The sequence below is a fragment of the Massilia sp. TSP1-1-2 genome (assembly GCF_049896185.1).
Lineage (GTDB): Bacteria > Pseudomonadota > Gammaproteobacteria > Burkholderiales > Burkholderiaceae_D > Telluria_A.
Genome location: NZ_JAFCTU010000024.1, coordinates 1 through 88065 on the forward strand (window position 1 = coordinate 1; position 88065 = coordinate 88065).

The window sequence follows — 88065 nt, forward strand, 5'->3', positions numbered from 1 at the left end:
TGCCCCATGATGCGTTATCTAAGATTTGTTTACAACAACTTTCTACACTGTGCGCTCAGGCTGAATAGTCACGTTTTCCAAGTCGGTAGCTCATTTCCTCAGCGATCCCTACATTGTCAGCGACAGAGAATTCTTTGATGACTTCGATGGCCTCACGCTTGCCAATTTTGGCTAGAGCATGACTGAACCACTTTGCGATTACCTCGTCGTCAGAGGATGTATAAGCGAGGAAGTCAAACCCACCTTCGAGTACTGATCGAATGCAGGGAACGCTCGAGAGGCTTTTGAGCCTCTGAATCTCCATCGTCACTTCCTGATGCAGTTCGTGTCCAGGCATAACAAGGAGGCCATTGAGGACATCTGCCTTTACCCATATCGTTATACACAACTCTGAGCTGATCTGGCGACCCCTGAACCCCGTTGGCCGGTCAAAATCCCCCACCTCTGGCCACCTCAAATTCCCCCACCCCTGACCGCTTAGCGGCGCTGTAAAAGCGCCCAGCAGTGGCCACCGAGAGCATCCCGCTGCGGTCAATGACTGAGATTGCCCAGTCTCTAGCTTCTTCCGGTTCACACAGCCCGACTTCTAGCCCGATACGGAAATACAGCGAAAAACTTGCTAGCAGCCTGTCGGACTTGCGAAACTAAAACACGATTGCGCGCCTGAAACGAAAAATATTGGCTCTGGATACCATTCGTGGCATTTAAATGCGGAAATTTAGCCTAAATTTTCAGCAAGCGGTCAATAAAGTTTCTTTTTTACCCATAGTCCGACAGGCTGCTAGCGACTGTTTCATATGATCTTAGTTTGACTTGCAATGTCCGCTTCTGGCCGGCTCCGGCCGATTGTACTTGACTGCAGTCTGACGTCTGCCGTCTCCGCCGCTGGCGACCCAAGGCGGACCAATCAATGCCCGTTAATTCCTCCTGGAGGACAGCGCCCTGACCGGTTCAACGGTACATACCAACACGTAGTCTAAGAATTCAGCATTTTTCGCAACAAAGCGGAAAGCTCTTCCGGTATGAATTTGGCAATATAGGCGTCGGCGCCGACCCCGTCGACGTGCGCCTCGTTTGCTGCGCCCGACAGGGATGAGTGAATTACGACGGGGATGGACGAAAAGCGGATATCCTTTTTTATTTTACGGGTCAGCGTAAAGCCATCCATTTCAGGCATCTCCAGGTCGCTCAGAATTAATGCGACGCGTTGGCGAGCCGAACCGCCACTGGACGCGGTTTCGAGTTCGATCTGCTGAAGCCTATCCCACACCTGCTTGCCCGAAGCGAGCATCTCGTAATTGATTTGCAGCTCTTTCAGTGTAGCTTCAATTAGCGTGCGGGCGATTATCGAGTCGTCTGCGGCGATGAGTATCTGGTCGTTCTTCAGCACGATGGCGTCGCCGAGCTTACCTTTGGTTGGCTCTGCCGGTCGCTGGAACAGGCGCAAGATCGATTCCACATCCAGCACCTGGGCCAGTCGCCCGTCAACACCATCGCCATTTATTTTCGCAATGCTGGTAATAAGTGCCGTCGATGTCGCCGCATCGCTGGGTAGCACATCGGTCCATTCTAGGCGCACGATTTCGTCAACGGCGTCGACCGCAAAGGCCTGGGTGGTTCGCGCGAACTCCGTGATCAGCATGAGTTGCAAGGGACCCGTGGGAATGCATCCCACGACGGACGGCAAATCGATTACAGGAATGATTTCGCCGCGCACGTTGACCACTCCCAGCATATGCGGATGGCTGTCAGCAATCTTGGTCACCTCGGGCATAACAACGATTTCGCGCACTTTGAATACGTTGATCCCGTACAGTTCGGTGTGCGCGCCGCTGGCATCGCCCCCCAATCTGAACAGGAGGAGCTCCATCTTGTTCAAACTGGTTAAGTTGCTGCGTTCGTCGATTTCCTGTTGAAAGCTATTCATCTGTCACCACAAGTGAAAACGCGGCGCACGGCCACGCTTATTCGGAAAAAATGGATTGCGGCAGACGGGGCCGGCAGGACGACCTAGTTTCAAGGGCATGGAAAACAGGAGACTAGACTATATCTGGAATTGATTTCACTAGCTTACACTTCTGCGCTGGCAAAGTGATTTGTACGCCACGCGGCGACGGCAAAATCGCGCTTCGCCTTATGGAATATGGGCGTACTGAGAATTATTTGCAACTTAGCCAGCGTTGCTGTGCGCCCACGGGGACGCGAATTGAAGAGAATATAGTTTCCAAAATGAAATAATACATGCTAACGTTGACCCCGTTCCTAATCGTATTTGCAGGATATTCCATGCCCGATTTCAGTTCAAACATCGCAGTCAATCAGCATTACCTCAACAAGGTAATCGACTTGAGCGAGAACATGCGGGTTGAAGCGAGTGAAGATATTTTTGACGCCCGCGGCAACAAGCTGTTGGCGAAAGGCACGCAAGTGTCTCGGGCGCTGCAGGAGCGACTCATTGTCCATAAGCTGAAAAAACCGTTGGAAGCGTGTATTTTTGTCGAAGGGGGCGTCAACGGCAAGTCGGTCAGGCAATCGGCGGATCGGGTGCTGGCGACCTCGGCCGCCTTAAGCCACATTCTTGCCGTGACCCAGACAGACGGCGTATCGCCGGTCGGCTTGTTATCTCATCTGAAATTTGGCAGTGCTTTGAGCATGATGCTGACCATTGCGGATCGCGAAGGCGGTAGTGCGCTGGACCATGCTGTGACGGTGAGCCTGCTGTCGATTGCGATCGCGCGCAAAGCCAGGTTGAGCCAGACGGACCAAACGATTGCCGGCCTGGCCGGATTGCTCCACGACATCGGCGAACTGTATATCGATCCGGCATTTCTCGGGAAGGGAAAGCGCTTGCTACCCCACGAGTGGGCGCACATCGTTGTCCACCCCCATACCGGAATGATGCTGATTAACCAGCTGGAGTCATATCCGCAAGGCGTAGGGCGTGCTGTGGCCGAGCACCATGAGCGCAGTGACGGAAGCGGCTATCCGCGTCGGCTTACTGGCCCTGCCATCAGTATGGCTGGACATGTCGTTGCCATCGCCGAAACCGTGGCAGGCGTGATCGTGAAGGATCATCCGTTGGAGCGCGCTGCGCTCGCGCTGAAGATTATCCCTGGTGAATACGCTCGGGAAGTGGTTTTCGGCCTATCGGGGGCGTTCCGTGGAGGTCCGCCTCCCGTACATGAGAACGATGAGCGCAGTTACAAGGTGGATGCAGAGGATGTGCCCAGACTGCTTTCAAGAATCGACGCGGCTTTGAAAACCAGCCAAACCATACTGATTTCATCCGGTTCAAAGTCAGCCCGTGTAAAGGAACTGCTGGCAGTAACAATCATCCGCATCCAGCATATACAGCGGGCGGTCATCAGCACCGGTTTGGACCTCCCGTTGGGTCTGGACCCTGAACGACTAAGCAGCGAAGATCTCGCACTGATGTTCGAACGAAACGTCGCAACACGAGAAATACAGTGGCATTTGCGCGATATCGCGCGTGACCTAGCGTTGCAGAGTGTCCAGTCGGACGATCGGCTTCTGCTAGTTCCGCTCATTAATCTGCTCGACGACGACTACTCACAGCATCTCAATTCTCTACTGCATGCTCATCCCGCGCAAGCTATGGAGGAGTTTATCTAGCAGAATTAAGTGCGCTAGCTGTCTCACGCAACAAGATTTTCGCCCGCAAAGGACGCCAGTCTGCACTAACATTTCGTCATGACTCGAACGGCGGCTTTTGGCCGATCACTGCCGATTGTACTCGACGGCACGTCGGCGCCGGCCCGCTTGGTTTTTGCCGCCCCACAGCGGTCGTAGACCTATCAACTACAATAGGACTACGCATACTGCCACACGCTCCACTGTCGAGCCGCAAATCAGCGTAGTTTGCCGTTTTTGTTCACGCTCCCGCTTACGACTTTCTATGCAAACCAAAGTACTTAGCCCGTCCGATGTCAATGCCTATCGCAGCTTGCGGCTATCGGGCATCCTCGAATCGCCCGGTGTCGCGTGGGCATCGCATGAGGAGGAAAGCTTGATGTCGCTTCAACAAATGCAGCAACGACTGACGGCCACCCCCCTCAATCTAATTTTTGGCGGCTTCATCGATGAACGCTTGGTCGCAATCGGAGGATTCAAGCGCGAAGCCATGTCCCAGGTTCAACATCGCGGCAATATCTGGGGTCTGTACGTTTCACCGACGGTTCGCGGCCAGGGAGTGGGCGCTCGTATGCTTACTGAAATGCTCGATCATGTGCGACAGATTCCGCAACTTGTGCAGGTAACCTTGGTCGTCAGAAGTGACAATGACGCCGCCAGGTTGATGTACGAAAAATTCGGCTTCATCAAGACGGGCGTCGACCGCCGTTCCACGTTTATCGACGGCGGCTACCATGACGAAGATCGTATGGTGCTTTTCCTCGATACCCCTTGAGCTTCCCATCATGCAACGTATAACCAACCCACAATTTCGGCCCCATCGGCCGGCGCAAAGTTAGCGAGCGCCGCTATCATATTTTCAGTGATCAATTTCCATGCTTCCTGTTCATGCGCGCCTACGGTGACCGGCAGCTTTTGGCCGATCTCTGTCGGATTGTACTCGACGCTTACGTTGCCGCACCTATCTCGACAACTGGGGCGCCGTGGCGGCCGTGCGACGCTTAAATAATGATGAACTCGGGATAGATCTGGACACTTTCGACTGCGTCGAACTGTCGTGGAGACGCAGTCGCAATTCCCTTTGCCGGCGGCGTGATTCACGCCAACCGCCCGGGCTTGCTACAGGATGGCAACATGGCGGTGTACTGGTATGGCCTGGCATCGTACTTGGGCCATGCGCTGGCCCGACACAACCTCGGAGCCATGATTGATAGCGGACGCGCTGCGGTGCGCGACACCATGCGCTGACACCAAGAATTACCGGAAAAGCATGTTCTTATGAACGTGCGCTATTGGCGCCGACTGGAGCATTTGAAACGGGTAATGTCATCACTTCTGAGTGCGGCATGTTTGCTGCTTCTGCCATGCGTGCGCTGGCGCCACATACGAAAGCTTGATGCTTTCATTTCCGTGCGCATCAGTTCGATCACAGCTTGCTGGTTCAAGCCAAATTGCATCTCGATGGCATCGAAGGTAGTACGGTCCTCCCACGCCATTTCAACAATACGATCGATTTCTTGGTCGCTTAAAGCACGCTTTTGCATAATTCTCCTTTTTCTTCCAAGCACGATAGATAGGATATATTGCTGACACGAGCGCACCATCGCTTCGACCGGCGTCCATCGGGGCTCTGTCGCATTAGCAAAATATACCATTACCTGTAGTATGGCTTCGTAGAGGCCGGCCTTCCTGTACCAACGAATACATGCTGCTTCGAGCAGAAAGAAGACTACGAAGCCCGCGAGACCAAAGACCCCGTGAACTAGCAATCTCGCGCAGCGGTGCTTGCAATTTGCTTACGCCAATTCTAGAAAGGTCTCCTCGCAGCTCATCAAATATCCTTCTCTCGCCCATGAACCAGGCCTCACCCATAGGCGAAACCGGCTTGTGGAAATGCCCGCGAAGTCGGGCCAATGCAAGGTCATCAATCCCGTTTCCCGGCTGGGAGTCAAACCGATCCATTTAGTCTCTCGTTTCATTTTTACTGGCATGTCGATCCCAGCGCAATTCAGATCGCGTAACGCCTCGACACTTTGTTGAGGATGGTGTCGCTGCATGGGTTCATAATTTCGAGCGTACGAATGGCCGCTGTCGGCCGGATGCCGTCGATTGTACTTGACCATCGGCGAGCATCCCGAGCGCGGCTGCTGTCGTCGCAAAACGGATATTTTTTGTGACAGAAAAAGCATATTTTAAAATACCTATTCAGCACGGCGCAGACCCGCTCAACCCGCCGGAGGTACTTGGATTTGGAACTCTATCTTCCAGTCGTGGCGGCCCGTACAGCGTCGTCTCAGCCAGCCACCAGCCGACACCTGCGGCGCCAAGGAAAGACCGAGCAGCAGCGCTGCCATCCCGAAAATCTCTCGCAGCATTTCGTTCACGGCAAGCCAGCACACTGACTTTGTGCGCGGTCCAACGCCGGCCCTGCTTTCCGCGCTACGGTCACTAGTGCCGAGTCTGTTTGAAGTATCCACGACCTGCGGCTGTCGACTTCATACTGGGGATCAAATCATGAAAACGAGCAAAAAAAACGGAGCAACATCCAAGGACCCAAACAACTGCGAACCCGTCCACGCAAGCGCTTGCACCATCAATATTCACATCAAAAGCCGTGGCGACGTGAACATCTATAACTGCGCCCCGCAGCGTTCACCGGACACTGCCTGCCCACCACCAGAGGACGACACCTGCCCGCCCGGGGTTCCCGGCGCCTGCGTACCGGTGTCGCTGGGGGGCAAGCCCAAGCAGAGCCGCCGCAACAAGCTCGACAAGCTGCTGGCAAACAATCGGGTCCCGAGCGCGCTGGGCGCCTCGCTCTTTCACATGGCGCGGCGCTACCTGGCAGGCAAAACGCCGGCCAATGCGCTGGAGGAACGCGGCTTTGCCACGCTGCGCAGTTTGCCCAAGGAATTGAAACGTGTGCTGTCGTGCGCCAGCGAATCGCTCGACAGCCTCTCCAGCGGCGAGCGCAACCGCCTGTTCGATGCAAGCCTCCTGCCAGCAATCGAGCAACCGGTCGACCTCGCGCAATTGGCAACCGCGTTCGCCCAGGAAATTGCCGCTCGCGTCGGCATCCAGGCTTTCGACGACGCAGCCTGTGCAACGAACGAACACGCGGGCCGGGTGCGGGTGCGGCCATTCGTGCCGGGAGAAGAAAATTTCGATCCGCTGGTGAGGATCTGCCGAGTCAACGGTCTGCGCACCAGTTCTTTCACGCCGCCCCTTGCCCTCGGCGACTACACGCCGGCTGAAGTGCAGCAGCGCTGCCGCGTGATTCTGGAAGGCGGCGAACCGCGGCAAGTGTGCGACGTACAAGCCGTCGACTGCCCCGGCAACGATCTAAGCGGCGCCTGCCAGCGCGTGCTCGAGATCGAAGCGGGTCAGGGCGTGGTGGTCGAGGGTGTGAACTTTTCAAGTGTCGACGCCACGGTGAGAATAGCGACCAGGGCCGCGCCTGAAACAGTGCTGCGTGAAGTTCCCGCCCAGTTGTGCGGCGACGACGAAACGCCGCTCACGGAACGCATTCAAGAGCAGGACCGCCTGATCCTCGATTGCCGCGTCCATGATCGTCTCACGTTTCAGGTACCCGGCGACCTTGCCCCCGGCGTGTATTCGTTCCAGGTCGCCGTTCCCAATGTGAGCCCCTTCCCGGGCCATGGCCCCGTGCTGCTGTCGAATGTCGAATACATCAGTGTGGCGACGCCGTCGAGCGCACGCTTCGAGATCAAGAGCGAGACCTTGTTCGCGCGTGCGGAAACGTCGCCCGCTTCCTTTGGCTCGGACGAAGTGGGCATCCGGATCCTTGCAGTGCCGCTGTTTCCCGACCTGTCATCGGGCGACGCGCAGTTGCCCAACGGCGGCGCGGCAATCCGCTTTACCGACGTCGACAGCGGCGAGACGCGCGCGATGGACCATGTGCTCTTCTCGCACCAGCAGCCGATTGCCGGCGTGGCGCTGTCGATTCGGGGCTTCGAAATCGATGGCGAGGAGGCATTCGAAAAACAGATAGAGAACACCCTTGATGTTTTCATTTCGATTCTGAAAAACCAATTGGCATTCGTGCTCGACCATCTCAAAGAGGCCGGCGGCATCGCCAGCAAGCTGGCAAGCTACGGCCTGCAGGGATTGATCGCGGGCGCTATTGCAGCAGCGGTGGTCGTTGCGATTGATGTATTTGTTGCACTGTGGGCGCCGGCCGATCCGATCATCGAGGATATGATCGGCCCCAGCACACAGGATCTGGTGGAGCTGACCAGCATGAACTTTGCGCTGCCGGCAGCGAGCGAGCATGTCACTCCGCAAGGAATCAAGGTCAAGGTCACGCCGCTGGGCAAGATTGCCGGGCAGTACCGTGAACGGCGCGAGTACATCAGCGACGATGAAGACAGCCGCTACGAAATTGTGTTCCGCTACACTCGGCTGGCATAAGGTCGAACCGCCGGGATCACGCCCACGCCTGTTGCGCCGGAATGCTCAGTTTGGTAGGGCTTGAAAGGCTACAACTTTCTGATGCCCTGCTCGATCGTGGCAATGTCATCGACCAGGTATTGATCGGCGGGCGCCAGCGCGAGTTGCCGGCGCTTGGCTTCCAGCAAATGCAACAGTTCGGCGCGCGCCGGGGCATAGCGCCGCGCCAGCTCGACCAGCCCCGACAACACATAGGTCCGCTGGAATAAATTAAAAAAAGGAAAGGCTTTCGGGTCGGCACGCATCAGCGTCGCATAGCGCTTCAGCGCTTCCGGCTTGTTCCCGGTGATCTGGTTTTTCCTGGCAAGACAAAGCAAGTCCCAGGCAATGTCGTCGTCCATCAGTAGCTCGCATACCAGCATTCACGCTCGCATTTGAAATAATATTTTGCCGTGTAGCGATAACACATTTCCTGGTTTTGAACGGGCTCGCGCGCGCAAATTGCTCTGAAGTCGACGTTTTGATTTTCGCAGTTGGACTGCATGCAACGCATGTAATTGTAGTCGCCGGGCGACGGCAGCAGCGGGTCGCTGTCCATCGATCCGGGGCCCGCCCCGCCGTACCAGGGGTCGTCGCCATATTCTCCCTCGCCGTTTCCAACGCCCCAGTCGGCGGCGACATCGTCGTTGTCATTCCATTCATCGGCGCCCGCGCCCCAGCCGTCGTCGTAACTGCCGCTACCGCCGAAATCACCGCCGTCGTACCAGTCGCAACCGGCCTCCCCCCACCATGAGCCGCTGCAACCGCCACCGCCGCCACTGTCGGCCAACATTGCGTGCGGTCTCGACTTGCCCATCATTGCGGCATACGACGTGCGCCCTTTCTGGATAATCGGCGTCATGTCGAAGTGGTAGTTGTTCGGCCCCGTTACCACCACGCTGCGCGACTGGCCCGCACCGGTCACGGTCAGGACATAGCCGTCGCTACCGATGATCTTGGATAACTTGCCGTTGCGATCGTAATACCGCGTCCGCACCAGTCCGTTGGAGAAACGCGTTTCCACCAGCTTGCCGTCCCGGTCATGGAAATAATCGATGGTGATGCCGGTTGGAAGTATCTTGCGGCTGAGTTTACCCGATGGCGCGTATTCGTACTTGGTGATACCGCGCGGGGTCTTGAGCGTCAGCAAGCGACCATGTTCGTAGGTGGTGTCAAAGTGAAATCGGTCGATCACGGAAGGCGGCGGTTTAGCAGCTTCCTGCGCACGTGCCGAGCACAGAAACGTCAATGCGGCCACCGCCGCCAGCACTCTTCTCATCATTTTCTCCGGTAGTACGCCAGTCGGTTGATTGGCAGTGTACAAATCCAGATTATTGATTTATTAACTTATCAACTTGCGAGCGCTCAACTGTGTGTGGGGAACTACAACAGTCGCCCAGAAAGCCACAGGCAATCCCCGCTGCATAGGCGACCAGGTCCAGCCATTGAAAGCCCGTTCCAAGCACCAAGTGGCCAGGCGTGGTGGCGCGCAGCGCATTGATCCACGGTGCCTGGTACAGCTGCGACGCTTCGACCAGCCACGCGAAGGCCAGTGCCGCGCCCGCCAGGCGCGTGCGTGACAGCGCCGGCTTGAAGAAGGCGATGCCGAGAAACACCATCAGCGCCCACAGCGCGTCGCCCGTGTAGCTGCCCAGGCTTGCCGGAAACAGCGCCGGGTAGGCGCGCGACGCCAGGCCGAGCGCGACCACCAGCACGAGGCCCAGGGCAAGCCAAGGCCTGGGGCGTCGGTACGGGGCCAAAACGCTATTGCTCGTTCGGGTGCGGGTCAAGATTTCCTCATCATCCCAGTTTGCGGGCAGCCCAGATGGACGGGGAGCCCAACCTGAAGTAAGCTGCAATATTGACGAATATTACACTTCGCATGGCGTTCAAAACGCCATTCAAGACATGTGCGAATCAACTGGCAGAAAAGAGAAGTGATGTTCGGTTTTTTAAAAAAATTTTTCACCCTCAAGGTTGCGGTCCCGGCCCCGCCGGAAGTCATGCCGGTAGTCACGCCAGTGCCCATCACATCGGCAACCGTTGAAGACGACTTGCTCATCAACGCCTACTGTTCGGTCAACACCTTGCCCGCGCTCGACTTTCCGCATACCGTGCAAGGCAGGCGCGATGGGTCCGACCCTGCGCTCAAGGAACATCTGCGCGGTTTCGCCGGCTGGGTCCGCAGCCTGGCCAACGGCGCGATGACGCCGGCGCGCTATGCGGTGCTGCGCCACCTCCAGAAAGTCAGGCATCACGTCAGCATCCTGGTGCATCCTTCGCACATGGACCGGTACAGCGCCTGGGCGCTGCAAGCCAATGCCATCGCATTTTTGCCAAGCGGATTTATCTGCGATCCCGCCACCGCTGTCCTGCTCTCGCCCGACGGCGCCGACGATAATCCCCAGGCCTGCGTTCCCTACCCGCAGGCGGCGCACCAGCGCAAGGCGCGCACCGAGGCGTTGCTGGCCAACCGCAACTTGACGCCGGCCCCCAGCCTGCCGCCCGTTATTGCAGAATCGGAAGTTGTGCTGCGCAGCGCCGGCGCCGTGGCCGAGCGCCTCATGGCGCTGTTCGCGGTGGCGGTGCGGGCCGAATCGGTCGCCTCGAAAAGCCCGATGCCGGGCGACGAGATCATGCACCGCCTGGGCCTGGCCGACACGGCGTTCAGTGCGCAAGAGCGCAAGTTCATGGCCGACACGATGCCGACCCAAAAGGATACCGTCAAGTTCGGCTGGTGCTACGAATGCGCCTATACCCTGGCGTGGGCGGCGGGCGTGTTCGACAAGTTGCCTTTTCCGGCGGCTATTTGCGACGTTGAACTGATCGCCCAAACACTGCTGAAGCTGCGCGCGGCCGGCGTGCACGAAGCGGCGCGCCTGCGCCCGGTTGCGCAATTGCTCGATTGCCTGGACCTGCACCAGCGCCTGCATTGGATCACGCGCCAAGCGCAAGCGGACAAGCAAGCGACGAGCGCCGGCCTGGAAGCGGGCGTGATCCAGGAACGGCACCGCGCCTTGAACTGGCTGGTGCAGTTTGAAGACGCCGCGTGGGACGACGTGGATACGCCGACCTAGTGTCCCGCATGATTGATGGCGGCCCCGGCCCTGGCCTGGGCCGCGAGCGCTGCGGCGTTCTCGCCCGTTAGCGAGCGCAGGAATGCGGCCAGGTTGCGCTTGTCCTCGTCACTGAGCGCCAGCGGCGTGACCAGCGGATCCTTGCCAGGGTTATCGATGCCGCCGCGCTCGTAATACGCAATCACATCTTCCAGCGTCGCAAGCGAGCCGTCATGCATATACGGTCCGGTAATGGCCACATTGCGCAGGCTGGGCGTGCGATAGGCCCAGCGGTCGGCCCGATTGCGGGTAACCTCGAAACGCCCGCCATCTTCCTGCAGCGCCTCCGAAACGCTGGCCAGCGAGCGCTGCGATACTTCCGTAAAAACCCCGGGCGCCAGTTGCACCTTGTAACGCCGCTCGGCATCGGGCTGGCTGCGTAACCAGCCCAGACCCGTGTTGTGAAAGCGCCCATCTGACAACAGCGCGTGCCGCTCGCCCACCGTATGGCAGGCGATACAGCGGCCTTTGCCTGCAAACACGGCAAACCCGGCTTGCTCGGCGGCCGTCAGGGCTGCCCTGTCCTTGCCATAGCGCCAGCGGTCAAAGCGCGAATTTCCCGATACCAGCGTGCGCTGGTAGGCCGCGAGCGCTGCTGCAACATTGTCCCGGTCGGGACCGGCGCCGCGAAAAGCCGCCTCGAACAAGCCGGCGTAGTCAGCCATCGCACCGATCCGGGCCAGCACATCGGGCGCGCCGACGTTGCCCATTTCGATGGGGTTGAGCAACGGCTCCCAGGCCTGGGATTCCAGCGATGGCGAGCGGCCGTCGTGGAACAACTTGCCCACATAGGCAACGTTGAGCAGCGTTGGCGCGTTGCGCCGCAGCGAGCGGCCTTCCAGGCCAATCGACGTGCCCAGTTCATTAGCGGCAAAACCTTGTTCGGGGACATGGCACACGGCGCACGACAAGGTGCCGTTGCTCGACAGGCGGCGGTCCATGAACAGCTTGCGGCCCAGCGCGATCTGGGCCGGCGTTGCCGCCCCGTCCGAAGGCACTGGCAATGGCGGCAATCCCAGCGCCGGACTGGGGAGCGACACGGTCGATGGTTCGCGGCAGGCAAGCAGCGCTGCCAACAGCACCATCACGGAAAGACGTTTCACTTGCGTGGGCCGCGCGGTTCGAGCAGCAGCGTGCGGATGTCGTTGAGCAAAATGGTCGGATGCAAGAAGGACGTGCTGTAGATTTCGCGCACCTTGCCATTGGTGTCGATCAAGAAAACCTTGAGCATGTGCGCGAGCACGGGCACGCGCGCGCCCTGCGGCTGGTCCGCAGCGACGGTCACGTCTTGCCCGAAGCCATCGAGCAAGGGGGCGAGTTCTTTCCCCGAACGGGTGGTCAGGAAATGCCAGCGCAAGCCTTTGCGGTCGCGCATTTCCGCGTCGCCATACAGGCGCATGGTCTCGGGCGTGTCGTTGCGGGGATCGAAACTCATGCTGACGAAGCGCACCTTGTCGCGCAGCGTTGCGTCCTGCTCAATCACCGCTTTCAGGCTGTGCAGCGTTTCATAAGCGAGCGGGCAACCTTTGGCGTCCGTGCAATAGGTGTAGATGAAGGAAAACAGCGTGACCTTGCCCTTGGTGAACTCGGACAGGGCGTGCGACTTGCCATCGGTCTCGAGCACGGCGCCCTCGGGCGCGGCCATGATCTGGTACAACTTGTAAGTGCCCGGCGCCGGCGCCTTGAATGCCAACGCCGGCACGGCGGACTGCGCCGCCAGGCCAGGCGCAGGCAGCGCGGCGTAGAGTAACGCCAGGCAACTTGCCGCGTTGAGAAAATTTTTCATGAACTTGTCTGAATCGATAACAACAAGCCGTACCCGGCAACGCCAAGTACGGCCCCGCGTACGGCCCAACCTAGGCTTAACGCAACGCCAGCGCGGCCGCTTTCTGCTGCGGGATCGCGGCAGTTGTCATCGCCTTGGCGCCGAACTTCATGTGGTGCGCGCGGCCCAATTTTTCTTTGTAAAAGTCGATCTTCCAGGTTTCCTTGAGTTCCTTGCCGTCCCACGCAAACAGCTTGAGGAATTGCTCGTCGTCGGCGCCTTTTTTATCCCAGTTGGCCAGCAGCGAGCTGCTGATGTAGACGCGCTTGCCGTCCCAGCTTTGCGAAACCATGTTCACCTGCGAACCGGTGTGCTTGGTGTAGGTCTGCTTGGGCGCTTCCGGATTGGTCAGGTCGAAGTAGCGGGTGGTGCCGTCCATGAAGGTGTTGACCCACAGGCCCTTGCCGTCGGCGGTGATCGAAATGTCGACCGGCAGTGGAATCTTGGCCGGGTCGCCGATGGTGGCCACGTCCTTGGCTTGCCATTCGCCCTTGGCATCTTTTTTCACCAGCCACAGCTTGGACGTCAGCGCGCTGGCGGTAATGGCCCAGTCGTCGCCAGGCTTGAGCGACCAGCGAATTTCCAGCGGCGCACCTGGAACGTTCAACACCTTTTCTGGCTGCATGGCCTTGAGGTTCCACATTACCATGGTGCTGCCAAAATTTTTCATGGCGCCCTGGTCCTTGATCAGCTTGCCAAGGTCCATCATGTAGTTGTTCCAGCCGGTAAAGCTGGACGTGAGCATCGCGTTCTTGCCGGGATTGATGGCAATGTCGTAGCCGTAGCCATCGCCGCCATTGGCCACAGGCATGTCATGCTTGCTGACAAAGTCGCCCTTGTTGTTGTACATCGCCATGCCGGTCACGCCGCCGTGATCCTTGGCGTTCGACAAGCCGCCAATCAGCATGCGGCCGGGCATGGCGTAAAACGTGTGCGGGCCGACCAGGCCGCCCTTGGTCGCGAAGTCGGTGATGGTCTTGACCAGCTTGGGCTTGCCGGGCTGGGTAGCCACGTCGAACACGTAAATCTTGTTGTCGTCCAGTCCGCCGGCCCACAGGAAGCGGCGGTCGTCGGTAAAGCCCATGTGGTGCGCTTCGCCGCGCGAGCCGACCGAGATATGACCGATCACCTTGCCGTATTGCTTGGAAGCGGGGTTGACGTCGACAGTGACGAGCTTGTCGAAGCCGTCGCCCAGGCCCTTGACGCCGAGCGTCCAGACGTGGACGTAATCTTCCTGGCCCTTGATCAGGCTGGACATATACGGTGAATTACAGGTTTCGTCCGCCAGCGCGAGCGGGGTGGCAACAAGCGCGCTGAGGGCAAAGGCAACGGCTAGCGGGGCCGCTTTAAGGCGATGGATGTGCATGGGCTGTGTCTCCAATAAGGTTGGCGCGGTCGCGCTGGCTTTTATCATCGTCAGCGCAAATACATTACGCCGGTCCGCTAGCGAATGTAGCGTATCGGCGCGGTGCCGGGGAGTTTGTTTGCGTCGTCAGCCCGGCAATCTCGAAACGGTTGTTTAAATGACACAGTTGGACAAGGTATCAGCCGCAATCTGTATCGCATCTGCGCCGCGAGAAAGACGACAGTGGCGCCGTTCTTTGATTTAGGCAAGCAACGCAAGTGCACCTCGGTACGACAACACCGTACCCAGCAAGGGAAAACGAATGTCTACGCCAAACACATAGGCGCCGTCGACCACGGCCTTGGAAGCGATGGTTTCCGGCATCAGTCTTCCCGGCAGCGGCATCCCCAGCCAGCTCAACTGCTGTTGCTGCCAATGCCAGGCACCCTCCTTCAGCACGACGCCAAAACGCAGCTTGATGGCGCCTGAGCGCTCCAGCCAATAGCCGTCGGGATAGCGGCCGACCGGCTCGAAATGCGACACGAAGGCCGGGCCGTCATTGAAGCGCCGGCTCCACCGCAGTCCGGTCACGTCGGCGGCGATCGTCACGGTCATGGTGGCGTTCCCGCCAGCAGCGCCGATTCCCAGGCGCTGCGCCAGCAACTTGCCCACGACGCCGGCCAAGCCCTTCCCATACGCGACCTTGCAGGGCCCGCGCAGCATGCCGCCGTGCGCATGCAAAGCCTGCAGCTGGGGGGCCAACTGCGCGAACGCGTCGCCGAACCAGTGCGCCACAAGGTGGTCAGCGCTAGCCATCTGTGTCAACCAGGGTTCTTGTCAGCCTTGGGCGCCGCTTTCGGTATCAGCCGCGCCAATTTTTGTTCAATCTCCTTGATGTCGGCCGAGGTGTCGCGCACCTTGTCCCAGATGCTGTGGTCGAGCCGCATCTTGTGGTTCATCGCGCTGATCAATGGCAACAGCGATTGCTCGTAACTGTCCGCCAGGCGTAGCACGGCGTCTTGCAGCGCTTGCTGTTCCGGTACATTGACATGCACCGCCGGGTTCATTTTCAAGCCCAGGCTTTCAATGTGCATGCCGATGGCCGACAAAGTGTTGGCCACGCGGGTGGCGCCATCGGCGTCGGCGCCGCCCTGCTTGCGCAGGCGTACGAAGTCTTCGACCAGCGCCAGCCAGCGCGCCTGTTCGTCTTCTGTTGGACGTCCCAGCAGGTGCGCAAGTTTCAATAGATTTTCCTCGGCCCCCGTGGTCAAGGTTTGGGCTTCACCCCGGTAATGGTCGCGCAGCAAGTCGTCGAGTTCGCCATCCTTCATCAGCGCTGATACCTTGGGCGTCAGCTTGCTCATGTTGCGATAGCTGCCCTGCAACTTGAACGGCGGCTCGATCCGGTACGCATCGTCTTGCGCGGCCGATGCGATATAGGCCATGTTCACGCCCAGCAAGGCGTCGCGCACCTTGAACAGGCGCTGCAGCACATTGCAGATCTCGGCCAATTCCTGGGTCGTGTACGCGTGTTTGAGCTCGCTGGCGGCGACCGGCTGGCCCTGCGCCATGCGGATCAGGCGGTACACGTCTTGCGGATCGCGCGAGGCGAGCGGCTGCAATTCCGGATGCGAGACCAGCGCGTTTTCAATGTACGACATGGCAAACACGTCTTCCTTGCCGCTCAACACGTCGCCCAGGTTATAGATGTCGGCGCGGTTGGCCAGCATGTCGGGAATCTTGAACACGTCGCCGGACTCGGTGTAGGGATTGCCCGCCATCACAATGGCAAAGCGCTTGCCGCGCAAATCGTAGCTGCGGCTCTCGCCGCGCCACACGCCTTCGATGCGGCGCGTGCCGTCCGCCAGCGCGATAAATTTTTGCAGGAATTCGGGATGGGTATGCTGGATATCGTCCAGGTACAACATGACGTTATTGCCCATCGCCAAGCCCAGGTTCAGCTTTTCCAGTTCCATGCGCGCGGCCGCATTGCTCGCCTGGGCCGGATCGAGCGAAGTCACGCCGTGGCCCAGCACCGGGCAATTGATACGCACGAAGATCATGCCCAGGCGGTCGCCCAGGTATTCCATCAGCGTGGTCTTGCCGTAACCGGGCGGCGAAATCAACAGCAGCATGCCCATCGAATCGGTGCGGCGCTGTTCACCGGCCGCGCCAATCTGCTTGGCAAGGTTGTCGCCCACCAGCGGCAGATACACTTCGTCGATCAGGCGGTTGCGCACAAAGCTGGACAGCGGCTTGGCCTGGAACTGCTCCAGCCGCAGGCGGGCCTTTTCTTCCTGCACCAGGTGTTGGCGCAATTGCTGCAGTTGCCGGTAGGCCGGCACGATGACGCCGACGTGGTGCTCCAGGCGGCGCAAAAATTCGTTGAGCTGCAGATCCAGCACCTGGTTGTCGATGCGCGCATGGTCGCCCAGCAAGCCGCTGGCCCTGGCGGTCAGCTCGGCGGCCTGTACCCTGCGCGGCAGGCTGGAGAGCAAATGCGCCGCCGCTTCCGGCAGCAAGGTCAGGTCAATCTGTTGCTGTTCGCTAAAGCCATGCAGCCACTCGGTAGCCAGCTGCCAGCGCTCGCGCCAGGTCAACGTTTCATCGGTCCACGGCAAGGCAATCGCCTGGCGGCTCAAGTGTTGCTGCAAGCCTTGCGCCAGATCGGCGCCGGCGCGGCTGAGCACCCATTCGTGCGCGGCGGCGCGCTTGGCCCCGCCGGCCTCGGCGCCCAGTTCGGCCATCAGATAGGCGGCGACCTGGTCCAGCAGGGCCGGGACCGATTCGGTAGCGCTGTCAAGCCAAGGTTCGATCTCGAGCTGCTGTTGCGCGAGGAATTTTTGCACCGAGCTTTTGATCTGCGCGGCAATCTGGCCCGCCATGCGCTCGCTGCCGAACTGGCGCCGCATCAACTCGGCTTGCTCAGCCTGGTGCTGGACGGTCTGGGCGCCCTGTTGCAGGCTGGGCGTGGCGGTCAGGTGCTGCCAGTACAAGACGGCAATGGCGCGCGCGAGGGGACCAAACCGCAGCAAGGCCGCGTTTTCCATCAGCGGCGCGACCAGGCGCAAGATCACGGCGGCGTCATGGTCGTGAATGCCCTTCTGGTAACCCTCGTGGAAACGGGGGGCGGCGAAGCGGCGCACGCTTTCCTCAAAGGCATCGGTGACGGGCTCGCGCACCGCGTCCAGCAGCGCCGGCCAGGACCATTGCTCGGTACCTTGCTGCGCCGCCAGGATAATCTGGTGAGCCAGATATTCGGCGCGGTACACCTGCGGGCTTTCCGACAATCTGTCGAGCGCCCAGTAGGCTTGCAGCGCGTCCAGCTCGGGGGAATTAACTGGCGAAAAATAGTCGGTGCCGGTCAGGCTGAACGCCAGCTGGTCCTGGTGGGAAACAATCGTCAAATCCAGCACTTGCTGGTTGACCGTAAAGCTGTGGCGTCCCAAGCGGATAGTGTTGCCGGTCACCAGTTCGTTGCGGTCGCGCAGCGCACGCTGGCCCTGCTCGCGCAAGGCTTTCAGCTGGCCGGCCAGGTCGTCGGCGCCGACGGCATTGCCCAGCTTGCGCAACTCTTCTATGCTGGACTTCAATTTATTCAGTAGTGCGTCGGCTGCGAAATAGGCTTCCAGCTGGGCCGGTTCGGTCAGTTGCGCCAGGCGCTTGGGGACGCCCGCCATGATGCGGCGCGACGCTTCCATGATCGCTTGCACGCGTCGTCCGCGTGCGTCCAGCAAGCCTTGCTTGCGCCCTTCCAGCGCTTCATAGACGGACTCGCGCTTGTGCGCGATTTCGGCCAGGTAATCTTCTTGCTCTGCAAACTTGCCTTCCAGGTCTTCCAGCTGCGCCAGCAAGCGCGTGAGCAACTCGTCACAGCGTTCGGGCGATTCGGCCTGCTCCAGCGCGCTTTCGACCGACTGGCCGAACAGCTGGAACTGGGCCGCAAACTCCGCTGCCGACTCGCCCTGCGACAATTGCTTGCGCCGATGGCGCGCTTCGGCGCGCAGCTTGTTGACGTCCGCGTAGATGCCGGAGATGGTGTTCAGGATACGCGTGCGCAAGGTCGCGTCGCCCACCGCCAGCGTGCCCAGCAATTCGGTCAGGCCGTCGAGGTTGGCGGCGTTGCGGTCCAGCGTGTCGTGCAACGGCGCCAGTTCGGCCGTGGTATGCATGTTGCCCAGCTGGGCGCGCTGCTTGGCAAGGTCGTCATTGACCTTGACGAAGGCATTGTCTTGCGCCAAAAACTGCACCGTCTTGTCGGCCACGCGGCCTTCCTCGGCCGCCAGTTCGGTATCGAGCACAGCGAGCGCTGCCACGTCCATGTAACGCTGTTCCTTGAGCGTGGCCAGGCGGCCCCGGAACAGGCGGATCAGGTTGAGCGCCTCGATGAAGTCGGTGGGCGACTGCCACAGCCGGCTCGCCGTTTCCGTCACCAGCTGGCGCTGGGCCTGGGTGGTCTGGGTCAGCGTGTTGGCAGCTTCGCGCCGCACGGACGCCACCTTGTCGAATTCGTCCAGCGTGGCGCCGGCCACTTCGATCATCGCCTGCACTTCGGCGCCCGCGCCGTGCGCTTGCCCGCCGTGCAGCCAATGGTAGGCGTCGATGATGCGGCGGCATTGCTTGACCAGGGTTTCGAAGACAAAACGGCCCGGCAACTGGTCGCGCGGGGCTTCGGCCTGTTCGCGCACCAGCTTGGCGATGGAATACAGTTCGGAAATGCCGCGCACCAGTTCGCGGTTGCCGATCTTGCCCAACGCACTATGGCGCGGGGCTTGCCCGGCCGCGTGCTCGTCGCTGTCGAAGGCGGTCTGCCACAACTGCATGCTGTGGTTGCGCGTGGGCTCGTCGCTGTCGGCCGTAAACAGCAGCATGTTGCCGTCACTGAAACGCGCGTAGCCGTGGGCAACCAGCGGCTGCGCCAGCGTCTTGTTGATCATGTTATAGGTCAGTAGCACGTACACGCCCGGCTCGACGCCGTAGAAAATGTACAGTACGTCTTCACCGTTGGGCGAGAGGACGCGGCGCTTGAACTTGAGCTCGGGCGGCAGGTCGGCGAAGATTTTCATCTCGCCGCTCTGCAGGAAATAGCCGTCCGGGAAAACGATGCCGTGGTCCTCCGGCAATTGCACGCAAGATTCACCAATCGCATCGACCCGCGTCACCTGCACCGTGCGGCGGTTGAACACCAGGTAGCGAAACACCGTTTCGCGGTACGGCTTAATGCGCAGCAAAATCAGTTCGCCCACGGCGGCGTAGGAAATATCGCCATCGTTGAGGGACTGGTTGCGGTCCTCGACCAGCTCGCTGTAGATGCCCAGGCCGGTTTCGGTATTGTCTTCGATCTTGACGGTCAAGTCGCCGCCCACCGTCTCCACGAACAGCGTGTCGAGCACGTTGACGTGCGGGTGCTTGCCCAGCACGTGCTGCTCGCGCGTGGTCTGGATCCACTCAAAATCGTGAGTGGGCGGCAGCGCAATGTCGCGTTCGCCACGGTTGTCGATGTAGACCGCTTCACCGCTGTCGGCGAGTGTCCAGCGGAACACGCGCATGTCGGAAAAACGCTCGCCGATCTTGAAGGCAGCCAGCAACTTGCCCTGGTGCACCCGCAACTGGATCAGCTGGGCGTTCTTGTAATAACTGTACAGCTCCTTGAATTCGAGCAGGAAGCGCGGATCGTCCAGGAAAGTCTGGCCCAACGGCACCGGGTCTAGCTCTGCCTGGTCGCCTTCGCGGCGCAGGCGGTACAGGCCAAAGACGTCGGAAACCTTGGTCTCCTGGCGCAGTCCAATGAAGACGTTGTAACCGAACAGCAGCACGTCGCCCACCAGCACCAGGTCGCGCGCCACGCAATTGTTTTCAGTGCGGGCACGTGTGCGCGACAGCAACACCATTTCCTGGCGGCCAAACTCGGCCAGGCGCGCCCCGTTCAGTGCGCCTGCCTTGTCGAGCAAAGCCTTGCCATGGTTGCCCAGGCGCGCGCGCAGCAGGTCGAAGCTGCTCGATTGCGGGGCCGCTTCCGCTGGTGCAATGGTTTGCGCCGGCGTTGCCGGTGATACTGAACCTGCTGGTGCTTCGCTCATGTGCTTAGTCTGCTTTGGCGTTCAGGAAGGCAATCATTTCAAGGCGGTTTGGCTGGGCCGACAACCAGTCGCGCACCCGCAGCAATTCCTCATAGCCGCTGTCGCCAAAGCGCGCGCGCATGGCTTTTTCCAGGCGCTCGCGCGATGCGGCCTGCTTGAGGTCGGCTTGCCAGCGTTCCGACACCACCGCATCGAGCTGGTCCGACAGCCCGAGTGCGACCAGCCGTTCCCACTCGCCCTTGTCAAACCAGACCGCCTTGGCGGCCACGCTATAGTCCAGCAGCAAGGGATTCTCGTTGCTCACGCGAATGCGCGTCATCATGCGGCCGGTGGCCGGGCACAGGCGCACCGCATCATTGACCTCGGTAATCTCGCCGGCGAATTCATGTGCGGCGATTTGCGGACGGTTCTTGCGCCACATGCGGTACAGCTCCAGTTCCATCCATACGCCCTGGCAATTAGCGCATTGCGCGGCCGGCAGGCCACCCTCAATTTTTACGGGCGCAAAGTGTTTGGCGCCGCAAGCTGGGCACATCATCGTATTTTCCGTCATCACATCAGGCTCCCGCGCGTGGCGCTTCAAGTTGCGGCTGGAACGTGGCCAGCAAACTTTGCAGCGCGGCTTGCTGCTGGGTATTGCCGTCGCGGGCAACGCGCGCCAGCAAGCCGGCCACCGTCAGGTTTTGCAATTCGCCGGACGAGCTGCCCAGCGCGCCGATCAGGCCGCGCAAGTCGCCCACCATGTCGCGCTCGCCCGTCAAATGATCCTTCAGGCCAATTTGCAAGGTGCGGCTCTTCTCGACGGTGGCATCGATGCCCTTGCCGATCGACAGTGCCTTGACGAACTTGTCAAAATAATCGCCCTCTCCGCCGACAATGTCGATCTTAGCGTTCTGCAAGGCCTTGCCCAGCACTTCGGCCTGGTCCTTGGCGATGTGCGTTTGCGCATCGATGCCCTTGTTAATTTGCTGGTTGGTCATTTCCAGCTGCATGCGGAACTCTTCGTGGGCGCGCGTCTCGGCGCTCATGGCCGACATGGCGGCAAACTTGAGCGCCAAGCCTTTCGATTCCGCCTCAAAGCGCGCTTCAATGACTTTCGCTTCGGCGTCACCGTGGGTGGCGGTCGCGGCGGCGTCTGCTGCCTTGACGGCGGCGTGTGCCAGGCCCATCTGTTCCGTGCCGGCCGCTTCGGCGGCCATGCGCAGGCGGGTCGCTTCGGCCAGTGCCGCGCCTTGCTTGAGCTGGGCGTCGGCCGAGGCGATCATCACCTTGGCACTGGCCAAACCTGGCGCGGCCAGTTCGGCCTCCTTGCCTTCGGCGCTGCGTTTTTGCGCTTCGGCGTTGCGCTCGGCTACTTTGAGCGCGGCCTCGGCCAGCGTCAAGTCTTGCGCGGCCAGGTGTTTGGCCGAGCGCTCTTCGCCCTCGGCAGCCTTGACCGTCATGACCAGCTTTTCTTCGGCGCTCGCTTCGGCGGCGATCACGATCGACTTCTTGTTACGGTCGGCCAGCGCAACCGCGCGCACATCCTTGATCGCTTCTTCCTGCTCGGCCACGGTGCGTTCCACCACGATGCGCTCGCGGATGACATCGGCAATGGCCTTCTTCTGCACTTCGATGGCGCGTTCCTTGTCGATGGTTTGCAGCGCCACTTCCTTTTCGCGGTCAACGATTTCAAGCTGGCGGGCGCGGATGACGCGTTCTTCCTCGATGGCAACGGCGCGCTTGCGGTTATTCTCGGCCACTTCTTTTTCGCGCGTGGTGTTTTCCTGCTGCACCAGCACGATCTGTTCGGACTGCAGGCGCGCCATTTCAGACTTGGCATGCTCTTCGGACTGGATCTTTTGCGTTTCAGCTTGTTCGCGCGCCCGCACCGACAGCACTTCCCGGCCCTGGCGCGACTCGGCGTCGCACTGCTGGCGCTCAAGTTCCAGGATGGCTTCGCGCGTTTCCACGTCTTTTTTCTTGATCCGCATTTCTTCATCGCGCTGCAACTCATTGGTGCGGATGTGTTCGATGGCGGTCAGCTCGGTGATCTTCTTGATACCTTGCGCATCAAGAATATTGTGGCCGTCCAGGTGGGACAGCGACGTTTGCTCGATGTAATCGATGGCGGCGTCTTCCAGCACGTATCCGGACAAGTCGTCGCCGATCTGGCGGATGATGTCATCCCGAAAGCGCCCGCGCGCCTGGTACAGGTCGACAAAATCCATCGACTTGCCGACCGTCTTGAGCGCTTCGGAAAACTTCGCTTCGAACAAGGTTTCCAGCGTTTCCTGGTGCGAGGCACGCACGCAGCCAACCGTCTGCGCCACTTTCAGCACGTCTTCCGTGGTCTTGTTTACGTGCAGAAAAAAGGTGACCTTGATGTCGGCGCGAATATTGTCCATGCAAATCAAGCCATCCTTGCCCATGCGGCTGATCTCGATGGTCTTGAGCGAAATTTCCATCAGCTCTTTTTTGTGGATGATCGGATACACCATGCCGCCTGTGAAGGTAACCTCGGGCTGCGCTCGCAGCGTATTGATGATCATGACGTGACCCTGTTCTACCTTGTGGTAAAACTTGGCGAACATCACCAGTAAGCCGAAGACGACGATGACGATGCCACCGATGGCGAGCAACATAATTTCCATGATTTCCTTGTGATTCCTGTTGGTTGGCGAGTGTTTTGGCTAGTGAATACTGTCAGGTGCTGCCTGCACTTCGTACTGCCGGCTTGTTTCGTCGTAAGCGACGATGATGGCTCTTGAATTCTTGCGCAGCCCATTGGGCTCGCTGGCCCAGACCCGGATATTGATGCCGCCGCCCGAATCGGCCACCTCGGCGCGGCCGAAACCGGGATCGACCTTTCCGGTGACGATCTTGCATTCCAGGCCCACCAAGCTGCTGTTGCTGCGCGCAACGTGCTTGACGAACAAGCCGCGCATCGGCTTGATGACGCGCGCCGCAATCGGGATCGACAGCGCCGCCGTGAACAGCAGCACCGCCACGCCGCACAGCATGCGCACGGTTTCCAGCGGCAAGTAAACGATCACGTAGTTGTGCAGCAATGCTGTGCCCAACCAAGTGAAAAACACCAGCACACTGGCCACCACCGACAGCGGCACCCCGCCCAGGCCGAGCGCGACTAGGTAACCGGCCAGGGAATGCAGATCCGGCAGGTCGGTGGCGCCGTGCGCTGCGTCGATCCCGTCCAGGTGGCCGTGGTGCGCGTGCAGCGCGTCGCCCAAGTCGACAATGCCGACGATCGACATCAGCCAGTAAATCATCAGGACCGCCAGCAGTACCGTGGGCACGGCCGTGGGGAAGCTGGTCAGCAGCTGCAAGATGGGCATCGCACGCCTTTTGGTTGTAAAGTTTAGTCCGCGCTATTGTTGCGCGGTATTTGCTTTTTGGCAAAGTTTATTAATGCTTCATGCAGCGCTTCCTTGATCTTGCGCTTGTCGTCGGCGGCGACGCCGAACTTGTCGGCCAGCAGCGCGTAATCGGCGTCCGACAGGCTCACCGTCAGGCGCGGCCGCACCGGCTTGCTGGTGCAGGGCAAGCCGAGGATCTTGCGGATCTGGTCCGACGGCGAGACCTGGTTTTCAAAAGCGGCGTAGCGCACTGCATCGATCACTTTTTTCTCGACATCAAAGGCGACCTGCACCGCGCGCAGGGCCGCGTCGGAACTGGTCCAGAGGGGCGAACTGCTGACCATGCTCGCCTCTCAGCTCGGCTCGGACGGCTTCGCATTCAGGCGCTGCTGCAGACGCGCCATCACTTGCGCCTTGCGATCCGGCTCGCCAATGCCGGCGGCGGCCAGCTTGCGCCCCAGCGCCTTGTTACCAAATTCGCCCTCGAGCACGTCGGCCGCCTGCATCCGGTCGGCCGTGTCCTGGTGGCGTTGCTTGATGCGTTCGAGCGACTCTTTCGCGCTCATTAGCTTGCTGCCGCTGCTGCCCATGCTTTGCGAGATCGTCGCCGTGGCGCGGTAGACGCTCTCGGTGGTCTTGGCCATGGCCAGCTCGCGCTCGTGCTCGCGCAGCGTCGCCTCGGCGTTGCGGATCAAGTCTTTCAGATGCGTAATATGGCCGGCAAACTGATCGCGCGCACCCGTCTGTTCGGCCAGCGCCAGTTCGATGTCGGCTACTTTGACGGCCACTTCCTCGGCCAGCGCATCCTGCTTTTTTTTCAGCGCTTCGAGGGCCAGGTCTTCGTAGCGGTGCATTTCCTTGCCCAGACGTTCGATCTCGCGCGTCGCTTGCATTTCCTTGGCCATCACGCCGGTCAGGTCGTGCTTGGCGGTGGCCACGTGTGCCTTTGCTTCCACGATTTCCTGCTCGTAGATATTGTTGGCGTTGTTGTCGACGATGCTTTGGCCGATGCTCCGGACATCGCCGCGCAGCATCGTGAGAATTTTTGAAAAGACAGCCATGTTGCTCTCCTTATTTGAGATAGTCCGTGAAGACGTTGAGCGCCTCGAGCGCGTTGTCGGCCACCATGGCCACATCGGTTGCAATGCTGGCGGCGTCAGCGTCATGCGCGAGCGAACCGTAAATCACATAGTGGCCGGCGATGCGACCGAAATTCGACAGCGGGATGGCGATGTTGAGGTCCATCATTGCCTCCAGCATCTCCGAGCGGCGCTCGGGCTTGATCTCGTCTTCGGTCCACAGGTAGCAGATGCACAGCACCTGGCTGGCCGAGCCGGTAACGAAAATCGGCAGCTCCTCCTGGCCCTCGATCACGATGCGCATCACCGGCACCCCGTCGGCCTCTTCTGCCGGCAACAGGTTGCCGCTCACGCCCAGCGAACCGAGCTTCAGGCTGAGCGCCTGTTCAATTGCCAGTAACTGTGTCATTGCCACTTCCATGGTGTTCATCCTCAGACATAATATGTCCAAAGTATAGGCCTGCGACATAAGATGTCAAGCGGTTTATTGAACAATCACTATTGCTTGGTCGGTCCGCAGCGGCGTGTAAAATGCGCCTGCCCCCAACCTTCCGCAAACCTCTCCACACACCATGCACATCGCCACCATCCGCCAGCGCCTGCGTGCCCTGGGCGCCCTGCCCTTGCACGAACAGCGCGTGCTGCGCGACTGGATCCAGGGCGCCGGGCACGAGCACGGGCGGCGGCGCGCGCAGGATTTTTTGCCGCGCGCCGTGCGCGACGCCTTGCCGGCGTTGGACGCCGACTTGGCGGCCATGGCGCGCCTGGTGTCGTCCCATCCTGGCGAAGATGGCTCGGCGCGCTTGCTGGTGGGGTTGGCCGACGGGCAAACGGTGGAAAGCGTGCTGCTGCCGCGTGACGGCCTGTGCGTCTCCAGCCAGGTCGGTTGCGCGGTCGGCTGCCAGTTCTGCATGACCGGGCGCGAAGGATTGATCCGGCAAGTAACCAGCGGCGAAATCATCGCCCAGGTGGTGCTGGCGCGCGCACAGCGGAGCGTAAAAAAGGTCGTCTTCATGGGCATGGGCGAGCCGGCGCACAACCTGGACAATGTGCTCGACGCCATCGAACTGCTCGGCACCGAAGGCAATATCGGCCACAAGAACATTGTGTTCTCCACGGTGGGCGACGCGCGCGTGTTCGAGCGCTTGCCGCTCGGGCGCGTCAAGCCCGCGCTGGCGCTGTCGCTGCACACCACCAAGGCGGCGCTGCGCGAAAAGCTGCTGCCGCGCGCGCCGCGGCTTACCCCGGCCGAACTGGTGGCGCTGGGCGAAGCGTATGCGCGCCAGACGGGCTATCCGATCCAGTACCAGTGGACGCTGCTGGACGGCATCAACGATGGCGAGGATGAGCTAGACGGCATTGTCGCCCTGCTCAAAGGCAAATACGCCGTCCTCAACATGATCCCCTACAACACCATTCCCGACCTCGCCTTCAAGCGTCCCAGCTGGGAAAAGGCGCGCGCAATTGCCGCCGCGCTGCACGGGCGCGGCATCCTGACCAAGCTGCGCGACTCGGCCGGGCAAGACGTCGACGGCGGCTGCGGTCAACTGCGCGCCCGCGCCGGCGCGCCGCGCGTGATCCCGATCCGTACCAGCACCACCGCCACGTAGGGCGGAAAAGCGCAGCGCATTCCGCCACGCTCCGCCAACGGCCTACCTATAAGAACGAGCTTGAGAAAGCGAAAAAAAGGCAGGGCGCCCATCACGACGCCCTGCCCTGTTGCTGTGGCTTGCCGAGACTAGCGCTCGGACACCGCATCCACCACGCACAGCGCCGTCATGTTGACAATCCGGCGCACGGTAGCCGATGGCGTGAGGATATGCACCGCCCTGGCGCAGCCCAGCAGCACCGGCCCGATCGCAATGCCATTGCCCGCTGCCGTCTTGAGCAGGTTGTAGGCGATGTTGGCGCTGTCAATGTTAGGCATCACCAGCAAATTGGCGTCGCCCTGCAGCGTGGAGTGCGGCATCATGGTCTTGCGCAGCTTGGCGTCGAGGGCAACATCGCCATGCATCTCGCCATCGACTTCAATTTCAGGGCGCTGCTGCTGCACCAGCGCGAGCGCCGCGCGCATCTTCTTGGCCGATTCGCTGTTGGCGGACCCGAAATTGGAGTGCGACAGCAGCGCCGCGCGCGGGACGATGCCAAAGCGGCTCATCTCGTCGGCGGCCATGATGGTGATCTCGGCCAGCTGCTCGGCGCTCGGGTTTTCATTGACGTGGGTGTCGACTAGCGCCATCTGGCGCTCCGGCAGGATCAGGAAATTCATCGCTGCGTACACATTGGCGCCCGGCCGCCGGCCCAGCACCTGGTCGATATAATGCAGGTGCAAGTTGGTGGTGCCGAAGGTGCCGCAGATCATGCCGTCGGCATCACCCTTGTGGATCATCATCGCGCCGATCAGGCTGTGGCGGCGGCGCATTTCGAGCTTGGCGTATTCCTGGGTGACGCCCTTGCGCATGGCCATCTGGTAGTAGGTCTGCCAGAAGTCGCGGTAACGGTCTTCATGGTCCGGGTTGATGATGTCGAAGTGCTCGCCCAGCTTGAGGCGCAGGCCGAATTTTTCGATGCGCTGTTGCAGCACCTGCGGACGACCGACCAGGATCGGGCGCGCCAGCTTTTCATCGACCACCACCTGCACCGCGCGCAGCACGCGCTCATCTTCGCCCTCGGCATAGACGATGCGCTTCATTTCGGGCGGCGCCGCCTTGGCCAGGGCGAACAGCGGCTTCATGAAGGTGCCGCTGCGGTACACGAATTGCTGCAAGCTTTCGGCATAGGCGTCCAGGTCGGCAATCGGACGCGTTGCCACGCCCGACTCGAAGGCGGCCTTGGCCACCGCCGGCGCGATCTGCATCAGCAAACGCGGGTCGAACGGCATCGGGATCAGGTATTCGGGACCGAACGACAGGTTGCTGATGCCGTAGGTGGTGGCCACGACGTCGGACTGCTCGGCGTGGGCCAGTTCGGCGATCGCGTGCACTACCGCAATTTCCATCTCGCGCGTGATGGTCGTGGCGCCGCAATCGAGCGCGCCGCGGAAGATGTAAGGGAAACACAGCACGTTGTTGACCTGGTTCGGGTAATCCGAACGGCCGGTGGCAATGATGGCGTCGCCGCGCACCGCCTTGACTTCTTCAGGCAAGATTTCCGGGGTTGGATTGGCCAGCGCCAGGATCAAGGGGTTCGGCGCCATCTGCTTGACCATGTCCTGCTTCAAGACGCCGCCGGCGGACAGGCCGAGGAAAATATCGGCACCCGGCATGACTTCGGCCAGCGTGCGCAGCGGCGTTTCCTGGGCAAAGCGTTCCTTGTCCGGGTCCATCAGCTCGGCACGGCCCTTGTAGACCACGCCGGCCAGGTCGGTGACGAAAATGTTTTCAATCGGAAACCCAAGATCGACGATCAGTTCCAGGCAAGCGAGCGCCGCGGCGCCGGCGCCCGACACCACCATCTTGCACTCGCGCATATCCTTGCCGACCACCTTGATGCCATTGATGATGGCCGCGCCGACGATGATGGCGGTGCCGTGCTGGTCATCATGAAAGACCGGGATCTTCATGCGGCTGCGCAGCTGGCGCTCAATGTAGAAGCACTCGGGCGCCTTGATGTCTTCCAGGTTGATGCCGCCAAAGGTCGGCTCGAGCGAGGCGATGATGTCGACCAGCTTGTCCGGATCGAGCTCGTTGATTTCGATGTCGAAGACGTCAATGCCGGCGAATTTTTTAAACAGTACGCCCTTGCCTTCCATCACCGGCTTGGAAGCGAGCGGACCGATATTGCCCAGGCCCAGCACGGCGGTGCCGTTGGTGATGACCGCGACCAGATTGCCGCGCGCCGTATATTTATAGGCGTTGCCCGGATCCTTGACGATTTCCTCGCACGGCGCCGCCACACCGGGCGAATAGGCCAGGGCCAGGTCGCGCTGGTTGAGCAACTGCTTGGTGGGCGTAACGCTGATCTTGCCCGGACGGGGAAATTCGTGATATTCGAGCGCTGCCAGGCGCAGCTGTTGACGTAATTCTTCTTTTTTTTCCGATGACGAATCCATGCTGGTGCGGCCTTCCTATGACTTACGGGGATCGTTGATTCTAGCAGACGTACCAAACTCGCAAGCTACGTATTTCTACCAACAAACCGGTTTGAGCGCGGTTCGAACCCGGTACGAGCCCTCGTCTAGACAACATTTCATCGCAACCAGCAAAAAAAGTATCGCACACGAATCCACGCGTCGACACGGTTATGAGCGCTGCGACGATGAAAAGTTCGGCCCCGGCGCCGGGACTGTTACCTGGCGCCTCAGGCCGACAAGGTCGTCGACAATGACTTGCCCGCGATGATCACGTTCTTGAGCGTGAGCGACTGAACGTTATGCAGGAACCATGGTTGCGCCGCATTGCGCGGCGTGCCGAAGTCGCAGTCGCTAATGCTGATGTCCGTGATCGGCAGCACCGGCGTGCCCGGCGCGCCATTGAAACTGGAGGCCACCGGTCCCAGGATCACCAGCGCCTGGTAACAGGAATACTGCCCGCCCTGGGTCGCCACATTGCCCACCTTGACGCCGGAAATATGCACCTGCGAGACCATTGGCGCTCGCGTGCGCACGCTGTCGTCGGCGGGCGCGTAATCGCAATCGATCGTGATGATGCCGCCCGCGGTCGAGGCCACCGTGTTTGCCGAAATCACCGACCCTGGCAGCGGCGGATAGAACTTTGGCGCAACCTGCACCCCGTTGGGTATTGAAACGTCACGCACATAAAAGTGACGCAGAAAGCCGCCCCGGTTCATATTGGTCTTCATCCGGATCGCGGTATTGAGCGGATCGCTGGCCCAGTGAATGTTGCGAAATTCCAGATGTTGCGCGTAGACGTGCTCGATCCCGCCCGCCATTTCGCTGCCCAGCGTCACAGCGCCGTGGCCGCTGTTCATCACGCAGTGCTGGATCACGATATTGCGCGTTGGGCCATGGCCGGTGTCGTTGTTCTTGCCGGCCTTGATCGCGATGCAGTCGTCGCCGGTATTGAAAGTGCAGTTCTCGACCAGCACACCGTCGCACGCTTCCGGGTCGAAGCCGTCGCTGTTCGGCCCCATGCTGTCCATGCTGACCTTGCGGATCAGGACATTGCGGCAATTGACCGGGTGGTGCAGCCAGAATGGCGAAGCTTGCACCTTGTAGCCTTCCAGCAGCACGTTGGAGCAGCCGATGAATTCGATCATGCAAGGGCGCAGGAAGTGCCCGATGCCAAACACGCGCTGCGCGACCGGCAGCCCCGCTTCCGACAGGGCGGGCAGGTAGCGCGCGTCGCTGCGCCAGCGCTCCCCCGTCCCCTGGATTTGCGCCAGCCTGGCTGCGCCCAGCTGCGGCGCGAGCACGGCCAGCGTGGCGGCGTTGCGCGGGTTGATGGCCACTTCGCTGTCGCTCGCGCCCGCCCGGTGACGCCCTTTCCAATCCCACCAGCAGTTGGCGCCGCCTGCAAATGGCAAGCCGCCCTGGCCGTCGAGCACACTGGTCCAGTCGGCGCCGGTGAGGGCGATATTGTCCTGTCCATGGGCGTACACCAGGGGTGAATAGTTCAGGCAATCGTTGCCCTGCCAGCGCGACAGCACCAGCTTGCCGTTGGCGCCGCAGTCAACATCGCCATGCCGGGCGTAGTCGGCCGGCTCGGCGCTAAAAAAGACGTGGGCGCCCGCCGCCAGGTGCACATGCACATTCGAGCGCAGCACCATGGGGCCGGCGCAGTACCAGTTCCCCGCCGGGATCAGCACGCGCCCGCCGCCGGCCTGGTGGCAGGCGGCAATCGCGGCGGCGATGGCGCCATGGCAGTCGTGCGATCCGGGCGCGGGAGAAGCAAGCTGGCCCGATGTGTCGTCGGTCAGCCTTCCCTTGACGCTGACCAGCGCGGCCGGCCTGGCCCCGTAAGCGGTGATGACAAAATCCTCCTGCCGAAAAGTGCGTGGCCGGCCCACGCGATCAATGATCGCCTGGGCGCGCCGCCACGGATCGGCGGGGCTCGCCAGGGTCGCCGTTCCGGTGGCGCAGCCCCCGGCTGCCAGCAAGCCTGCGGCCGACGTGGCGCGGATCAGGGTGCGACGCTGCAGATTCGGGAGCACAGTCATTTGCTTCATGGTTTTCCTTGATTTGTCATCCGCTACTCTTCAGTCATTGTATTTTGGCTGGACCAAAATAGCAATCTGGACCAGCCACTTGCGTTACAGGACGCTGGCGAAACAACAACGTTTGCTCAACATTTTGCTTGTTTGATTGGTCTGACCAGTTTAGTATTTGGTCCAATCAAACAAAAAAAGTGATCATGCCAATTGTGATCACACCCATGAGGAGACAAGATGCACCGTTCACGCCCATCCGAGATCAAACCTGCGGTCATGGCCGTCGCCGTGGCTTCGGCCATGCTGCAACTGGCCATGCCGGCCCACGCCCAGACTGCCGCAAATGCCGCCGTGCAAGCCGCCGTACAAGCCGAACCCTTGCAGGCCGTCGTGGTCACCGGCTCGCTGATCCGCCGCATCGCCAACGAAGGCGCTACGCCGCTGTCGACGATCAAGGCCAGCGAACTGGAAGCGCGCGGCAACCTCGAGCTGAAAGACTTCGTGCTTGAGCAGCCACAGTCGCTGTCGCTGGGCACCAATACGGGCGCTGCCGGCCCCGTGACCAATCTGCGCGGCCTGGGCCCGATGCGTACCCTGACGCTGCTCAACGGACGCCGTCTTGCCAACGAGCCGCTGCAAGACCAGTATGTGTCGGTCAACGTGATCCCGCGCACGGCGCTCGAGCGCATCGAAACGCTCAACGGCGGCGCCGCTTCAACCTACGGCGCCGACGCCATTGGCGGCGTCCAGAACTTCATCACCAAGCGCGGCTACAAGGGCGCCACGGTCAAGGCCGAATATGCGACCCCGCAACAGGATGGCGGCGGCCAGACCAGGAGCATCGGCGCCATTGTCGGTATCGGCGACCTGGCCCAGGACCGCTGGAACGCTTATTTGGCGGTCGACCACCAGTCCAAGTCGGCCCTGTTTCAGAAGGACCGGCTTGAACAGCACGACCCGGCCGTGCTGCGCTCCCTCGGCCTGGGCCTGTTGCCCGATGCGCGCAATCCCTCCCCGATTGCCAACTTCGGTTTTACCCGTGCCGCCAACGCCAACTACAATCCGGCCTTTGCCTCCGGCTGCGTGGCACCTTATACGATCCCGGTGCTGGGTGCGGCGAGCGCCAACACGCCGCCTGTGTACGCCCCTGGCTGCGCCCGCGACGCGCTGCACTGGACGGCGGTCACCGACGGCAGCGAGATCACCAACATCGCCGCCCGCGCCAGCATGAATCTGGCGGGCGGCCACAAGATCGACCTGGATATCTTGCACAGCAACTTCAACGTGCAAAAGTACCGCGGCTTGCAAATTCCAAACGCCAACCAGCCCTTCACCACCTATTCGCTGCCGTCCACCAGCCGCTTTTATCCGGGCAAGGGCATCACCGCGCCGGTCAAGGTCGTGGGCAGCAATACCGGCGCGAACACGCCGGCCATGTACATCGATCCGGCCCGCACGCCGGGAACCGTCAGCGACCTGAACCTGAACAACCGCACCGTCTTCTTCCAGTGGGGTCCGGCCGAGCTTGGCTCCGCCTACCGCAACGACGAGCAGACCAACGAGCGCATCGTGCTGACCGCGGAAGGCAGCGTACTGGGATGGGACTACCGCACCGGCCTGAACTACGGCCGTTCCGAGCGCGACACGCAGGCCGGCGAAGGCTACATTTTGTACAGCAAAGCCCAGCAAGGCTTCGACAAGGGCATCCTCAATCCCTTCGGCCTGCAGGACGAGGCCGGCGCCGAATACCTGCGCAGCATCCAGGCCGAAGACTACACCTATCGCCTGAACAAGGCCTACAACCAGAGCGTGGATGTGACGCTGACCCGTCCCGTCTTCAAGCTGGGCGGCGGCGACGCGGTGCTGGCGGTGTCGGGCGAATGGCGGCGCGATTCGGCCCGCACCTTCAATGCCCCGCTCGACTACGTGCTGCGCAAGGCCGACGGCAGCTACAACATCGACGCCACGGGCAACGTAGTGCAGAGCGACCTGGTGGGCGAGGTGCCGCAAGGCGTGGCCAAAAAGCTGACCCGCGATATTACCTCGCTGATGCTCGAAATCGACATGCCGGTCACGCCGACCTTGCTGGTCAACGCCGCCGTGCGCGCCGACCGCTACAAGGACCTGGACCAGAGCACGGTCAATCCGAAGCTGGCCGTGCGCTGGCAGCCCGCCGCCTCGCTTGTACTACGCGGCTCGCTGTCGACGGGTTTTCGCGCGCCGTCCATCATGGATATCCAGAACCCGACGCCCGAAGTGCGCACCCAGCTGATGGACGACCCGGTCCTGTGCCCGAGTGCGCAGCCAACCGTGCCTGCCACCGGCACCCCGGCCGCGGGCTACAGCGCCGAGCAGGTCTGCAATGTATCGACCTCGTACTGGACCAAGTCGCCCAACAACACCTTCCTCAAGCCCGAGAAATCGCGCGGTTTTTCGTACGGCTTTGCGCTTGAGCCAATGAAGAACCTGTCCATCACGCTCGACTACTGGGGCTTGAGCCTGCGCGACGTCCTGGGCGCCGTAGCCATTGCCGAGATCCAGCAAAACCCGGTCAAGTATGCGGGCAACTTCGTGCGCGCCAGCGACGGCACGATCGACCACATCGTGGCCAGCCAGGCCAACCGCGGGCAGACCCGCATCCGCGGCGCCGACCTGTCGGCCCGCTACCGCTTTCCCCAGACGAGCTTTGGCAACTTCGACGCCCAGCTCGACGGCACCTGGTATCACAAGTATGAGTTCCAGGCGGAAAAGGATGGCGTGTGGCTCCAGAACGTTGGCGTGGTGACCAACGACGGGCGCTATGGCAGTGCGGGGCCGAACTCGGGCCTGGCGGGGCTGCCGCAAATTAACCCGCGCTGGAAACACACGGCCTCGATCGGCTACGCCTACGGTGCATGGCGCGCCAGCCTGTCGCAGCGCTACAATTCCTCGCTGACCGACCTGACCCCGCGCACCGGTTCCAAGCTGACCAAGATCGATGCGTACAGCCAGTTCAATGTGAACGTCAAATACAGCGGCATCAAGCACACCACGATCTCGGCCGGCGTGAACAACATCAACGAAGCATACCCGTCGCTGACCGCGAACAGCCTGTATCCGGGCGGCTACGTCACCAGCCTGGCCGACATGATGGGCCGTGTCTTTCGCGTCTCGGTCGAGTACAAGTTTTAAGCTCGACTGGTAGTGCAGTGTGACGGCGGGCTCCTTGCGGGGTCCGATTGTTTTTTGGCAAGGCCACGCTGCCAAACGTCGCAGGCGGCGCGACCGCCTTGCCAGATTGGCCAGACCAACCTAAAATCGCTTATCTCCATCCCTGCCTACGCCGCCCCCACCCGCAATGAAAAAAACTACCGCAGCACCAGAGGCGAACCATGCCGAGCCGCGCCTGTACCGGGTCGTCGCCAGCCGAATCCAGGCCCTGATCGAAGAAGAAAACATCGGCCCGGGCGAGCGCCTGCCGTCCGAACGCGACCTGGCGCTCAAACTAAGCGTAAGCCGCACGTCGCTGCGCGAAGCGCTTATTGCCCTCGAACTTGGCGGCTTCATCGAAGTGCGGGGCGGCTCGGGCGTGTATGTCAGCGAGCAGGCCGCAGCGCTCGCGCCCGTGGTGGAGATCGGTCCGGGCCCGTTTGAAGTGCTGGCCGCGCGCCGCATGATCGAGGCCGAAGTGGCCGCGCTGGCGGCCAAGATGGCGACCGATTCGGCCATCGACGCCATTTTGCTGGCCGTGCTGGAAATGGAAAAGCACCACGACGACCGCAGCGCCAACGAACAGGCCGACCGCAACTTTCATCTGGCCATCGCCAGGGCCACCGGCAACAGCGCCATGGTGGGCGTCATCGATTACCTGTGGAATCAGCGCGGCAGCCTGTGGCACAAGCTCAAGGAACATTTCCAGACCGAAGAATTGCGCACCAATACCCTGAACGACCATCGCGCCATCCTTGAAGCGATTGCCGCCCACGACGTCAGCGGCGCGCGCCAAGCCATGCGGGCCCACCTCGAACGGGTCACACGCACGTTTTCGCGAGGCTAATACCGGAGAATTGGCTCATCCAGATTGCGCAACTGGTCCAACCGCATTAGAATTGGTCTGGTAATGTATTCCTCAATCTGAAGGAGAGCTCAATGCTCCGTCTCGCGTTTTTCCTATCGCTGTGCGCCAGCGCGGCTGGCGTGCTGGCTGCGCCGCGCCTGCCGGCCCGCGTGATCCTGGTAGGCGACTCCACCATGGCCCCGCGCACCGGTTATGGCGAGGCGCTGTGCGCGCGCTTGCTGCCCGGCGTGGCCTGCGTCAACCTGGCGCGCGGCGGGCGCAGCAGCGGCAGCTTCCGCGCCGAAGGCTTGTGGAACACCGTGCAGGAGCAGTTGCGCGCGGGCGCCCCCTACAGCGCCACCTACGTGCTGATCCAGTTCGGGCATAACGACCAGCCGGGCAAACCGGGCCGATCCACCGACCTGGTCACCCAGTATCCCGCCAATCTGGCGCGCTACGTGAGCGAGACGCGCGCGCTGGGCGCGGTGCCGATTTTGGTCACGCCCCTCACGCGCCGCAGCTTTCGCGGTCCGTGGCTGCACGACGACCTGGCGCCATGGTCGGCAGCGGTGCGCACCATCGCGCGCCAGCAACAGGCCGACCTGCTCGACCTGTACAAGTACAGCGCCGCGGCGGTCCAGGCGATGGGCCCGGCGCAAGCCGACACCCTGGCCCAGGAACCTGCCACGCAACAAGCGCTGCCCGACGGGCGCAAGAGCGCCTTCGACTATACCCATGTCGGTCCCAAGGGCGCCGAGCTGATTTCCGGCATCGTGCTGCGCGACCTGGTGCGCCTGCACCCGGCACTGGCAGCCTCGCTGCGCCCCTTATGAACGCGCTGCGCTGGTTGGCCGCGACCGCCCTGCTGTGCAGCGTGCCGGCGCGGGCCCAGCTTGCCGACGGCTGGGCCGGCCAAGACGGCGGCACCAGCGGCGGCGGCGCGGTAGCCGCGCTGACGGTCAGCAGTGCGGCCGAGTTGCGCGCGGCGCTGGCTGGAGGCGCGCGCGTGATTGAAGTGGCAGGCATCATCGACATGCGCGATGGCAAGCCGTTTGCCAGCCGCGCCGACCAGCAACAACGCGGCACCCTGCGCGTTCCCAGCAATACCACGCTGACCGGCGCCGGCAGCGGTTCCGGCCTGCTGCACGCTAGCCTGGTGCTGGACAAGGTCAGCAACGTCATCATCCGCAAGCTGAATTTGCGCAACCCGTGCGACGTGGACCCGCTCTGGGATCCGGAAGATGGCCCCAAGGGTCACTGGAACGCGCAGTTCGACGCCATCACCGTGTCTGCCTCGCGCAAAGTATGGATCGACCACAACAGCTTTACGGACGCGCCGCACGGCGACCAATTGGCGCCGCTTGAAAACGGCATGCCCAAGCAGTGCCATGACGGCGCGCTCGACATCAGCCACGGTGCGGACCTGGTCACGGTGTCGTACAACCGTTTCGCGCTGCACGAAAAAAATTCGCTTATCGGTTCAAGCGACAATGCCAGCGACGACCGCGGGCGCCTGCACGTCACCTTCAGCAACAACCTGTTCGAGTTTGTCTCCAGCCGGGCGCCCCGGGTGCGCTTCGGCCAGGTGCACCTGTACAACAACTATCACGTCGGCGCGCGCCGCCATGCGGCCTATCCGCACCAGTACAGCGTGGGCGTGGGCAAGGAGGCCGACATCATCGCCCAGGCCAATGTCTACGAGATCGATGGCGCGCGCGGCTGTGCCGACGTGGTGCGCAGCCATGGCGCCGGTAATTCCTTCCTTGATGCCGGCTCGACCCTGAATGGCGCAGCCTTGAGCGCATGTGCACTGCCGGCCGCACCTGCCTGGCAGGTGCCCTACCCCTTCACCGCGCTCCCGGCGGCGCAAGTGAAACAGCACGTGCTCGCCAATGCCGGCGCCGGCAACTGGGAATTCGACAGCATGCCGGACGGCGCCATGTTGGCCCTTGCCCCCGCCACCTCGCAGCTGGCGCCGGCCACGCCCGACTTTCACATCGAGGCCCGCATCGGCGCCCTGCGGCCAGCTACCGGGAATGGCCAGCTGGTGCTGCTTGGACGCCAGCAAGCGGGCAACTGGTCGGGCGCTGGCCTGGCGCTGGCCGACGGTGTGCTTGAAGTGAACGTCATGCGCATGCAGGACGGCGTGCTGACGCGCGTAAAGCAGCTGCGCCGGTTTGCAGCGCCCGACCGCCGGCCCGACCTGTTGCGCGTCGAGCTGGCAGGCAGTGCGCTGACGGTCTACCTGAATGGCGAAAAGCTCGGCACGGTGAACGATGCGCGCTTCGCGCACGGCGGCACGCAAGTAGGCTTTTATAGCCAGGGCAATGCCTTTCAGATCGACCAGGCCAGCTCTGGCGCGGCGGCTGACAAGCCGGCCCGCCTTGCCCTCTCGGGCGTGGCCGACGTGCTGCGCGCCCAAGCCGGCGACGGCCCGCTGACGGTGCCGGTCAGTGCCCTTGGCGGCGACGGCGCCACGCCCGTCGCCTTTACGGCGCGCTCGGACAATCCGCGCGTGGCCAGCGTCACCGTCAGTGCTTCAGGCGTCACGGTGGTGCCGGTCAGCCCGGGCGAGACCACTGTCCTGCTGAGCAGCCCGACCGACCCGGCACTGCAAACCTGGTTCAGCGTCAAGGTGGGCCCGCGCTTCGGCAAACCGCCGGCGCAGTTGCCCGCGCCCGTGGTGTTTCCGCCACCTGGCGCGCGCGCTGTACCGGTCGACACGCCGTTGCGCCTAACCTTTGCCGCCCCGCCGGTACTCGGCGAGGCCGGATCGGTGCGCATTTACCGCAAGCGCGACATGGCCCTGGTCGACATTATTCGCCCCGGGGAAGAAGTCGCCAGGATTGGGCCGCCAAAAGCGGAGCGGCATCGCTACGTGCGGCGCGATCCGATCCGCATTGCCGATCGCAGCGCCAGCATTGCCCTGCACGCGGGCGTCCTTGGGTATGACACCGAGTACCTGGTCGTCATCGGTGCGGGCGTGTTCGACCATGCGGTGGGCCGCTGGTCGTTCCGCACCCGCAAGGACATGGGCTCTCCTGCCCGCCTGGTGGTCGACGACGACGGCCCGGCCGACTTTCGTACTGTGCAAGGGGCGCTCGACCACGCCATGGCGCGCTATCCGAAGGCCGCGCCGCTGACCATCGCCATTCGCAACGGCAGCTACGAGGAATTGCTGTTTTTGCGCGCCCGCGACCGCGTGACGCTGCGCGGCGAGAGCGCCGACGGCGTCGTCATCCACGCCACCAACAATGAAGGCATGCATGCGGGTTCAGGCGCCAGCGCCACGCCCGGCACACCCGGCATCGGCGGGGGCCGCGCACTGTTGCTGGCCGAAGAGCTGGACCTGCTCACGCTTGCCTCGCTCACGCTGCGCAACGACAGCGAGCGCCGCTACAGCCGTTCGGGGCAGGCCGAGACCATCTACTTCAACAGCGACGCCGGCCGCCTGGTCGCGCGCGACGCGCGATTTTTCAGCGAACAGGATACGCTGCAGTTGAAGGGCTACGCTTGGTTCTACCGCACCCTGGTCGCCGGCAACGTCGACTTCATCTGGGGCGCCAACCGGGCCGCCCTGTTCGAACAGAGCGAAATCCGCTCGCTCGGCGACAGCGCCAACCAGGAGTCCGGCGGCTACATCGTCCAGGCGCGCACGGTGGCGGCCACGGAGCCGGGCTTCGTGTTTCTCGACAGCGTACTGACCCACGGCGCCGGCCCGGCCGGCAATGCGGTCCCCGAGGCCAGCACGTACCTGGCGCGCAGTCCGGGCACCGCCGCAACCTGGGACAACGTCAGTTTCATCAACTGCCGCATGGACCGGCACATCGCGCCGGGCGGCTGGGCCGGCGCCGGCGTTGGACGCGAGCCGGCGCCCAATCCGGCGCAAGCCGATGCCGCGCACGGATGGCGCGAACATGGCAGCACCGATTTGGCCGGCGCCGCGCTCGACCTGTCGCAGCGCAGCGCCGGCCATGTGCTAGACGCGGCCGCGCGCACCGCCCGCTTCAGCAGCCGCGCCAAAATCTTCGCCAGCTTCAACAACGGCAAGGGATGGAATCCGCCAGATCAGTGAGGAGCGTAGGTCGGATAAGCGACAGCGCAATCCGACAGCGTCAACGAGACGCATGTCGGATTACGCTGGCGCTTATCCGACCTACCGCCTGTAGCGCATTGACTCGGCCAAAACTTCAAACCGAACCGTGCGCGTCAGCGACTGGCCCGGCGCCAGCACACTCAATCCATGACGCACCGGCCCGCCTTCCAAGTTGTGCGCATTGATCATGTGATCGACCGGCTCGAAGCAAAAAAAATCCGCGCCCGGTCGCGTGTAGACGATGTAGTAGCCCATGTCCGCGGTAATTTTCAAGCGCTGCGCGGATTCGGGCCAAAAGATCTCGGCCACGCCATCCCAGCCTGAAAACACATTGTCAATCGCTTGCTCGGGCAGCGGGCGCGCACCGCTAAAATCCCACTCAATCGGAATGTCCGTCGGCTCGGAGGGCAAGCCATCCTCGCCGCGCCGCCAGACACTACGCGCCGCAGCGCGCAGCAGCACGCCTTCGGTGCGCGGCAGCCAGGGATGCAGCCCCAGGCCGAACGGCAGTGCGTAGTTGCCGTCATTGCGCACTTCCAGCGTCACTTCGAGCAGCGGCCCGCGCAAGGCATAGCACAGCCGGGCCACGTACGAGAAAGGCGATTGCCCGCCCCGGTCGAGCAGCAAGGCCACGCTGGTGTTAGAACGCGAAACGACCTGCCAGGGCTGTTGCCAGCCTTCGCCATGGATCGGAAAAGGCTCGCCCGCGCGGTTGGGCGCCAGGTCGATGCGCCGGCCATCAAAGTGAAAGCCGCCGTCGCCGATCCGGTTCGACCACGGCACGAGTGGAAAGCAAGCCAGCTGCGAGGGCGTGGGATCGGGCGCGCCGGCCGGCAGTTCGCATGGGCGCAGGAGCGTGCGCGGATGGCCGCCGGCCAGCGCGTCAAGGCGGGCCAGGGCGCCGCCGATGGCAGGCAGCACCTGCGCGTGCAGGTGCGCATTGCGCAGCGTGACGACGTCCACGCCGAACCTATTGGTACTGTGGCCCGTCGAGCAGGAACTTGCCGCCCTGGTAGGTCGCCGTGATGTCGTCGGCCGCCGGGAAGTCGGCAGAATCAGGGAACTTGCCGGCGAACTGGCGCGCACTGTCGCGGGCCCGAAAGCCCAGGAAGGCGGCGTGCTTGTTGTCCCACCAGGCGCTGTCGTTGTCAGAGACGCCAAAGGCGATCGTGTGCCCCACGCGCGGCGCGAACAGGCAGCAGCGCAGGCTTTCGACCAGGTCATCGTAGCTGAAATACGTGGTCAGCATGCGCCGGTTGAGCGGCTCCGGAAAGCTCGATCCGATGCGCAGGCAAACGGTCTCGATCCCAAAGCGGTCGTAATAGTAGCGCGACAGCGACTCGCCAAAGCACTTGCTCACTCCATACATGCTGTCCGGACGGGTCGGCATGCTGGCATCGACCATGTCGGTGGTGCGGTAGTAGCCCACCGCATGGTTCGAGCTGGCGAACACAACGCGCTTGACGCCGGCCTTGTGGACCGCTTCGTACAGGTTGGCGACGCCCAGGATATTGGCCTGCATGATGGCCTCGAACGGCGCCTCGGTGGAAATGCCGCCGAAGTGCAGCACGGCGTCCACACCTTCCATCAGGGCCAGCACGGCCGCCTTGTCGGCCAGGTCGCACTGCACGATTTCCTCGCCTTCGCCGGCAACGCCAAGGTCGGCCAGGTCGCTCAGGCGAATCACTTCGGCCCAGGGTTTGATACGCTCGCGCAGCACCTTGCCCAGGCCGCCGGCAGCGCCGGTCAGAAGAATACGTTTAAAGGGGGTTGCCTGCGTCATGTTGTCTCCTTGGTTCAGATAGTGTTCCGGTCACGTGACCGGGGCCGGGTTGAACAGCACCAGCGCGTTATGCAGCTTGTGGTGCTCGGCCCAGGTCTTGCGCCCGCTAGCTACTTCCAGCATCAGCTTAAACATTTCCCAGCCCACGTCTTCGATCGTCGCGCTGCCGCTGGCGATGCGCCCGGCATTGACGTCCATCAGGTCATGCCAGCGGCGCGCCAGCTCGTCGCGCGTGGCCACCTTGATAACCGGTACGGCGGCCAGCCCGTAGGGCGTGCCGCGCCCGGTCGTGAAAACGTGCAGGTTCATGCCGGCCGCCAGCTGCAGCGTGCCGCAGATAAAATCGCTGGCCGGGGTGGCGGCGTAGATCAAGCCCTTGCGGGTGAGTTTTTCGCCTGGCGCAAGCACCCCCACGATGGGCGAGGTGCCCGACTTGACGATCGAGCCCATGGCCTTTTCGACGATATTCGACAAGCCGCCCGCCTTGTTGCCCGGCGTGGTGTTGGCGCTGCGGTCGACGCCGCCCCGCAGCAGGTAATCGTCATACCACTGCATCTCGCGCACCATGGCCGCGGCCACGTCGGCGTTGGCGGCGCGCGCGGTCAATTGGTCGATCCCGTCGCGCACCTCGGTCACTTCCGAGAACATGACGGTGGCGCCGGCGCGCACCAGCAGGTCGGTGACAAAGCCGACAGCCGGATTGGCCGTCACGCCGGAAAACGCGTCGCTGCCGCCGCACTGCACGCCGACCACCAGTTCCGAGGCGGGACAGGTTTCGCGGCGACGCGCGTCCAGTTGCCGCAGATGGCCTTCGGCCGTGTTGACGATGGCGGCGATCATGGCGTCAAATCCCACGTGCTGCTGGTCTTGCAGGCACACCACGGACGGCACAGCCGCACCGATGGCAATTGCGCCGGCCGGGAACAGGCGTGCCGGCGGCAGCTTTTCGCAGCCCAGGCTCACCACCATGACCGCGTCGCCAAAATTGGGGTTCTTGCTGATATTGCGCAGGGTGCGGATCGGAACTTCGGCGCCGGGAGCGTCGATCGCCACGCCGCAACCGTAGCTGTGCTCGATGCCAATGACGTCGTCCACATTTGGAAAGCGCGGCAGCAGTTCTTCCTTGATGCGCCGGACCGCAAAATCGACCACGCCCGAGACACATTGCACGGTGGTGGTGATGGCCAGGATATTGCGCGTGCCGACGCTGCCGTCGGCATTGCGGTAGCCCTGGAAGGTGTAGCCCTCGAGCGGCGCGGCGGGTGGCGCCAGGCGGGTGGCCACGGGCAGGTCGCTTAGCGCGCGCGCCGGCGGCATGCGCAGCACCCGCTCGGACACCCAGGCGCCGCGCGCAACGGCGCAACTGGCGTAGCCGATGGTGACGTTGTAGCGCACCACCGCATCGCCCTCGGCCAGGTCGTGCAGCGCGACCTTGTGCCCCTGGGGTACCGCCTCGACCAGGGCCAGGCCGTCCGCAAACACGGCACCGGCGCCCAGGCCGCCATCGTTGGCGACAATGGCGACATTGTCGTTCTCATGCATGCGGATAAAGCGTGCCTGGTCATTTTTCATCGTCATCATCATCGTCGTCAACGCCTCGTCATACCGTGTGGCGGCCGCCGCACCAAGGCTTGCGACCGTTCATCCAGTATGCCACATATGCGTCGCGATTGGCTAGTCCACATTGCTATTTTGGTCCAACCAAAATACAATGGACCGACCAAATCGTGGTTTCGGCCTGACACGAATGGCATTCTGGCCCGTGGAAATGGCCGATAATGCGCAACAGCTTGCCGTCCCATACCTTACCGGAGACACCGTGACACCCACCCCAAGCAAACTGCTCGCCGCGCTGGCCTGCCTGACTGTACTCGCAGTGGCCGAACCGGCAAGCGCCGAAGGCCCGTACCGCAACCCGGACAACAAGAACGCGCAAGACCTGGGCGAAGGCAGCTACCCGATCCCCTATAAAAAACCTGACGCGGCAGAGATCGGCGCGGCGCTGCACCGCATCCGCGCTTACCTCGACGCGGCGACGCCCTCGCGCGTGGTGCGCAAGGATAACGGCGCCGAGATCACCGACTTCAGTACGCCCGTGGCCGAGGCCATCGTGCAAGCGAGCGATGGCGACTTCGGCCTGCAAGTCTATGAAATGGGCGTGGTGCATGCGGGCCTGATGCGCGCGGCCGAGGCCACGGGCGAGCGCCGCTTCACCGACATGACGGCGCGCCACCTGGCCTTTTTCGCTGAGAGGCTCCCGTACTTCCGGGCCCAGGAACGGAAGTTCAAGCTGGGGCGCGCCAACAGTTTTTCGCGCTTCATCGATCCGCGTTCGCTCGACGACGCCGGCGCCATGTGCGCGGCCATGATGCGCGCACGGGCAGCGGGCATTGGCCCCGACCTGTCGGCCCAGATCGCCGTCTGCGGCCAGTGGGTGGCGGCTGGCCAGTACCGGCTCGCCGACGGTACGATGGCGCGCAAGCGCCCGCAGGCGTCGTCGCTGTGGGCCGACGACATGTACATGGGCGTGCCCGCGCTCGCGGAACTGGGCCGCATGAGCGGCAAGAGCGCGTACTTCGACGACGCGGTAAAAAACGTGCTGCAGATGTCGGCCTATATGTTCGACAAGCAGAAAGGCATCTATACCCACGGCTGGAACGCCAACCACCCGGACGCGCCGCGGTTTTACTGGGCGCGCGCCAACGGCTGGGCCGTGCTGTCCATGTCCGACCTGCTTGACGTGCTGCCCAAAACCCATCCCGGCTACGCACCGGTGCTGGCCCAGCTGCGCGCCACCTTGCGCGGCGTCGCAGAGCTGCAGTCGGGTGCGGGACTGTGGCACCAGATGGTCGACCGCAACGACTCCTACCTGGAAACCTCGGCCAGCGCCATGTTCACGTATGGCCTGGCGCATGCGATCAACCAGGGCTGGATCAGTCCCGTGACCTACGGCGCGATCGCCCAGGCCGGGTGGGCCGGCCTGTCGGCGCGCATCAACGCCAAGGGCCAGGTTGAAGGCACCTGCGTTGGCACTACGCTCGCCGGCGACCAGACTTATTACTACCACCGCCCCACCAGCGTGCATGCGCTGCACGGCTACGGCCCCACGCTGCTGGCCGGCGCCGAGATGATCAAGTTGCTGAAAAACCCAGCCTTCGACATCGAGTACAAGGTGCGCACCTATCACTACGTGCCCAAGGGCGGCAGCACCGATTACCGCGAACACCACTAAGCCGGAGCCTCACATGAAACCAACCATGCTTTTCCTCGCCGTATCCAGCGCGCTGTGCACGGCGTCAGCAGCCCAGGCTGCCGAACAGCTGCGCATCGACGCCAGCCACGACCTGGCCATTGCGCGCGCGTCCGAAACCATCAGCGTCCCGTGGACGGAAGTGAACCGCGCCCTGCCCGGCGCGCTGATCCAGCACCTGGCCGTGCGCGACCGGGCCGGGCGCGTACTGGCGCACCAGGTCACCAATGTCCTGCCCCAGGCCAAGGACCCGCGCAATATCGGCGCCGCCTATGGCGAACTGATTTTCCAGTACAGTTTTGCGGCGGGTGAAAAAAGCGCCAGCTTCACGGTCGAAAAAACCGAGTCGCTCGCGCCCGTGTTTCAAGCCGCGGTCACGGCACGCTACGTCCAGGAGCGGCTCGACGACTTCGCCTGGGAAAACGACCTGGTGGCGCACCGCACGTACGGCCGCGCGCTGGCAGCGCCCGCCCCGCCCGGCGTGACCAAGGAAGTACTGGTCACCAGCGGGCTCGATATCTGGTTCAAGCGGGTCAGCTATCCCGTAGTGGACCGCTGGTACAACAAGGGACATGACCACTACCACAAGGACGAAGGCGAAGGCATGGACATGTACAACGTCGGCCAGTCGCGCGGTTGCGGCGGCAGCGGTGTGTGGGACGGCAAGCGGCTCTACACGAGCGTCAACTACGCATCCTGGAAGGTGCTCGCCAACGGCCCGGTGCGCGCGATTTTCGAGCTGAGCTACGACAGCTGGGACGCCGGCGGGGTCGCAGTCTCGGAAGTCAAACGCTTCACGGTCGACGCCGGCCACCAGTTCGACCGCGTCGACAGCACCTTTACGTTTGCCGGACCTGCGGCGCTGACGGTGGCGATAGGACTGAACAAGAACCCCGCCGGCAAGGGCCAGCAGCCGCAGATTGCGATTACGCGCGACCCGGCGCGTGGCGCCTTGATGCAATGGGTGGAGCAGGCCGGCAATGGCGCCTTTGGCACGGCCATCATGCTGCCGGGTGCGAGCGCCTATGCGCAAGACGGGCTCAATGAACTGGTGCTGGCCAGCGTCGCTTCCGGCCAGCCGCTGCGCTATTACGTCGGCGCGGCCTGGTCCAAAGCCGGGCGCGTCGCCACTTCCCAGCAATGGAACGCCGAGATCGCCACGCTGGCTGCGCGCGTGGCCAATCCGTTGCGTCTGTCGCTGAGCGCGGGCGCGGCGACGGACAAGCCTTGAGCTCAAGCGACGCAGGGCACCTCGGGCAAGCCCTGCACGCCGGGCCTGAAGGCGATGGTGGCGCCGGCCCACGCGTCGTCCGGACTCTGGCCGGCACTGATCGAAGTCACCAGCATGGTGTCCAGAGCCGGTCCGCCAAAGCTGCACATGGACGGTTTGGCCATCGGCACGTCGATTCTGCGGTCCAGCCGCCCGTCCGGGGTGAACCGCAAGATGCAGCCGGCGTCGTTTCCGCAGATCCAGTAGCAGCCGTCGGCATCGACCGCGGCGCCGTCGGGCCGCCCGGGATGGTCAAGCATATCGACGAACAGGCGCTGGCGCGAAGGCTCGCCACTGTCCGGATCATAGTCGAACGCCCATATTTTCTGGACCTGCGGATGCGAGTCGGACAAGTACATGGTGCGCCCGTCGGGCGCAAACGCCAGGCCGTTCTGCACCATCAGGCCTGACACAAAAGGCCCTTCCAGGGCGGCTGCGTCCAGACGGTACAACTTGCCCTCGGCCCTGCCCTGCGCCATGTCCATGACCATGGTGCCGCTCCAGAAACGCCCCTGGCGGTCGCACCGCCCATCGTTAAAGCGCATGCCCTCCTCGATTCCAACAGGGCGGGCCAGCACCGCGGCCCTGAGCAGGCCGGCGTCGCCCAAGCCCAGGGCAAACAAACCGCTTTGCATGCCGGCCACCAGGCCGCCGCCGCTGCGGGCGGCCAGGCATGCCACCATCTGGGGCGTGTTCCAGTTGGCGATGGCGCCGCTGGCCGGATTCCAGCGCCAGATGGTGCGCTCCACGATATCGACCCAGTACCAGGCCTGCTCGGCCACGACCCAGAGCGGCGATTCGCCCACCGTGCAGCGTGGTGCCTCTATCCGCTCGATGCGCACGCCGCCCTTCATGCCGACGGCTCGGTAATCACCTGGTAGCGCGGCACCAGGGTTTTCATCACGCACCAGGCCAGCAGATAGGCCACCGCGCAGCCGCTGAACATGATGGTGTAGCCGGTCGATACCTGGCCGAGCGCGCCGTAGTGATCGAACAGCCAGCCGCCGATCTTGGTGATCAACACGCCGCCAAGGCCACCGGCCATGCCCCCGATGCCAACCACCGAAGCGATCGAGCGCTTGGGGAACATGTCGGACACGGTGGTGAACAAGTTGGCCGACCAGGCCTGGTGCGCTGCGGTGCCGATGCCCACCAGCAGGACCGGCACCCAGAAGCTGATGTAGCCGAACGGCTGGGCCAGCAGCACCACCAGCGGGAACAGCGCAATGACGAACATGGCGCGCATGCGCCCGTCGTAAGGCGAGGCCCCCTTGTTGATGAAATAGGTCGGAAAATAGCCGCCGCCCACGCTGCCGATCATGGTCATGCTGTACAGGATGGCAAGCGGTAACTGGATGTCGGACGACGTCATGCCGTACTGCGCCGACAGGTACTTGGGCAGCCAGAACAGGAAGAACCACCACACGCCGTCCGTCATGAATTTGCCGAAGGCGAAGGCCCAGGTCTGGCGATAGGCGAGCAAGGCAACCCAGCTTAGCGCCAGGCCGGCCGCACCCGCGTGTGTCCCGACGTGGGCGTCGTCGCTGGTGATGTAGGCCAGTTCTTCCTTGGACAAGCGTTTTTGCTGCTCGGGCTTGTCGTAGAACGTGATCCACAGCCCCATCCAGACAAAGCCGATCGCGCCCACCGCCACGAACGCCGCCTGCCAGCCCCACACGGCGGCCAGCAGCGGCACGCAGATCGGCGCCAGCACGGCGCCCACGTTGGCGCCTGAATTGAAAATCCCGGTGGCGAAGGCACGCTCTTTTTTGGGGAAGTATTCGGCCGTGGCTTTGATCGCGGCCGGAAAATTGCCGGCCTCGCCCAGCGCCAGCACGGCCCGCGCGATCATGAAGCCGGCGATCGATACCGGCACTGCCGCCAGGCCCAGCGCGTTCAAGACGGATGCCATGCCGCTGCCCAGGCCGAGCGCGAAGGCATGCATCACCGCCCCGATCGACCAGACAAGAATGGCCAGCACGAAGGCCGCCTTGGTGCCGAGTTTATCGACCACGCGCCCGGCAAACAGCATCGAGATCGCGTACACGAACTGAAACACCGCCGTGATGTTGGCATAGTCCGTATTGGTCCAGCCGAACTCCTTGGACAGGTCGGGCGCCAGCAGGCTCAGGACCTGGCGGTCCAGGTAATTGACGGTCGTGGCGAAAAATAACAGCGCGCAGATCGTCCAACGGTAACTGCCCATTCCTTGCTGCTTCATATTATCTCGTCTTTATTTTATGTTTGCAACGGGAGTGGAGGGTTACGGCGCGCTCGGCACGCCATCCTGCATGCGGGTCAGCCCCAGCGGATTGGCGTCGGCCAGCGCGGGCGGCAGCAGCGCCGCCGGCACGTTCTGGTAGCACACGGGCCGCAGGAAGCGGTCGATCGCGCCCGCCCCCACCGACGTGCTGCGGCTGTCCGAAGTGGACGGGAAAGGGCCGCCGTGCACCATCGCATGCGCCACTTCGACGCCGGTCGGAAAGCCATTGAACAGGATGCGGCCGGCCTTGCGTTCCAGGACCGGCAGCAGGCGCGCGGCGAGCGCCTGGTCGGCAGGGAGCGCATGCACGGTGGCCGTCAACTGCCCTTCGAGGCGTTGCGCGACCTGCAGCATTTCGGCTTGGTCGTGGCAGCGTACCAGCAGCGAGCAGGGGCCGAACACTTCGTCTTCCAGCGCCGGCGTGGCCATGTAGGTGAGCGCATCGCAGGCATACAGGGCTGCGGTCGCGGCGCAGGAGCCCGCACCGGCCTGGCCGGCGGCGAGCCGGCTTACTCCTTGCAGGGCATCGAGCGTAGCCACGCCGCCCTGGTAGGCCTGGTGGATGCCGGGCGTGAGCATGGTGGCGCCGGCCTTGGCCTGCAGCGCGGCGGCGGCCGCCGCGAAAAAGCGGTCGGTATCGGCGCCGGCAATGGCCAGCACCATGCCAGGGTTGGTGCAGAACTGGCCCGCGCCCATGGTCAGCGAATCGACAAAACCCTGGGCCAGCTGGCCGCCGTCGGCCGCCAGTGCGTGCGGCAGCATGAACACCGGGTTCACGCTGCTCATTTCGGCGTACACGGGAATGGGTTCATGGCGCCCATTGGCCACCCGCACCAGCGCCATGCCGCCCTGGCGCGAACCGGTAAAACCGACCGCCTTGATCGCCGGGTGGGCCACCAGTTGCTGGCCCACGCTGCGCCCTTCGCCGATCACCATCGAAAACACGCCCGCCGGCAGCTGGCACGACGCCAAGGCGCGCGCGATGGCGCGCGCCACCAGCTCGGACGTGCCAAGGTGGGCATTGTGGGCCTTGACCACCACCGGGCAGCCGGCCGCCAGCGCAGACGCGGTGTCGCCGCCGCCGACCGAGAACGCCAGTGGAAAATTACTTGCGCCAAATACGGCCACGGGACCGAGGCCAATTTTGCACAGGCGCAGATCGGGCCGCGCGGGCACTCGGTCAGGCAGCGCGCCATCGAGCGTGGCGCCCAAAAAATGGCCGTCGCGAACCACCTTGGCAAACAGGCGCAGCTGGCCGACGGTGCGACCGCGCTCGCCTTCCAGGCGCGCCTGCGGCAAGCCGCTCTCCTGCATCGCGCGTTCGATCAGCTGCGGTCCCAGGTCCAGGATTTCCTGGGCGATCGCTTCCAGAAAGGCGGCCCGTTCGTCCAGCGAAGTGGCGCGGTAGGCGTCGAATGCGGCGTCAGCGAGCGTGCACGCGCGCTCGACGTCGCCGGCACTGGCCAGCCCGAAAGGCGGCGCCAATTCGGCACCGCTGGCCGGGTCGATCGCGCGCACCGTGCCGGCTGCGCCGCGCACCGCGGCCCCCGCAATGATCATGCTGCCATCAAACGCCATCATTGCGGGCCCTGCTTGCTGATCAACGCTTGCAGCATCTCGCATTCGGCCCCGGTCAGGTCGGTCAACGGCGCGCGCACCGGGCCGGCGTCGTAGCCCACCAGGCGCGCGCCGGCCTTGACGATACTGACCGCGTAGCCGGCCTTGCGGTTGCGAATTTCCAGGTACGGCAGGAAGAAGTCGTCGATCAGGCGGTTGCTGGTGGCCTGGTCGTCAGTGGCAATGGCATGGTAGAAGTCCATCGCCAGCTTGGGCATGAAATTGAAGACGGCCGACGAGTACACCGGCACGCCCAGCGCTTTGTAGGCTGCCGCATAGACTTCCGCGGTCGGCAGCCCGCCCAGGTAGCTGAATCGATCGCCCATGCGGCGCCAGATCGACACCATCAGTTCAACGTCGCCGATGCCGTCCTTGAAGCCGATCAGGTTGGGGCAGCGATCGGCCAGCGTGGCAAGCGAATCGGGCGTCAAGCGGCACTGGCCGCGGTTGTAGACGACCACGCCGATGTCGACCGCCTTGCAGAATTGTTCGACGTGCGCCACCAGGCCATCCTGGCTCGCTTCGGTCAGGTAATGCGGCAGCAGCAGCACGCCCTGTGCGCCGAGACGCTGGGCTTCCTGGCCGAAGGCAATCGCGCTGCGGGTCGGGCCGCCCGCGCCGGCCAGGATCGGCACCTTGCCGCGGCAGGTGTCGACCGCTACCTTGACGACGTCGCTGTACTCCGCATGCGTGAGCGAAAAAAATTCGCCGGTGCCGCCGGCGGCGAACAGCGCGCTGGCGCCGTAGGGCGCGAGCCACTCCAGGCGGCGCGCGTAGGTATCGGCGCGAAAGTCGCCATTGGCGTCGAAGTCGGTGATCGGGAAGGACAGCAAGCCGGAGGACAGGGTGTGTTTCAATTCTTGAGGATGCATTTCAACTCCAGTGTGGGCGATAGCTAGTAAATGTTGAGTCTGAATATTAAGTCGTACGTCATCGTACAACATAAAATAGACTGCTACAAGATCCTTATGCGAACTATTGCCGTCGTGGTCAAGCGGTCATGGTTTCGTGAGCGCGGCGCAGCCGTTCGCGGCTGTTGCTCAGGTGGGTACGCATGGCGGCGCGCGCGCCTTCGCCATCCTGGCGTTCGATGGCGCGCCAGATCTCTTCGTGCTCATGGTGCACGCGCCGGGTGAACGCGCCTGGTTCATCCTGGGCGAGCTTGGCCGCGTTCACGCGCGCCCTGGGAATGATGGCCGAGCCAAGGTGGGCCAGGATCTCGACGAAATATTTATTGCCGGTTGCCTGGGCGATCAGCAGGTGAAACTGGACGTCGTCGCCGACCGCACCGCCCTGCTCGCCGCTGGCGCGCATGGACTCGACGATGATTCCCAGCTGCGCCGCCTGCTCGTCGGTGCGGCGAGCGGCCGCCAGCGCCGCCGCTTCGGTCTCCAGGCAGATACGCAACTCCAAGATGGCAAGGACGTCGCGCAGGGTGACGATCGTGTCCGATAACAAGCCGCCGGTGGCGGGCGCCGCCTCCAGCACGAAGGTGCCGATCCCATGCCGGGTTTCAACCTGGCCGCTGGCCTGCAAGTGCGAAATGGCTTCGCGCACCACGGTGCGGCTCACGCCATGCAAGGCCATGATGGCCGACTCGGTCGGCAGCTTGTCGCCCGGCTTGAGGATGCCGGAGTGAATGTCGCTGGCGAACTGTTCAATGACGCCTTGGGCGAGGTTGCGGTGTTTCTTGCGTGGCAGGTTCATGGCTGGGCTGAATTGTCGTCAGACCCCAATTATAGCGCCGCCCATGTTGTATGACGACTTACATCCTCTACGCACAAATACTATCGATTCGATGAATACTATCAATTTCCCAAATCAATTGATTTTATCTATCATTCGTTCATACCACTTCACCGGAGAACAGCATGACCACCCAGATCAAGTCAGTCACCATCGAAAACCTCGAAGCCGCTTTTGCCGGCGAATCGATGGCCCACATCAAATACCGCTACTTTGCCAAGCTGGCGCGCGCCGCCGGCGCCATCGAAGTTGCCGAAGCGTTTGAGGCGACCGCCGACCAGGAAGTTCAACATGCTTTCGGCCACCTTGACCTGCTCTACCCAAAGGAAAAGATGACCCCGGCGCGCTCGCTCGAAATTGCGATCGAGGGCGAGACGTACGAATACACCGAGATGTATCCGAAGTTCCGCCACCTGGCCATTGAAGAAGGCAACAGCGCCGCGGTGGCCGAGTACGACGAGCAGATTGAAGAGTCCAAAGTGCACGCCGCCCAGTTCCGCCGCACGCTGGAAATTGCCGCCAAGCGCTTTGCCGCGCTGGCCAATGTCGAAGAGCGCCACGCCAACCATTACAAGGCTGCGCTGGACAAGCTCAACGCCGCCGCCTGATCCAACAACTTACAAGGACCACACCATGAAAACCTATCAGTGCATCGTTTGCGGCTTTATCTACGACGAGAGCGTCGGCTTGCCGGGCGAAGGCATCGCCGCCGGCACCCGCTGGAACGACATTCCCGACGACTGGGCCTGCCCGGACTGCGGCGTGGCCAAGTCCGACTTCGACATGGTGGAGCTGTAATATGAACGGGCCCATCGTCATTGTCGGCGCCGGCATGGCCGCGTACGGCGTGGCGCGCGAGCTGCGCAAGCTGGACAAGGCGACGCCCTTGATCATCGTCGCCGGCGACAGCGCCGGCGCGTACGCCAAGCCGATGCTGTCGAACGCCATCGCGCTTGGCAAGGCAGCGCACCAGCTGGTCTCGCACAGCGCGGCGCAGATGGCCGTGCAGCTTGATGCAACCGTGCTGGCGCACACCCGCGTGCTGGCGATCGACACCGCCGCGAGTACATTGCGTACCGACCAGGGCGAGGTCGTCTACGGCAAGCTGGTGCTGGCGCTCGGCGCCGATCCGATCCGGCTGCCGATGGCGGGCGACGCGGCTGCCGAAGTGCTGTCGGTGAACCACGTCGACGACTATGCGCAGATGCGCGCGCGCCTTGAACAAGTGGGCAAGGCGGCGCGCGTAACGATTATCGGGGCCGGCTTGATAGGCTGCGAATTCGCCGACGACCTGCTCGCCGGCGGGCACCACGTGACGCTGGTCGACCCGAATTTGCAGCCGCTCGGGGCGCTGGCCGCGCCCAGCCTGGCGGCAGGACTGGCGCAAGCCTGGCACGGACGCTCGCTCTCTTTGCGCCTTGGCACGACTGTGGCGGGCGTGGCGCGTACTGCCGACGGTTTACTCGTCACGCTGGCCGATGGTGGCGCAGTGACGGCCGATCTGGTGCTCTCTGCGGTGGGACTGAGGCCGGCAATCGCTCTGGCGCAGGCGGCAGGGCTGGCCACGGGGCGCGGCATCGTGGTCGATGCATACGGAAAAACCAGCGCGGACGGGGTGTATGCGCTGGGCGACTGTGCCGAGTACGCGGGGGTGGGCGTGCTGCCTTACGTGGCGCCGCTGCTGACTGCGGCGCGCGCGATCGCCGCCACGCTGGCGGGCACGCCCACGCCGATCGTGCATAAAAAGGAAGCGGTGATCGTCAAGACGCCGAGCTACAAACTGGCGCTGGCGCCGCCGGCGGCGGGGATCAAAGGCAGCTGGGTCGATGAAATCGATGGGGAGCGCACGATTGCACGTTTTGTCGACGAACAGGGCAAGCTGCACGGGTTCGGGATCTCGGCCCACACGCCGGCGCTGCGCCAAAAGCTGCAGGGTGAAATTGGCTGAATCACCGGGCGACGTGTGGAGCGCTCAAAAACCCAACCTCACATCGTCACTGCGCGCGAGGGGCTCGCCCATCATAGACGGTACAATCAGCCCATGCTCTCTGAATTTGACCTCATCAAACGATACTTCAACCGTCCGCGCCCGGGCCGCGCCACGCTCGGCATCGGCGACGACTGCGCCCTGCTCGCGCCCGCGCCCGGCATGCAGATGGCCATTTCCACCGACATGCTGGTCGAGGGCCGTCACTTTTTTGCCGGCGCCGACGCGCGCATGCTGGGCCACAAATGCATTGCCGTGAACCTGTCGGACCTGGCCGCCATGGGCGCCAAGCCGGTCGCGTTCACGCTGGCGCTGGCGCTGCCGGCGGCCGATCCGGCCTGGCTGGAAGCGTTTTCGGGCGGCCTGTTCGCGCTGGCGGACGCCTTCGATTGCGAACTGATAGGCGGCGACACGACCAAGGGACCGCTGACGATCTGCATCACGGTGTTCGGGGAACTGGCGCCGGGGCACGCGCTGCGGCGCGACGCGGCCAAGGTTGGCGACGACATCTGGATCTCGGGCACGCTCGGTGACGCGCGCCTGGCGCTGGCGTGCTACTGGGATGACTATGCGCTCGACCCGGGGCCGATGGCAATTGCCGCGTCGCGCATGCACACGCCGGCGCCGCGCGTGGCGCTGGGCATGGCGCTGGCCGCCGGGCCGCTGGCGCATGCGGCGATCGATATTTCAGACGGGCTGGTGGGCGACCTGGGGCATATCCTGGCCGCCTCGCAGGTGGGGGCCACGCTCGCTGTCGATGCGCTGCCGGCTGGACCCGTACTGGGGGCGCAGGACTTGAATTTGCGGCGCCGGTTTTGCGCCGCCGGCGGCGATGATTACGAGTTGTGCTTTACGGCGCCGGCGGCCAACCGGGCGGCAATCGTTGCGGCGGCGCTGGCGGCGGGGACGGCGGTGACCAGGGTGGGCAGTATCGACGCTGAACCGGGGCTGCGTTTGGTTGATGGCGGCGGTACGCTGGTGTCGATGGGGCTGGCGGGGTTTGATCACTTCGCGAGCTAGCCACCACATCGTCCTCCCGCACGCGGGACCCGTGGAACGGTTCAACTGAGCAACTGTTCCATGGGTCCCCGCACGTACGCGAGGACGATGTGGGGTGATGCCGCTGTCACAGCGCCGCTTCGGCCCCAGGCTCGCGCGACACCCTGCGCTCGTCGCGCGCGCCGTTTACCAGCCAGTAGTGGTGAAACGCGAGCCGGATATTGTCGCGCAGTTGCGTGTCGTCCCACGGCTTGGTATAGAACCGGTGGATCGCCCCGCGATTGATCGAATCGAGCATCGCTTCAAGCCCGGTATGGCCCGACAGGATAATCCGTATCGTCTCCGGATACAGCTCCTTGACCTTGCTCAGGAACTCGGTGCCGCTCATGTTGGGCATGTGCTGGTCGCACACGATCACTTGCACCTGGTGCAGGGCTAGCAGTTCGAATCCTTCCGCAGGCGACAAGGCCGTCAGAATCCGGTAATTATCGCGCCGGAACAGCCGGTGCAGCGCCGAGAGCACATTGACGTCGTCATCGACCAGCAGCAACGTCTGGCGGCTTGACTCGCTCGCCTCTTGCTCCATCGGCAGCGCGCGGTTGGCCAGCAGCATCGCGGCCATCTCCTGCGCCGGCAACGGGCGGCTGAAGTGAAAGCCCTGGATCTCGTCGCAGCGGTGGCGCCGCAAATACACCATCTGCGCGCGCGACTCGACGCCTTCGGCAATCACCGTCATCTTCATGCTGTGCGCCATGCTGATGATCGCCCGCGCGATGGCAGCGTCGTCCGGGTTGACAATGATGTCGCGCACGAAGGCAATGTCGATCTTCAGCTTGTCGATCGGGAAGCGCTTCAAGTAGGCCAGGCTCGAATAGCCGGTGCCGAAATCGTCGATCGCCACCTTGATGCCGAGCTGCTTGAGGTTGTTCAGCACCGCGATGGTGTGTTCGGCGTTCGACATCAGCGCGCTTTCGGTCAGCTCCAGCTCCAGCAGCGCGGGGTCGGCATGGTGGTTGGCGATGGCGGCGCGCACGTCCGCTTCCAGGTCGCCCTCGACGAACTGGCGGCTCGACACATTAACCGCGACCCGCAGTTCGCCCACGCCGTCGGCCACCCACTGCGCCATCTGGCGGCATGCTTCATTGATGACCCACGCGCCGGCGCGCACGATCAGGCCGGTCTGCTCCATCACGGGAATGAATTCGGCCGGGAAGACCAGGCCGTAGCCGGGGCGGTTCCAGCGCAGCAGCGCTTCGGCGCCGCTGATGCGCCCCGTCGACAGGTTGATCTTGGGCTGGTAGTACAGCACGAATTCGTCGTTGTCGAGCGCGCGCCGCAAGGCCAGCTCCAGGTCCAGGCGCGCTAGCACTTGCACGTTCATGCCGGCGGTGAAAAAGCGGTAGCCGTCGCGCCCCGCCTCCTTGGCGCGCACCATGGCCGTGTCGGCGTAGCGCACCAGCGTTTCAGGGTCGGTGGCGTCGTCCGGGTACATGGCGATGCCGATGCTGGTGGTCAGAGCGGCCTGCTGCCCGTGCAGGTCGAACGGGGCGCGCAGCGCTTCGCGCACCTCGTTGGCCACGCCCACCGCATCGACCTGGTCGCGCGCCATGGTGACGATGAGGCCGAACTCGTCGCCGCCCAGGCGCCCCACCGTGTCGCGAATGCGCACGCACTGGACCAAGCGGCGGCTGAACTGGCGCAACAGCTCGTCGCCCAGCGCCGCGCCCACCGAGTCGTTGATGATCTTGAAGCGGTCCAGCGCGATGAACAGCACGGCGATGCGCCACTCCTTGTCCTGCGCCAGCTCGATCGCCTCGTGCAGCGTCTGGAAGAACAAGGTGCGGTTGGGCAGGCCGGTCAGGCTGTCGTAGCTGGCCAGGTGCTTGAGGCGCTGCTGCGCCAGCTGGCGCTCGCTGATGTCGCGCGCCACGGCTATGAGCATGCGCTGGGCGCCCAGCGTCTGCACCTGCCAGTAGGTCTCCACCGGCACCAAGGTCTGGTCGGCGCGCGTGAGCCGGCCTTCCACCAGATCCGGTTCGGCGTCGCCGGCCGCGCCGCGCGCGTCCTGCAGCGTCAGGTCAAGGGGGCAGGACAGGCCGAACTGCGCCGGCGCGATCGCCAGCAGCGCCGCACGCTCGTGGCCCAGCATGCGGCAGGCGCCTTCGTTGACGTCGATCAGCGCCATGCCGGCGCCGTCGATCAGGAAGATGGCGTCGGCGGTGGCATCCATGGCGCTGCGAAAGCGCTGCAGTTCGGCGGTGCGTTCGCGCACTGTCTGCTCGAGCAGCGCGCCGTAGTCGCATGCCGCGCGGTGCATCAGGCGCACTTCGAGCATGTTGCGAATGCGGGTGAGCACCTCGACCGGCTCGAACGGCTTGCCGACAAAATCGCGCGCGCCGGCGTCGAGCGCCTGCAGCTTTTTGTCCGGTTCGGCCGTCACCACCAGCACCGGCAGGTAGGAGCCGGTCTCGATCGGCTTGAGCGCCTCCATGACTTCAAAGCCGTTCATGCCGGGCATGTGCAGGTCGAGGATGATCAGGTCGTAGCGATGCTGTTGATGCAGGGCCGCCACCGTCAGCGAATCGGTGGTGCTGCTCACGTTGGTGTAGCCGGTGTTGACCAGCAGGTATTCGAGCAGCTGCACATTAACGGCCTGGTCGTCGACGATCAGGATCGCGGCGGCGTGAATGTCGGCCTGGGTGATCATGATTGCCCCCGCAGCTGTTGGCCGCGCAGCGCGTCGAGCATGGCCAGCGTGCTGTCGATCGCGTCGTTCAATTCGTCGATGTTGATCGGCTTGGTGAGGTAGCGGTAAAAGCCCGCCTCCAGGCCCCGCTCCACGTCGCGCGGCATGGCGTTGGCGGTTAGCGCCAGCACCGGAATGTGGCTGGTGGCCGGGTCGCGCCGCAGTTCCTGCAAGGCGTCGATGCCGCTCATGCCGGGCAGGTTGATGTCCATCAGAATCAGGCGCGGCTGGTGGGCCTTCGCCATGTCGATGCCCAGGTGGGCGTCGGGCGCGGCGAGCAGCTGCAGGTCGCTGCGAAAGGCGACGATCTCCTGCACCAGCTTGAGGTTGGCGCGATTGTCTTCCACGTACAGCAGCGTGTGAACAGCGCCGGGGCCGGTGGGAGCCTGGCGCCGCTCCAGCGCCAGCATGGTGGCGCTGGGCTGCGCCGAAGCGGCCGGCTCGGCCAACCCAAGCTCGATCCAGAACAGCGTGCCCACGCCGACGCTGCTCGAGACGCCAATCGCCCCTTTCATCAGTTCGACCAGCCGGCGCGTGACGACCAGGCCGATGCCGGTGCCCTCTTCGCCGCTGTTTTCCTGGCCCAGCCGGTTGAACGGCTGGAACAGCGCGGCTACCTGGTCGCTCTGCAAACCGTGGCCGGTGTCCTGCACCGCCAGGCGCACCCGCCCCGGCCCGGCAGAGGTGCAGCTAAAGACCACGGCGCCCAGGTCGCGGTTGTACTTGACCGCGTTCGACAGCAAATTGAGCAGCACCTGCTTGAGGCGGGTACGGTCGGCCAGCACCACCGCGCCGGTGGCGTCCGGGAACAGCATGCGGATCTGGCGCGCGCGCGCCAGCGGTTCGATCATGCCGCGGCATTCGTCCAGCATGTCGTCTAACGCCACCGGTTCCATCGACAGCGTGACGGTGCCCGATTCGACCTTGGCCAGATCGAGGATTTCGTTGATCAAGGTGAGCAGATGGCGGCCGGACTTGAGCACGTGGCTGGCGAACTCCTTTTTTTGCGCCAGCGTCGTGGGCAGCGTGTCGGACGTCAATATCTGGGTAAAGCCCAGGATGGCGTTGAGCGGCGTGCGCAGTTCGTGGCTCATGGACGACAGGAAGGCCGACTTGGCGGCGCTGACACTGTTGGCCGCAGCCATGGCCACTTCAAGCTCCTGGTTGATCATTTCCAGCTGCATGGTGCGCTCCTGGACGCGCCCCTCCAACTGCTCGTTTAGCCGCATTACTTCCTGCTGCGCGCGCGCGATGGCGTCGTTGGACTGCTCGAGCGCGCCGGTGCGCGTCTCGATTTCGGTCAGCATGGCATTGAAGGAGTCGACCAGTTCGCCCGCTTCGTCGTCGCTGATGCGGCGCGCGCGGCGCGAATAGTCGCGCGTGGCGACGACGTCGCGCGCCACTTCGGTGATCGAGGAAATGGGCGCCGTCAAAAACCGCCCCAGGCGGCGCGTGAGCAGCCATGCGATCAGCAGCGCCAGCAGCGTGACGCCGAGCGCGACGAGCAGATAGTCGATGGCGCGCGCAACGAGCGTGTATTCGGCGTTTAGGTACACGGTGCCGAGCAGCTCGCCGTTTTCGTACACCCGCTTGTAGACCAGCAGCGAATCACCAACAACGCGCGCGCCCTCGAGCCGCATTTGCGCCGGCTGCGCCTGGCGCGGCAGCGGGCGCTGGTCGCCCGGCGCGGCGTAAGAGGCGAACAGCTTGCCCTGGGCGTCATACAGCGCGCCGGCGCGCACGGCCGGGCGGATGCGCAGCAGCGCCAGGTTGTCGCTGGCCAGCTGGACATCGTCAAAGGCGAGCGCGGAAGCGGTCATGCGGCCGAGCAGCTCGGCCTGGGTCGACATGTCGGCCAGCAGCGCCCGATGGTAGGCGCGCAGGTCGTACGCCATCAGCGCGCTGATCGACACGACCAGCGCGGCAAGCTTGGCCAGCAGCACCACGGCCACCAGCTTTTGGCGGATCGAGCGCAGCGTGATCATGCCTCGACCCAGGCAAGCGGGGCCGGCGGGGGTGGTTCCCCCATGGGAACCAGGATCGGACGATCTGGCGGCATGTTGGTCCAAAAAAAGATGGGGCAATGTTCTTACCCCTACGCAATTAGAGGATAGCAGCCTCGAGCAACGAAGTGGCGCACGGCAGATACTCTTATTTGTCGCATATCAATGCGCCCAGCCCGGTGCTGTGCTGTCCAGCTTGACTATTGCCCACAATTACATAAGGATCAGGGGACAGTTTTCGCCCCTGCATGGTAAAGTAGATTTGAAGGCCCAGGCCGCAGCCGCGCCCAATTTCACCCGACGACCGACCTCAAGGAGCAACACGTGACGAACGACATTATCGACTTGGCCGCACAGGTGGGCCGCGCCCTGCAAGCGAAGGGGCTGCTGCTGGCCACGGCCGAATCTTGCACCGGGGGCGGAGTCGCCCAGGCGATCACGGAAGTGGCCGGCTCGACCGGCTGGTTCGACTGCGGCTTCATTGCCTACTCCAACGCCTCGAAGACCGAAATGCTGGACGTGTCGGCGGCGCTGATAGCGCAGCTGGGCACGGTAAGCGAAGAAGTGGCCGCCGCCATGGCCAAGGGTGCGCTGGCCAACAGCAACGCGCACGTGGCGCTGTCGACCACGGGCATCGCCGGCCCCACCGGCGCGGTGCCGGGCAAGCCGGTCGGCACGGTGTGCTTTGGCTGGACCCGCGGCGACTCGACCTATACCGAGCGCCTGGTGTTCGCGGGCGACCGCCAGTCGGTGCGCGAGCAGACGGTGGTGCATGCCCTCAAGGGACTGCTCCGCTTCGTTGAATAGCCTGACGCGCGGTCCGTTGCGATCCCTATTTTCCTGGGGCTGGCCGCTGGCGGCGGCCTGCATGGCGCTGGCGCCGGGCTGCCAGGCGCGTCAGGCGCCCAAGGCCCCTACCGTGCCTACCGTGCCTACCGTGCCTACCGTGCACACCGTCTACGCGGCCGGCGACATTGCCTGGTGCGAGAAAAAACCCGCCTTGCTGTCGGACGCCAACGACACCGCAAAATTGGTCGAGAGGGGTCTTGCGGCCAGCCGGGACGCGTCGGTCCTGCTGCTGGGCGACAACGTCTACCAGCGCGGCACGGCGCGCGAATTTCACGACTGCTACCAGCCCACCTGGGGCCGCTTCAAGGCGCGCACCTGGCCGTCCCCCGGCAACCATGAATACGCCACGCCCGGCGCAAAGGGCTATTTCGACTACTTTGGCAACGCGGCCGGTATCGGCTACTACAGCGTGGAACTGGGCGCCTGGCATGTGATATCGCTCAACAGCAACCTGAGCGGCGCGGCCCAGCAGGCGCAACTGGCCTGGCTGGAGAAGGACTTGGCCGGCAGCCGGACCCGCTGCACCCTCGCCTACTGGCACCACCCCCTGTATAGTTCCGGCTGGCACGGCAGCATTGCGGTGATGCGGCCGGCCTGGGCCTTGCTGTACGAGGCGGGCGCCGAACTGGTGCTGTCGGGCCATGACCACATCTACGAACGCTTCCTGCCGCAAGACGCCAACGGCAAGCTCGACGAAGAGCGCGGCATCCGCCAGTTCGTGGTCGGCACGGGCGGCGCGTACTACACGCCGTTCAAGTTCCCAATTGAGAACAGCAAAGTGCGCGACAATAGCCGCTTTGGCGTACTGAAACTGGTGTTGCGGGAAGACAGCTACACCTGGGAATTTTTGGAAGCATCGTATGACGGCTTCCCGAACGGGCAACAAGCCGATCGCGGCGAAGGCAAGTGCCACTAAACATACGGGAGCAATAGATGCACAACACGGTACACTTCATTCTCCAGGGTAAGGGCGGCATCGGCAAGACGCTGGTCTCCACCATCCTGGCGCAATGGCTGGCGGGCAAGGACGCGCAGCGCCTGCGCTGCTACGACACCGACCAGGAAAACGCCACCTTCTCGCGCTACAAGGCGATGGATGTGAAACACGTGCCCGTGATGACCGACGCGCGCACCATCGACCCCAAGCGCTTCGACGCGCTGATGATCGACATCCTGGAGGAAGAAGGCAACTGCGTGATCGACAATGGCGCCAATACTTTTTCGCCGCTGATGGGCTACCTGCTCGAAAACGATTGCTTCGACCTACTGCAAGAATCCGGGCGCAAGGTCTACATCCACTGCATCGTGGGCGGCGGCGACACGCTGCACGACACGGCCATGGGCTTTGTGTCGACCGCCAAGTCGACCAGCGTGCCGCTGGTGCTGTGGGAGAACGAGCATTTTGGCCTGCTGCAGTCGGGCACCGGCAAAGTGTTTACCGAGTCGCAGACCTACGCCGACAATGCGGCGCGCGTGGTGGGCCGCGTGGTGCTGGCGCAGCGCAATGCCGACACCTTCGGGGCCGACATCAAAAAGATGAATATCGCGCGCATGACCGCCGCCGAAGTGCGCGAAAGCGAAAAATTTAACGTGATGGAAAAGCAGCGCATCAAGGTCGTGTTCCACGACCTGTTCGAGCAACTCGACAAAGTGCAGTGGTAAGACGATGGACCAGCAAAAACTGCGCACGCTGGTGTTTGAAAAGACCGGCGTCAGGATCGACATCGACGACCCGATTTTCGCCCTCGTCGCCCTGAACGAAGCGGTGCTGGCCGAAGCGGTGGAGCGCCACGTGGCGCTGCTCGACGACGCCACCGCCGACCTGGCCGAGCAGGCAGACGCCCTGCTGGCCGCCGGCAGCGTGTGCCGCTATGGCGCCGGAGAACGGCCATTGGCCACACCCGCCACGCCGCTCATGCCACTCACTCCCGCTGTCGCGCCGCCGCTGGCGGAAAAAAGCTTGATAGCGCTGGCCGGTGGCGCTGCCGTTCTGTGCGCGCTGCTGGTGCTGGCCGGGCAGGCGTTGCTGTTGAAGCCACCGGCCGCCCTGCCCTCGACCGTGATTGCAAAAGAGCTCACGCCCGAGCAGGCGCTGGCCATTCGCCACGGCGAAAAACTCAACAAAATCGTCCAGAAACTGGACCCTAAAACCCGTAACGCCATTCTGGCGGAGATGCAAAAACCTTGACCATGTCTTCACTTAATCTGCTGGCGGTGCCCGCCCTGGTGCTCTCGCTGGGCGCCATGACCGGCGCTGCCGCCGCGCCCAAACTGGCGATCGAAAAATACACGCTGCCCAACGGCCTGGAAGTGATCCTGGTCGAAGACCGCAAGCTGCCGCTGGTGGCCGTCAACATCTGGTACCACGTGGGCCCGGCCAACGAAGCGCCCGGCCTGACCGGCTTTGCGCACCTGTTCGAGCACATGATGTTTGCCGCCACCAAGCACGCGCCGCGCGGGCTGGTGGACCAGCTGATGGAAGGCGCCGGCGCCACCGACTCGAACGGCAGCACCGACTTTGACCGCACCAACTACTACGACACGCTGCCGTCGAACCAGCTGGAGCTGGCGCTGTGGGCGCACGCGGACCGCATGGGCTACCTGCTCGACGTGCTGGACCAGAAGGCGCTGACCAACCAGCAGGACGTGGTGCGCAACGAGCGGCGCGAGAGCATCGAGAACCATCCGTACGGGATCGTCGAAGAAGCGCTGTTTGCGAACCTGTTCCCCAAGACGCACCCGTATCACGCCAACATCATGGGTTCGCACGCCGACATCCAGAGCGCCAGGCTGGCCGACGTGCGCGACTTCTTCACCCGCTATTACGCGCCCAACAACGCCAGCCTGGTGATCGCCGGCGACATCGACAAGGCCGGCGCGCGGGCGCTGGTGGCCAAATACTTCGGCACTTTCAAGCGCGGCGCCGACGTCGCCAAGCCGAACGTCGCCACGCCTGTCATCACGGCCGAGCGACGCGTGACGGTGGCCGACCGGGTCGAGCTTGAGCGCGTGATCATCGGCTACCTCACCACGCCGGCCTACCAGCCGGACGACGCCGAGCTGTCAATCGCCGCCCAGATCCTGGCCGGCGGCAAGGCCAGCCGGCTGTACAAGGCGCTGGTGTACGACAAGCAGCTGGCGCAAGACGTGAGTGCATCGCAACACGGCTATGCGCTGTCGTCCGTGTTCGAGATCGACGTCACCGCGCGCCCGGGGCACAGCGCGCAAGAAATTGAAACGGCGATTGATGCCGAACTCGATGCCCTGATCAAGACCGGGCCGAGCGAACAGGAAGTGCAGCGCGCCCAGTATGCGATTGAAACGTCGCTGCTCACCTCCGTGGAAAAAATCGGCGGCGACGGCCTGGCCGACATCGTCAACGAATACAACCAGTACACGGGCGAGCCGGACTACCTGGCCAAGGACCTGGAGCGCTACCGGCGCGTGACGCCGGCCGACGTGCAGCGCGTGCTCGCTGCGCAGCTGCGCAAGAACGCGCGCGTGGTGGTGCATGGCGTGCCGGGCACGCCGGTGCTGGCGCCCGAGGTGCCGGTCACCAAGCCAAAGGACAAGCCGCCCAAGGCCACCGGCACCAATGCCGACGAAGCCTGGCGCCACCAGGTGCCCAAGGCCGGGCCGGCGCCGCGCATCACGCTGCCGGCGGCGCAATCGTTCAAGCTGGCCAACGGCATGACGGTGATCCATCACCACAACCCGGCGCTGCCGCTGGTGGCGGCCGAATTGATCGTGCGCGCGGGCGCCAGCGCCAATCCGCCGGCGCAGCCTGGGCTGGCGGGCTTTACCGCCGCCATGCTCGATGAAGGCACGGCCAACCGCAGCGCGCCGCAGATCGCCGAGGAACTGGCGCAGCTGGGCGCGGCGATCGGCATTTCGAGCGGCGCGGAAAGCACGCGCATCTCGTTCCTGTCGCTCAAGGCCAATTTTGCCGGCACGCTGGCAATTGCCGCCGACCTGCTACGCAATCCCGCTTTCCCCGAGGTGGAAGTGGAGCGCCAGCGCAGCAGCCGGCTGGCTGAATTGACGCAGCATGGCGAAGATGCGTCGGCCGTCGCCGATCTGGTCGCCCTGAACGTACTGTACGGGCCGCAGCATCCGTTCGGCCATGGCGAACTGGGAACCGAGGCCGCGATCGCCGCGACCACGCGCGCCGATCTGGCCGGCTTCTGGCAGCGCCACTACCTGCCCAATAATGCGGCGCTGGTGCTCTCGGGCGACCTGACGCAGGCCGAGGCGCAGGCGCTGGCCGAGGCATCGTTCGGCAGCTGGAAGGCCGGCGCGCTGACGGCGAACGTGGCCGCAGCGGCGGTGACGACCAAGGCCAACGTGGTGCTGGTGCACAAGGCCGATGCGACCCAGACGGCACTGCAGGTAACGCTGCTGGGACCCGACCGCAAGACGCCGGACTTTGCGCCGCTGGAAGTGATGAACGCGGCGCTGGGCGGCTTGTTCACGAGCCGCATCAACAACAAGCTGCGCGAAGAAAAAGGGTACAGCTACGGCGTGTTTTCGCAGTTCGACTACCGCCGCACGGCGGGCCCGTTCGACATTGCCGGCAGCGTGCGCACCAATGCGACCGGCGCTTCGGTGGCCGAGATCATGAAGGAAGTCAAGGCGATGCGCGAGCACCCGCTGCCGGCGGGGGAACTGGACAACGCGAAAAATGCACAGGTGCTGTCGCTGCCGGGCCACTTCGACACCAATGAAGGCGTGGGCGCGAGCCTGGCCGGCTTGTTCGTGTACGACCTGCCGCTCGATTATTACAGTACGCTGGCGCAGCAGTTTTCGACCGTGACGGCGGCGCAGGTGCAGGACGCGGCCCGCAAATACCTGGTGCCGGAAAAACTGGTGGTGGTGGCGGTGGGCGACCGCAAGAAGATCGAGCCGCAGCTGAAAAAGCTGAAATTGGGGACGATCGAAGTACGTGGGGTGGACGGCAAGGTGCGTTGAGGGGCCGTGCTTGCCTGATGATCTATAATGACTTTTCAGCAAGTTAACGAAAGTCACCATGATCACTGCTCCTCCGCGCCCGCTTCCACGCCAAGCCCGACTGGGGTTTTTCAATAGCTTTACCATGTGGCTGGGGGCGGCTTTTTTCGCGCTCGGGCTGCTGTTTGTGTTCATTTACCTGGCGGCCACTGATGTATCACGGCATTTCAGCAAGGATGATCCGCGCGTTGCTGGGGTGATCACGAAGGTTTTTCGTCCATCTAACAGCAGCGACACCGCCACCAGCAGGAATATCACGTACGACTACCGTTATCAGGTCAATGGCAGAAGCTATGACGCGCAGATGGTCAGCACCGACTACCTCCAGACGGACCAGGTGAGCGTGCAGTACATTCTTGGCGCGCCTGAGATGTCGCGCATCGAGGGACTGGACGCTAACAGCTCGTTCGGGCTTCTGGTACTGGCGCTGGGCTTCGGCTTGATGGGTTTGCTTGTCTTGTTTATCAGCGTATCTGGAGCGCTGTACGACATTCGCCGTATTCGGCATGGCATCACGACCAATGCCACGATCGTGCGCAAGCAGCTGGCCACGGGCGGCTCGGCGCGCGTGCTGCAGTTCACCGCCGCGGACGGCCTTTCCTACGACATCGCTGCCGATACGCAGAGCAGTATCGTGTCGGAAGGCGAAAGCCGCGTCGTTTTCTACGTGCCAGGCGAGGCGGCCAGCGCGGTCATGCTTGACTATCTCGAGCCGGAAATACGGGCGTACCTCAACTAAGCAGGTAAGGCGGCGTCTGCTGCGCAGTCCCGGTGAAGTTTCCCTTGCTGCCCGGACAAACATGACCTAACATGTGAACAACTCTTCACATGTTAACTATGAACAATTTCAGCGATACCGATGTTGCCCAGCTCGCCGACCTGTTTCATCTGCTTGGCGACCCCACGCGGTTGCGCATTGTGCTGTCGTGCCTGGACGCGCCGATTGCCGTCGGCGACATCGGCGCCACGCTGCAACTGAGCAGCTCCCTGGTCAGCCATCACTTGCGCCTGCTGCGCGCGGCCCGCATCGTCAAGGCCGAGCGCCAGGGCAAGCAGGTGTTTTATTCGGCGGCCGATGCCCACATCAGCGGCGTGCTGGCCGACATGCTCGAACACATTGCAGAACCCACCAACGGAATCGACCCATGAACCACGACCACCACGACCACCACGACCACCACGAGCACGGCCACGATTGCAAGCACGAGCATGCGCACGAGAAGCATGATCACGGCCATGGCCACCATCACCATCACGTTGACCCCAACGGCAACGGGCGCGCCTTTGCGCTGGCGATCGGCCTGAACACGCTGTTCGTGGCGATCGAGTTCGGCTACGGCTTCATCGCCAACTCCACCGCGCTGATGGCCGATGCCGGGCACAATTTATCAGACGTGCTGGGGCTGATGCTGGCCTGGGGCGCCGCCATGCTGGCCAAGACCGCGACCAATCATCGCTACACTTACGGCTTGCGCAGCACCTCGATTCTGGCGGCGCTGCTCAATGCGCTGTTGCTGATGCTGGCCTGCGGCGCTATCGGCTGGGAGGCGGTGCATCGCATCACCAGCCCGGCGCCGGTGGTGGGTGGCACGGTGGCGGTGGTGGCCTTGATCGGGGTTGCCGTGAATGGCTTTTCGGCCTGGCTGTTCATGGCCGGCAGCAAGGACGACATCAATATCCGCGGCGCCTACCAGCACATGGCGGCAGACGCGGCGATCTCGCTGGGCGTGGTGATTTCGGGCCTGACCATCATGGCAACGGGCTGGACGTGGCTGGACCCGGCCGCCAGTATCGTCATCGTGCTGCTGATTTTGGTGAGTACCTGGTCGCTGCTGAAAGAGTCGCTGCGGATGGTGCTGGCGGCGGTGCCGGACAATGTGGACGCGGCCAAGGTGACCGCGTTCCTGCAGGCGCGACCGGGCGTAACGTCGATCCATGATTTGCATATTTGGGCCATGAGCACGACCCAGACGGCGCTGACGGCGCATCTGGTGATGCCGGCGGGGTATCCGGGCGACGCGGCGGTGGATGCGATTACCGATCAGCTGAAGGCGGACTATGCGATTCATCATTGCACGCTGCAGGTGGAGATGGGGACGACGGAGCATGGGTGCGCGCTGGATGTGGCGGGGCATTGAGGGTGTGCAACTTGGGTGTATGGCTGTGTTAAGCTTTGGGCAATCTTAAACAAAAAAATATACGCCGGACGCTGACAAGTGCAGGCGAGCCCAGATGAAATCGAAGTCACTTATTGCACTGCATTCGGGGATGGCCATTGCCGCCATGTTCACGGTCGGCATTTTTCAAGGCTGCCGGGACAAAGCCTTCCCCCCGCCGCCGCTCCCGACCCAAGCGCAAATCAAGGCGCTGGCGGAAAAGACCAAGCAGCACTTGGTCTTCGTCGCAGGAGGTGAATTCCAGATGGGTAACTTCATGGAACGCAGTGCGGATCGGAAGGCACCGCCGCCCGACGAAATGGACGAGCGACCGCTGCATCAGGTCAGGCTATACGACTTTTTGATCGGAAAATACAAAGTCACGCTGGGCGACTATGACTTGTACGCTGCGGCGAATGGCCGGCTACTGCCTTACACGATGCTCAAGGCGCGGCACCCGGACCGCAGGAGTCGGGCTCACCCGAAAAGCGCGGCATTTCCGGCAGGCGTCAGTTGGAGCGAGGCACAGGATTACTGTCGCTGGATTGGCAAGCAGGCCGGCGTAGCGATGGATCTGCCTACTGAAGCCGAATGGGAATATGCGGCGCGTGCACGCGGGAGAAAGTTAGTGCATCCGACAGACAACGGCGATATGGACCTGGGAAGAAATTACCCGTGGCCCGTTCAGTCGCTGGGCGACGACGACTTTTTTGGTGATTTTTCTGTAGGCCAGTACCCTGCCAACCCTCTGGGACTGCACGATCTGGCGGCGCTAGGATTTGAATGGACCAGCGACTGGTATGCGGCCGATTATTACAGCCATTCGCCGTCTGACAATCCACGCGGTCCGGCGAGCGGGACCGAAAAGGTCATCCGTGGCGTGTGGAGCAACCACGCCTTTGCGGCCACGACGTTCCAGCGCGCCGGGCGCATGCCGGAGCGGGAACGCAGTGCACAAGTTGAAAGCCATGGGGGCTATGGATTTCGCTGCGCATCCCATCCCGTGGCGCCTGCGAAAGGCCAGCAATGAGTTCGATGGGACTGCCGCGCGAAGTGCCGTTACGGGTCCGGCTGAACCTCTATGTGCGCTCGATCATGAACATCGTCGGCTTTTCCCTGTTCCTGTTCGGGGCGGTATTCGTGGCCGTGGCCCAATCAATGGCTGATTTTGGTTCGACCATGCAGTTCAGGGATAGCGACCCGGTCACGATGGGCCAGTTGGTCGACAAGCGGCAGACGGGGAATCGTTCTGGTGGCCGCAGGGGGTTTTACGTATTCAAGTACAAGTTCGCCTACGTCGCAGGTTCATCCCGCTATACAGGCGTTTCTTATGCTAAGGATATCGGCCTGATGGCGGGCAGCGCGATACCGGTGGCCTACGTTCCAGGCAATCCGGGCGTGGCCCGTATCAAGGGCATGAGCTCGGGGCCGTTCGTCAAAGTCGGCATCTGGCTGGCGCTGGGCGCGGCGGCGATTTGCGTCACAGGTCTTGGTATCTTATTTTTTGGGATGAAGAAGGCTTGGCAATTCAGCTTTTTGGTGAGGAAAGGCGTGTTAACTACGGGAACTGTCACGGGCAAGGTGAGTACGGGGTGGACGGTGAACGGCAAAAACGAATTTCACGTGCAGTTTCAATTCAAGCATCAGGATGGCCGGATATGCACGGGGAGCGTGAAGGAGCACGAGACGAACTTGCTGGAAGATCAGCAGCTCGAGCCGGTTCTCTACGATGCTGCCAAGCCGTCGAATGCCATTCTGGTCGATGGGCTGCCGAGGCAACTGCGCTCTTTTGTGCCTGGGTAATCGCGGGCGCTTCGTCATTCAATATGGAGAGATTTCATGGAAATTAGCAAACTATCGGCTCGCCACCGCGGTCAGTGTAAATATCCAATAAGCCCCTTTAAACAGGCATTCCGATCCAGCGCGATCACTCAGTCTGCGTTGGCATGAGCGAGCCTGCTCTGCCGCGCTCTGTCCCGTTTGGCGTCCGGATAAGGCTCCTCAACACAATCAGCGTCGGCGTCGCGCTCTTGCTGCTGGTAGTCGGAATCATGTTCCTGGTTGTTGCTGACAGCATGGCCGACTTTAAGTCCGTGTTTTATTTCACGGACAGTGACCCGCTCACTACAGCCGTGTTGCTAAGCAAAACAAAATCGGGCGCTTCGGTTGGCAGCCGCAACAATGGCTATTACCTCTACGATTACAAATATGCGTACACGGTTGGCGCCGTCGACCATCGCAGCAAATCGATGGCGGCTTACAACGATTTGAATCCAGGCGATCACGTGACGGTTGCCTACGTTGCCGACAAACCTGAGCTGTCCCGCATTCAAGGGATGACGGCGGCGCCATTCGTCACCGGCGGTATTTGGCTGGGGGGCGTATCGCTGGGTGTAACACTGGCAGGGCTGGTGATGGCCTATTTTGCGATCAAGTGGATCGTGAAAAATATCCATCTTGTGCGGCATGGCGTACTGACGACCGGCTCGCTGGTTGGCAAACAAATCACGAGCACGCAGTACAACGGGCGCTATATGTTCGCTTTCCGCTTCCAGTTCACGCACCGGGACGGCAGGGTTTTCACCGCCAGCGCGACGACGGAAAAGATTGAGCTACTGGAAGGCGCGAACGGTGCGGCGCGGCTACTTTACGACCCCAAGGACCCTGCGCAATCTGTCATGCTCAATCTACTGCCGGCGAGGTTGCAGGCGCTAGTTGAAAGGCAATGATGCCGCACTACGCCGCCGCCGCAGTTGGTTTGATTGTCGCTGGGTGTCTCCTGAGCTGCGACGCCAGACCTGCGCTTCCCACGAAAGGCGAGATTCGGGCACTCGCAGAAAAAATGAAGAATCAAATGGTGCTTGTGAAAGGCGGCGATTATCAGACGGGGGACTTCGGCCAAATCCATTCTTCTGCCCCTTGCACAAGGTAACGCTATCGGACTTCGTCATATCAAAAAATAAAGTCACGCTTGCGGAATATGATAGCTACGTCAAGGCGACAGGGTTACCGCTGCCCTACACCGGAAGCCATGCGAAAGCAGGCGACGTCGCGATGCGCGCGCATCCTGAGAGCGCACGTTTCCCTGTAGGGGTGGATGGTAGGATGCGCAAGATTTTTGCCGGCGGATAGGCAAGCAAACCGGGCAGGCCATGGAGCTGCTTACGGCGGCGGACTGGGAGTACCCCGCCCGAGCGCGGGGCGCCTGGCTGATTCAGGCAACGGACAACGGGAAAGAAGAACCAAGGCGGAATTTTCCTTCATACGAGGGAACCAAAAAAAATTCGCGGTGACGGCAATGCGGAATGGCAGGTCGGCCTTTTCCCGCCTAATTCGCTCGGTTTGCATGATGTGATGTGGGGAGCAATGGCTTCGAATGGACAAATGACTGGTATGCGGCGGGCTATTACGCAGCCTCGCCGGCCAGCGATATGACGGGGCCGGCAAGCGGGCTAAAGAAAGTCATCCGCAGTCATCACAACGGCAGCAATGCCGCCATGAAGTTCCAGCGCCGTGCGCGAGAACCCGAAGTGGCAAAGAGCCCGACCAACGTCACGAATCGTTCTTATGGGTTTCGCTGTGTATCGCGCGCCAGTGCCGGGCCGTGAGGCGGAGCCTTCGGATGATTGGGCTCTATTGATGCCAAGGCTATCCATGGATCTCCGATGGTTTTTCGCCAGCTCGTGCCTAAGCCGGTTTTCGCCAGTCCTGTGATATTCTGGAAGAAATCTTGCGACAATAACATTCGACGCGGAGCTGCGTCACAACTCAAGCGACCCCATGAAAAATAAAGCCATTCTTCCGCTTCGCCCGACACTTGCCTGTGCTGCGTTGCTTACAACAAGTTTTTTACTGGGCTGCGACGCAAAGCCAGTCCACGTCCCCACGCCGACAGCAGTGCAAATCCAGGCGCTCGCCACCAAAACAAAGGCTCAGTTGGTGCTCGTGCAGGGCGGCGAATTTCAAATGGGCGACTTCGGTGAAATTCATTCAGCCGACAAATTGCCCTACACCAGTGAGCCGTACGACGGTCCATTGCACAAGGTAATGCTTTCGGATTTCTCCATATCCAAATATAAGGTCACCCTTAGTGACTATGATATCTACGCATTGGCGAACGGCCTGCCCTTGCCATACCAGGCACCAGATGTCGTCGCAGACGACCCCACGTTACGAGCCCACCCACAAAGCCCACTGTTTCCCGTAGGAGTAAATTGGCAAGACGCCCTAGGCTATTGTCATTGGATCGGAAAGCAAATTGGGCAAGCAATGGATTTGCCAACGGAATCGGAGTGGGAGTATGCAGCTCGTGCCCGCGGGAGGTTTCTCGTTTACGCAACGGACAATGGGGAGGCGAACCTTGGACGTAATTTCCCGAGTTACGATCAGGTAGTCAAAATCCGCGGTTCAGGAAGTGGTGATTTGCCGGTTGGTAAATATCCGCCCAATTCGCTGGGATTGTTCGATATGGGGATCAACGGCTTCGAATGGACCAACGACTGGTATGCTGAGGATTACTATGCACGTTCCCCTGCAAAAGACCCGCATGGCCCCGATAGCGGCACCAAAAAGGTCGTGCGCGGTATCGATAATGGTGTCGATTTACCTGCAAAAACGTTCGAACGTAGCGCGCGTGAGCAGGAACTGGTAAATAGCAAAAAAAATGCGACAAACGCGGGCTATGGATTTCGCTGCGTGACCCGACAAAAATAGCCGACGCGGCTGCGACTGGAGGCCGCTGATTCTTGCCACGCAGATGCGCAACAAGATCAGTTGCGCAATCATACTTGCTTCAAAAAGGGAATACCGCGGCGCCCTTTTTTATAAAAAACTCCGAAAGCGCAGTTGGCGCGAGGTCATCTGTTAGTAAACCCGCGACCGCAGCTTGCGAAGTTCACCCTTATTGCCTAAACCTTCACAAAATTGGGCTTAATCTTGCCTTCCCGAGGCTTGGCTCTTAAATCGCTTTCCATTTTTTTCAATGCATCGCTCATGTCCAAGCCCTGCTCTAAAAATTTGATCAGCTGTCCACGATAACTTCCCGGCCCCTTCTGGCCTTGCGGAGTTACACGCCAGCATACATTTTTCCACTCATTTTGAGTTTGGACCCACCTAAGTATCGCCAACACGGCTCTTTTGCGTTCAGGGTAGCGGTCCGGAAGCATGATAAAACGGTTCGAAAGCACATCTCTGCTGGAAAAACCATAGTTGCCCACGTCCATACTATCTGCGGGACCGTGGCGGGTGAGCTGATACAAAAGCATACCTTTCGTCTCAGGAGTGCTAAATCGCAGCAAAGTGTCGTCCGCTAGAATGCGTTTCGCAAGTGCATTTCGCTTGCCCGACTCGTCCAATTTCCGTGATACGGACTTTGCAACATCGTCAATTTGCCGCTGCGTCTCGTACATAAACTCGCCCAACGCCTGACCCGACTGAATCGCCAGAAAGACAATGTCCTTTATCGCATCGAATGCTGCCTTCTCGACATATTCAAGAAATTCGTAATTTGAAGCGTGTAACTGATGGAAGAACCAACAAACGAAATTGAATATTTCGGGAACATTGACTTCAAAAGCGATCTTCCCGCGCAGGCCGAGGCCCCAGGACGCGCTTGCATGGAAAATGATTCCAAACTTCCCGTGCTTATAGATGATTTTTAGACCAATAGATGCACCAGCCCCGGCCATCGCCGAAAAGCCAGGCGAAATTTTTGCCAAGTCGTCCCATTTTTGCTCGTCAGCCTTCTCAAAATTCCACCATTGGAAGAGGACATAGAGATCAACATCAACTTTCACGCCGGCAAATACAGCCAACTCTCCTTTTACTAACTCATCGGGATCCTTTGTATGCGATGGAGGTCCCGCCTGTGCTGGTGGTGCGTTGTCAGGATGTGCAGACCCAACTCTTCCAAACTTCCAACCGGGCGGAGGAGGCAAATTGGGCGGGGGACCCGGGGTTGAAGGGACGGCCCTAAAGGAGTTCTTGTCAAACTCCATTCCTAACTCCCCAACGCAATGCGCACCCACGACGCCGGCCACCACCGTCTCCATTTGCAACCGAATCAGACCAACGCTGAATGACTTCGTGTTGTTCATGTTCCAAAACTTAAGATCGTACCCAAATCTGTTTGGAATATTCACAACGAAGTTCACTTTCCCTTCAGCCAACGAAAGCTGCGCCTTTGCCTCTGCCTTCAGACCAACCTTGCCTTCAAGGGGCTTCCAAATTGCATCCACGCCGACTCCACCGACGTAGCGCATTAACTGCGCCTCTGCCTTAAGGTCAATCACGTCATCAGCAAGCTTGCCCAGCTGACCGCTTCCAAATTTTCCCTTCGCGTCCCACTTTGTGTTCTTGTTGAACTCTTCTGTCCAGGAGTTAAGCGTCTTGATTGTCTGATGTTCGTCGAAGGAATAGAGCTCCCACTTAGCCTCGGTTTTCTTGACATCGCTGACTTGCTTTTTCAGCTCTGCCGCATCGAGCTTCTTCCTTCCAGTAGTAGGATCTTTCTTCCAAAGGTTTTCCTTCGGATCTTTATGCATTGTCGTATTAAGCTTTTCCGGCCCATCCTTCGGTGCAAGGGAAATGCACGGCCATGACTTGTCCAATTCTTGGGAATTTACGAATACCATTTTTGCCCTGTGCTCGCCGTTTTTATAAACGGGCACAAGTTCGACAATCCCTCTGCTTGCTCCACCCTTTTTGAACTTTTCAAGAGAGTCAAGTTGACCTAATTTCTTGCGCAGCCTGGCGTTGGTAATTTGCACTTTCTCACATGCATCTGCGTGAGCTTTCTGGAGTCTCCCCGCTTCCAGACGCTTGGCCGGATCGGCAGGAAACTTCCTGAGCGCATCGTAGGAATCGAGCACCTCCGAAACCTCTGCATTGGCTTTGTGGTAATCGCTTACCACTTTGCGCATTTCTAATATGTGCGCCTCGAACTTGGCTGCGGCACGCTCGGGGACATGAATGAGTTCGAAAGTCTCCGGCCTGAAGTATAAAAGCGCAGGTTCGTACTTGGCCACGACATGACTATTTTTTGTCGTATTCAAGGTGCCTTTCGGGCGCTGCGGTGGGGCACTCGCAGGTTTCTTATTTGCAGGTGCGCCAGTGTGCGTGGGTTCGGCACCGGACGGATGAGATGGCGCGGTTCCGGCAGGCGCTGAAGGCGTCGGCTTCGACTTGCCAGCGTCGGATGCAGGCGCAGTTGGATGGGACACATTTTCGCCGCCCTTTGCCGCAACTTGGCCGGCACCCGCACTCGATTCAGCAGAGCCGGGCGGCGTGGTCGTACCAACGAAAATCTCGACACTGTCCTGGCGACTCCCGTGTACGCGTTCAGTGCGTCCATGTTCATCTGTGGTGCCAGAAAATACCTTACCGTCGCCTCGCTTGATGCAGTAAGGCATATGGGCCATTAGCAGGCCAGTGAACTCGTCCTCAATAACGAACTGCTCGTCATATCTTGGCTTGGCCTTCGGCAGTTCAGGTGGGCCAAAGCTGCCATCAGCGGGACCAGACAGCTCTTTCTTGCTCGCCTTGAACTCGATCTTTCCCGGACCGTGCAGCATGATGTTGCCGCCCTCGATCTTCAGGAACGCGCCCTGCGCCGTCATCATCACATTTTTTGCCGCGGCCACGGTCACACTCTTGGTCACGCTCGCCACCGTAATCGCCTTGTCCGCAGTCACGCGAATTTCGTCCGACTGGCTATGCGCATTGACCTTGCCGCTGGCCGCGTGCAGCTTGATGCCCACTTCCTGGTTCGGCTTGTCGGCATTGCTTGCCTTGCCATACGTGAACAGGCTAATGCCATCCATCACCGCGTGAAACTGATTGCCCTGCGACGCCAGATTGATGTCCTGCCCGGCCGTGATGCTCGATGTCCTACCGGCAGAAATAATCGCGCTCGCTGGCGTCGCCGCCACAATGCCCGACGGCGCCGACAATTGCAGCTGCGGCATGTTGTAGGCAGCAACTTCGCCCATGCCCCCGCTGCCTTCCTTGACCTCGCCACCCTTCGCCTTAGTCTCGAGCGTGGCGATGCTGTCAGCCATCTTCTCAATGGCAGGCAACTTCTCCGGCGCGGGTTCATTTTTCAACTTGGCATTATGCTTTTGCGCGGTCGTCGCCATGGACTTTTGCAAGTTTATGCTGCGCTGCACCTGCGCGCTCGCTTCCTTCGAATCAAGTTGCGCCCCGGTCGCGTTATTCCGCGCATCGGTCGACAACAGCAGCCCCTTGCCCGCGCGTACCGCCGCACTCATCTCGGTTTTCAATTCAGCGCCAAAGCCTACTGGCTGCAAACGCTGGTTATCAGTCTGATGGCGCAAGTGGCCCAGGTTCAGTTCATCGGTCCCTTTGTGCGCAGCGGCGTGCCGCTGCAGCGACAGGCGCGACTGGCCCGGGCTGTCGTCCATCACCAGTTGGTTGTACGCACCCGCGCCACCCTGGCTGGTCTTCATGGACTGGGTCTTGATGCCAGACAGGACCGCAGGATGCGCATGCGCGCCAGCTTCGCCCGGAAACCATGGCGGTGCATTGCCCGTGCTTACGCCAGCACCCTGGCTGACCTGGTTATTCTGCTGGTCGGCCTGTCCGCTGCCGTTGTAGACGGCGCCGATGACCACCGGGCGATCAATGTCGCCTTCGAAGAAATCGATCAGCACTTCCTGTCCAACGCGCGGCAGCGCGTGGCTGCCCCAATTCGCGCCTGCGACCGGCGCCAGCGGCGTGGCAACCCGCACCCAGGTGCCCGCCGTATCGTCGGCCGGGGCGCCGGTATGGTTGCCCGCTGCCGGATGGTCCAGGCGGCTGTGGCTTTGCACGCCGCGCTGCCAGTGAAATTGCACCTTTACCCGGTGGTCGCGGTCGGTATGGATCACGCTGCCCGCAGGGCCCACCACGATGGCTGTCTGCTGGCCCCGTATCGTCGGACGCTGGAACCGCGCGCGCCCTTCGCTGTCGAACACACAGCTGCGGTATGGAATGCTGCTGCGAATCGCGTCGATGCGGTTGCGGTAAAGCGGTCGCTCGCCTTCTTCCTTGCCCACTGCGTGCAAACTGTCGGCACTTTCTTCATCGATCAACAGCGTCAGCGCTGCCGGGGCAAGGCGGGCGTGCAGGTCAGCTTGCAGTTCCGCGCTCAGATTGTTGTGCATCAGGTGCACGGTGCGCACGATCAAAAAGGTGCGGCCGTCGGCGCTGTCGGCAGCGTCGAGCTGGGCCTGCCCCTGCAAAGTGAAGGTGGTGCCAGGCGACAGCGTGCGCACGGTGCCTGCAGCAACATGAACTTCCCTGCGCGCGACCAGGCCTTGCATTTGATGATCGGCCAGGCGCTGGCCTTGCTTGCGCGTTTCGTAGGCGTACGGTCCGAGCGTGTCGCGGCCAAGCAGCACGGTCTCACTGCCGTCGCCGCTGGCAGTATTGAGCGGACGGTGGTCAAGGCTGCGGTAATCCCAGCTGCTTAGTTCAAGCGCATTGGTTTGCTGGCGCATCTCGGTGCGCCAGCGGTCGAGGCCGTCTTCTTTCATGACAGCGCCGGACTGCGTAAAGCGGATCTGCGGCTGACGATTGGACTGGAAGCTGCCGTTATGGTCGGCAATCACCATCGTATGGCTGCCCAGCGTCGCGCTGCCAGGGTCGCCGCTATGCTCAAAGAAATAAAACAGGCCTTCTTCGGCCATCAGCCGTTCGGCGAAGGCCAGGTTGCTTTCCTGGTATTGGGTGCTCAAGCTGCGGATCGGGTAGACGTCACGGTCGGCAATATCGAAGCGCCATTCGGGCGCCAGGCTGCCTTTGCCCTGGTATTCGCCAAAGACGGCGTCCAGGATGTCAAACACGGTCATGTCCTGGAACACACGGCTGTCGCGGCCAAGGCCGAGGAAGCTGGTCCACGGGCCCAGTGTCAGCTGGTAGCGGGCAAAGCCGCCATTGGCGCCGCTGTGCTCGATGCCGGTAATGTAGCCATGGAAAGGGCGCAGATCATCACGACTGTGCGAAGTGAGCAGTTGCAACAGCGCAGGCTGGCCAATCAGCGACTTGAGCGCAATATCGGCATCGGTCGACAGCGCACTGATCGCAAATTCGAAGCCACCGCTGATACTTTCTTCGCCGCGCACGCACTCCGCCAGGAGCTTGTCGCGTCCCAGCGGGGTGGTCAATTGAAGAAGGCGCGTTTCCTGCGAAAATTGCGCTAACAGTAACTGCGAAATCGATGCTGCCGTGATGGCCATGTGTAATGTCTCCCAAAAACCTTGCCGCTCAAGGAGCAGAACAAGGCTTTAATTTTAGCAAACATTACATTAATATAATTATTAATCGTGCAGAACTGATGAAAATATAGTCAAAATGCATCAAAAACGACGCCCTGCAGCGCGCCTCAGGCCAGGTTGGCGAACAGCGCAGTGGACAGGTAGCGCTCGCCAAACGAGGGAATGATCGTCACGATCAGCTTGCCTGCATTTTCGGGACGGCGCGCCACCTGGATCGCCGCCCACAGTGCGGCACCCGACGAAATGCCAACCAGCAGCCCTTCTTCGCGCGCTGCGGCCCTGGCGGTTGCGAAAGCATCGTCGCTCTTGACGGTGATGACTTCATCGTATGCCGCCGTATTGAGCACGCCGGGAATGAACCCGGCGCCGATGCCCTGGATCGGGTGCGGTCCCTTGGTGCCCTTGGACAACATGGGTGAAGCCTCTGGCTCGACGGCAATAGCCTGAAAGCCTGGCTTGCGCGACTTGATGACTTCGCTCACACCGGTAATCGTGCCACCCGTGCCCACGCCGGCGATCAGGATATCGACATTACCGTCGGTATCGCGCCAGATTTCCTCGGCCGTGGTGCGCCGATGGATCTCGGGATTGGCAGGATTATTGAACTGCTGCGGCATGAAGTAGTGGGGATTGGCCGCGCACATTTCCTCGGCCGTGCGGATGGCGCCCAGCATGCCTTCAGGGCCGGGCGTGAGCACCAGCTCGGCGCCATACGCGCGCAGCAGCACGCGCCGTTCGCTGCTCATGGTTTCGGGCATGACCAGTTTGCAGCGGTAGCCGCGCGCCGCGCACACCATGGCCAGCGCAATGCCGGTGTTGCCGCTGGTGGGTTCGACGATGATGGTGTCGGGCCCGATCAGACCGGCTGCCTCGGCCGCTTCGATCATGGCCAGGCCGATCCGGTCCTTGACGCTGTGGGCAGGATTGTAAAACTCGAGCTTGGCGAGAATTTCCGCGCCTGCCCCCTTGGCCAAGTTGCGAATCCGGACCAACGGGGTGTTGCCGATTAACTCAGTGACATCATTTGCGATTTTCATTGTGCCCGCCCGAGGTGGTTCTTTGCGTTATTTAACGTCCATCAGTTCAACGTCGAAGATCAAGTCCGCGTTCGGCCCGATCAGCTCGCCCGCACCGCGCCCGCCGTAAGCCAGGTGGCTGGGGATGATCAGGGTGCGCTTGCCGCCCACCTTCATGCCCATCACGCCCTGGTCCCAGCCCTTGATCACGCGGCCGGTGCCCAGCGCAAACTCGAGCGGCTCGCCGCGCGTGTGCGAGGAATCGAACTGGCGTCCGCGCTGGCGCGGAGCCATCGACTTGAACAGCCAGCCGGTGTAATGCACCGACACCATCGAACCCTGGCCGGCCACTTTACCCTTGCCAACCACGGTATCGGTAATGACCAGCGGATCCAAGCCGGGCGCGGACGGCACCGTCAGCGTCGCTGGCGCGTCGGCTGCAGGGGCGCCCGCTTCGGCTGCCACGGCAGCGTTGGCGGCGCCGGCAGCAAGCTGCGCGGCGGACGCGGAATCGGTGGCGGCGGCGGCGGCCGTGGCTGCTGCCGCGGCCGAGGCCTGCAGCTTGGTCTTGTGCTTGGCCTTGACGGCCGGCTTGGTCGTTGCCGTTGCCGTTGCCGTCGCCTTTGCGCTGGCATCGCCAGCCTGGCCGGCCGCGTGCGCCATCGAAGCGGCGGCGGTGCAAATCATCAGGAGGTAAATGGAACGACGCATCATGTTGGGTTCTTTCGAAAAAGTGGGGCTACATGCAATTGTGTAACGCTATGATAGCAAGGCATCGGACGACTGCACAGGGTTCGGGCAAACTGATGATAAAGCAGTCTCTGCCGCAAGCCGGTTCAGCACGTGTCCGGCGGCAATCATGCCGAAAGTGGCGGTCACGACCATGCTCGATCCAAAGCCGGCGCAGTTCAGCCCGGTGATGCCGGCCGCTTCGCCGTCGATGTCGATGTCGCAGGCCAGCGTTTCGGGCATCGCCACCGGTTCCATTGAAAACACGGCGTCCACGTTAAATTTGGTTTTCAGGCTGCGCGGAAAACCGTAATCGGTGCGCAGGCGTTTCCTGACTATTTTGAGCAAAGGCTCCTGCTCGGTCTTGGTCAGGTCGCGCACTTCGATGCGGGCCGCGTCAGTCTTGCCGCCGGCGCTGCCGATGACAATGATGGGCAGCGCATGCGCGCGGCAATACGCAATCAGCGCGGCCTTCGACTTGACGCTGTCGATGGCGTCGACCACGTAATCGAAGCCCTTGCCGCCGATCATCTGGTCCAGGTTGTCGGGCGTAATAAAATCTTCCACCAGGTTGACGCGGCAAAAGGGATTGATCTGGGCGATGCGTTCGGCCAGCGCATCGATCTTGGCTTGGCCGATGGTGCCCGAGAGCGCCTGGATCTGGCGGTTGATGTTGGACTCGGCCACGTTGTCGAGGTCGATCAGCGTGAGTTGCCCGATGGCGCTGCGCGCGAGCGCTTCAACGATCCAGGAACCGACGCCGCCCACGCCAATCACGCAAATATGCGCGGCGCGAAAGCGCGCCAGCGCCGGCTGGCCATACAGGCGGCCAATACCGCCGAAGCGGCGCTCGACATCGGCCTCGTGGGCGTGGTCCGGAGAAATAGGCGGTGTGAAGGTCTTCATTGTGCCATTTTAACGGACGCGGCCGTTCAGACTGCTCTAAAATGCAGCGTATAGCCACCCTGGCAAGCAACGAGAGAACCCACCATGAACGTCCTGCCCGACAGCGCGCCCGGCTTCGACCAGCCGATCGCCGTACTCAAGCATTGCCACGACCGTATCCGCAAGCAACTTGCCACCATGGAGAAATTGTTGCCGCACCTGGCAGCGCATGGCGCCGACGAACAGGCGCAGCAGGCGGCCGCCGCAGTCATCAAGTATTTCGACAAGGCAGCGCATCTGCATCATGAAGATGAAGAGCAAGACCTGATCCCCATGCTGCAAGCCACGGCGCAAGGCGACGACGCCGCGCTGCTGGCGCAGCTGGCGCCCGGCATCCTGGACGAACACCGCCAGATGGATGCGATGTGGCAAGGCCTGCACGAACAGTTGCGCGCCATTGCCGACGGCAGCGCGGCGTTGCTGCGCGAGAACGACGTGCGCCGTTTTGTGGACACTTACGGCGCGCACATGGAACGCGAGGAAGGCCACATTGCACCGATGGCCAAGCGCATTTTCAGCGCGGCGCAGATGGCGCAGCTGGGCCAGGCGATGCAGCTGCGGCGCGGCATCGCGGTGCCGGTATCGACGGGCGACGCGGTGGCCGGCCTGCGCAAGGATTACGGTCAGGCCACGCTGGATGAAGACGCGGTGGCGGACGATCCTTTCGAGCAATTCAATACCTGGTTCGAGCAAGCCTTGAAGGCCGAAGTGAACGAGCCGAACGCGATGAGCGTGGCCACCGTCGACGAACGCGAACGGCCGACATCGCGCATCGTGCTGATCAAGCAGTACGATGCGCGCGGCTTTACCTGGTACACCAATTACGAGAGTCAGAAAGGACGCCAGCTGGCCGCCAATCCGCACGCCGCCCTGCTGTTCTTTTGGCCGGAACTGGAGCGCCAGGTGCGCATCGAGGGCCGGGTCGAACGCACCGCCAGCGAGGAGAGCGACAAGTACTTTCACAGCCGTCCGCTCAAGAGTCGCCTGGCGGCAATCGCTTCTGAGCAAAGCCTGCCAATTCTCAACCGGGCCGCGCTTGAAGACAACTATGCTGCAATCGCAAGGCAGTTCGGCGAAGAGCCACCGCGTCCTTTGAACTGGGGTGGCTTCCGCCTGGTGCCCGAGCGTATCGAATTTTGGCAGGGACGCCGGTCCCGTTTTCACGATCGCATTGTGTACATGCTGCAGGCAGACGGCAGCTGGACGCGGCAGCGGTTGCAACCGTAGCGCACTGATGGCGCCTGCCGCGCTGCCACGCGCGGGAGGTGCTTGTGTTCAATCAGATCCGACTCAATGCCTGGAGCACAGGCGTGCGCAACCGTGTGGCCGTGCCGCTGCGCGTGGAACTGTGGAACGGGCAGCGGCTCGATTTTTCGTCCGAGCCGCCACGCGTCACCATTCGCGTGCCCAATGCGGCGGCGGTGCGCTACCTGCTCTCGCCTTCGCTGTACAACCTGGGCACCGCGTATGTTGAAGGGGCAATCGACGTCACCGGCCGCGCCAATGACATGATCGCCGTGGTTGGCTTGCTGGCGGCCAACAGCGGGCCGCGCGCCCGCCTGTTGCGCGCGCTGCGCTCCATTACTCACACGCGCGCCATCGACGCTGCGGCCGTGAGTTACCACTACGACGTTTCCAACGATTTTTATGCCGCCTGGCTCGATCCGGCCATGGTGTATTCGTGCGCCTATTTTGAAAACGGCGATGAAACGCTGGCCCAGGCGCAACGCAAAAAGATCGATCACATCCTCACGAAAATCGACCTGCGGCCCGGGCATACCTTGCTCGACATCGGCTGCGGCTGGGGCGCGCTGGTGATCCGGGCGGCCCAGCGGCACGGCGCGCGCTGCGTGGGCATCACCTTGTCCGAAAACCAGGCGCGGCATGCGCGCGCGCAGGTCGAGCGCGCCGGCGTCGGCCACCTGGTCGAGATCCGGCTGGAAGACTACCGCGACGTGCGCGGCAAGTTCGACCGCATCACCAGCGTGGGGATGTTCGAGCATGTGGGCGTGCGCCACTTGCCGGAATACTTTGGCCGCATCAATGCGCTGCTGGCGGACGACGGGCTGGCAATGAATCATGGCTTGACTACGACTAATACCAACAGCAAGACGGCGCCGTTCGGCGCCGGGGAATTTATCCAGCGCTATGTGTTTCCGCATGGCGAGCTGGCGCATCTGGGGACGGTGCTTACGGCCATGCAGGAAGGCGGACTGGAGGCGCTCGATGTGGAAAACTTACGACGGCACTACGCGCGCACGTGTGCGCTGTGGACGGATAATTTTGAGGCCAAGGCCGAGCAGATCAAGCTGCTGACCGATCCGCGCAAATTCCGGATATGGCATGTGTATCTGGCGGGGTGCACGTATGCCTTTGAGCATGACTGGATCAGCTTGTATCAGGTGGTGTGCGGCAAGGCGGGCCGGGCTCCAGGGGGGATTGCGTGGTCACGCAAGTACATGTATCGGTGATTCGTGGCAAAGGAGTTGGCAGGCACGCAGGTCGGAAAAGCGCAGGCCTGGGCGGCCCCCTTTTCCGGCAAGCGCCGTCGAGACGCATGGCGCAATGCGGGCTTTGCCCTTTTGCGCCCTACGATGCCGCGCGAGGCGAGCGGCATGTGGGCGCGGCCCCCTACTCCGCCATGGCTTGCGGGCCGGCCGTGATCAAGGCATGCAAGGCAGCATACACTTCCTCCAGCGCCGCGCCCAGCTCCACCGCTTGCCCCTTCCACTGCGCCGACTGGGCCGGCTGGTGCAAGCTGGCCGACATCCGCTCGGCCTGCGAAATGGCGCGCTGCGCGCCGAAATTGACCAGCACACCTTGCAAACTGTGCACCGCCCGCTGCGAACCGGGCAAGTCGGCGTCTGCCAGCGCGCCATACAAGGTGCGCATCAATTGCGGCCCGTCATCGATGAACAGTTGCGCCAGTTCCAGCAGCAACAGCGCATCGCCATCAAGACGCAGCAGCGCGGCGCGCCACGCCAGCACCGGCCCGGCTTGCTCGATATGGAAGCGGCCGACAATCTGGCGCAGCCGCTCGCTGTCAATGGGCTTGGACAGATAGTCATCCATACCCGCCTCCAGGCAACGGTCGCGGTCGCCCTGCATGGCGCGCGCCGTCATGGCAATGATCGGCACGTGGCCGCCGTGCACCGCCTCCCACTGGCGAATCCGGCGCGTTGCGCTCAGGCCGTCCAGTTCGGGCATTTGCACGTCCATCAGCACCAGCTCGAAGCCGCCCTGCACCACGCATTCGAACGCGGCAAGTCCATTGTCGACCAGCGTGATGCGGTGCCCCATTTTTTGCAGCAAGCGCATGGCCAGGCGCTGGTTGACGGGATTGTCTTCGGCCAGCAAAATGCGCAAACCGTTGCCGCTGCCTTGCTCCCGCGCCAGCGCCGGTGCCGGCACCGTCACAGGTTCGACCTCGTCCAAGTCCACCAGTTCATCGTCCGCCGGCAGTTGCTGGGCGGCGTGGCGCAAGGGCACGGTAAAGCGGAAGGTGCTGCCCTTGCCAGGTTCGCTCGCTACCGTCAGGTCGCCCTGCATCAAGATCACCAGGCGGCGGCAAATGGTCAGGCCCAGGCCCGTGCCGCCGAACTGACGCGTGGTTGAGCCGTCCACTTGCGAGAAAGGTTCAAAGATCAGCTTTTGCTTTTCCAGCGGAATGCCAATGCCGGTATCGCTGACGGCAAAGGCGATGTCGCAGCGCTCGTCCACCCGGGCGCCCATGGCCAGCGCCAGCGCCAGCGTCAGCGTCACGCTGCCTTGCTGGGTAAATTTGATGGCGTTGGCGAGCAGATTGATCAAGACCTGACGCAAGCGTCCGGGGTCGCCCTTCATGGCGCGCGGCAAGTTGGCCGGCATCGCGACCTGCAGGTCCAGGCCTTTTTGCTGCGCGCGCAGGGCCATTGGGCGCACCGTGTCGCGCACCAGTTTGCGCAGGTCGAAAGGCACGTCTTCCAAATCGAGCCGGCCAGCCTCGATCTTGGAAAAGTCGAGAATTTCGTTGACGATTGTGAGCAGTGCCCCGGCCGACGCCTTGACCAGGCCGATATCGTCGCGCTGCTCCGCTTCCAGGCGCGACTCAAGCACCAGCTCGGTCATGCCCAGAATGCCATTCATCGGCGTGCGGATTTCATGGCTCATGTTGGCCAGGAAATCACTCTTGGCCTGGCTGGCCGCCTGCGCCGACTCGACCGCGCGCTGCATCGCGTCGCGCGCGGCGCGCTGCTCGCTGACATCAATGGAAAAGCCCAGCAAATACGATTCGCCGCCGCTGGTAATGACGATTCGGTTGACTACCAGATCGATCGGTGGATCGACCTGGGTGACGCGCCGCTCGCTGCTGACCATCAGCCCCGTGCGCCAGGCTTGCTCGTCCTCCTGCTGGGTGACGGCGGCCCACTCGGGCGAAGTGAAATGCTCGATCTTGGCGCCCATCAGCTCGGCGCGCGTCATCTGGTAAAACTTCTGGAACTGGCGGTTGAAGCGCACAAAGCGCCCTTCGCGGTCCTTCAGGAAAACGGGAATGGGCAATTGGTCGAGAATTTGCTCGGTCAGCTCGCGCGCCGTTTCGCGCTGCTGGACCAATTGTTCGAGCGCATGCGTGAGTCCCAGCAAGTCGTGGTCGGCCGGTGGTGGCTCGTTTGCGGTGCCGGCGTCAAAGGTCAGGCGCTGCACGCTTGCTTGCAGCGAGCGCAGCACTTCGCGCTGGCGCCCCGCTTCCTCGCGCAGCTGGGCGTTGGCGCCAAGCAGTTCTTCGGAACTGATGTCGAGCATCCGGGTGCGCACCTGCAGGTCGCGGTCGTACTGTTCGTAGTTGCGGTGGGTGGACTCGAGCAGCGCGGCGATGCCGTCGGCCAGCGCCTTGTCGCCACGCTCGGCCAGCGCGCCCAGCAAATCCTGCAGCGCCTGCTCGCTGCTCACGCCAAAGGCGCGGCGCACCTGGCGCACCAATCGCTTGTGGCGCATCAAGCCAGGCCTAGGCCGCGTCGCGCGCGGCGGCGTCGCTCAGGCGGCCGCGAATGGCGAGCACGTCGGACCAGCGCCGCAGCAGCGCGTTGACGCAGGCCGGGTCGAAATGGGAGCCGCTGTTGTCGAGCAAAAAGGTGCGCGCCGCCTCCAGCGTCCAGGCTTGCTTGTAGGGACGCACATTGGTCAGCGCGTCGAACACGTCGGCCACGGCAACGATGCGCCCGGCCAGCGGAATGGCGTCGCCCTTCAGGCCGTTCGGGTAGCCGGTCCCGTCGAAACGCTCGTGGTGCGAGTAAGCAATTTCCGCGGCCAGCTGCAGCATTTTCGCTTCGCTGCTTTTCAGAATGTTGTAGCCGATCAGCGCGTGCTGGCGCATGATTTCCATCTCGTCCGGATTCAGGCGACCGGGCTTGAGCAAAATGGTGTCGGGGGTGCCGACCTTGCCGATGTCATGCATGGGCGCGGCGCTCAGGATGCGGTCCTGTTCGGCGCTCGACATGCCCAGCTCGGCGGCAATGAGGCGGGAATAATGCGCCATGCGCTGGATGTGGGCGCCCGTTTCCGGATCGCGGTATTCCGAGGCGCGGCACAGCAGCAAGATGGTTTCCTGCTCGCGCGCGCGCAGTTCGGCGGTGGCCGCGTTCACCTCGCTGGCCAGCCAGCTGGCGCGGCTCTCCAGCGCAACGGTGGCGCGCCGCAGCGCCAGCATATTGCGGGTGCGTGCCAAAAATTCGACCTTGTCGATCGGCTTGATCAAAAAATCGTTGGCGCCATTTTCCAGCGCGCGGTGACGGATTTCAACATCGTGGCTGGCAGTGACCATCAGCACCGGTGGACGGGCGCGCGGGTCCGGGTCGAGCTGGCTGATGAATTCGAGCCCGTTAATGTCGGGCATCATGTAGTCGAGAATGAGCAGGTCGTAGGGATTGCTGCGGCACCAATCAAGCGCCTCGCGCGCCGACTGGAACGCGACTGTCGACACGCCCTCGAGCTTTTCCATCAAACGCGACATCAGCACCAGGTTGATGTGCGTGTCGTCGACGATCACTACCTTCATTGCAGGTCCGATCCGGTTACACATATAAAGACAAGCCGCACGTCTGGTTGTCCGCCCGACACTATTTTAACCTGTCGGCAAAGGTCTTACCGAATTTGATCACCTTGAGGGAGAGGACTCGCCGCACCAGAAACCGCCGCCGTCCAGAACCGCCATGTCGCTTGCAGTCGATTGCGACATGCCGGTCGCGCAAGGTGGGAACTTGAGGTTGACGACTGTAACGCAAAGCGCCCCCGTGCGCTACGGCTCGCTTGTTGTACCGGGACGCTGAGCACTGAGGCAATTTCCTGCTGTGAGCTGCACCAAAATTTGGCATAATGTCAGAAATATACGAGGCACCAATGAACACAAGCTCTCCCCGCGCCGCCGCGCGCGACTTCGACGCGGCCCAGTTTCGCCAGGCACTGTCGCAGTTCGCCACGGGTGTGACCGTCATTACCACGCGCCTGGCGGACGGCAGTTTTCGCGGCTTGACGGCCAGTTCGTTCAATTCGGTATCGTTGGCGCCGCCGCTGGTGCTGTGGAGCCTGGGCAACGCGGCCAACAGCTTGCCGATTTTCAGCGGCAACTCGCACTACGTCATCAATGTGCTGGGCGCCGAGCAAGCGCATCTGGCGCAGCGCTTTTCCAAACGCACCGACAATCCCTTCGACGGCGTCGAGTACGAGCTCTCGCGCACCGGCCAGCCCATCCTCAAGGGCGCTTCAGCCTGGTTCGAATGCCACAACCGCAGCCGCTACCCGGAAGGCGACCACGTCATTTTCGTCGGCGAAGTCGAAGAATGCGCATTTCACCCGCAAGCCTCCCTGATTTTTCATGCCGGGCAATTCGGCAGCACGCAAACGCGGTAAAATCAGGCATCCGGCAAAGTAGTCTATACAACTTACCCCCTCCTTACAATACGTCAACAGAGACAGGAAAAGCCATGAACCGATCCGAATCGCCGCGTAAAGCCCAATTTCACTGGGACGATCCGTTGCTCCTAAATAATCAACTGACCGACGACGAACGCATGATTCGTGACGCTGCGGCTGCCTATTGCCAGGACAAGCTGCAACCGCGCATCCTGGAAGCCTTCCGCCACGAAAAGATGGACACGTCGATTTTTCGCGAAATGGGCGAGCTCGGCTTGCTGGGGCCGACGATTCCTGAACAATACGGCGGCCCGGGCTTGAACTACGTGGCATACGGCTTGATTGCGCGCGAAATTGAACGCGTCGATTCGGGCTACCGCTCAATGGCCAGCGTGCAGTCGTCGCTGGTGATGGTGCCGATCTACGAGTTCGGCACCGAAGAGCAGCGCCAGAAATACCTGCCCAAGCTGGCGACCGGCGAATGGATCGGCTGCTTTGGCCTGACCGAGCCGAACCATGGTTCCGACCCGGGTTCCATGATCACGCGCGCCAAAAAAGTGGACGGCGGCTACTCGCTGTCCGGCGCCAAGATGTGGATCACCAATTCACCGGTGGCCGACGTGTTCGTCGTCTGGGCCAAGGATGATGAAGGCGCGATCCGCGGCTTTGTGCTGGAAAAAGGCATGGCCGGTTTGTCGGCGCCTGCGATCCACGGCAAGTTCGGGCTGCGCGCATCGATCACCGGCGAAATCGTCATGGACAATGTGTTCTGCCCGGAAGAAAACGCCTTCCCGGACGTGCGCGGCCTTAAGGGACCGTTTACCTGCCTGAACTCGGCGCGCTACGGCATCGCCTGGGGCGCTCTGGGCGCGGCGGAAGATTGCTGGCACAAGGCGCGCCAGTACACGCTGGACCGGCACCAGTTTGGCCGTCCGCTGGCGGCCAATCAACTGGTGCAGAAAAAGCTGGCCGACATGCAGACCGAAATCACGCTCGGCCTGCAAGGCTGCCTGCAACTGGGCCGCATGAAGGACGCGGGCACGGCTGCCGTCGAGATCACGTCGATGATGAAGCGCAATTCATGCGGCAAGGCGCTGGACATTGCCCGTGTCGCGCGCGATATGTTGGGCGGAAACGGCATCTCGGACGAGTTCGGCGTGATCCGTCACATGGTCAACCTGGAAGTGGTCAATACGTATGAGGGCACGCATGATATTCACGCGTTGATTCTGGGGCGTGCGATGACGGGTATTCAGGCGTTCCAGTAATTGAGTAAGTGATGATGAAACCCGCTTCGGCGGGTTTTTTTACGTCGTGTTCAGTAAGCGCGCTATTTACCCCACCTTCCATTGCTAATTTTCCGCACCCAGAATCGGGGCTCCATCAACTAAAGGAG

The 88065-nt window shown here is 62.3% G+C and carries 65 protein-coding genes and 1 pseudogene; 31 read left to right on the forward strand and 35 right to left on the reverse strand.

Annotation, left to right across the window (positions count from 1 at the left end):
• Window positions 1-976: 976 nt before the first annotated feature.
• Window positions 977-1927 (reverse strand): chemotaxis protein, encoded by a 951-nt coding sequence (locus tag ACP7BV_RS19005; protein WP_426106034.1) that lies wholly within the window; start codon window positions 1925-1927, stop codon window positions 977-979.
• Window positions 1928-2286: 359 nt separating this feature from the next.
• On the opposite strand from ACP7BV_RS19005, the gene ACP7BV_RS19010 reads away from it, so the two are divergent.
• Window positions 2287-3633, forward strand: coding sequence for an HD-GYP domain-containing protein (locus ACP7BV_RS19010; protein ID WP_426106036.1), 1347 nt, complete (start codon window positions 2287-2289; stop codon window positions 3631-3633).
• Between the two features lie 283 nt (window positions 3634-3916).
• Window positions 3917-4426, forward strand: a complete 510-nt coding sequence (locus ACP7BV_RS19015; protein WP_426106038.1) for a GNAT family N-acetyltransferase — start codon at window positions 3917-3919, stop codon at window positions 4424-4426.
• A gap of 514 nt (window positions 4427-4940) precedes the next feature.
• On the opposite strand, the gene ACP7BV_RS19020 is transcribed toward ACP7BV_RS19015, so the two are convergent.
• Window positions 4941-5195 carry a TIGR03643 family protein gene (locus ACP7BV_RS19020; protein ID WP_133115090.1) on the reverse strand — a complete coding sequence of 85 codons (255 nt, stop codon included), beginning with the start codon at window positions 5193-5195 and terminating at the stop codon, window positions 4941-4943.
• A gap of 1078 nt (window positions 5196-6273) precedes the next feature.
• Between ACP7BV_RS19020 and ACP7BV_RS19025 the strand changes: the two genes are divergently transcribed.
• Window positions 6274-8082: a hypothetical protein gene (locus tag ACP7BV_RS19025; protein ID WP_426106041.1), complete on the forward strand. Its 1809-nt coding sequence runs from the start codon at window positions 6274-6276 to the stop codon at window positions 8080-8082.
• 68 nt (window positions 8083-8150) lie between these two features.
• Here ACP7BV_RS19025 and ACP7BV_RS19030 read toward each other — a convergent pair whose 3' ends face one another.
• Genes ACP7BV_RS19030 through ACP7BV_RS19040 form a run of 3 tightly spaced genes read right to left on the reverse strand, consistent with a single transcriptional unit; the run spans window position 8151 to window position 9890 of the window.
• Window positions 8151-8462 carry a hypothetical protein gene (locus tag ACP7BV_RS19030; RefSeq protein ID WP_426106042.1) on the reverse strand — a complete coding sequence of 104 codons (312 nt, stop codon included), beginning with the start codon at window positions 8460-8462 and terminating at the stop codon, window positions 8151-8153.
• Complete coding sequence (locus ACP7BV_RS19035) at window positions 8462-9379, reverse strand: hypothetical protein (RefSeq protein WP_426106043.1); 918 nt, start codon at window positions 9377-9379, stop codon at window positions 8462-8464. The genes ACP7BV_RS19030 and ACP7BV_RS19035 overlap by 1 nt, the downstream gene beginning before the upstream one ends.
• Before the next feature lie 52 nt (window positions 9380-9431).
• Window positions 9432-9890: a DUF2809 domain-containing protein gene (locus ACP7BV_RS19040; RefSeq protein ID WP_426106044.1), complete on the reverse strand. Its 459-nt coding sequence runs from the start codon at window positions 9888-9890 to the stop codon at window positions 9432-9434.
• A gap of 150 nt (window positions 9891-10040) precedes the next feature.
• Between ACP7BV_RS19040 and ACP7BV_RS19045 the strand changes: the two genes are divergently transcribed.
• Window positions 10041-11177, forward strand: coding sequence for a DUF4272 domain-containing protein (locus ACP7BV_RS19045; RefSeq protein WP_426106045.1), 1137 nt, complete (start codon window positions 10041-10043; stop codon window positions 11175-11177).
• Here the strand turns inward: ACP7BV_RS19045 and ACP7BV_RS19050 are convergent.
• From ACP7BV_RS19050 to ACP7BV_RS19105, 12 genes and pseudogenes are all read right to left on the reverse strand, one after another.
• Window positions 11174-12319: a cytochrome-c peroxidase gene (locus ACP7BV_RS19050; RefSeq protein WP_426106046.1), complete on the reverse strand. Its 1146-nt coding sequence runs from the start codon at window positions 12317-12319 to the stop codon at window positions 11174-11176. The genes ACP7BV_RS19045 and ACP7BV_RS19050 overlap by 4 nt on opposite strands.
• On the reverse strand, window positions 12316-13002 hold the full coding sequence (locus ACP7BV_RS19055; protein WP_426106047.1) for an SCO family protein: 687 nt from the start codon (window positions 13000-13002) through the stop codon (window positions 12316-12318). Before ACP7BV_RS19055 ends, ACP7BV_RS19050 begins: the two co-directional genes overlap by 4 nt.
• A gap of 76 nt (window positions 13003-13078) precedes the next feature.
• Window positions 13079-14407 (reverse strand): selenium-binding protein SBP56-related protein, encoded by a 1329-nt coding sequence (locus ACP7BV_RS19060; RefSeq protein WP_426106048.1) that lies wholly within the window; start codon window positions 14405-14407, stop codon window positions 13079-13081.
• 240 nt (window positions 14408-14647) lie between these two features.
• Window positions 14648-15202, reverse strand: a complete 555-nt coding sequence (locus ACP7BV_RS19065) for a DUF4166 domain-containing protein (protein WP_426106049.1) — start codon at window positions 15200-15202, stop codon at window positions 14648-14650.
• 5 nt (window positions 15203-15207) lie between these two features.
• Window positions 15208-20466, reverse strand: a complete 5259-nt coding sequence (locus ACP7BV_RS19070; RefSeq protein ID WP_426106050.1) for a DNA repair ATPase — start codon at window positions 20464-20466, stop codon at window positions 15208-15210.
• 4 nt (window positions 20467-20470) lie between these two features.
• Window positions 20471-20908, reverse strand: coding sequence for a hypothetical protein (locus ACP7BV_RS19075; protein ID WP_426106118.1), 438 nt, complete (start codon window positions 20906-20908; stop codon window positions 20471-20473).
• Window positions 20909-21019: pseudogene (locus ACP7BV_RS19080) on the reverse strand (zf-TFIIB domain-containing protein); the annotation flags it as partial.
• A 4-nt stretch (window positions 21020-21023) separates the two neighbouring features.
• On the reverse strand, window positions 21024-23099 hold the full coding sequence (locus ACP7BV_RS19085; RefSeq protein ID WP_426106051.1) for a flotillin family protein: 2076 nt from the start codon (window positions 23097-23099) through the stop codon (window positions 21024-21026).
• Window positions 23100-23138: 39 nt separating this feature from the next.
• Window positions 23139-23801, reverse strand: coding sequence for a ubiquinone biosynthesis protein (locus ACP7BV_RS19090; protein ID WP_426106052.1), 663 nt, complete (start codon window positions 23799-23801; stop codon window positions 23139-23141).
• Window positions 23802-23824: 23 nt separating this feature from the next.
• Window positions 23825-24166, reverse strand: coding sequence for a hypothetical protein (locus ACP7BV_RS19095; RefSeq protein WP_426106053.1), 342 nt, complete (start codon window positions 24164-24166; stop codon window positions 23825-23827).
• A 9-nt stretch (window positions 24167-24175) separates the two neighbouring features.
• Window positions 24176-24883, reverse strand: coding sequence for a PspA/IM30 family protein (locus ACP7BV_RS19100; protein WP_426106054.1), 708 nt, complete (start codon window positions 24881-24883; stop codon window positions 24176-24178).
• Between the two features lie 10 nt (window positions 24884-24893).
• The gene (locus tag ACP7BV_RS19105) at window positions 24894-25310 is read right to left on the reverse strand and encodes a DUF2170 family protein (protein ID WP_426106055.1); all 417 of its coding nucleotides are present in this window, start codon (window positions 25308-25310) and stop codon (window positions 24894-24896) included.
• A gap of 163 nt (window positions 25311-25473) precedes the next feature.
• On the opposite strand from ACP7BV_RS19105, the gene ACP7BV_RS19110 reads away from it, so the two are divergent.
• Window positions 25474-26511: an RNA methyltransferase gene (locus ACP7BV_RS19110; protein WP_426106056.1), complete on the forward strand. Its 1038-nt coding sequence runs from the start codon at window positions 25474-25476 to the stop codon at window positions 26509-26511.
• A 128-nt stretch (window positions 26512-26639) separates the two neighbouring features.
• Here ACP7BV_RS19110 and ACP7BV_RS19115 read toward each other — a convergent pair whose 3' ends face one another.
• Together ACP7BV_RS19115 and ACP7BV_RS19120 are read right to left on the reverse strand one after the other, a co-directional pair.
• Window positions 26640-28952 (reverse strand): NADP-dependent malic enzyme, encoded by a 2313-nt coding sequence (locus ACP7BV_RS19115; protein ID WP_426106058.1) that lies wholly within the window; start codon window positions 28950-28952, stop codon window positions 26640-26642.
• 248 nt (window positions 28953-29200) lie between these two features.
• Window positions 29201-31027, reverse strand: a complete 1827-nt coding sequence (locus ACP7BV_RS19120; RefSeq protein ID WP_426106060.1) for a glycoside hydrolase family 28 protein — start codon at window positions 31025-31027, stop codon at window positions 29201-29203.
• Between the two features lie 219 nt (window positions 31028-31246).
• On the opposite strand from ACP7BV_RS19120, the gene ACP7BV_RS19125 reads away from it, so the two are divergent.
• The 4 genes from ACP7BV_RS19125 (at window position 31247) to ACP7BV_RS19140 (ending at window position 39120) form a co-directional block, all read left to right on the forward strand.
• Window positions 31247-34180: a TonB-dependent receptor domain-containing protein gene (locus ACP7BV_RS19125; RefSeq protein ID WP_426106061.1), complete on the forward strand. Its 2934-nt coding sequence runs from the start codon at window positions 31247-31249 to the stop codon at window positions 34178-34180.
• Between the two features lie 166 nt (window positions 34181-34346).
• Window positions 34347-35045, forward strand: a complete 699-nt coding sequence (locus ACP7BV_RS19130) for a FadR/GntR family transcriptional regulator (RefSeq protein ID WP_426106062.1) — start codon at window positions 34347-34349, stop codon at window positions 35043-35045.
• A 92-nt stretch (window positions 35046-35137) separates the two neighbouring features.
• Window positions 35138-35878, forward strand: coding sequence for a rhamnogalacturonan acetylesterase (locus tag ACP7BV_RS19135; protein WP_426106063.1), 741 nt, complete (start codon window positions 35138-35140; stop codon window positions 35876-35878).
• Window positions 35875-39120 carry a pectinesterase family protein gene (locus ACP7BV_RS19140; RefSeq protein WP_426106065.1) on the forward strand — a complete coding sequence of 1082 codons (3246 nt, stop codon included), beginning with the start codon at window positions 35875-35877 and terminating at the stop codon, window positions 39118-39120. The genes ACP7BV_RS19135 and ACP7BV_RS19140 overlap by 4 nt, the downstream gene beginning before the upstream one ends.
• An 81-nt stretch (window positions 39121-39201) precedes the next feature.
• Here ACP7BV_RS19140 and ACP7BV_RS19145 read toward each other — a convergent pair whose 3' ends face one another.
• The 3 genes from ACP7BV_RS19145 to garD are packed head-to-tail and all read right to left on the reverse strand — an operon-like array spanning window position 39202 to window position 42496.
• A complete protein-coding gene (locus tag ACP7BV_RS19145; protein WP_426106066.1) occupies window positions 39202-40104 on the reverse strand; it encodes an aldose 1-epimerase in 903 nt (300 codons plus the stop codon).
• A 7-nt stretch (window positions 40105-40111) separates the two neighbouring features.
• Window positions 40112-40924, reverse strand: coding sequence for an NAD-dependent epimerase/dehydratase family protein (locus ACP7BV_RS19150; protein WP_426106067.1), 813 nt, complete (start codon window positions 40922-40924; stop codon window positions 40112-40114).
• Window positions 40925-40954: 30 nt separating this feature from the next.
• The gene (gene garD / locus ACP7BV_RS19155; protein WP_426106068.1) at window positions 40955-42496 is read right to left on the reverse strand and encodes a galactarate dehydratase; all 1542 of its coding nucleotides are present in this window, start codon (window positions 42494-42496) and stop codon (window positions 40955-40957) included.
• Window positions 42497-42743: 247 nt separating this feature from the next.
• On the opposite strand from garD, the gene ACP7BV_RS19160 reads away from it, so the two are divergent.
• On the forward strand, window positions 42744-44156 hold the full coding sequence (locus tag ACP7BV_RS19160) for a glycoside hydrolase family 88/105 protein (protein ID WP_426106070.1): 1413 nt from the start codon (window positions 42744-42746) through the stop codon (window positions 44154-44156).
• Between the two features lie 13 nt (window positions 44157-44169).
• Window positions 44170-45405 (forward strand): DUF4861 family protein, encoded by a 1236-nt coding sequence (locus ACP7BV_RS19165; RefSeq protein WP_426106072.1) that lies wholly within the window; start codon window positions 44170-44172, stop codon window positions 45403-45405.
• A gap of 2 nt (window positions 45406-45407) precedes the next feature.
• Here the strand turns inward: ACP7BV_RS19165 and ACP7BV_RS19170 are convergent, their stop codons facing one another.
• The 5 genes from ACP7BV_RS19170 to ACP7BV_RS19190 all read right to left on the reverse strand — a co-directional run bounded on the left by ACP7BV_RS19170 (window position 45408) and on the right by ACP7BV_RS19190 (window position 51031).
• Window positions 45408-46298, reverse strand: coding sequence for an SMP-30/gluconolactonase/LRE family protein (locus tag ACP7BV_RS19170; protein WP_426106074.1), 891 nt, complete (start codon window positions 46296-46298; stop codon window positions 45408-45410).
• The gene (locus ACP7BV_RS19175; RefSeq protein ID WP_426106075.1) at window positions 46295-47665 is read right to left on the reverse strand and encodes an MFS transporter; all 1371 of its coding nucleotides are present in this window, start codon (window positions 47663-47665) and stop codon (window positions 46295-46297) included. The genes ACP7BV_RS19170 and ACP7BV_RS19175 overlap by 4 nt, the downstream gene beginning before the upstream one ends.
• Window positions 47666-47707: 42 nt before the next feature.
• On the reverse strand, window positions 47708-49285 hold the full coding sequence (locus tag ACP7BV_RS19180; RefSeq protein ID WP_426106116.1) for an aldehyde dehydrogenase (NADP(+)): 1578 nt from the start codon (window positions 49283-49285) through the stop codon (window positions 47708-47710).
• Complete coding sequence (gene kdgD / locus ACP7BV_RS19185) at window positions 49285-50196, reverse strand: 5-dehydro-4-deoxyglucarate dehydratase (protein ID WP_426106077.1); 912 nt, start codon at window positions 50194-50196, stop codon at window positions 49285-49287. Before kdgD ends, ACP7BV_RS19180 begins: the two co-directional genes overlap by 1 nt.
• A 118-nt stretch (window positions 50197-50314) precedes the next feature.
• Entirely contained in the window at window positions 50315-51031 is a 717-nt protein-coding gene (locus ACP7BV_RS19190; RefSeq protein WP_426106078.1) for a FadR/GntR family transcriptional regulator, read from the reverse strand.
• 164 nt (window positions 51032-51195) lie between these two features.
• Between ACP7BV_RS19190 and ACP7BV_RS19195 the strand changes: the two genes are divergently transcribed.
• The 4 genes from ACP7BV_RS19195 (at window position 51196) to thiL (ending at window position 54077) form a co-directional block, all read left to right on the forward strand.
• The gene (locus tag ACP7BV_RS19195) at window positions 51196-51678 is read left to right on the forward strand and encodes a rubrerythrin family protein (protein WP_426106079.1); all 483 of its coding nucleotides are present in this window, start codon (window positions 51196-51198) and stop codon (window positions 51676-51678) included.
• A 25-nt stretch (window positions 51679-51703) separates the two neighbouring features.
• Window positions 51704-51868: a rubredoxin gene (locus ACP7BV_RS19200; protein WP_426106081.1), complete on the forward strand. Its 165-nt coding sequence runs from the start codon at window positions 51704-51706 to the stop codon at window positions 51866-51868.
• Between the two features lies 1 nt (window position 51869).
• Window positions 51870-53018 carry an FAD-dependent oxidoreductase gene (locus tag ACP7BV_RS19205; protein ID WP_426106082.1) on the forward strand — a complete coding sequence of 383 codons (1149 nt, stop codon included), beginning with the start codon at window positions 51870-51872 and terminating at the stop codon, window positions 53016-53018.
• A gap of 93 nt (window positions 53019-53111) precedes the next feature.
• The gene (thiL, locus tag ACP7BV_RS19210; RefSeq protein ID WP_426106084.1) at window positions 53112-54077 is read left to right on the forward strand and encodes a thiamine-phosphate kinase; all 966 of its coding nucleotides are present in this window, start codon (window positions 53112-53114) and stop codon (window positions 54075-54077) included.
• 106 nt (window positions 54078-54183) lie between these two features.
• Here thiL and ACP7BV_RS19215 read toward each other — a convergent pair whose 3' ends face one another.
• Window positions 54184-56763, reverse strand: coding sequence for an EAL domain-containing protein (locus tag ACP7BV_RS19215; RefSeq protein WP_426106086.1), 2580 nt, complete (start codon window positions 56761-56763; stop codon window positions 54184-54186).
• On the reverse strand, window positions 56760-58787 hold the full coding sequence (locus ACP7BV_RS19220; protein WP_426106087.1) for a response regulator: 2028 nt from the start codon (window positions 58785-58787) through the stop codon (window positions 56760-56762). Before ACP7BV_RS19220 ends, ACP7BV_RS19215 begins: the two co-directional genes overlap by 4 nt.
• A gap of 342 nt (window positions 58788-59129) precedes the next feature.
• Here ACP7BV_RS19220 and ACP7BV_RS19225 point away from each other — a divergent pair, with 342 nt between their 5' ends.
• The 12 genes from ACP7BV_RS19225 to ACP7BV_RS19280 all read left to right on the forward strand — a co-directional run bounded on the left by ACP7BV_RS19225 (window position 59130) and on the right by ACP7BV_RS19280 (window position 71530).
• A complete protein-coding gene (locus tag ACP7BV_RS19225) occupies window positions 59130-59612 on the forward strand; it encodes a CinA family protein (RefSeq protein WP_426106089.1) in 483 nt (160 codons plus the stop codon).
• 16 nt (window positions 59613-59628) lie between these two features.
• Window positions 59629-60570 (forward strand): metallophosphoesterase family protein, encoded by a 942-nt coding sequence (locus ACP7BV_RS19230; protein ID WP_426106090.1) that lies wholly within the window; start codon window positions 59629-59631, stop codon window positions 60568-60570.
• 17 nt (window positions 60571-60587) lie between these two features.
• Complete coding sequence (locus tag ACP7BV_RS19235; protein WP_426106091.1) at window positions 60588-61316, forward strand: hypothetical protein; 729 nt, start codon at window positions 60588-60590, stop codon at window positions 61314-61316.
• 4 nt (window positions 61317-61320) lie between these two features.
• A complete protein-coding gene (locus ACP7BV_RS19240) occupies window positions 61321-61842 on the forward strand; it encodes a hypothetical protein (protein WP_426106092.1) in 522 nt (173 codons plus the stop codon).
• A 2-nt stretch (window positions 61843-61844) separates the two neighbouring features.
• A complete protein-coding gene (locus ACP7BV_RS19245) occupies window positions 61845-64622 on the forward strand; it encodes a M16 family metallopeptidase (RefSeq protein WP_426106093.1) in 2778 nt (925 codons plus the stop codon).
• Window positions 64623-64680: 58 nt separating this feature from the next.
• Window positions 64681-65400 carry a hypothetical protein gene (locus tag ACP7BV_RS19250; RefSeq protein WP_426106094.1) on the forward strand — a complete coding sequence of 240 codons (720 nt, stop codon included), beginning with the start codon at window positions 64681-64683 and terminating at the stop codon, window positions 65398-65400.
• Window positions 65401-65498: 98 nt separating this feature from the next.
• Window positions 65499-65810, forward strand: a complete 312-nt coding sequence (locus ACP7BV_RS19255) for an ArsR/SmtB family transcription factor (protein WP_426106096.1) — start codon at window positions 65499-65501, stop codon at window positions 65808-65810.
• Window positions 65807-66799, forward strand: coding sequence for a cation diffusion facilitator family transporter (locus tag ACP7BV_RS19260; protein ID WP_426106097.1), 993 nt, complete (start codon window positions 65807-65809; stop codon window positions 66797-66799). Before ACP7BV_RS19255 ends, ACP7BV_RS19260 begins: the two co-directional genes overlap by 4 nt.
• A gap of 94 nt (window positions 66800-66893) precedes the next feature.
• On the forward strand, window positions 66894-67847 hold the full coding sequence (locus ACP7BV_RS19265) for a formylglycine-generating enzyme family protein (RefSeq protein ID WP_426106098.1): 954 nt from the start codon (window positions 66894-66896) through the stop codon (window positions 67845-67847).
• Complete coding sequence (locus tag ACP7BV_RS19270; RefSeq protein WP_426106099.1) at window positions 67844-68620, forward strand: DUF3592 domain-containing protein; 777 nt, start codon at window positions 67844-67846, stop codon at window positions 68618-68620. The genes ACP7BV_RS19265 and ACP7BV_RS19270 overlap by 4 nt, the downstream gene beginning before the upstream one ends.
• A gap of 143 nt (window positions 68621-68763) precedes the next feature.
• Window positions 68764-69546: a DUF3592 domain-containing protein gene (locus ACP7BV_RS19275; RefSeq protein ID WP_426106100.1), complete on the forward strand. Its 783-nt coding sequence runs from the start codon at window positions 68764-68766 to the stop codon at window positions 69544-69546.
• A gap of 1051 nt (window positions 69547-70597) precedes the next feature.
• Window positions 70598-71530: a formylglycine-generating enzyme family protein gene (locus ACP7BV_RS19280; protein ID WP_426106102.1), complete on the forward strand. Its 933-nt coding sequence runs from the start codon at window positions 70598-70600 to the stop codon at window positions 71528-71530.
• A gap of 194 nt (window positions 71531-71724) precedes the next feature.
• Here ACP7BV_RS19280 and tssI read toward each other — a convergent pair whose 3' ends face one another.
• The 4 genes from tssI to tcdA form a co-directional block, all read right to left on the reverse strand.
• Entirely contained in the window at window positions 71725-77052 is a 5328-nt protein-coding gene (tssI, locus tag ACP7BV_RS19285; RefSeq protein WP_426106104.1) for a type VI secretion system tip protein TssI/VgrG, read from the reverse strand.
• A 146-nt stretch (window positions 77053-77198) separates the two neighbouring features.
• Complete coding sequence (gene cysK, locus ACP7BV_RS19290) at window positions 77199-78128, reverse strand: cysteine synthase A (protein WP_426106105.1); 930 nt, start codon at window positions 78126-78128, stop codon at window positions 77199-77201.
• 27 nt (window positions 78129-78155) lie between these two features.
• The gene (locus tag ACP7BV_RS19295; RefSeq protein WP_426106107.1) at window positions 78156-78821 is read right to left on the reverse strand and encodes an FKBP-type peptidyl-prolyl cis-trans isomerase; all 666 of its coding nucleotides are present in this window, start codon (window positions 78819-78821) and stop codon (window positions 78156-78158) included.
• Window positions 78822-78866: 45 nt separating this feature from the next.
• Window positions 78867-79742 carry a tRNA cyclic N6-threonylcarbamoyladenosine(37) synthase TcdA gene (gene tcdA / locus ACP7BV_RS19300; protein WP_426106108.1) on the reverse strand — a complete coding sequence of 292 codons (876 nt, stop codon included), beginning with the start codon at window positions 79740-79742 and terminating at the stop codon, window positions 78867-78869.
• 84 nt (window positions 79743-79826) lie between these two features.
• On the opposite strand from tcdA, the gene pdxH reads away from it, so the two are divergent.
• Both pdxH and ACP7BV_RS19310 read left to right on the forward strand, forming a co-directional pair.
• Window positions 79827-81008 (forward strand): pyridoxamine 5'-phosphate oxidase, encoded by a 1182-nt coding sequence (pdxH, locus tag ACP7BV_RS19305; protein WP_426106109.1) that lies wholly within the window; start codon window positions 79827-79829, stop codon window positions 81006-81008.
• A gap of 44 nt (window positions 81009-81052) precedes the next feature.
• Window positions 81053-82252: a class I SAM-dependent methyltransferase gene (locus ACP7BV_RS19310; protein WP_426106110.1), complete on the forward strand. Its 1200-nt coding sequence runs from the start codon at window positions 81053-81055 to the stop codon at window positions 82250-82252.
• A 160-nt stretch (window positions 82253-82412) separates the two neighbouring features.
• On the opposite strand, the gene ACP7BV_RS19315 is transcribed toward ACP7BV_RS19310, so the two are convergent.
• Both ACP7BV_RS19315 and ACP7BV_RS19320 read right to left on the reverse strand, forming a co-directional pair.
• Window positions 82413-84755, reverse strand: a complete 2343-nt coding sequence (locus ACP7BV_RS19315; protein WP_426106111.1) for an ATP-binding protein — start codon at window positions 84753-84755, stop codon at window positions 82413-82415.
• Window positions 84756-84765: 10 nt separating this feature from the next.
• Window positions 84766-85815, reverse strand: a complete 1050-nt coding sequence (locus ACP7BV_RS19320; protein ID WP_426106112.1) for an HD domain-containing phosphohydrolase — start codon at window positions 85813-85815, stop codon at window positions 84766-84768.
• A 341-nt stretch (window positions 85816-86156) separates the two neighbouring features.
• Between ACP7BV_RS19320 and ACP7BV_RS19325 the strand changes: the two genes are divergently transcribed.
• Window positions 86157-86666, forward strand: coding sequence for a flavin reductase family protein (locus ACP7BV_RS19325; protein ID WP_426106114.1), 510 nt, complete (start codon window positions 86157-86159; stop codon window positions 86664-86666).
• 74 nt (window positions 86667-86740) lie between these two features.
• Window positions 86741-87937, forward strand: a complete 1197-nt coding sequence (locus tag ACP7BV_RS19330; RefSeq protein WP_426106115.1) for an acyl-CoA dehydrogenase — start codon at window positions 86741-86743, stop codon at window positions 87935-87937.
• Window positions 87938-88065: the final 128 nt, after the last annotated feature.

What these genes read in the sequence shown, in the direction of transcription:
- ACP7BV_RS19295 (WP_426106107.1), bottom strand. Translation starts at nt 78,821, where the DNA reads ATGATGCGTCGTTCCATTTACCTCCTGATGATTTGCACCGCCGCCGCT.
- ACP7BV_RS19105 (WP_426106055.1), bottom strand. Translation starts at nt 25,310, where the DNA reads ATGACACAGTTACTGGCAATTGAACAGGCGCTCAGCCTGAAGCTCGGT.
- ACP7BV_RS19325 (WP_426106114.1), top strand. Translation starts at nt 86,157, where the DNA reads ATGAACACAAGCTCTCCCCGCGCCGCCGCGCGCGACTTCGACGCGGCC.
- ACP7BV_RS19100 (WP_426106054.1), bottom strand. Translation starts at nt 24,883, where the DNA reads ATGGCTGTCTTTTCAAAAATTCTCACGATGCTGCGCGGCGATGTCCGG.
- ACP7BV_RS19170 (WP_426106074.1), bottom strand. Translation starts at nt 46,298, where the DNA reads ATGAAGGGCGGCGTGCGCATCGAGCGGATAGAGGCACCACGCTGCACG.
- ACP7BV_RS19125 (WP_426106061.1), top strand. Translation starts at nt 31,247, where the DNA reads ATGCACCGTTCACGCCCATCCGAGATCAAACCTGCGGTCATGGCCGTC.
- ACP7BV_RS19190 (WP_426106078.1), bottom strand. Translation starts at nt 51,031, where the DNA reads ATGAACCTGCCACGCAAGAAACACCGCAACCTCGCCCAAGGCGTCATT.
- ACP7BV_RS19265 (WP_426106098.1), top strand. Translation starts at nt 66,894, where the DNA reads ATGAAATCGAAGTCACTTATTGCACTGCATTCGGGGATGGCCATTGCC.
- ACP7BV_RS19235 (WP_426106091.1), top strand. Translation starts at nt 60,588, where the DNA reads ATGCACAACACGGTACACTTCATTCTCCAGGGTAAGGGCGGCATCGGC.
- ACP7BV_RS19200 (WP_426106081.1), top strand. Translation starts at nt 51,704, where the DNA reads ATGAAAACCTATCAGTGCATCGTTTGCGGCTTTATCTACGACGAGAGC.
- ACP7BV_RS19195 (WP_426106079.1), top strand. Translation starts at nt 51,196, where the DNA reads ATGACCACCCAGATCAAGTCAGTCACCATCGAAAACCTCGAAGCCGCT.
- ACP7BV_RS19220 (WP_426106087.1), bottom strand. Translation starts at nt 58,787, where the DNA reads ATGATCACGCTGCGCTCGATCCGCCAAAAGCTGGTGGCCGTGGTGCTG.
- ACP7BV_RS19095 (WP_426106053.1), bottom strand. Translation starts at nt 24,166, where the DNA reads ATGGTCAGCAGTTCGCCCCTCTGGACCAGTTCCGACGCGGCCCTGCGC.
- ACP7BV_RS19055 (WP_426106047.1), bottom strand. Translation starts at nt 13,002, where the DNA reads ATGAAAAATTTTCTCAACGCGGCAAGTTGCCTGGCGTTACTCTACGCC.
- ACP7BV_RS19245 (WP_426106093.1), top strand. Translation starts at nt 61,845, where the DNA reads ATGTCTTCACTTAATCTGCTGGCGGTGCCCGCCCTGGTGCTCTCGCTG.
- ACP7BV_RS19115 (WP_426106058.1), bottom strand. Translation starts at nt 28,952, where the DNA reads ATGGATTCGTCATCGGAAAAAAAAGAAGAATTACGTCAACAGCTGCGC.
- ACP7BV_RS19270 (WP_426106099.1), top strand. Translation starts at nt 67,844, where the DNA reads ATGAGTTCGATGGGACTGCCGCGCGAAGTGCCGTTACGGGTCCGGCTG.
- cysK (WP_426106105.1), bottom strand. Translation starts at nt 78,128, where the DNA reads ATGAAAATCGCAAATGATGTCACTGAGTTAATCGGCAACACCCCGTTG.
- ACP7BV_RS19110 (WP_426106056.1), top strand. Translation starts at nt 25,474, where the DNA reads ATGCACATCGCCACCATCCGCCAGCGCCTGCGTGCCCTGGGCGCCCTG.
- ACP7BV_RS19135 (WP_426106063.1), top strand. Translation starts at nt 35,138, where the DNA reads ATGCTCCGTCTCGCGTTTTTCCTATCGCTGTGCGCCAGCGCGGCTGGC.
- ACP7BV_RS19130 (WP_426106062.1), top strand. Translation starts at nt 34,347, where the DNA reads ATGAAAAAAACTACCGCAGCACCAGAGGCGAACCATGCCGAGCCGCGC.
- ACP7BV_RS19035 (WP_426106043.1), bottom strand. Translation starts at nt 9,379, where the DNA reads ATGAGAAGAGTGCTGGCGGCGGTGGCCGCATTGACGTTTCTGTGCTCG.
- tcdA (WP_426106108.1), bottom strand. Translation starts at nt 79,742, where the DNA reads ATGAAGACCTTCACACCGCCTATTTCTCCGGACCACGCCCACGAGGCC.
- ACP7BV_RS19215 (WP_426106086.1), bottom strand. Translation starts at nt 56,763, where the DNA reads ATGATCACCCAGGCCGACATTCACGCCGCCGCGATCCTGATCGTCGAC.
- ACP7BV_RS19330 (WP_426106115.1), top strand. Translation starts at nt 86,741, where the DNA reads ATGAACCGATCCGAATCGCCGCGTAAAGCCCAATTTCACTGGGACGAT.
- ACP7BV_RS19045 (WP_426106045.1), top strand. Translation starts at nt 10,041, where the DNA reads ATGTTCGGTTTTTTAAAAAAATTTTTCACCCTCAAGGTTGCGGTCCCG.
- ACP7BV_RS19315 (WP_426106111.1), bottom strand. Translation starts at nt 84,755, where the DNA reads ATGCGCCACAAGCGATTGGTGCGCCAGGTGCGCCGCGCCTTTGGCGTG.
- ACP7BV_RS19015 (WP_426106038.1), top strand. Translation starts at nt 3,917, where the DNA reads ATGCAAACCAAAGTACTTAGCCCGTCCGATGTCAATGCCTATCGCAGC.
- ACP7BV_RS19020 (WP_133115090.1), bottom strand. Translation starts at nt 5,195, where the DNA reads ATGCAAAAGCGTGCTTTAAGCGACCAAGAAATCGATCGTATTGTTGAA.
- ACP7BV_RS19005 (WP_426106034.1), bottom strand. Translation starts at nt 1,927, where the DNA reads ATGAATAGCTTTCAACAGGAAATCGACGAACGCAGCAACTTAACCAGT.
- ACP7BV_RS19250 (WP_426106094.1), top strand. Translation starts at nt 64,681, where the DNA reads ATGATCACTGCTCCTCCGCGCCCGCTTCCACGCCAAGCCCGACTGGGG.
- tssI (WP_426106104.1), bottom strand. Translation starts at nt 77,052, where the DNA reads ATGGCCATCACGGCAGCATCGATTTCGCAGTTACTGTTAGCGCAATTT.
- garD (WP_426106068.1), bottom strand. Translation starts at nt 42,496, where the DNA reads ATGAAAAATGACCAGGCACGCTTTATCCGCATGCATGAGAACGACAAT.
- ACP7BV_RS19010 (WP_426106036.1), top strand. Translation starts at nt 2,287, where the DNA reads ATGCCCGATTTCAGTTCAAACATCGCAGTCAATCAGCATTACCTCAAC.
- ACP7BV_RS19255 (WP_426106096.1), top strand. Translation starts at nt 65,499, where the DNA reads ATGAACAATTTCAGCGATACCGATGTTGCCCAGCTCGCCGACCTGTTT.
- kdgD (WP_426106077.1), bottom strand. Translation starts at nt 50,196, where the DNA reads ATGCATCCTCAAGAATTGAAACACACCCTGTCCTCCGGCTTGCTGTCC.
- ACP7BV_RS19320 (WP_426106112.1), bottom strand. Translation starts at nt 85,815, where the DNA reads ATGAAGGTAGTGATCGTCGACGACACGCACATCAACCTGGTGCTGATG.
- ACP7BV_RS19150 (WP_426106067.1), bottom strand. Translation starts at nt 40,924, where the DNA reads ATGACGCAGGCAACCCCCTTTAAACGTATTCTTCTGACCGGCGCTGCC.
- pdxH (WP_426106109.1), top strand. Translation starts at nt 79,827, where the DNA reads ATGAACGTCCTGCCCGACAGCGCGCCCGGCTTCGACCAGCCGATCGCC.
- ACP7BV_RS19240 (WP_426106092.1), top strand. Translation starts at nt 61,321, where the DNA reads ATGGACCAGCAAAAACTGCGCACGCTGGTGTTTGAAAAGACCGGCGTC.
- ACP7BV_RS19260 (WP_426106097.1), top strand. Translation starts at nt 65,807, where the DNA reads ATGAACCACGACCACCACGACCACCACGACCACCACGAGCACGGCCAC.
- ACP7BV_RS19180 (WP_426106116.1), bottom strand. Translation starts at nt 49,285, where the DNA reads ATGGCGTTTGATGGCAGCATGATCATTGCGGGGGCCGCGGTGCGCGGC.
- ACP7BV_RS19120 (WP_426106060.1), bottom strand. Translation starts at nt 31,027, where the DNA reads ATGAAGCAAATGACTGTGCTCCCGAATCTGCAGCGTCGCACCCTGATC.
- ACP7BV_RS19030 (WP_426106042.1), bottom strand. Translation starts at nt 8,462, where the DNA reads ATGGACGACGACATTGCCTGGGACTTGCTTTGTCTTGCCAGGAAAAAC.
- ACP7BV_RS19090 (WP_426106052.1), bottom strand. Translation starts at nt 23,801, where the DNA reads ATGCCCATCTTGCAGCTGCTGACCAGCTTCCCCACGGCCGTGCCCACG.
- ACP7BV_RS19205 (WP_426106082.1), top strand. Translation starts at nt 51,870, where the DNA reads ATGAACGGGCCCATCGTCATTGTCGGCGCCGGCATGGCCGCGTACGGC.
- ACP7BV_RS19065 (WP_426106049.1), bottom strand. Translation starts at nt 15,202, where the DNA reads ATGGCTAGCGCTGACCACCTTGTGGCGCACTGGTTCGGCGACGCGTTC.
- ACP7BV_RS19175 (WP_426106075.1), bottom strand. Translation starts at nt 47,665, where the DNA reads ATGAAGCAGCAAGGAATGGGCAGTTACCGTTGGACGATCTGCGCGCTG.
- ACP7BV_RS19060 (WP_426106048.1), bottom strand. Translation starts at nt 14,407, where the DNA reads ATGCACATCCATCGCCTTAAAGCGGCCCCGCTAGCCGTTGCCTTTGCC.
- ACP7BV_RS19165 (WP_426106072.1), top strand. Translation starts at nt 44,170, where the DNA reads ATGAAACCAACCATGCTTTTCCTCGCCGTATCCAGCGCGCTGTGCACG.
- ACP7BV_RS19140 (WP_426106065.1), top strand. Translation starts at nt 35,875, where the DNA reads ATGAACGCGCTGCGCTGGTTGGCCGCGACCGCCCTGCTGTGCAGCGTG.
- ACP7BV_RS19075 (WP_426106118.1), bottom strand. Translation starts at nt 20,908, where the DNA reads ATGGAACTGGAGCTGTACCGCATGTGGCGCAAGAACCGTCCGCAAATC.
- thiL (WP_426106084.1), top strand. Translation starts at nt 53,112, where the DNA reads ATGCTCTCTGAATTTGACCTCATCAAACGATACTTCAACCGTCCGCGC.
- ACP7BV_RS19085 (WP_426106051.1), bottom strand. Translation starts at nt 23,099, where the DNA reads ATGGAAATTATGTTGCTCGCCATCGGTGGCATCGTCATCGTCGTCTTC.
- ACP7BV_RS19070 (WP_426106050.1), bottom strand. Translation starts at nt 20,466, where the DNA reads ATGAGCGAAGCACCAGCAGGTTCAGTATCACCGGCAACGCCGGCGCAA.
- ACP7BV_RS19280 (WP_426106102.1), top strand. Translation starts at nt 70,598, where the DNA reads ATGAAAAATAAAGCCATTCTTCCGCTTCGCCCGACACTTGCCTGTGCT.
- ACP7BV_RS19275 (WP_426106100.1), top strand. Translation starts at nt 68,764, where the DNA reads ATGAGCGAGCCTGCTCTGCCGCGCTCTGTCCCGTTTGGCGTCCGGATA.